We start from the raw sequence: 114,687 nt of genomic DNA, 5'->3' as shown, positions 1-114,687 counted from the left end.
CTCGTACCGGTCGCAACCCGCGCACCAATGAGACGATCAAGATCAAGGCTTCGAAGGTTCCTGCCTTCAAGGCTGGCAAGACGCTCAAGGATGCCCTAAACTAAGCGGCTCGCGCTTAGTTCGGGTGCTTAGCTCAGCGGTAGAGCGTCGCCCTTACAAGGCGAGGGTCGTAGGTTCGATCCCTACAGCACCCACCAGTAAAATGCGGAGCGGTAGTTCAGTCGGTTAGAATGCTGGCCTGTCACGCCGGAGGTCGCGGGTTCGAGTCCCGTCCGCTCCGCCACAGTTCGCAAGGGCGCCCGTGTGGCGCCCTTGTCATATATGGAGCGCGTAAGCGCGCATCGATCAACCCGGGTTGGGAAGATTCCCATGTTGCAGGCACTACGTACCAAGCTTCACGGATGGCCATCCATCGTCATTCTGGGCGTTTGCGTTTTCGCGATCTCGTTCTTCGGCATTGAGTCTTACTTCATGTCGAACACCGAGACCTTTGTCGCGAAGGTCGGCAAGCATGAAATTTCCCAGCAGGATTTTCAGAATCGCCTTAATCAGCTTCGCCAGCAGATGAGCGAGCAGCAGGGCGATCGCTTCGATCCGACCTACCTCGACAAGCCGGAAACGAAGCAGCGCGTGCTCGATTCGATGATCGACCAGCAGCTTCTGATCCAGAATGCCGAGACCCTGGGCATGCGCGTCAGCGACCAGGCGATTCGCGACTTCATCATGGGCATTCCCGGCGTACAGGTGGATGGCAAGTTCAATGCCTCCATGTATCGCGCCTGGCTGGCCGGGCAGGGCAAGTCGCCGGGGCAGTTCGAGGGCGAAGTGCGCAGCGAGATGAACATCGCGCAGGTGCCGGACTCGATTGCCGCGACCACGCTGATCACCGATGCCGACATCGACGGCTACCTCAATATCAGCATGCAGCGCCGTGACCTGCGCTACTTCAACGTGCCGCGCCCCGCGCTGACCGATACGCACGTCGATGACGCCGAGGTGGACGCCTACTACAAGGCGCACCAGGCTGATTTCATGAATCCTGAGCAGGTCTCGCTCAAGTACGTCGAAATCAACGGCGACGAGCTGAAGACGGACGAGCAGCCGTCGGACGAAGACCTCAGGAAGCGCTACGACCAGGAGAAGCAGCGTTTCGTGATGCCGGAGCAGCGCCTCGTGTCGCATATCCTGGTCAATGTGCCCAAGAATGCGTCTCCTGAGCAGCAGAAGGCCGCGCTGGCCAAGGCGGAGCAGCTGGCGGGTGAGGCCAAGCCGGACAATTTTGCCAAGCTGGCCGAGCAGTCCTCGGACGACCTGGGCTCCAAGCGCACCGGCGGTGATCTTGGCTGGCTCGAGAAGGGCGTGGCCAACGCGGCATTCGATGATGCCCTGTTCGCCATGCAGAAGGGCCAGGTCTCCAAGCCGGTTCTGTCCGACGAGGGTTACCACATCCTGTACCTGCGCGATGTGCGCAGTGGCCAGGCCAAGCCCTTCGAGGAAGTGCGCGACCAGCTGGCCAAGGAGGCCACGAGCGGCGCGCACGAGCGCAAGTACAACGAATTTGCCGGCAAGCTGACCGACAGCGTTTACCAGAACCCCTCGTCGCTGGAGCCGGCATCACAGGCACTGGGCCTGCCGATCAAGTCTTCCGAGCTGTTCAGCCGTCAGGGTGGTCAGGGTATCGCCGCCAACCCGAAGGTGGTGCAGGCGGCGTTTGCCGACGACGTGCTGGCGCAGGGCAACAACTCAGGTCTGGTGGAAATCAGCCCGAACCACGCCGTGGTGATTCGCGTCGACAAGCACGTTCCGGCCGCGGCGCGTCCGCTGGCGGAGGTGGCGGCTGACGTGCGTCAAAAGATCCTCGACGAGCGCATTGCCAATGAAGCCAAGGCCAAGGCCGACGCGCTGGTGGCTCGCCTGCAAAAGGGTGAGGACATCACTGCCGTAGCGGCGTCGGTGGGTGCAGCTTTGCAGACAGCTGCGGACGTGACGCGTAACCAGAACCAGCTGCCGCCCAGCCTGCTGGACAGCGCATTCAAGCTTCCGCATCCGGAAGCCGGCAAGTCCTCGTTCGCCGCCGTGCCTGAAGACGGTGGTGCGTACGCCGTCGTCACTGTCGACAAGGTGCAGGGTGCTGATCTGTCCCAGCTCACGCCGGAAATTCGCTCGGCGTTGCGTCAGCAGATGGCGCAGGCCTACGGCCAGCTCGCTACCCAGGAATACATCGGCCTCCTGAAGGCGAAGACCGAGATCAAGATCGCCAAGGACCGCATGTAAGGCGGCCCGGCACGTTGAAGTCTGGAAAGGGCGGCCTGAGGTCGCCCTTTCTTTTTGTGTACCTAAGGCCGGATGTCGCTAAGAGAGTGCATTCGGCCAGCCGAAAGAGCCGGCGGCCCGGGTTTGCGGCCAATGAAAAGGCGCCCAGGGGCGCCTTTTCCACCAACGTCATGCGGCAGTAGCCGATCAGATGCCGGTCATGCCCAGGATGTTGTAGCCCGCGTCGACATAGGTGATTTCACCGGTCACGCCCGAGGCGAGGTCAGAGCACAGGAACGCACCGACATTGCCTACTTCGTCGATGGTGACGCTGCGGCGGAGCGGTGCGTTTTCGTCCACGTGGTCAAGCATCTTGCGAAAGTTGGAGATGCCCGCCGCCGCCAGCGTCTTGATGGGGCCGGCCGAGATGGCATTGACGCGCGTTCCTTCCGGGCCGAGATTGAAGGCCAGATAGCGCACATTGGCCTCCAGGCTGGCCTTGGCCAGGCCCATGACGTTGTAGTTCGACAGCGCACGCTCGGCACCAAGGTAGGTGAGCGTGAGGATCGAGCCACCCCGGCCGGCCATCAGCGGACGAGCCGCCTTGGCGAGTGCAGCCAGGCTGTAGCTGGAAATGTCATGGGCGATGTTGAAGCTTTCGCGCGTGAGGTTGTCCAGGTACTCGCCTTGCAGCGCTTCGCGCGGCGCGAAACCGACGGAATGCACAAGGATGTCGAAACCGTCCCAGTGCTTGCCCAGGGCGGTGAACAGGTCGTCGATCTGAGCGTCGTCGGCCACATCGCACGGAAGCACGATGTTGGAGGAGAAGGCATTGGCTGCCTCTTCGACGCGATCCTTCAGGCGATCATTCTGGTAGGTGAAGGCGAGTTGTGCGCCTTCTCGGTGCATTGCGTTGGCAATACCCCAGGCGATCGAACGCTGGCTGGCGATGCCGACGATCAGCGCACGCTTGCCGTGCAGGAATCCCATGCGTCCTCCAGTGACCATTGGCGCGCCGTACCGGCGCAGCGGCGGGAGTTTAGCAGGCGGGAACCCGCATGGCTGCGCGATTCCACCATGCGGGAATGCATCCGGGCGCCGTCAGGACCACGCCCTTGAAGGCTCAGCGCGTTGCGTCCACCGTCAGCACCTGGCCCAGCCGCAATGTCTTGCCGTTGAGATGGTTGACGCGCTTGAGCTGCTCCACGTCCACCGAATAGCGCCGCGCAATGGTCCAGAGCGTGTCGCCCGCCTTGACGGTATGCGTACGGACACCTCCCGTGCCGGCTTTGGCAACGGTTTTGGGGGCGGACTTGGCTGACTTCTTGCTGGTCGCCGGCCTGTCGCTGGCCGCAGCGGCTTCGGCGGGTGCCATCGGTGGCGCATCGTCCGCTTTACCTGCCGTCGCGTCGCTGACCAGCGCATTGCGAAACTGCTCGGCGCGGTTGCTAGGGACAAGCAGGTAAGTTGCCGCGCTCTTGTCGAAGTAACCATTGCGGAATCCCGCATTGAGATTCTTCATGTCATCGACCGACATGCCGGCGTGATCGGCGGCTTGCGCCAGTGGCATGGAGCGATCCACATCGACGGATACCAGCTGTTGGTCGACAGGAAGCTGTGGCAATTCCACGTTGAATCGTTGTGGTTCCCGTACAACGCAGGCGATAGCCAGCAACTTGGCCAGATGCTCACGCGTTACCGGCTTGACGGGCAGCTTTGGAATGATGGGTTCGGCCGGAGGGGCGCCGCGCTGATTCACCATCTTGCGTACGGCAAACTCACCGGCGTTGTAGGCGTAGGCCACTAGACGCCAGTCACCGAGGTCTTCGTGATATCGGCTCAGCAAGGACATGATCGCGTCGGTGGCCGCGGGCACATCGAGGCGACCGTCGTAGTTCTTGTCCACGCGCATGCCCAGCGCATTGGCGGTGACCGGCATGATCTGCCACATGCCCGCAGGATTACCCTTGCTGCTGGGGATGGGGCGATACCGGCTTTCGACCCATGGCAACAGCGCAAACTCACCAGCGACGCCATGTTGCGCGGCAACTTTCTGCACGTACATCAAGCGCGGCAACGCATCGCGCATCTGGGCTTCGAATCGATCGGGATTGCGCGTGTAACTGCGCGCCCAGCTCATGATTACCGGATCGGCATCGCAGTCCGCCATGGCGAAGCTGCTGCGCAAATCATCCCAGACATTGCCCTGGGCGAGTGGTTTGGCTGCGCCATGGATGCCGTGGTCGACATCGCGAATGGATGTCCGGGGCGGCGCAATGGTCGTGCCGCCCTTGGGTATGGACGGTTGCGGTGTTGTCGCGCAGGCGGCGAGCAAACTGGTCAGCGCCATCGGCAGGACACGTTGGCAAAGTCGCTTCATCCGCGAAATCCGTCCTTGGCCGAGCGCAGCGCCGCAAAGCGTGCCGTGCGATTGCCCGCGTCGGAAGCGTGCGTGGCGCACCAGGCGATCACGTCGTCGTTGTCGACGCGCAGAAAAGGGTTGGTCTTGCGTTCGGTGGCGAGCGTGACCGGCAGGGTCGGCTGGTTCGCTTCGCGAAGGCGTGCAACGTCGATCAGTCGCGAATCCAGAGCGGCGTTGGCCGGTTCGACGGTTTTCGCGAATCGGCCATTTGCCGCGGTGTACTCGTGCGCGCAGCACACCAGCGTTTCATCCGGCAACATCGCCAGTCGATCCAGCGAGGCAAGCATCTGCGATGGTGTACCTTCGAAGAGGCGGCCGCAGCCCATGCTGAATAGGGTGTCGCCGCAGAGCATCAGCCCTTCGCCGAGGTAGGCGATATGGCTGCTGGTGTGTCCCGGAATCGCGATGACCCGGAACGCGGCCGCCGGTGCATCGAACGCAACGGCGTCGCCGTCAGCGACGCGCCGCGTGGCATGCTCGATGCGTCCATCATGCGGTGCGATCACCGGCACCACATGATGTCGCAGCAAATCAACGACACCGCCGATGTGGTCATGGTGGTGGTGCGTCAGCAAGATGCCACGCAGCGAGAGCCGGTGCGCGGAAAGCGCCGCTTCGACAGGAGCGGCGTCGCCTGGGTCGACCACCAGCGCGTTGCCGTCGTCGTCGTGCAGCATCCAGATGTAGTTGTCGGCTAGCGCCGGTAACGGTACGACGTGCAAGGAGTTCTCCGCTGCTGTTTCGTATCGACTGGCGCAGGCATCCGGCTTGCGCGAGGCCGGAAACTATAAAACGGGCGCGACGGTGGGCTTGTTAGCAGGTCGTTAATCGCAAGTTCGGGCGTTCAGACTTGTGCCCGCCTTGGCCCGGTCCCTGTGCGCCCCGTCATGCGCGGCGAGCGTGAACGCGTTGAGGAAAGGTCTCCGGGCAAGGCGCCAGCCGGTACACTGTGCGGAAGTAATTCCGGGCCGTTGACGCATGCCGCAGCGCGACAAAGACATCTACGCGGGAGCGCACCTGCGCCGACTGCAGGCGGAGGCCACAGCGGTGCTGTTGCCCGAGCTGCAGCGCTGTGCAGGCGAGCACGCCTTGCTGGTGTCGGCGTTGCCGCATGATCACCCGCCCGTCTTGCCGTTGCTGGGCCACTGGGTGCGGCTGAGGGCGACCGGTGATCGCTTTCGCGGCGATCTCAGGGCGCGAGCCGATGAGCCCTTACCCTTTGCCGATGACGCGTTCGATCTGGTACTGCTGCGTCACGCGATCGAGACTTCGCCCGCGCCGCAGCCGTTCCTGGCCGAGGCTTGTCGCGTCCTCGCTCCCGGCGGCACCCTGGTCCTGACCGGCGTGCATCCGCTCAGCGCCTGGGCGCCGTGGATCTATTGGCATACGCGAGGGCAGGGCAAGCCGCTGTTGCGGTCGCCGATGACGCTGGAGCGTTGGGTGCGCGACAGCAGGCTCGATATCGAACGGGTCATTCGGGTAGGGCACATGTTGCCCAACGCGACCGGTGCGCATCGCGGTGAACAGCCTGGTGGCGGTGCCTTCGTGCTTGTCGCGCGCAAGCAGCGGCGTGCGGCGATACCGACGCGGTTGCAGCCCAAGCTGGTGCGCGCACCGGTCAATGTGAATCTGGCGCCGGGAGCGAGGCGACATGCTTCGTCCTGATGCCGAAAGTGAGTTCAATAAGCAGGTAACGATGACTGAAGTGGAAGCATTTACCGACGGCGCTTGCCTCGGCAATCCCGGACCGGGCGGATGGGCCGCGCTGCTGCGCTCAAAGGGTACCGAACGGCTGCTCTCGGGCGGCGAGCCGGATACCACCAACAACCGTATGGAACTGATGGGCGCGATCGCTGCGCTCGAGGCGCTCACGCGAGCCTGCAAGGTGACGGTGACGACGGATTCGAAATACGTCATGCAGGGCATCGAGCAATGGGTGCCGAAGTGGCGCGCCAATGGTTGGAAAACCGCCGACAAGAAGCCGGTGAAGAACCAGGATTTGTGGGAGCGCCTGTCCAACGCAGTCGGCAAGCACCAGGTGCGTTGGGCATGGGTGCGCGGCCATAACGGTCATGTGGAAAACGAGCGTGTGGACGTTGCCGCGCGTGAGCAGGCGGAACTGCATCGGAGCAAGGCATGAGGCAGATCGTTCTCGATACGGAAACCACCGGCCTGGAAGTGCGCCAGGGGCATCGCCTGATCGAAATAGCCTGCGTGGAGTTGATCGAGCGTCGTCCTTCCGGTCGGAACTACCAGACCTATCTCAATCCCGATCGCCAGATCGATGAAGGCGCGCGGCAGGTCACCGGCATTGAGGACGAGTTCCTGCTCGACAAACCGCATTTTCCGGACGTGGTGGACGAGTTTCTGGCCTTCGTCGACGGTGCCGAACTGATCATCCACAACGCGACGTTCGACGTCGGCTTTATCGACGCGGAACTGGCGCGCGCCGGCCAGCATTACGGTCGTTTGTCCGATCGCTGCAGCATCCTCGATACGCTGATGATGGCGCGTGAGCGTTATCCGGGGCAGCGCAACAGCCTCGACGCATTGTGCAAACGCCTCGGCGTGGACAACTCCGCCCGTGACCTTCACGGCGGCCTGATCGACTGCCAGCTTCTGGCCGAGGTCTACATCGCCATGACCTCGGGCCAGGTCGTGCTGGACCTGGGGTTCGAGGGCGCGCAGGAGCAGGGCCCCGCTGCGGTGATGATGCCGGTCGTGCTCGATCGCCGTCCGCGCATTTTGCGTGCCAGTGCCGACGAGATCGTCGTGCACGAACGTCGCCTGGACGGCCTGGACAAGAGTGCGGGTGGCCTGAGTGTGTGGCGCAAGGAAGATGCGCCTGCCGTGGTCGAGGCGCCTGAAACGGTGCAGTGACTCGATGGGTTCATGAAGGGTTGGATGCGCCGTTGCGTCCAACCCTCTGGCACGCCCGCCGATGTAGTCAATCGTGTCGAGCCGCGATGCGCACGTCCGACCCACGCAAAAAGGGCCCCCATCGGGAGCCCTTTTGCGAATCTGGCGGAGAGGGTGGGATTCGAACCCACGGTACGCTTACACGTACGCCTGATTTCGAGTCAGGTACATTCGACCACTCTGCCACCTCTCCATAAGGTTTCACATGGTGGTCCACGCGAGCCGGCAATCATACGCGGGACGGATCGTCGTGACAACACCCCTGACATGGGGCATGCTCCGCGCAAACGTATTTCCCCGGTAGCCCATGATCGAATTCGGACACGGTACCCACGTCGGCCTTCGCCGTACGCGGAATGAAGACACTTACTACGCCGATCCGGGCCTGGGCCTCTATCTGGTCGCCGATGGCATGGGCGGGCACCAGCATGGCGAAGTGGCCTCGGCATTGGTCCGCGATGCGATGGCCGATCTCGTCACCCGTGGTCATGGCCTGGTCGAGGCGGTGCGCGCGGCCGATGAGCGACTGATCGCCAAGGCGCGTGGCTACCAGGATGCCCTGCCCATGGGGACCACCATTGCCGCGCTCAAGCTGGAGCCACAAGGTTACGAAGTGGCCTGGGTCGGCGATAGCCGCATCTATGTCTGGCAGGGCGGCAAGCTCAGGCAGATCAGCCACGATCATTCGCTGGTCCAGGAACTGGTCGCCGCCGGGACGCTCGATCCGGCCCTCGCTTCACGACATCCACAGCGCAACGTGATCACCCAGGCCCTGGGCATCACGGCACTCGACCAGCTCCACATCGGCATGGCACGCGGGCGGGTTGAGCCGGGTATGGCCTTTCTCCTGTGCAGCGACGGCCTGACCGAGGAAGTCAGCGACGCCGTGATCAGTGGCATCGTCGAGCGTCGCGACCTGTCAGCGCAGGAGTGCGTGGATCACCTGCTGCTGGCGGCGCTGGAAGGTGGTGGCAGCGACAACGTTTCCGTGGTCCTTGCCCGGGTGAACTGAGCGGGCCGGATCACCGGGTGGGGTAGGTGCCCGCCGCCGGGCCGTGCTGCGGCATGGGCCGCGAAGCGTCACGCGGCGTGTCCCCAGTAATTTTACCTACCCAAATCGCGTACACCCCCAATTGCCTGCGTTCGCGTGTTGGCTGAAGCTTGCGACGTCCTGGATGAGCCTGGGGCGTTCGCATGTCCGTTCCATCGATGTCGCGATCTTCCATCGATCGGCGCTTCCAGTGGGTGCTGGGGGTGATCTACGCGATTGTCCTGTGTTTGCTTGCCTGGCAGTTGTTCCATCGGTGGGAGGCCTACACGACCGCGCGGCAAGCCGTGGCCCAGGCCCGCCAGCTCGATGCGGGTCTCGCGGTATTCGATGCCATCGTGGACGAGCGTGAGCCGGTCATTCTTTTGCTGGAAGGTGCACTGCCTCCGGCTCCGGTTCAGCGCGAACTGGAAGCGCGACGACAGACGACCGATCATCGGCTGTCAGCCCTCAGGCCTTTCCTCGCGCCGGATCGTTGCGACACGTGCGCCTTGCTGCGACAGCATCTGGCTAATGCCGAAGTGGCGTTGAATGACGCCCGACGTCAGGTGGATGTGCTGGTCAGCACGCCGGTGGCCGAGCGAAGCGCGGATGCGGTCGCCGATTCGATCCGGAAACTAGCCAAGGTGCCACTTCATGTCACGCCCATCGACCAGACCAGTGCGGTCGCGATCATGGACGCCGATCGCTCCGCGCAGGGCATGCTGTACATGGCGGGATTTGCCGCCAATCTGCGCCGGGAGGCAGGATTGCTCGAGTCCCAGTTGTCTCCGGCATTGATTTCGCGACGTCCGCTTTCGGCCGAGGAGGACCATCGAATTCAGCGCATGCTCGGCGGGCTGGTGTTCCTCCAGGAAATGCTGATCACGGCCGCGCGTGGCCTGCCGCGCCTGTCCGACCCGGTTGTCGCTGCCGTGCAGGTGCGTTTCTTCCAGGAAATGCCCGCGTTCGTGGACAAGACCATGGCGACACTGCAGCAGGATCCCCGGAATGCCGTCACCGTGTCTGTCTTTCACAGTCGGTTCCACGGCTATTTGCAGTCGGTTTATTCCCTGCGCGACGAGTCCATGGCCCTCGTTCGCGGCGACCTTACGGCGAAGCTCGAACGCGAACGCCATGCCCTCGCGGGATTCCTGGTGATCGCCCTGTTGCTCACCGCCGCTCTCCTGATGGCCGCCATGATGTTTCACCGCACGATCGTGAGGCCGTTTGTGGAAGCCGGTCGCTACATCCTGGCCCTGGCGGCCGGAAAACTGGACGCAACGCCCACGCGGCACCGCTACCACGGCGAGATTGCTGAGCTGTTCCGGTCTCTGGATGTCCTCAAGGACGATCTGGTGCAGCGGCTTGCCCTGCAGAAGGAACGCGGCCAGCTGATTGCCGATCTGCGCAGCATGGCCGAAACCGACCCTCTCACTGGCCTGTACAACCGCCGCGCATTCCTGTCGCTTTCCGCCGGGCTTTTGCGGCGATCGGTGCCTCCGTCGACCATCGTGCTGGTGATGTTCGATATCGATCACTTCAAGCGGATCAATGACACCTACGGTCATGAAACGGGCGACGTCGCGCTCAAGCGACTGGCCGAACTGTGTCGAGAGACCTGGCGCGAGGAGGATGTCGTCGCTCGCGTCGGGGGCGAGGAGTTCGCCGTGCTCAGCTGCGTGGCTAGCGAGGACCATGTGACCGAATCGGCGCAGCGATTGATGGACGCGTTGCGCGCCGATCACCAGACGGCGGTCGACGGAACGCGCTTTGCCATGACGGTCAGTTTTGGCGTGACCTATCTCGACGCCGGCGCGCTTGAGGAACTGGGCTTGCGTGACATGCTGCGCGAGGCCGACCGGCTAATGTACGAGGCGAAAGAGGGTGGCCGGAATCGGATGGAAGTCGCGCGCTTCGTTCCGGGAAACCAGGCGGCGACGACCGCGCTTGAGTGATCGCCCCTTTACTGCAGTTTCAGGCCGGTCCTGTCACGACGGGGCAGATAGTGATTGGAAGGATCCAGCGACACGGCTACGCGCGTGGCGCGCCCGGTGATTTCGTTGCGCGGAAAAAAGCCGTAGTAACGTGAATCTGCGCTGTTGTCGCGATTGTCTCCGAGGAGAAGGTAATGCCCGGGCGGCACGATGACCGGCCCGAAGTCCTGGGCGCGAAGCAGCGATGACAAGCGGATCAGGTGCTTTTCCCCGGCGAGCGATTCCATTTCGTAATGCGCCGGCTCCTGCGTGTCGTCGCGAATGCCTTGTACGACCACGGGGTGATAGCGGGCCGGTTGCGCATCGACGATCAGCCGGTTGTTGCGCAGCATGACCACATCACCTGGCACACCGACGACGCGCTTCACCAGCTTTTCGTTGGCGGCCGACGAATCCAGCACCACGATGTCTCCGCGTTTCGGATCGGACAAGTGCACGAGGGAGACATGCGTGAAGGGCAGGCGCAGGTCGTAAGCGAGCTTGTCGACCATGATGCGGTCGCCGATACGGATCGTCGGCTGCATGGAGCCTGTGGGCACCACGTTCCAGTCGGCGATGGCGCTGCGCAGCACCAGCATGCCGAAGAGAAAAGCGATGAAGCCCTTGTTGCGGGCGAGCGTGGCGTAAATGGCGCGCATGTCCTGTTCCTTGGGCGGGCAGGGGATGCCGCTCAGGTCACAGACTACGGGAGCAAATGCGCAGTTCCCGTGAGATGCCATCGGTCATGCTGTCGACCAGCGCACAAAAAAAGGGCGATGTTGCCATCGCCCTTTTTCGCTCTGCCTCAGCCTGATCAGCCCGCCTTTTTCTTGGCCAGGCGCAGCCAGGTGTCGACCACGGTGTCCGGATTGAGCGACACCGACTCGATGCCCTGGTCCATCAGCCACTCGGCCAGATCCGGGTGATCGGACGGTCCCTGGCCGCAGATGCCGACGTACTTGCCCTTGTCGCGGGCAGTCTTGATGGCCATCGCCAGGAGCTTCTTGACGGCCGGGTCGCGCTCGTCGAACAGGTTGGCGACGATGCTCGAGTCGCGATCCAGGCCCAGGGTGAGCTGGGTCAGATCGTTCGAGCCGATCGAGAAGCCGTCGAAGATCTCCAGGAACTCATCGGCGAGAAGTGCATTGGACGGCACTTCGCACATCATGATGATCTTGAGGTCGTTCTCGCCCTGCTTGAGGCCGTTCTTTCCCAGCACCTCGATGACCTTGCGGCCCTCGCCGAGCGTGCGCACGAACGGGATCATCACCCACACGTTGTCCAGGCCCATCACTTCGCGCACGCGCTTGACGGCCTTGCACTCGAGGCCGAACGACTCGGCGAAGCCCGCATCGACGTAACGGCTGGCGCCGCGGTAGCCGATCATCGGGTTCTCTTCATGCGGCTCGTAGCGCGAACCGCCGAGCAGGTTGGCGTATTCGTTGGACTTGAAGTCCGACAGGCGCACGATCACTGGCTTCGGGTACACCGAGGCGGCGATGGTGGCGATGCCTTCGGCCAGTCGATCCACGTAGAAGCTCACCGGATCGGCATAGCCGGCGATGCGCTCGTCGATCTTGGCCTTGGTGGCGGCGTCCTGCTTGCCGTATTCCAGCAGTGCCTTGGGATGCACGCCGATGTGGCTGGCGATGATCATTTCCAGGCGGGCCAGGCCGATGCCGGCGTTCGGCAGCATGCCGAAGTCGAATGCGCGCTCCGGGTTGGCGACGTTCATCATGATCTTCAGCGGCGCCTCGGGCATGTCGCCCAGGTCGGCGGTGACGCGATCGAACTTCAGGATGCCGTCGTAAATGGTGCCGGTGTCGCCTTCGGCGCAGGACACGGTGATGTCGTGGCCGTCAGGAATGGTGTCGAGCGCATTGCCCGTACCGACCACGGCCGGCACGCCCAGCTCGCGCGCGATGATCGCGGCGTGGCAGGTGCGGCCGCCACGGTTCGTGACGATGGCCGAGGCACGCTTCATCACCGGCTCCCAATCGGGATCGGTCATGTCGGCGATCAGCACGTCGCCCGGCTGCACTTTGTTCATGTCGCTCAGCGAGCGGATGACGCGCGCCTTGCCGGCGCCGATTTTCTGGCCAATGGCGCGACCTTCGGCGAGCACCTTGCCCTTCTCGAGCAGGTGGAAGCGCTCCAGCTGCGTGGCATGCGCGCGGGACTTCACCGTTTCCGGGCGAGCCTGCACGATGTAAAGCTTGCCGGTGTTGCCGTCCTTCGCCCACTCGATGTCCATCGGGCGGCCGTAGTGCTGCTCGATGATGAGCGCCTGGCGTGCGAGCTCTTCGATGTCGGTGTCGCCAATGCAGAACTGATTACGCAGCTCGGCCGGCGTCGGCTCGGTTTTGACGCGCTCGCCCGGAGCGCTGGAATAGACCATGCGCAGCTGCTTGGCGCCGAGATTACGGCGCAGGACGGCGGGCTTGCCCTGTTTGAGCGTGGGCTTGAAGACATAGAACTCGTCGGGATTCACTGCGCCCTGGACGACCATCTCGCCCAGGCCGTAGCTGCCGGTGACGAAGACGACGTCGCGGAAACCCGACTCGGTGTCGAGCGTGAACAGCACGCCCGAGGCGCCGACGTCCGAGCGGACCATCAGCTGCACGCCGGCCGACAGGAACACGTCTTCGTGCTTGAAGCCCTGGTGCACGCGGTAGGCGATGGCGCGGTCGTTGTAGAGCGAGGCGAAGACTTCCTTCACCTTGTGCAGCACGTCCTCGATGCCGACGACGTTGAGGAAGGTTTCCTGCTGGCCGGCGAACGAGGCGTCCGGAAGATCTTCGGCCGTGGCCGAGGAGCGCACCGCGACGGCGATGTCGTCCGCGCCGGCGTCCTTGCAGAGCTTCGCGTACGCGTCGCGGATGGCCTGGTCGAGGTCAGCCGGCAGCGGGGTCTCGGTGACCCACTCGCGGATTTCCTTGCCGGCGGTGGTCAGCGCGTCCACGTCGTCGACGTTGAGGTCGGCCAGGCGCGCCTGAATGCGCTTGGCCACGCCACTCTTGTCCAGGTACTGCTGAAACGCGTCGGCCGTGGTGGCAAAGCCGCCCGGCACGGAAACACCCAGCTTCGACAGATTGCCGATCATCTCGCCAAGCGACGCATTCTTGCCGCCCACCTTGCCCAGGTCGGACATGCGCAGCGAGTCGAGCCAAAGCACCAGATCGTTCAAGGGAGTCTCCTCAAGAGCTCTTCAGGGATAATGCGGTCGCGGCCGGATAATCCGGCCGCAAAGAACTGGTATTGTCCCCCGGCTTTGCTGCGCGGCACAAGAAGACCATTGCCAACCACTGCCGCGCCAACTGCATACCAGTCAGCCAAGGGTCAAGCAAAGACAGGCATTGACGCATGCGCTAAGGTGTTCGCCGACATCATCGGAAACCCTTTGGATTGCCATGCGCCGAACCGTTTTCTTCATCTCCGACTCCACTGGTATTACGGCGGAGACCATCGGAAACAGCATCCTGGCCCAGTTCGAAGGGGTGCAGTTCGACAAGCATCGCCTCCCGTTCATCGATGATGCCCACAAGGCCGAAGCCGCGGCGCTGCGCATCAAGACACGCTACGCCCAGACCGGTGAACGTCCCATCGTCGTCAACACCATGGCCTCGCGGGATCTTTGTGACATTGTGGCGACCAGCGGTGGCCTGATGCTCGATGTCTTCGCGCCGTTCATCGGCCCGTTGGAAGACGAACTGGGCGCCAAGCGTTCCGGCGCGGTGAATCGCTCGCATGGCCTGGTGGATTTCGACAAGTACGAAGCGCGCATCAACGCCACCAACTACGCGTTGTCCCATGACGATGGCATCGATGTGGACTATGCCCAGGCCGACCTGATCCTGGTGGGCGTCTCCCGCTCCGGCAAGACGCCGACCTGTCTGTACATGGCCTTGCATTACGGTGTCAGTGCCGCCAATTACCCCCTCACTGACGACGACCTGGACAAGCTCGAACTCCCGGCGCGACTTCGCCCCTACCGCGATCGTCTTTTTGGGCTCACCATCGATCCCCAGCGTCTGGCGCAGATTCGCGAACAGCGCCGCGCCGGCAGCCGCTATGCCACCTTGCAGCAGTGCCGCTGGGAGCTGGAGCAGGCCGACAAGCTGATGCGTCGGGAAGGGATCCCGAATTTGAACACCACCCACGTCTCCATCGAGGAGATTGCCAGCAAGATCTTCGACCGCTTCGGTATCGAGCGGACCATGTTCTGATCAGGAGTTGCCGTACCCCATGAGTGCCGTGCTCGACAGCCGCAATGCCTTGCTACCGGGACGCTTCGGATTCCTGATGGGGTTGTACGCGGAGAACTACCACCGGCTGGTGAGGTTGTTCGATCCCGCCAGCCTGAAGCCTGGCTTTTATGTTTCCAGCGTGGACGATGGCCTGGATGTGCGCCTGCAGGTGCAGGAGAAGCATCCCTACACGCTGGAGCTGGAGCTCACCTACGACTTCCTCGACGACCATACCGGGCATCCGTCGCCATCGGCGCAGCTGCGGATGTACATGGATGCGCATGTTGCCGAAGCATTGCATTGCCATCCGGGACGGCACCTTTGGCAGGTGCTCGGGCCGTTTCCGCCGGCACATACCGTCCTTCAGCATCGTTTGCGCATGAACGGGTTTCTTTCGCGCTGGCTGGAATATCTCGCCGAGCAGGGGCATTCGCTCGGTACGCTGGAACCGCTGGAAAAGCGCAGGGAAGAGCAGGCGGGCGATCCGGCGTCGTAACGGGATGCAGGCGAGCGATAGTGGCCGAAGCAGGGCCTGGTCAGGCGACAGGCAACAAAAAACCCGCGCTAGGCGGGCTTTCCGTATAATGGCGGAGCGGACGGGACTCGAACCCGCGACCTCCGGCGTGACAGGCCAGCATTCTAACCGACTGAACTACCGCTCCGCGTTCCCAACAAGCTTCAAATCTGGCGTCCCCACGGGGATTCGAACCCCGGTCGCCACCGTGAAAGGGTGATGTCCTAGGCCTCTAGACGATGGGGACATTTCCAAATTTGATTGGTGGAGCCAGGCGGGATCGAACCGCCGACCTCCTGCATGCCATGCAGGCGCTCTCCCAGCTGAGCTATGGCCCCACGTCCTGTGGAGCCCGAAAGAATAGATAGGGATCGCCATTTCGTCAAGCGTCCGCGATAAAAAAATTTCAAAAAAGTTGCGGCCGAGGCCTAAGTCTTGGATGTGTAACGGGTCTTCATTTTCGCGATTTCGCCCGAACGGAAAGCTACGAGCGCATAGGTGCCGCTGTTAGTCTTGCGGTGATTCGCAACGGAAGCACTCATGCACGCATTGCAGTTCATCCAGGACCTCGCCACGGTGATGCTGGTCGCCGGTCTGACGACCGTGATCTTTCAGCGACTGAAGCAACCGGTGGTACTGGGCTACATCATCGCCGGCGTGCTGGTCGGACCTTTTACGTTCCCCGTGGTGTTCATCCACGACGAAGCCACCATTCGCACCTTGTCCGAACTGGGCATGATCCTGCTTCTGTTCGCGCTGGGTCTGGAATTCAGCCTGAAAAAGCTGCGTGAGGTCGGTGGTGCGGCCCTTGTCGCCGCCTTGTGCGAAATCGTGCTGATGCTGTGGATCGGCTACGAGATGGGTCGCTTCTTCGGGTGGAGCTCGATGGACTCGCTGTTCCTTGGCGCCATGCTGTCGATGTCGTCCACCACCATCATCATGAAAGCGCTGGACGATCTGAACCTCAAGAAAGAGCGCTTCGCTCAACTGATGTTCGGCATCCTCATCATTGAAGACGTGCTGGCTATCGTGCTCATGGCCTTGCTCACGGGCATTGCCAGTACCGGCGATCTGGAAGCCGGGCAGGCGATGGAAGCCGTCGGCCGTCTGACGTTGTTCTTGCTGGTGTCACTGGTGGTCGGCCTGCTGCTGGTCCCGCGCGTGGTCGATTACATTGCGCGGGTCAGTCGCGATGACGTCTTGCTGGTAGCCGTGCTCGGCATCTGCTTCGGCTTCTGCCTGCTGGTGACCGAAATGGGCTACAGCATCGCGCTGGGCGCCTTCCTGATCGGCGCCATCGTGGGCGAATCCGATTCGGTGGAGCGCGTCGAGCGCATCATTGGCCCGGTGCGGGACATGTTCAGTGCGGTGTTTTTCGTTGCCATTGGCATGCTGATCGATCCCAAACTGCTGGTGGAATACGCCGCGCCCATCACCCTGGTCACGATCGTGGTGATCGTCGGCAAGGTCATCACCTGCAGTTTCGGCACGTTCGTGGCGGGCAACGGAGGGCGCGTGTCATTGCGTGTGGGCATGGGCCTGGCGCAGATCGGCGAGTTCTCCTTCGTCATTGCCTCGTTGGGCCTCTCCCTGAAGGTGACCAGCGGATTCCTCTATCCGGTCGCCGTCGCTGTATCGGCGATCACGACATTCCTGACGCCCTATCTGATTCGCGCCGCCGATCCGCTTGCCGATGTGATGGCGCGAAAGCTGCCGTCGAATCTCACGGGCCTGTTCACCGCCTATACGGACTGGATGGGCAACCTCAGCCTGAGCGGGCAGGGGGCGATGGTGATGAAGATGATCCGGCGCCTCGTCTGGCACGTGATCATCAACATGATGCTGGTGGTGGCGGTTTTCCTGATCATGGCCTACCTGTATCGCCGGGGCTTCTTCCACTGGGAGATCCTCGACAACCGGCCGCTGGTGAAGCGCAGCGTGGCCTGGTCGCTGGCCGCGCTGCTGTCCCTGCCGATGATCGTGGCGGCGTATCGCAAGGCCGCCGCGCTGGGCATGTTGCTGGCGGAGCTGAGCATTCCCGAGCATGTCGGCGGGTCGTTGACGATGCGCTTGCGCGCGGTGCTGGCGAAGATCATCCCGCTGGCCACGATGTGGATTCTTGGCCTGCTGGTGGCGGCACTGGCGTCGACCATCCTGCCGCCGCGCGAAGTCGCGCTGGTGCTCGTCCTGGTGGGTCTGGTGCTGACATGGTTGTTGTGGCGCGTGCTTGTGCAAGTGCATGCGCGCCTGCAGGCGGCACTGCGAGACACCCTGGAAAGGGACGGGCGACCGGGCGGCGGGCACGGGTGATCCAGTGCTTGGGGTCGCTATGGCGTGAGACGCTCATCACGCTAAACCCCTTGTCCGGCAAGGGTTCGCAAGAAGCCACGACGTGATTTCCCGGTGAACCTTTACGGTTCCCCGTGGTCTTGTGGGTCATCTCGTTGCTAAGACGCACAAGGCGCCGCACAATGCGGGGACTGCCTCCATCGGGGAGGCTCGTCCGGTACGCACCGGGACATCCAACACGAGGGAGTTCAAATGAAGCAATTTTCGCGTCCCACGCTGACGGCCGCCGCGCTGGCTGTGGCGCTCGGCCTGACTGCCGGCGTGCACGCTCAGGCTGCCAAGACCGCTGCCCCTGCCGCTGCAGGCGCCGTGGACAAGACCAAGGCCAGCTATGTGGTTGGCTGGGATCTGGCGAGCCAGTTGCCTCCGCTGGTGCGTGAAGAAGTGGACCCGGCCGTCGTCGGCCGTGCGGTGACTTCCGCCCTGTCCGGCCAGAAGCCGACCATGACCGAAGCCGAAGCCAAGACGGTCCGTGACGCTTTCGTCGCGAACCTGCAGACCAAGGCCAAGGCTGAGTACGAGAAGGTCGCTGCCAAGAACAAGTCCGAAGGCGACGCCTTCATCGCCAAGAACAAGACCGCGCCGGGCGTGAAGTCCACGGCGTCGGGCCTGCAGTACCAGGTGATCACCCAGGGTACGGGCGCTCGCCCGGGCCCGAACGACACCGTCCAGGTCGACTACGTCGGTTCGTTTGTCAATGGCGAAGTCTTTGACGACTCCTCCAAGCACGAAGGCCAGGCCGGTCCGGCCACGATTCCGCTCGGCAGCGTGATTCCGGGCTTCCGCGAAGGCCTGCAGCTGATGCAGGTGGGTGGTCACTACAAGCTGTTCATCCCGTCGAACATCGCCTACGGTGCACAGCCGCAGAACGGCTTCCCGCCGAACGCCACGATCGTTTTCGACGTGACGCTGAAGAAGACCGGCCCGACGCCGGCCGGTGGCGAGCAGGGCGCCGGCAAGCAGTAATCGCCGGTTAACCTGAGCAAGTCCGCACGGGGCGCGAAGCAATTCGCGCCCCGTTGCTTTGAGCGGCTGGCGCCAGCCCCGGACTTCCGGTTGACTCCCATCGCCCCTGCACAGGGCTGTTAGAATCCGCTTCCTCGGTATTTCGGAATCCCCGCGACATGAAAGTCACGATCTTCGGCACGGGCTATGTGGGCCTTGTCACCGGCGCCTGTCTGGCCGAAATGGGCAATCACGTGGTTTGCGTCGACATCGACCAGCCTAAGGTCGATCGCCTCAAGCGCGGCGAAATTCCTATCTACGAGCCGGGGCTCGAGCCGATCGTCAAGCGCAATCACGCCAGCGGCCAGCTGGACTTCACGACCGACGCTGCACCGGGCATCGATCACGGTCAGGTCATCTTCATCGCCGTGGGCACGCCGCCGGACGAAGACGGCAGCGCAGATCTCAAGTATGTCCTGGGCGTGGCGCGTACCATCGGCCAGCATCTGGATCGCTACGCCGTGGTGGTGAACAAGTCGACGGTGCCCGTGGGCACCGCCGATCGCGTGCGCGAGACGATCGCCGCCGAGTTGGCCCGGCGCGGTGCAGCGGTCGAGTTCGACGTGGTCTCCAATCCGGAGTTCTTGAAGGAAGGCGACGCGGTGGAAGACTGCCTGCGTCCCGACCGCATCATCATCGGCAGTTCGAGCGAGCGAGCCGTGGGGGTGCTGCGCAAGTTGTATGCGCCGTTCAACCGCAACCACGAGCGCACCGTGGTGATGGACGAGCGATCGGCGGAGCTGACCAAGTACGCGGCGAATGCCATGCTCGCGACCAAGATCAGCTTCATGAACGAGATCGCCAACATCGCCGAGCGCGTCGGTGCCGATGTGGAGCTCGTGCGCCAGGGCATCGGCTCCGATCCGCGCATCGGTTACCACTTCATCTATCCGGGTGCCGGTTACGGTGGTTCGTGCTTCCCCAAGGATGTGCAGGCGCTGGAGCGCACCGCTCGCGGGGTAGGTTACGAAGCGCGATTGCTGGGGGCCGTCGAAGCGGTGAACCACGACCAGAAGACCAAGCTGTTCGAGCTGATTTCGCGCCACTTTGATGGTGATGTGAAAGGCAAGACGATCGCGCTGTGGGGCCTGGCCTTCAAGCCGAACACCGACGATATGCGTGAGGCGTCCAGTCGCGAACTGATGGAAGCCTTGTGGAACGCCGGCGCCACGGTGCGCGCGTTCGACCCTGAGGCGCGCGAGGAAACGCATCGCATCTACGGCAACCGTACTGACCTGGTGCTGTGCGAGGGCGCCTACCAGGCGCTTGAAGGCGCGGACGTCCTCGCCATCGTCACCGAGTGGAAAGCGTTCCGGAGCCCTGATTTCGCGCGAATCCGCCAGGCGCTGAAGGAGCCTGCCGTATTCGATGGGCGCAATCTTTATGATCCCGAAGCGGTCGAGGAAGCCGGGCTGGCTTACTACGGCATCGGTCGCGGTCGTAGTCTGAGGGTGTGACGTGTCGCAAGCTGATTTCGAGGCACGACTGACCGAGCTGGAAGTGCGGCTCGCCTTCATCGACGAGACCGTCAACGCACTGCAGACGGTCGAGACCGAGCAGGCGCAGCGGGTTCTGGCGCTGGAGCAGGCGCTCCGCGATTTGCGTCAGGAACTGGTAGCACTTCGCCTTGGGCAAGCGCACGATCCGCACAGCGAACCGCCGCCGCCACATTATTGATTCAATCCACGTAATACAGGTTTCCGAACATGGCCGATTCCCTGCGCGATCAGCTCCTCAAGAGCGGTATCGTCAAACAGGTCCGTGAAGAAAAACGCCAGACCCAGCCGCAGGGCGGCAAGGGTGCGCCACCCAAAGGCGGTGGTGGACGTCATGGCGGCAAGTCACAACAGCAAGGTCGCCCATCGGCGCCGGCGGCGAAGAAGCCTTCGGGCGAGATGGATCTGGCCATGGCCTACGCCATCCGCGCGCAAACCGAAGCGACTGAGCGCAAGCGCGCCGAGCAGGAAGCCCAGGAGCAGGCGCGCATCAAGCGCGAACAGAAGCAGAAGATCCAGCAGCTGCTTCAGGGTAAGGCACTCAACAAGAACGACGTCGAGCAGGTTCGCCATTTCGAGTACGGCGGCAAGATTCGTCGCGTGCATGTGGATGCCGAGCAGCTGGCGGCCATCAACACGGGTGAACTGGGTGTCGTGCAGATCGGCGGGCGTTACCTGATCGTTTCGCGCGAGATTGCCACGCAGGTCCGCGAGATCGACGCGCATCAGCTGGCGCTGCTGGTCGATCCGAATGCATCGGGCGTGGGTGACGATGGCGTGCCCGATGACCTGATTTGGTGACACTGCCACGGTCGATAGCGTCGGTATGACGGACAAAAAGAGAGGCGGATGCATGCGCACCCGCCTCTCTCTTTTTCAGTCGGCGCCGCTTAGATGTCGGACTTGGCGAGATCCGGAAGGTCCCAGCCATTTTTCGGTGCGAAGCGATCACCGTAGCGTTGGGCGAGTCGTTCCAGCTTGCCCTTGATCACCGCCGGGCCTTCGCTGCGCGCGTATTGGATCGGGCCGCCGCGGAACGGCGCGAAGCCCGTGCCGAAGATCACGCCGGCATCCAGCAGATCGGCGTCGTCGACCACGCCATCGGCAAGGCAGGCGACGGCTTCGTTGACCATGGGCAGAATCATGCGGTCCTGCAGGTCGGCCGGCACCACGTAGTCGGGATCCACCTCCGGCTTCTGCGGCTTGCCATCGACCCACACGTAGATGCCCTGGCCATCTTTCTTGCCGCGCTTGCCGGCCGCGAGTTTCTCGTCAAGACCCGGCGGCAATTCCAGGCCGAGGAACGGGGCGAGCTCCTTGCCCACCGATGCGCATACGTCCAGTCCGACCGTATCGGCCAGTTCGATCGGCCCCATCGGCATGCCAAATTTCTTGGCCTCCTTGTCGAGCACCGGTCCGGGCACGCCTTCGCTGTACAGGCGCATAGCTTCGAGCAGGTACGGCATCAGGATGCGGTTGACGAGGAAGCCCGGCGTGCCCTTGACCGCGACGGGCAGCTTGCCAATGGCTTTGCAGAAGGCGAGGGCGCGCTTCTCGATATTCGGATCCAGGCCGTCGTGGCGCACCACTTCGACCAGCGGCATTTGTGCCACGGGATTGAAGAAGTGCAGACCAAGGAAACGTTGCGGCGCTTTCACGCCCTGGCGCAATTCGTCGAGCGGAATGCTTGACGTATTGGTCGCGAGGATTTCGTCGGCCTGGAACTGCGGTTCGATGGAGGCATACAAAGCCTTCTTTGCCTCGGCATTTTCGAAGATGGCCTCGATGGCGAGATCGGCGTCGGCCACGCCCTTGCCTTCGACGTCGGCGCGCAACCGGCGCACGACTTCCTCGACCTTGTCCGCCGACTTGAGCTTCTTCTCGTAAAGCACGCGCGCCCGGTCCAGCGCCGGCTGGATGAACTTCATCTCGCGATCCTGCAGGGTGACCTGGAAACCCTTGAACGCGGCCCAAGCGGCGATATCGCCGCCCATCACACCCGCACCCACGACGTGCACATGCTTGATGCCGTGCTCGATGCCGCTGCCCTGGCCCTTGAGGCGTTCCTGCAAGAGGAAAATGCGGATCAGGTTGCGCGCGGTGCTCGTCTCAGCCAGCTTGGCCACGGACCGGGCTTCGAGCTTGAGGCGTTGCTGGATGCTCGATCCACCACGCTTCCACACATCGATCAGGGCGAACGGCGCGGGGTAATGCTCCCTGCGCACCTTCGCGGCAGTTTGCTTGACCACCATGGGCGCGAGGATCTGGCGCGCCATCCAGGTGTTGGTCGCCCACGCCTTGGCGCGCTGCGCGAAGGGTCGAACATGCGGGCGACGCAACAGGGCGCGGGCTTCGGCAAGCAGCTCGGCCGGCGGGGCCAGGCGATCGACCACGCCCATGGCAAGCGCGCGCTTCGCCGACAGGCCCCGGCCCGTCAGCATGACGGGCAGGGCATCCGTGGCGCCGATCAGGCGCGGCAGGCGGGCCGTGCCACCCCAGCCCGGATGGATGCCGAGCATGACTTCGGGCAAACCGATCTTGGTTTTCTCGTCATCGGCGGCGATGCGCTGGCGACAGGCCAGGCTCAGCTCCGTGCCGCCGCCCATGCAGGCGCCATGGATGGCAGCCACCGTCGGGCAGTTCAGGCGAGCCAGGGCCTCGAACACCCGCTGCCCGTTCTGGATGTTTTCCAGCACCGTGCCCTGCTTGGCGTATTCGACGAATTCCTTGATGTCCGCGCCCACCGCAAAGCCCGAAGGCTTGGCGGAGTGGATCAGCACGCCGGCCGGCTTTTCGATGGCCAGGCGCTCGACGATCTGGCCCAGCTCGTCCAGTACCTCGCGGGAGAGGGCATTGACGCTGCTGTTGGCGCGGTCGAGGGACAGGGTCACGATGCCCTGATCGTCCAGGCTCGTCTTCCAGTGGTTGAAGCGCAATCCTTCGAACATGGTGGTCTGGTCTGGCTGTGAAACCTCGCACCATACCCGTCCGTAGCGTCGAATGCGAGACAGTTCGATGCGCTGGCGTACGGCACATGAAAATCGCGTAAAAACGCGGCTTGTGAGCCAACGCATGGAAACTTACGGCAATTTAAGTCCACGCTCACGAGCCGCTAGGCGAACGCCCCTGGACCGCGTAATTTAGACCTGAATGAGCACGCCACTTGCCCCGACTCCTGTCCAGCCTGGTGCCGAAATCCTTGACCGGATCCTGGCCAATCGCGGCTGCCTGATTGCCCTGGAGGATGTCGACAGCGAGACGCTGATTGCCCAGCTGCGCCAGTTGGTGCGCCGTAGCGGCCAGGCGGTGTATCTGTGGCACCCCTCGGCCGGACTGGGCAACCTGCGCGAGGAGCATGCCGTGATGGCAGGCAGCCAGCGCCTTGGCCTCGTTTTGCGCTACATCCAGCAAAGCAACCACTTTGGGGTGTATTTCCTGAAGGATGTGCCGACGCCGATGGCGGGGCCGGATGCCGCCCTGGTGCGTCAGCTGGCGCGCACGGCCACGGGCCACATCCGCCGCATCGTCCTGCTCGACGCGCCGTCGAACCTTGTGGACGGGTTCAATGACGTGATCGTGCGCATGAGTTGCCAGGTCAAGGCGGCCCAGCGTCCGCGCCTGCGCGATGGCCGCTGGTTGCTCTGAGGCGGCGCCCATGAGTCAGAGCATTCTTGTCGTAGCCGCCCAGCGTGACATGCGGCGCATCATCTTCGACGCGCTCGATCGTGAAGGGCATTTCGCGGTGCATTCGGCGCGAGACACGGCGCATGCGTCAATCCTGCTGGAAGAGCGCGCGGCACTGGATCTGCTGATCGTCGTGCTTGATGGCGATGCCCGTGATGCGTTGGCGTGCGTCGAGCAACTGCGGCGTATTCCATCGTGCGCCAGCACGCCGCTCCTGGCGGTCCTGGCGCCGCATGCGTCGATCAAGCCAACCCAGTTGCCGTCGGGTGTCACCGACTGGCTGCAGGCAGCGCAGGTCGACAGCGAGCTGATCGCGCGCTGGCACCGCCTGCAGCGCATGGACGTGCCGCCGCCGGCACCCGCCAGCCCGGTCGTGCTTGCCCCGGATCATGGCGACTACCGCTTTGCCTTCGATGAAATGGAGGGCGAATGGCTGATCGTCGAACCCCAGCGTGGACGCATCCTGGAGGCCAGCCCGTCGCTTGCACGGCGGACCGGTGTGTCGGTGGATCGCCTTCATGGCCTGCCGGCCACCGACATCTTGCGCATGGGGTCGGGAAATCTGGAGCAGGTGCTCCAGGACACGACGCGCGACTGGTATCCCTGCCAGCGACGTGCAGGGCAAGCGTTCGATCAGGGTGAGGTGAGTGCGCGCAAGGTGCGTCACGCCGGCCGCGACGCCATCGCCCTGGTGTTCCGCAGCCTGCGTGCCAGTACCCGCGCCGAACTGGCGCTGACCCTGTTGGCGCGCCTGTTCAATCACGGTCGCGGCGACGACAGCCTCGCTGGCATTTCCAAGTTGATTTATGAGGAGCTGGGCCTGGATTACCTGGCCGTCTGGTCGGCGCGACCGGAAGATGGTGGCGCTCCGGTCCAGCTTTCGCAGATGTGGCGCGGTGACGAGCAACTGTGGCCCGGTCCGCAACTGCAAAGCTCGCTAAGGCTCGTGCTGGCGGGCCAGACGATGATGCATCCAACGGACGCCAAGCGACTGGCGCCGGTGGATCCCTTGATCGAGCAGTTGGGACTGTCCGGATTTGCCGGGTTGCCTTTGGTGGACGAGCGCAATGCCGTGCTGGGTGCATTGCTCGCCGGCACCCGCCAGGCCTTCGCCGAGCCGGCGGTGATTGAACCCGTGTTGCGCGCCGCCGCCGCGCGTTTCGCGCACGCGCTCGAACTGGGCCGCACGCGCGAACAAGGTCGTGCGGAAGGCTTGCTCGATGCGCTGACGGGGCTTCCGAATCGTTTGCTGTTCAATGATCGACTGGACACCATCATCCGCGAAGCGAACCGCACCGGCGAATGCTTCGCGCTGCTGTTCGTCGACCTCGACCGCTTCAAGACGATCAACGACACGCTGGGCCATGCCATTGGCGACCAGGTGCTGATCACCACCACACAGCGGTTGCGTAGCAGCGTGCGCGCATCGGATACGGTGGCGCGCTACGCGGGCGACGAATTCGTGGTGATCCTGCGGCACATCGTCAAGAGTGAGGACGTGCTGCGCGTTGCCGAGAAGATCGTGCAGGTAATGGAAGCGCCACTGCGCATCGATGACGGCACCGAGTTGCAGATCACTGCGTCGATCGGCGTGAGTTTCTTCCCGGACGATGCGCCGGACGCCGAAACCTTGCTCAAGCACGCCGACGAGGCGATGTACGCCGCCAAGAGCCTGGGCCGCAACAACTACCAGATCTACGAAGTCAGCGCGGAACAGGCCCAGCAGCAGAACATGGCGCTGAAATCCGGCCTGCGACATGCCGAACATAACGGCGAGTTGCGCGTGTTCTACCAGCCGCAGGTCGACGCGGTCACTGAAGATATCGTTGGCATGGAAGCGCTGGTGCGCTGGGAACATCCCGAGCTGGGTTTCATCGGCCCTGGTTTCTTCATTCCGCTGGCCGAGGAAACCGGCCTGATCGTTTCCATCGGCGAATGGGTACTGCGCACCGCGTGCAAGCAGGCACAGGAGTGGGAGCGCAAGTTCGGCCTGCGCCTGCGCCTTGGCGTGAATCTGTCCGCAGTGCAATTGATGCAGGCCAATCTTCTGGAAGTGGTTGCGTCGGCCCTGACCGAAAGCGGGCTGGATCCGAACCTCCTCGAGATGGAGGTCACCGAGAGCATCAGCATCAAGGCGGCGCCCAACCTGGTCGACAACCTGCACGGCCTGCAGCGCATGGGTGTGCGCATTGCCATCGACGACTTCGGAACCGGCGCGGCCTCGCTCGATTACCTGCGCAAGCTGCCGGCCGACCGGATCAAGATCGACCAGAGTTTCGTTCGCAACATTGGTGTCGATCCGGACGACGAGGCCATCGTTCGCGCCACCATCGATATGGCGCACCGCCTCAAGCGCGGCGTGGTGGCCGAAGGCGTGGAGATCGAGCAGCACCTGCAGTTCCTCCGGGCCAACCGTTGCGATGAGCTGCAGGGGTATCTGTTCTGCCGTCCGTTGCCCACGCCGAGCTTCGAGAAGCTCCTGTCCGAGCGTCAGCGCTTGCTAGCCTCAGTGGCGGCCGAGGAATAGCCGGGGCGGTTTTCCTGGGTTGCCTCGTGCACCAAAGTCCCCATATTTCGTTCTTGGGGCGTCCGGCCAGAAGGCAGGCCGGGACGGAAAATGCCATTCAGCACTGGGCCTGGGGCATCCGTGGCAGCATGCTGAACTTGCGACGGCGATCCTTGTCTTAGCGGATCGACCAAGCCGGCGGAATCCGACGCGAGTGGCAGCAGTAATCAAGGAGACGGCCCGGATGGGCGAAAACGAGCTGGATAGCGCGCTGGTCGAGCGGGTCCAAAAAGGGGACAAGCGGGCGTTTGACCTGTTGGTGCGCAAGTACCAGCACAAGGTCATCGGCCTGATCTCGCGCTACATCAACAACTACGCCGAGTGCGAAGACGTCGCGCAAGAGGCGTTCGTGCGCGCCTGGCGCGCCATTGGCTCGTTCCGCGGAGAAAGCGCGTTCTACACCTGGATGTACAAGATCGCCGTCAACACGGCGAAAAATCACCTGGTGGCGATGGGGCGCCGGCCGCCGACCGACGATATCGCCGTGGATGACGCCGTTTTCGTGCCCGGCGCGGACCGCATGCACGAAAGCGCCACACCTGAACGCGAATTAATGCGACAGGAAATTGAACAAACGGTGTATTCGACTGTCCAAGCCTTGCCCGAAGAGCTGCGCACGGCCATTACCTTGCGGGAAGTGGACGGTCTCAGCTATGAAGAAATCGCCGAGGCGATGGGCTGTCCGATCGGTACGGTTCGTTCACGTATCTTCCGGGCACGTGAGGCAATTGACGAGAAATTGCGGCCGCTGTTGTCCGACCGCGAGGACCTGACTCCATGACTGATACCCAACGCGAAAACCTTTCGGCCGGTATGGACGGCGAGCTCAGTGCTGAAGAGCTGCGCTTCCTTCTGCGTCGAATCGATCACGATGCGGCGTTGCAGCACGCCTGGACGCGCTATCACCTCGTGCGCGATGGCGTGCGCGGGCAGGTGACTCCATTGGCGACCTCGGGCTTCTCGGCCCGGGTGATGCTGGCGATCGAACAGGAGTCGGGCGCCGTGGCAGGCACCGGGAAACGCCATTGGCTGCGCTGGTCCGCAGGTGGTGCCATTGCGGCCAGTGTTGCCGTGGCGGCCCTGATGGTTTCGCAGCCGGTGGGTCCGGGTGCCGGCCATTCCGGTGCGACGTCGCTGACGACGGCGTCCGTGACGCCTTCGCAGGACGCCAATGCCAACACGATTACCCAGTCGACGTCGCCGGCCGCGGCTCCGCCGTGGCTCAATCAGTACACCGGTTTGCCGTCGCAGCTGACGCAACAGGCGGCCGCAACGGTCGACAGCGGTGACAGCACCTATCTGTACAGTCGCAATCCATCCAATCCGTATCAAATTGATCGCTACCGCGCGATCAACAACGGGGATGGCAGCTATCTGTTGCTGCTGCACCCCGATCAGCAGTCGCACCAGCCGGCATCGCGCCAGGCAGTCGCCAATCAGTGAGGCCTGCGGTGCACCGTGATCCGGGTCGCTGCCGCTCCTTCCGTTCCTTTGCTCGTACGTCAATCGACCCATGCCATGGGTCGATCGATCGTGCGCGCCTTCTCATCTCACCCGTCTTCAAGGAGAAATGCATGAAGTCCATGACCCTGCGTCGCGCGGTTTGCTGCGCGCTGGTCAGTCTTGCCGTCATTGGCGGTGCCCAGGCGCAGACGCCTGCCGCGCCAGCTGCTCCGGTCGCCGGCCTTCCTGATTTCACCGGCATCGTGCAGAAAAACGCACCGGCCGTGGTCCACGTGGAGGCGAAGTACACAGGCAAGACAGCGCGCAAGGGACGACAGGCCCAGGGGCGCGCCACGCCGGACGATCCGCAGATGGATATGTTCCGACGTTTCTTCGGCATGCCCATGATGCCGTCGCCGGAGGAGCAGCAGCGCACGTCACTGGGCTCGGGCTTCATCATTTCCGCTGACGGCTACATCCTTACCAATACCCACGTCGTTGACGATGCCGACACCGTCACCGTGCGTCTTCAGGATCGACGCACGCTCACCGCCAAAGTGGTTGGCAGCGATCCCCAGTACGACATCGCCTTGCTCAAGGTCGATGCGGGCGGCGCACTCCCCTTCGTTTCCATCGGTGATTCGCGCACGCTCAAGCCGGGGCAGTGGGTGCTGGCCATCGGTTCACCCTTTGGCTTCGACTACACGGTGACCCAGGGCATCGTCAGTGCAGTCGGACGAAACCTGGGCAGTCAGGATCAACCCTACACGTCATTCATTCAGACCGATGTGCCGATCAATCGTGGCAATTCCGGTGGTCCGCTGTTCGATCTGCAGGGGCGCGTCGTAGGCGTGAACTCCCAGATCTACTCCAACACCGGCGGATATCTTGGCGTGGCCTTCTCGATACCGATCGATGTCGCCATGAACGTGGTCAAGCAGATCAAGGAAAAGGGTTACGTCACGCGTGGACAGCTGGGCGTGATGATGCAGCCGATCACTGACGACATGGCAAAGGCTTTCAAGCTCGGCAGCAGTGCCGGCGCAGCCGTCACCCAGGTATCCCCGGGGAGTGGCGCCGAAAAGGCCGGCCTGAAGGCAGGGGACGTGATCCTGGCCTATAACGGCCAGGCGATCAGCCAGGTGGCCGACCTCCCGCCGCTGGTGGGCATGACACCGCCCGGCAGCAAGGCCACCTTGCAGATCCTTCGCGACGGCAAGAAGCAGGATGTCACGGTAACCGTCGGTGAGATGAAGCGGGACAGCAAGACCGGTGCGGTCACGCAGGGAAGTGGTGAGCCGGCGCCGACGCGCAGTGGCACCACTGCCCTGGGTCTGTCGGTGGAAGATGCCGACAGCGATACCCGCAAGGAACTGGGCCTGAAGGCGGGCGAGGGCGTGGTGATCAGTGATATCACCGGCCCCGTCGCGGCGCGTGCCGGCCTTCAGCCGGGCGATGTCATCCTGATGGTCAATCAGCAACGCGTCGGTAGTGCAGCGGCGTTCCGTGATGCCACCAAGGGCCTCAAGGCAGGTGATACCGTCCTGCTGCTGGTTCGCCACGGTGACCAGAGCGGGTTCGTGGGGCTGACCGTGCCAGGCAAGGGTGACGACGAGTAAGCCGCTCGCGATAGCCGCAAAAAAGGCCCCGCCCTCGTGCGGGGCTTTTTTTGGCCCGGTCGAGAGGTCATCGTTCCTGCGCCCTCCGGGCGCGCTTGAGGCCGCCAGCGGCGGGCTGCGCCGTGGGAGCGAGCCTCTTTCGCCCGTCGCAGGCTCATGGCAGGACCTGTCGCGGACTCAGCCCGGGAGGGGCACGGTGCGCCCGCTTCCCCGGTCTCCAGCCATTCCATGCGATAATGCCGGGTTCGTATCACCATCCCGGTGGACGCTGCCGGCGGGTGCCGCCCGGCAGAGAATGCAGCCAGCGTGTTCCATGGAACTGATCCGCAACTTCTCCATCATTGCTCATATCGATCACGGCAAGTCCACGCTTGCGGACCGCATCATCCAGATCTGCGGCGGCCTGTCCGAGCGCGAGATGGAAGCCCAGGTGCTGGACAGCAATCCGATCGAACGCGAGCGCGGCATTACCATCAAGGCCCAGTCCGTGTCGCTGCCGTACAAGGCGCGCGACGGCAAGACCTACCAGCTCAACTTCATCGATACCCCCGGCCACGTCGACTTTTCCTATGAAGTGAGCCGTTCGCTGGCGGCGTGCGAAGGTGCGCTGCTGGTGGTTGACGCCGCCCAGGGCGTGGAAGCCCAGTCGGTGGCCAACTGCTATACGGCCGTCGAAATGGGGCTGGAAGTGGTGCCGGTGCTGAACAAGATCGACCTGCCGACCGCCGATCCGGAAAAGGTGAAAGGCGAGATCGAAGCGGTCATCGGCATCGAGGCCGACGAGGCCGTGGCTGTGAGCGCCAAGACGGGACTGAACGTCACCGAAGTGCTCGAGGCCATCGTCGCGCGCATTCCGCCGCCGAAGCCGGGAAACACGGATCGCCTGCAAGCCCTGATCATTGACTCCTGGTTCGACAATTACCTGGGCGTGGTGTCGCTCGTGCGCATCATCCAGGGCGAAATCCGACCGGGCGACAAGCTGCTTGTGATGTCCACCGGCCGCGCGCATGAAGTGAGCGAAGTGGGCGTGTTCACGCCCAAGCGCAAGAAGCTCGACAAGCTCGCATCGGGCGAGGTGGGCTGGATCACCGCCTCGATCAAGGACGTGCACGGAGCCCCGGTGGGCGACACGCTCACGCACGCGGGCAAGCCCGCCGACCATGCGTTGCCTGGCTTCCAGACGATGCAGCCGCGCGTGTTCGCCGGCCTGTTCCCGGTTTCTGCCGACGATTACCCTGCCTTGCGCGAGGCGCTGGACAAGCTGCGCCTTAACGATGCCGCGTTGTTCTTTGAGCCGGAAAGCTCCGAAGCCATGGGTTTCGGATTCCGCTGTGGCTTCCTGGGCATGCTGCACATGGAAATCGTGCAGGAGCGCCTGGAGCGCGAGTACGATCTGGATCTGATTACCACCGCACCGACGGTGGTGTACGAAATTCTCAAGAACGACGGCTCGATCATGCTGCTGGACAACCCGGCCAAGCTGCCGCCGTCCACCGTGGTGCAGGAGATTCGCGAACCGATCATCGTCGCGAACATCCTCACGCCGGCCGATTACATCGGTAACATCATCACCTTGTGTGAAGAGAAGCGCGGCATCCAGCGTGGCATTCAGTACCTGGCGAGCCAGGTGCAGATCAGCTACGAGCTTCCGCTGGCCGAAGTCGTGCTTGATTTCTTCGATCGCCTGAAGTCGGTTTCGCGTGGCTACGCGTCGATGGATTACCATCTGGAGCGCTTTGACGCCGGTCCGTTCGTGCGCACCGATGTGCTTATCAATGGCGATCGCGTGGATGCCCTGTCGCTCATCGTTCATCGCAGCCACGCCGATCGGCGCGGTCGCGACCTGGTCGAGCGCATGAAGGATCTCATTCCCCGGCAGCAGTTCGACGTAGCCATTCAGGCAGCCATCGGCGCCCAGGTCATTGCGCGGTCCACCGTGAAAGCCCTGCGCAAGAACGTTCTGGCCAAGTGCTATGGCGGCGACGTCAGCCGCAAGAAGAAGCTGCTGGAGAAGCAGAAAGAAGGCAAGAAGCGCATGAAGCAGGTGGGCCGAGTGGAGATTCCGCAGGAAGCCTTCCTGGCCGTCTTGAAGGTCGATAAGTAGAAAAGTCGGGATGTGGGAATAGGGTAAACGCCATAGATCACGCCAACGCGCCGCGTTCTATGCTCTTGTCCGAGACCTGCATTCCGCTCCGAAGGAGCTCTCATGGATTTTGATTTTTCGGCGATTTTGCTTGGCCTGACCGTTGTTTTCGGTGTTATTTGGGGTCTGGATCGCCTGTTCCTGTACAAGCAGCGCAAGGCCCGGGCCGATGCGGCCGGAAAGGAAGTCCAGGATCCGGTACCCGTCGACTGGGCCCGGTCGCTGTTTCCGGTCGTCCTGGTGGTGCTGTTGCTGCGCTCGTTCGTGGCCGAACCGTTCCGGATTCCCTCGGGTTCCATGATGCCGACCCTGGACGTGGGTGACTTCATCCTCGTCAACAAGTTTGCCTACGGCCTGCGCATGCCGGCCTTCAACAACAAGTTCGTCTCGATCGGTGAGCCCAAGCGCGGCGATGTCGTGGTGTTCCGGTTCCCGGGCTACCTCTGCAATGTGAACGGCAAGCTGGTGCGCAGCGGTGACCAGAGCTGCGAGCATCCGGAAGCACCGGTACCGAACGCCAACTGGATCAAGCGCGTGATCGGCCTGCCGGGCGATCGCATCGAAGTGCACGGTGATCAGTTGATGATCAACGGCCAGACGGTCGCGGCCGATCTGGTCGGTCCGTACGTCGGCGATCCCAAGCGTGACGAGTCCCGCCTGATGCTGGAAATGGGTGCGACCCTGTGGACCGAGCATCTCCAGACGCAGGACGGCAAGTCGGTCGATCACCTGATCGCTCGCATGCCGAACTTCAACCACCCGCCATCGATTCCCAGTCCCGCGGTTCCGGCCATCGTCCCGCAAGGCTGCTACCTGGTCATGGGCGACAACCGTTACAACAGTACCGATAGCCGCTGGTGGGGCTGCATGCCGGAGGAGAATCTGGCCGGCAAGGCGTTCCTGATCTGGCTGAGCTGGAAGGGCGTGGGTTCGGGCTGGGTGGACTTCTCGCGCATCGGCCGGGTCATCCACTAAGTCAAAGCGTGATGCGGGTCGACTCGTCGCAGGTGACGACGAGCCGGCATAGCGCGAGAATCCGCTCGCCATGCCGGCCGATCGCCGGCGGGCAGGCACTGAATCCAAGGTCGAGGGGAGCCGCCCGTGCGGCATAGCGAGGGGACTATGAAGGGCAAGCAGTCAGGTATCACCCTGATCGGTTTTTTGATCGTTTTGCTGGTGGTGGGGTTCTTCGGCTTCATGGCCATGAAGCTGGTGCCGGCCTATACCGAGTTCATGGGCGTTAACAAGGCCATGAGCCAGGTGGCTTCGGCAGGTGTGGAAGGCAAGACGCTGGACGATATTCGTCGCGACCTGATGTTCAAGATGGGCTTCCAGTACGTGGACGACTCCACCATCAAGCCCCAGGACATCACGCTCAAGCGTGTGAATAACGCGGCCGAACTTCACGTGGAATACGAGAAGCGCGTGCCGTTCATGTACAACATCGACTTCCTGCTGCATTTCGAAAAGACCGTGACGCTGCAGGGCAACGTGGGTTACTGAAGTTTGGCAAAACTTACTTACCGCTTCCGCGATCCGGCTCTGGCGCAACTGGCACTCACCCATCGCAGTGCCGGCAAGCCGAACAATGAGCGGTTGGAATTCCTCGGCGACGCCCTGCTCGGGGTGATCGTCGCCGAGATGTTGTATGACGCCCATCCCAACGCCAGCGAAGGCGAGCTGTCGCGTTTGCGCGCGCAGCTCGTCAACGGTCAGGCGCTGGCGGTGGTGGCGCGGGAGCTGGAGCTGGGGGATGATCTCAAGCTCGGTTCCGGCGAACTCAAGAGCGGCGGGTTCCGCCGTGATTCCATCCTTGCCGACGCTTTCGAGGCCATGGTGGCCGCGGTCTACCAGGACAGCGACTTCGATGCCTGCCGGAACTGGGTCCGGGAGCTGTTCGACGAGCGCATCGCGGCCATTCCGCGATCCTCCAAAGACGCCAAGACCCGGTTACAGGAATGGCTCCAGGCCAAGGGTTGGCCGTTACCCCAGTACGAATTGAAAGACAGCCACGGCGAAGACCACGCCAAGACTTTTGACGTAACCTGTGCTATCGAAGAGCCACAGGCCCTCGTCGCCGAAGGGCGTGGCGGGAGCCGGCGCGCCGCCGAGCAGGACGCGGCTGAGTCCGTGCTGCGCCAGTTGCAGGAATCCAGATCATGATTGAAGACGAAACTTTTGATGCCGGTGAACCGGCCGAGCTGCCCCACGACGACTTCCGCTGCGGGCTCGTCGCCCTGGCGGGGCGCCCCAACGTGGGCAAGTCGACCCTGCTCAACGCGCTGATCGGATTCCGGCTGTCCATCGTCAGCCCGCGCCCCCAGACCACGCGTCATCGCATCCTGGGCATCGCGACCAGCGAGGCGGGGCAGATCCTTTACGTCGACACGCCCGGCCTGCATCGCGGGGCCAAGCGTGCGATGAACCGCAGCCTCAATCGTGCCGCGCGTTCGGCCATCAGCGAAGTCGACCTGGCCGTGCAGGTGATCGAGGCCAACCGGTGGACCGACGAAGACCAGGCGCTCTATGAAGCGCTGGTCGAACAGAAAGTCCCGCGCCTGCTCGCCATCAACAAGGTGGATCTGAGCAAAGACAAGTCGACACTGCTGCCGTTCGTCGCCGACCTGATGGAGCATCGCAGCTTCGATGACGTCTATTACGTCAGCGCGCTCAAGGAAAAGGGCCTGAAGGATCTCGAGCAGGGCATCCTCAAGCGCCTGCCCGTGCAGCCGCCGGTGTATGGCGACGACGAAGTCACCGATCGCAGCGAGCGTTTTCTTGCCGCGGAAATGGTGCGCGAGCAGCTGATGCTGCGCCTCGACCAGGAATTGCCGTACGCCACCACAGTCGAGATCGAGCAGTTCAAGGATCGCGACGATGGCGTGGCGGAAATCCACGCGGTGATCTGGGTCGAGCGTGATGGTCAGAAGGCCATCGTCATTGGCAACGGTGGCGCGCAGCTCAAGGCCATCGGCACGTCCGCCCGTCGCAAGATGGAAACCCTGTTTGAACGCAAGGTGTTCCTGCGCCTGTGGGTGAAGGTGCGCGAAGGCTGGGTCGACGATGAAACCATGCTCAAGAAGTTTGGTTACACCGACTGAGCGAAGCCTCCGCCTTTCCGGGGACAACGCCCATGCGTTGGCCCCGATACTCCCGCGCGACGATTTCGTCTGAGCTCCCGCCATGAGAGTCCAGCAACAGCCAGCCTTCGTCCTGCACGCGCGGCCTTACCGCGAAACCTCCATGCTGCTCGAATGCCTGACGCCCGAATTCGGTCGTATCGGCGTGGTGGCACGGGGCGTACGGCGCGAAAAGGCGCGGCTCCAGCGATCCCAGCTGGAGCCCTTCCAGCGATTGTCGCTGGATCTCATGCTCAAGGGCGAACTGGCCGCCTTGCAGGGTGCCGAATCGGTGGGCCCCGGCGTTCGCCTCGAAGGGCAGGCTGGCCTGGCTGGTCTCTACGTCAATGAACTGGTGGTCCGGCTAACCGTTCGCCAGGATCCCATGCCGGATCTTTTCGAGGCCTACGCCACCCTGCTGGCGCGCCTGGGATCGAGCGAATCGCAGGCCTGGACGCTGCGCAGGTTTGAACGCGACTTGCTTGATGTCTGCGGCTACGCGTTGCAGCTGGAATTCGAGGGCGAGTCAGGCGAACCCATCGCGCCCGGGCTTCACTACCGCTATCACGCTGAACTGGGTGCCACGCCGTGCCGGGCTGATGTCCCGCATGCCTTGCGGGGCAGCGACTTGCTGGCCCTGGGAAGCGACCAGGCGCCGGACACCGTGGGGCTTTCGGCACTGCGCAGCATGATGAGGGACGTCATCCGCTTTCATCTGGGTGGCGCTGAACTGCGCGCATGGCGCGTCCTGGGTGCTGCGGTCAGGCGTTAGGCCATGCACGTTGAAGTTCGCGGTGCCGTTGCAGCGCGAATGATCAGGCCACGGTGACGTGCGGATCGAGCGCCTCGATGGTGGAAATCAGTGTCTGCCGAAACCGGCCGAGCACATCCTCCGGCACCCTGCCACCGGACGCCAGGCAATCACGCACCTGCACCACGCGCTCGGCCAGGGCCACTGCGCCGCAGAAGCCACATGACGCGCGCAGGCGATGGAGCCGGTCGGCAAATGCGGGGCTCTCCGGTCTGAGGCTGTCCAGCTCCTGATAAAGCGCCACCAGCTCGTCGCGAAGCAGGGACCGCATGGCCTGAAGGATCTGCGGATTGCCGGTGCTGGCCAGGCCCTGGCTGTCATCCAGCACCGGCTGCGTCGAGATCAGCGGGTGAACCAGAGACACGATGCGACGCAGGTCGGCCAGGTCGCAGGGCTTTTGAAGTACGTCAGTGAAACCGCTGGAAATCAGTTGCTGGCGCTGGGCAGCGTCCATGTCCGCGCTGGTGGCGACGGCCGTGCTTTCGCCTGAATGGGCCTGTGGGTCGGCCCGCAACTCGCTCAGGACCTCCTCGGCCCCGGCCCCGGGCATGCGGCAATCGAGGAGGAGCAGGTCGAAGGTTTCTTCCCGACCCCGGGCAATGGCCGAGGGGCCGTCATTGCAGGCCTCGGCGCTCAAACCCAGCGTACGCATGGCTTCCACGAGGAAAAGCCGGCTGGCCGGGTCGTCGTCCGCGACCAGGACACGCAGGGTGTTGGAACAATCCGGAGAACCGGAAGGGCCGGAAGTAGGGGTGTTGAACATGACTAGTCCGTGTCGTTCAGCTGATTTTGGCAGAATGGCGCGACATGCGTCTCACATCAAGCCACCTTTGGTTGTATCTGTGCGCCTTGTTGGGTTTGGCCCTGGCCGTACCCGCGCGCGCCGACACGGTGCTCGCGGCCAGGACGATTTCCGCCCCCGGCGTAAAGCTGCAGGACGTCCAGATCCGCGTAGGCGAGGACGGGCAGGGTGGTCTGACGGTTCGGATCAAGGCCAGCCGCGCGGAGGTATCCGCCATTGGCTGGCGCCGCGTCGGCATGGATATGCAGGGCGTGCTGTCGCGGGATACCCACCTGCGCTGGCTGTTCGACGGCACCCTCAAGATGACCGGCGCTCCCGGCGGCGCCTTGAGCGACGCCACGGTCAACCTGGTGCTGGATGACGCGGCCAACACCTTCCAGGCGGATCTGAGCCAGGGCAAGGCCACCGCCAGCACAGCCCTTCCGCTGGACCAGCCGACCCATGCGCAGATCAGCCTCAGCGACCTGCCCAGTGGCTGGCTCCAGGGTCTGTTGGCCGGCGCCTGGTCGGGCCGCTTGACCGGTGGCCGGGTCGACGCCGAGCTCGCTCTGGATATCCAGCAGAACGGTGTCCAGGCGTCCGGGCAGTTCGGTCTCACCGAGCTGGGCTTCGATACGCCGACAGGCACGATGGCGGGGCAGAAGGTCAATGCTACCGGCCGGCTCAATCTGGACACGACCTCGGGGCCGACCCGCATCGGTCTGGACGGCAGCCTTCGCGGCGGCGAGCTGCTGATGGGGCCGGTCTACGCGAAACTCCCCGATCACGCCGTGCAGCTTGGCCTGGACGCCAGCGCAAAGAACGGCGCTGTCGACCTCAGTCGCTTGCGCATTGGCGACGCCGATGCGCTGCAACTGGACGGCTCACTCGGCTTCGATGCCAAAGGCAATCTCCAGCGCCTGACCTTCAGCAAGTTCGAAGCCAGTTTCCCGGCGGCCTATCAGCGCTACGGCCAGTCCTGGCTCGCCACGATGGGCATGCGCAATGCGCGCATCAACGGGCAGTTGAGCGGTGCGCTCGACATGGATGATGACGGCCTGCGCAGCTTTGCTTTCGATACCGATGGACTCGACTTCGCCGATGGCGATGGCCGCATGTCCGTGGCCGGACTCAAAGGTGGCATGGACTGGACGCTCCGCGGCGATCGTCCTGCCACGACGCTCAGCTGGCGCAGCCTGCAGATCTACCGTCTCGCCAATGGCGCAGCGCAGACCAGCTGGCTGAGTCGCGATGGCACGCTGGCGATGCAAAAGCCCGTCGACATCAGCGTACTCAATGGCCGCCTGCACCTGGATGCCCTCGACTGGCGTCCGGCGGCCGCACGCGGCAAGCGCTTCAGTACGTCGATGGCGCTGACCGGCGTCGACATGGCTGCCTTCAGCCGCACCATGGGATGGCCGGAATTCCCCGGTACGCTGGGTGGGGCGATTCCGTCCCTGCGCTGGGTCGACGATCGGGTGGAACTCGAAGGTGGCTTGTCGGTGAACGTGTTCGACGGATTCGTCGACGTGACCCGTCTGTCGCTGCAGGATCCGTTCGGCACCAGTCCCGTGCTCGCGGGCGATGTCACGCTGCGGCAGCTGGATCTGGGCGCCATGACCAGCGTCTTCGACATCGGCAACATCACCGGTCGCATGGACGGTTCGATCGAGGATCTGCGCCTGGTGAACTGGAGTCCGGTGGCATTCCAGGCCCGCCTGCTGGCAGGCAGCGGGGGGCGTATCAGTCAGCGCGCGGTCAACAGCATCGTGTCGGTGGGCGGCGGTGGCATTGCGGCCGGCTTGCAGGGCGCCGTGCTGAAACTGTTCAAGACGTTCGGATACAAGCGCATCGGACTCAACTGCACGCTCCAGGGCAATGTCTGCCGTATGAGCGGGCTGGACGGCGCCGATGCGGACGGCTACACCATCGTCGAAGGCAGCGGCATTCCCCGCCTTCAGGTGGTCGGTCACCAGACCCAAGTGGACTGGCCGACCCTGGTCCGTCGCCTCAAGGCTGCGACCGAAGGCACGACGCCGGAAGTGCACTGATTCGCGGTAGTCTTGGCGTTCCATCAACCGGAGCCGGTCATGCGCAAGCTCGTGTATTTCTTGTTGACGTCGCTGTTCGTGGCCCTGGTGGGATGCGTCACCATCAACGTGTACTTCCCGGAAGCCGCTGCGCAGAAGGCTGCCGACCAGTTCATCGGCACGGTGCTGGATAACAGCAAGCCTGCGGCCAAGCCGTCCGGGAGTTCGGATACTCCGGAGCCTTCCAAGCCCGGCAAGCAGCCGTCTGCGATGTTGCTGGACCTGCTGATCCCGGCCGCCTATGCCGCAGAACAGCCGGACATCCGCGTCCAGACCGCCACCAGCGAAGCGATCCGTGGCCGCATGCAGGAGCGCTTTCGTAGTTCGCTCGGGTCCCTGTTCGATGCCGGCGCCGTCGGCTTCACCAAGGACGGCCTCGTCGCCGTGCGCGATGCAGCCCTGGTGCCCTTGAACCAGCGTGCCGAGGTGAATGCGACCGTGGCCGACGAAAACCGCGACCGCAACGCGCTTTATCGCGAAGTGGCCAATGCGAACAACCATCCGGAGTGGGAGTCGCAGATCCGCGCCACCTTTGCCAAGGGCTGGGTCGAGCGGGCCAAGGCAGGCTGGTATTATCAGGACGCCTCGGGCGCGTGGAAGCAGAAATAGACCGCGCCGCGCCTCATTCCCACTCAAGTGTCCGCCCGGAGCGTCACCTGTCCGGGCGTACGCCTTTTTGAAAGCTGCTGATGAAAGAATTCGAAGCCAACATCATCGACCTCAGTCACGACGGCCGCGGTGTCGCGCGCGTGGACGGCAAGGCCGTCTTCGTGTCGGGTGCCCTGCCGGGCGAGGACGTCCTCCTGCGCATCCGCAAGCGCCATCGCCATTTTGACGAGGCCGAGGTGGTGGAGTGGCGCACCCGCTCCGAACATCGTGTCGAGCCGAAGTGCCGTCACTACGGCCAGTGCAGCGGTTGTTCGCTCCAGCACATGGACGCGCCATCGCAGATCCATGCCAAGCAGCGCGTGCTGGCCGAGAACTTCGAGCGCATCGGCAAGGTGACGCCGCAGACGTGGCTGCCGCCGCTCACTGACCAGCCCTGGGGTTACCGGCGCAAGGGCCGTTTGTCGGTGCGTTATGTCACCAAGAAGGGTCGCGTGCTCGTCGGCTTCCGCGAAGAAGACAATCCGCGCTTCGTCGCCGATATCGAACAGTGCGAAGTCGTGCACCCGTCGCTGGGCCCGAAGATCGGCCTGCTCGCCAACCTGATCAGCGGGATGGATGCGGCGCAGGACATCGCGCAGATCGAGTTCGCCGCGGGCGACGACATCATGGCCCTGGTGTTCCGTCACCTCAAGCCGCTGAGTGAACGCGATACGTCCGCTCTCGTGGCCTTTGGCAAGGAACACGGTTTCGCCATCTACCTGCAGCCCGGTGGCATCAGCAGCGTGCATGCGCTGTGGCCGGAAGATGCCCGCCTGTCGTTCCGCATCGGCAGTGGACGTGATGATATCCAGGACGTCGAGCTCGAGTTCCGTCCGCTGGATTTCGTGCAGGTCAATGCCGGCATGAACCAGCGCATGATGGCGCGCGCCATGGAACTGCTCGATCCGCAGCCGACGGATCGCGTGCTTGATCTGTTCTGTGGACTGGGCAACTTCACCTTGCCCATTGCCCGGCGTGTCGCCGAAGCCGTGGGCATCGAAGGCGAGCATGGGCTGGTCGAGCGCGCGGCGGAAAACGCCATGCGCAATGGCATCCAGCACGCCCGTTTTGAAGTCGCCAACCTGTTCGAAGACCAGCGCCACATGCCGTGGGCCAAACAGTCCTGGGACAAGATCCTGCTCGATCCGCCGCGTGCTGGTGCCGACAAGGTGCTGGAATACCTGCCGGGTCGCGATACGCATCGCGTGGTCTATGTGTCCTGCCATCCGGGTTCACTGGCGCGCGACGCCGGCATCCTGGTGCAGAAGCACGGCTTCCGCCTGAGTGCGGCAGGCGTCATGGACATGTTCCCGCACACCGCGCACGTGGAATCCATCGCCTTGTTCGAACGCGACTGAGGCCGGCATGGGCGTCGAGATTGAACGCAAGTTTCTTGTTCGCGGTGACGACTGGCGTGCCACTGCCGCGCGCAGCGAAGCGATGGCGCAGGGCTACCTCATCAGCGGCGCTGCCTTGCAGGCCGGTCTGGCACGATCGTCGGTCCGGGTGCGCCTGGCTGGGCCGAAGGCCTGGCTGAACATCAAGTCGGCCGAGCTGGGCATCGAGCGGGCCGAATACGAATACGACATCCCCGTCGACGATGCGCGCCGCATGCTGGCGGATCTGTGCGACGGCGTGGTGGAAAAGATTCGCCACTTTGTCACTGTCGACGGCGTATTGTTCGAGGTCGATGAGTTCAAGGGCGACAACGCGGGGCTGGTCGTGGCGGAAGTGGAACTGGACGCCGCAGACGCTGCGTATCCGACGCCCTCGTGGCTTGGGACCGAAGTGAGTTCGCTGGTGCGCTACTACAACGTCAACCTGATCGCTCATCCGTATGCGCGTTGGTCGCAGGCCGAGCGTGATGCCACTGATGCACGGGCACAGGAAGGAGAAGGCGGATGCTGATGATCGGCCTGGCGGGTCTGGAGCTTTCCGATGCCGAGCGTGGCTGGCTGGTCGCGCCGGGTGTATCAGGCGTCATCCTGTTCGCCCGCAACTTCGCGTCGCGCGACCAGGTGATGGCGCTCATCGAATCGATTCGCGAGGTCGCTGGCGAAGACATCCTCGTCGCCGTCGACCAGGAAGGCGGGCCGGTGCAGCGTTTCCGCGATGGATTTACCCGCTTGCCGCCGTTGTCGAGTGTGGGCGAGGTTTACGATCGCGATGCGAATGAGGCGATCCGCCTCGCCGAAGAACACGCATGGGTGATGGGTAGCGAAATGCGCGCGATCGGCGTGGATTTCAGTTTTGCCCCCGTGGTGGATCTGGCCCGTGGCAACGCGGCCATCGGCCTGCGCGCATTCCATGCCGATCCCACCGCTGCCGCCGAACTGGGCCAGGCCTATGTGCGCGGCATGCATCTGGCCGGCATGGCGGGGGTGCTCAAGCACTTCCCCGGGCATGGCTCGGTCGAAGTGGATACGCACAAGGCCGCGGCGGTCGATCCGCGCAGCCTGGAGACCATCCGCCGCAACGATCTCTACCCATTCGCCGAGTGCATCGATGCCCGCGTCGAAGCCGTGATGATGGCGCACGTGGTCTATCCGGAAGTCGACGCGAACCCGGCCGGTTTTTCCAATGTGTGGATCCAGCAGATCCTGCGCGGTGAGCTCGGCTTCAAGGGCGCGGTGATCAGCGACGACATCAGCATGGCCGCCGCCGGTGCTGCCGGTGGCGTGGCCGCGCGCGTGCATGCGCACCTCGACGCCGGCTGCGATCTCGTGCTGGCCTGCTTCCCTGACGTGGTCGAAGAGGCCATCGCCGCCGTCCAGGGGCGCGCCGCCGCGTCGCCCGAACGACTCTCGCCCCTGCGTGGTGCCCTGGGCGCCACCTGGGAAGGCCTCACCGACAACCCGCAACGCGATCGCTTCATCGCCCGCATCACGGCGCTCGACGCCCAGGAACATCACTCATGACCGCACCCGCCGCCAAGGCCGCGCCGTCGCTTCGCGCCGCGCTTGCCGATTCCGATCTGCTGTTCGACCGCGCCACCCTCGAAGGCGTCATTGCCGACATGGGGCGCCAGATCGATGCGGCGCTCGATGGCGAAAGGGCAGTGTTCCTCACCGTGATGAACGGTGCGCTGATCTTCGCCGGACATCTGGCGCTGGCCATTCGCACGGACGTGGAATTCGACTACGTGCACGCCACCCGTTATCGCGGTGCCACCTCAGGCAGCGAACTCACCTGGTTGCGTGAGCCGATGGTCCCGCTGGAAGGCCGTACTGTCCTTCTGGTTGACGATATTCTCGACGAGGGGCACACACTGAAGGCCGTCCGCGATGACTGCTTGCGCCGCGGCGCGAAGAAAGTGCTGATCGTCAGCCTGTGCACCAAGCAGCACGATCGCCTGGTCGAGGGTATCGCCGCCGACTTCAATGGCGTCGAGCTCCCGGATCGCTACGTGTTCGGATTCGGCATGGACTACTACGAGCAGGGCCGCAACCTGCCAGCCATCTACGCACTTAAGTAATCGCCTCGCGCGAGTCGGGGACTACCGCATGAACATCCTGGGCATTTCCGGCAGCCTGCGCGCTGCCTCGTTCAATACCGCGTTGCTGCACGCCGCGCAGGAGCTGGCGCCGGAGGGGATGAACATACGCATCCACCGGCTGCATGACTTGCCCCTGTTCGACCAGGACGTGGAAGAGCAGGGCGACCCCGCGCCGGTGGCTGCGCTGAAGCAGGCCATCGACGAGGCCGACGGCATCCTGATCGCCTGTCCCGAATACAACGGCGGCATCACCGGCGTGCTCAAGAACGCGATTGACTGGGCATCGCGCAGTGGCAAGGAGCGCAAGGTCGCTGCGCTCGCCGGCAAGATCGTCTGCATCATGGGCGCGAGCCCCGGCATCACCGGCACCGTGCGTGCGCAGGATGCATTGCGGTTGGTGCTTCGCCGCGCCGGGGCCCAGACCGAGCCGCAGGGCGAGGTACTGGTGTTCCAGGCACATACCAAGATCGTCGACGGCAAGCTGGCCGACGAGCGCACGCGTGAGGCCATGGCGCGCCATCTCCAGAATTACGCTACCCGGCTGGCCGCCCTGCGCGGCTGACCCAAGAAAAGGACACACCCACGTGACTATCGATCTGGCCGTCATTGGCGGCAGCGGCCTTTACCAGTTCCCTGGTCTGGAAAACACTTCGCGCCATAGCGTCGACACGCCGTACGGCCCGGCGTCGGGTGACGTGGTGGTCGGCGAATTCGCCGGCAAGCGAGTGGCCTTCCTGGCGCGCCATGGCGAAAGCCATACCGTGCCGCCGCACCGGGTGAACTACCGGGCCAACCTCTGGGCGCTGCACTCGCTGGGCGCGCGCAAGGTCATTGGCGTCAATGCGGTGGGCGGGATCCGTGCGGACATGGGGCCGCGCGTCATCGTCGTGCCGGATCAGATCATCGACTACACCCACGGTCGCTACACCAGCTTCTGCGACGTCGAAGGCGCCGAGGTTCGGCACATCGATTTCTCCGAGCCGTATACCGAGTCGCTGCGCCGGGAGTTGATCGAGGCCTCCGCAAAGGCTGACGTCGCCGTGCTCGACGGCGGTTGCTACGGTGCAACACAAGGTCCGCGACTGGAAACCCGGGCGGAGATCGCGCGCATGAAGCGCGACGGTTGCGATCTGGTCGGCATGACGGGCATGCCCGAAGCCGTACTGGCGCGCGAGCTGGACGTTGCCTATGCCTGCCTTGCGCTGGTCGCCAACTTCGCGGCCGGCTGCGGGGACGAGGACGAGATTTCGATCGAGGAGATCTTCGCCCACCTGGCCGCAGCAACGGCCGAGGTGCCGCGAATTCTTGCCCAGTTGCTTAAAAGCTGATCAGCCTGGCCCACCGGTTTGGGGGAAAGCGAGTCCGGATATTGCGCTTTACCATGAAACATGTTGATACTTCCTATTGTGCCAGGGGCGGCGGACCAAGGGGTTTAGGTGGTTCTGCAGGACACCATGGTGCATCCAATCCATGATTCAGAGGTTCACGCAATGCGTTTCGGTACGGTCAAGTGGTTCAACGACGCCAAGGGCTTCGGCTTCATCGCGCCTGAGGACGGTGGGGAGGACGTGTTCGTCCACTTTTCGGCGATCAACGCCAAGGGCTTCCGCAGCCTGCAGGAAGGCCAGCGCGTGAAGTTCGAAGTGACGCAGGGCCCGAAGGGCGCCCAGGCTTCTGGCGTCGAACTCGCGGGTTGATTCGACGAGCCGGATCCATGCCGGCCATCGATGTCATTGAAGACCCCGCGCCGCGAGGCGCGGGGTTTTCTTTTTTTCAGTGGAGTAGCAAATGGCAAACCGTAGAAACTTCTTGAAGGCGTCGCTGCTTGGCGCATCGGCCATGGCCGTGGGCGGCAAGGTGCTGGCCGCCGGCGCAGACGCCCCCGCCAAGTCCGGCAAGCGCATGCCGCGCGTCATCTCCACCTGGGACTTCGGCGTGCCGGCGAACCTCGCGGCCTGGCAGGTACTGGCCAGTCATGGCCATGCACTGGACGCTGTGGAAAAGGGCGTCCAGGTGCCGGAGGCCGACCTGAAAAACCACAGTGTCGGACGCGCCGGTTACCCCGACCGCGACGGCCACGTGTCCCTCGATGCAAGCATCATGGACGCCGACGGTCGCTGCGGCGCCGTGGCGGCCCTCGAAAACATCGCCCATCCCATTTCCGTGGCGCGCCGCGTTATGGAGCGCACCCCGCACGTGCTGCTGGTCGGCGAGGGCGCCCTGCAATTCGCCGTGGAGCAGGGCTTCAAAAAGGAGAAGCTGCTTACGCCTGAATCCGAGGCAGCCTGGAAGGAATGGCAGAAGACCGCCCATTACCAGCCCGTGGCCAACAGCGAAGTGCGCGACTACGGCAAGAAGCCCGACGCCACGCTGGGCCTGCCCGGCGGCAAGGACAACCACGACACCATCGGCATGCTGGCGATCGACGAGCACGGCCGGCTGGCCGGCGCCTGCACCACCAGCGGCATGGCCTGGAAGCTGCGCGGTCGCGTGGGTGACAGCCCGATCATCGGTGCGGGTCTTTATGTCGACGGTGAAGTCGGTGCCGCCACGTCGACCGGCGTCGGCGAGGAAGTCATCCGTAATGTCGGCAGCTTCCTGGTGGTCGAGCTGATGCGTCAGGGCCGCTCGCCGCAGCAGGCGTGCGAAGAGGCGGTCATGCGCATCGTCAAGCGCCGTCCGAACATGAAGGACCTGCAGGTCGGCTTTATCGCCATGAATCGAGAAGGCGAGATCGGCGCCTATGCCATCCAGTCCGGCTTCTCCTACGCGGTGTGCGATGCCGGCAAGCAGGACGCCTTGTTTGCGTCCAAGAGCGTCTACTGATGGCCTTGCCGTACACGCTGGAGGTCGCCGCCAATTCGGTGGCCTCCGCCATCGCCGCCCAGCAGGGCGGCGCCTCGCGCGTGGAATTGTGTTCTGCGCTGGAGCTGGGCGGCATCACGCCCTCGGTGGCGCAGATCGCCATGGCACGCGAACACGTGCATATCCCGCTGTATGTGCTGATTCGCCCGCGCGCAGGTGATTTCCTCTACACCGACCTCGAATGCGAGCAGATGCAGCGGGATATCGAAACCTGTGAGGCACTGGGTTGCGACGGCGTGGTCATCGGTGTGCTCAACGCCGAAGGCGACGTCGACGTCGCCCGCTGCAAGTCGCTGATGAATGCCGTTGGCCGCATGGGCGTCACCTTCCATCGCGCCTTCGATCTGACGCGCGATCTGGAGCGCGCGTTGGAGGATCTGATCACGCTTGGCGTGGAGCGAGTACTTACCTCGGGTGGCCAGGTTTCGGCCATCGACGGGGCGATGACCCTGCGCAAGCTGGTCACCCAGGGCATCGGTTGCATCAGCGTCATGCCCGGCGCCGGCATCTCGGCGACCAACATCGCCGGCCTGGTCGCCACGACGGGTGCGCGTGAGTTCCATGCCTCGGCCAAGCGCCAGCTGCCATCCGGCATGCAGTACCAGCGCCCGGCGCTGGATGACATGGAAGCTGGCGAGATCCGCAGCGACGCGGCGCAGATTGCCGACATGGTGGCGGCGCTTCGCCGGCTGTAAAGCGAGGCGAGGACGTGATCGTCCTCGCCTTGTGAGTCAGGCCACGAACTGCAGTCGGGCCAGCTCCGCATACAAGCCACCTTCGGCAAGCAAGCTGTCGTGCGTGCCCTGTGCCACGATGCGACCGCCGTCCATCACCACGATGCGGTCGGCGCGCTGCACGGTGGCAAGGCGATGGGCGATAACCAGCGTGGTGCGGCCCTTTTCCAGACGTTCGAGCGCCTGTTGGATGGCAGCTTCGGACTGTGCATCAAGTGCGGACGTCGCTTCATCCAGGAGCAGGAGCGGCGCATCGCGAAGGATGGCGCGTGCGATCGCAATGCGCTGGCGCTGGCCGCCGGAAAGTCGCACACCACGTTCGCCAAGCTCGGACTCGTAACCGCCGTTGAGGGCACTGATGAACTCATGCGCCTCGGCCGCGCGGGCTGCTTCGACGACTTCTTCGTTGCTGGCGTCCTCGCGCCCGAAACGGATGTTGTCCGCCGCCGTGCCGCTGAAAATCACCGTCTCCTGCGGAACCAGGGCAATACCGCCCCGCAGTTCAGGCAAGGCCAGCGCCTTCAGATCCACGCCATCGAGGCTGATGCGTCCACGCTGCGGATCGTAGAAGCGCAGGAGCAGGGAGAACACCGTGCTCTTGCCCGCACCGGACGGCCCGACCAACGCCACGGTTTCGCCCGGCGCGATGCTCAGGGAGAAATCATGCAGCGCCGGCGCATCCGGACGCGACGGGTAGTGGAATTCGACCTGATCAAAGCGCAGCTCGCCACGCACTGGACGCGGAAGCAGGGTGGGTTGTGCCGGGCTGCTGATGTCAGCACGCTCATGCAGCAGTTCACCGATGCGCTCCATGGCACCGGCCGCGCGCAGCACGTCACCCCAGACCTCGGACAAGCCGGCCACTGAGCCCGCAGCGAAAATCGCATACAGCACGAACTGGCTGAGCACGCCAGCCGTCAGCGTACCGGCCAGCACGTCACGTGCACCGATCCACAGCACCAGCGTGATGGCGCCGAACATCAGGACGATCACCGCTGCCGTCAGCATCGAGCGCGTGCCGATGCGCTTGCGTGCCGTGGCCAGTGCCCGCGAGATGGCGCTGCCGTAACGCGTGCTTTCAATATCTTCGCGAGCGTAGGCCTTTACCGCCGGCGCGGCATTGAGCGTTTCGTTGGCGATGGCGGCGGCATCGGCCAGCCGGTCCTGGCTTTGGCGGGAAAGCTTCCGCACGCGACGACCGAACACCAGGATCGGCAGCATCATCGCGGGGATGACCAGCGCGGTGAAGCCGGCCAGGCGCGGGATGGTGATGGTCATCGCAATGACCGCACCCACCAGCGTGACGACACTGCGCAAGGCAACCGAAATACCCGAGCCGATCAGCGCCTGGACCACCTCGGTATCCGTGCCCAGTCGCGAGATCAGTTCTCCCACGCGGCTGCGCTCGAAAAAGCCGACATCGAGGCGGATGACGTGGGCATAAAGCTTTGCGCGCAAGGCTGCCAGCGTGCGTTCACCCAGCAGCGTGATGCAGAAGTAGCGTGCGGCGGTGGAGAAGGCGAGCACGACCGCCACGCCGAACAGTCCCAGGAAGGTGGCATTGATCGCCGCGGCGCTGGAACTGCCAAAGCCCTGGTCGATCATGTGTCGCACGGCCATGGGCAAGACGAGCGTCGAGCCGGACGATATGGCGAGGAACACAAGCCAGCCGATGGCCAGCGCGCGATGCGGCTTCAGGAAAGGCCAGATCTGGCGCAGGGCGCCAAGGCGGCGTTGGGGCGGGGTGTCGGTTGCCGGAGGAGTGCTCATGCGTGGGATTCTGGCCGCAATGGAGCGCAGATGGGGGTGTGGGGAGTTCATTCCAACCGTTAGGGCGCCATGATGTGTTAATCCACCCAGCGCGGCTCCACGCGTCCCCGGGTGATATCGACCACCCGCGCGGACGCCGCGGTCGCGACATCCTGCGGCATGCGGAACACCAGGGTGACGCCGTCAGCCTCGAACGATTCGCTCTCCACATCCGCGCCCAGCTCGCGAAGGCGCGCCTTGAGCAGGGCCTGCTCGGCGAACTCGCACGTGATCTGCATCCGGACCGACACGATGATCGGCACGCGCGCCGCCACGCGCAGGCATTCCGCGGCCGTACCGCCATAGGCGCGAACCAGGCCGCCCGCACCGAGCTTGATGCCGCCATACCAACGGGTCACCACCACCACCGCCAGGTCGATGCCCTGGCCCTCGATCGCCTGCAAGATGGGGCGACCGGCGGTGCCACCGGGTTCGCCGTCATCATTGAAGCGATAGTCCTGTCCGATGCGATAAGCCCAGCAGTTATGCGTCGCGGCCGGATCGGACACCTTGCGCACGAAGGCCAGCGCTTCGTCCGGCGACTGCACGGGTGCAGCCTGGGCGAGGAAGCGGCTCTTCTTGATGTCCTCGCTGTGCTGGCAAGGCGCGGCAAGCATGAACAAGGGCGACGTGCTCATGTGCGGATCGGCGGAAGCGGGAGCGAACAAGACATCCCGTGAGGTTAATCGAACTCACCGCACGCGATAAGCGCCACTCAGCAATCCATCGGCATCCAGCGCGTCAGATGCGGCATGCCCCAATGGGCGAGCCAGGGGCCGGCCAGCGTCGCCAGCGCCATCAAGACCAGGATGCCTGCCGTCGCGTTGCGTGCCGTGCGCGTCGCCATCCATCGTGCGAACCACCCTGCACCAAAGGCTGCTACCAGCATGGAGGGCAGGGTGCCAACGCCAAAAGCCAGCATGGTCGCGGCGCTTCGCCACGGGTCGAAGCTTGCCAGTGCCAGCAGCAGGACGGTGTAAACGAAGCCGCAGGGCATCCAGCCCCAGATCAAGCCAATGCCCATGGCGCGCGCGACGTTGTTCACCGGGAACAGTCGACGAGCCTGCGGTGCCAGTCGGCGCCATACGCGTGAGCCAAGGGCGCTTTCGAGCCAGCCACGGCCGCGCCAGAGCGCGAGTGCAGCCAGTGCGAAAGCGAGCGCGGCAAGCATGCGCAGGCCCGTGCGCAACCCATCCTGGTCAAACAGCAGGAAAAGCCCGGCGCCGATCGAGCCGAACACGATGCCCGCCATGGCATACCCGGCAAGGCGCCCGAGCTGATAGGCCAATAGCAACGAGGCCTTTGGCTTCCCGCGCGCATTGCGTTGCGTCCCCAGCGCGAGCGCGCCGGAGATACCCCCGCACATCAGCACGCAATGCCCGGATGCCGCCAGCCCCAGCAACAGCGCAGCCACTATGTTGAGGCTGCCCGTCACGGCGATTCCTTCTCCTTGCCAGCTTGCGTGGCGCGGTCGGTCAACGGCACCAGACCGGCGCTGTCCATGTCTTCGAACTGGTCCTGGTTGACGGCCCAGAAGAACGCCGCGCCTGCCACCAAGAGCAGCAGGAAGGTCAGCGGAATCAAAATCAACATGGTGGTCATGCGTGGGCTTCCCGGGTCAGCGCGTCCTGCGCTTTTTCGTCGCGGCCAATGCGCAATGCATTGAGGACGACGAACAACGAACTGGTGGACATGCCGATGGCAGCAAGCCATGGCGGCACCAGACCGAAAGCGGCAGGGGGTACGACGCAGAGGTTGTAGACCAGCGACCAGCGATGGTTCTGGCGCAGGATCTGCAAGGTGCGGATGGCAATGCGCCGCGCTTCGGGAAGCGCCTGCAATCGTGTCGACGTCAACACGATATCGCTGCTGGCCTGAGCGAGCTGCGTGCCACTTCCCATGGCCACGGACACGTCCGCACCGGCCAGCACCGGGGCATCATTGATGCCATCGCCCACGGCGATCACACGTTTGCCCTGGGCGCGCAGCCCCTGCAAACGGGTCAGCTTGTCTTCCGGCCGCTGACCGGCGCGCCAGCGGCTCACACCCAGGGCCGAAGCGATCGCATGCACACGACGCGAGGCATCGCCGCTGACGATCTCGACCTCGAGCCCTTGCTCCTGCAGCTCGGACACGCACCAGGCCGCACCCGCGCGCAGGCGTTCCTGCGGATGGAACACCGCGAGCGCACCTTGATCATCCGCCAGCAATACGGCATCCGCGAGGCCTCCTTCGCCAGCGAGCCCGCGTAGCGCAAAGCTGCTGCGCCCCAGGCGCAGACGCTTACCCGCGATGGTGCCTTCGATGCCCTGGCCGACGTGTACCTTGACCTGTTCGGCGACGGGAAGTGACTCGGCGGCGTCCAGCGATTCGGCAATGGCCTTCGCCACCGGATGACTGCTGGCCCGTGCCAGCGCAACGGCCAGCGCCAGTGCTTCGGGGTCGCCGATGTGCTGGCGGAAATAAGGCAGGGTCAGAGTGCCGGTCTTGTCGAACACCACGTGGTCGGCCAGGGCCAGGGTTTCGATGGCATCAGCGTGCGCGACCAGCACGCCGCGTTGCGCCAATACGGCCAGCGCACGCGTCATGGCCGCGGGCACGGCGAGAGCAAAGGCGCAGGGGCAGGACACCACCAGTACGGCCAGTGTGGCCGTCAGCACGCGCGAGGGATCGACCATCGACCAGCCGATCGCCGTGATCACAGTCAGTGCGAGGACGCGCGCCACGAAACGCGATGCGGCGTTTTCACCTGCCACCGCCAGTTGTGGGCGTTCGGTTTGCGCGCGTGTGACCATCGCCACGATGCCAGCCAGCGCGGTGTCGGCGCCGACGCGCTCCACGCGTACGCGCACCGGTCCGTCCTGCAAAACGCTCCCCGCGACCAGCATGTCGCCATGGTGCTTTGCCGCGGCCACCGATTCGCCGGTAAGCAGGGATTCGTCGACCCGGCAGGTCTCGTCGAGCAAGACGCCATCGGCAGGAATCGCGCCGCCCTCAGCGACGTGCACCACGTCGCCGGCTCGCAGGGTGGTCGCCGCCACGCGTTCCAGACTGCCGTCCTCCCGATAGCGGTCGGCCACCGTCGGCGTCATGCGGGCCAGCACGTCAACCAGGTCACCCGAGCGGTGGCGTGCGCGCATTTCAAGGAAGCGCCCCAGCAACAGGAAGAACACGAACATGCTGACCGAGTCGAAGTACACCTCGGCGCCGCCCTTGAACGCCTCGACCAGGCTGGCGGCGTAGATCAGTGCTACGGCGAGTGCAACAGGCACGTCCATGCCCAGGCGGCGCGCGCAAAGGTTGCGCCACGCGCCCGCAAAGAAGGGTTTGGCCGCATACAGCACGACCGGCGTCGCAACGACAAAGCCGATCCACCGCAACAGATCACGGGTGCTGTCATCCATGTCCTGAAAGGCGCCGACATACAAGGCCACGCCATACATCATGGCCTGCATCGAACCGAAGCCGGCCACGGCCAGTCGCTTGAGCGCATCGCGCGTCTCGTGACGCCGCGCATCGTCAAGCGCACGGGCGTCCAGCGGGAGTGCGCGATAGCCGGCACGCGCGATGGTTTCCAGCAGGGTGGGAAGCGGTGTCTGCTGTGTATCCCAGACCACGCGCGCCCGGGACGCCGAGGCATTGACCTGCACCTTTGTGACACCTGCCAGCGCGCCGAGGCTGCGTTCGATCAGCCACACGCATGCCGAACATCGCATACCTTCGATCAGCAGGCAGACTTCGCTTTGCGCCGGATCGACCACGCGAACGACGTGGCGGTCGAGGTCGGCGTCCGTCCACACATGGAGTCCGGCAAGGTCGTCGTCTTCCGGCTTGCGCGCCGGGCTGCTGCGCAACTGGTAGTAATCGCCCAGGCCAAGCTGCTCGATCCACTCGGCCGCGGCCTTGCAACCGGCGCAGCAAAACGTCGCACGACGATCGCGGATCGTGGCTTGAAAATGCGTCCCTGCAGGAACGGGTTCACCGCAATGGTGGCAAACGCTTGAGGTCAACGCGCGGGTTCCCGCAAATCAGTGGCATCGGCCAGGGCTGGCCATTCGCCGACCAGGGCGTCGTCACGCGATGGCGTGTCGACGCGCACATGCATCGGCATGTCGGGGAGTGTCGGTACCGTGCCGACGTAGCTGCCGTCGGGGCGGCGATGCATCGGCACGCTGACGTCGTGTTCGGCGCGCGTGGTCCAGAACAGGACTTGCACCGTCGCAGGCGCGCTCGATTCTGACGAGCCTTGCAGATGCAGTTCGCCGTCCTGTCGTTCCAGTCGTGCCTGAGCCGGCAACGTGGAAGAGAATCGCTGCGCCGACACCTGCATGCGCGCACGCCGATCCACCGGGTCCGGCAGATCGGCGTCCACGTGTTGCGATGCCGTTCGAATCAGCGAGATGCAGCCACCGATCGCCCCGATCAGCACGGCGATGCCAAGCCATGCGACGGGCTCGCGATACCAGCGGAAGGGGCGATCGACGGGCATGCTCATGGGCGCGTATCGGCGACCGGAACGGCGTCTTCGCTGGCCCTGTGCTCCAGGGCGTTGTGGCGCAGCCATGCAGCGATCAGGCGTACCTGGTCTTCGCCCAGCCGGTCTTTCCACGCCGGCATGTGACCGCTTCGACCGTCACGGATGGTCTGTTCGACGGTCGCCAGATCCTTGCCGTAGATCCAGCTTTGGTCGGCGAGATTGGGCGCACCCAACGCCTTGTTGCCATGGCCGTCGGCGCCGTGACAGGCGACGCAGGTCTGCTCGAACTTCGGCTTGCCAGCGGTGGCGCTCGCGGCATCATGCGGCTCGTTGGACAGGCTCAGCACGTAGTTGGCGACATCCTTGACGCCTTCCTCGCCCAGCACCTGCCCCCAGGGCGGCATCACGCCGGTGCGTCCCGTCAAGGCGGTGGCCACCACGTAGTCGCCGTCATCGCCATTGACCGTCAGTGCCGGGAAGCCGTGGCCGCCTTCGGCCTGGGCGCCATGGCACGCGGCGCAGTTGTCCTGGAACAGGCGATGGCCGTACTGGCGCGCGGTGGCGTCGTCAGACAGCTTGTCGACCGGGTACTTGCGGTAGCGCTCAAAGAGCTCCTCCAGGCGCGCAGCGTTTTCTTCGCGCGCCTCGGAGACCTGCTTTTCCGACGTCCAGCCGAGCAGGCCCTTGTAATTGCCAAACCCCGGGAACAGCACGAGGTAACCGATGGCGACCAGGATCGAGGTAAGCGACATCACGGCCCACCAGCGCGGCAGCCTGCGCACGGATTCACGCAGGTGGCCGTTGTCCCAGCTATGGCCGGTGGTGCCGTCGCCTTCGATCGGGATCTTCACCCGCGTACCGTAGAAGTACAGGAAGATCGCCAGGGCGAGGTTGCTGGTGACCAGCACGCCGACGTAAATGCTCCAGAACAAGGTCATGGACGTGCCTCCTGCGATGCGCGTTCGTTCACGCGCCGGTCCGCTTCGAGCGGCAGGCGGGCCGCCGCGTCGAAGGTCTTCTTGTTATGACGACTCCAGGCCCAGGCCCAGATGCCGAGGAACAGCGTCATCAGGACGAGGATGCTGACGCCGTACAGATGTCCGATCCATGCGCTGTTCACGGCGCGGCCTCCGTGGTGCTTGCCTGACGGTTGTGCACGCCGATGGCGGGCAGGGCAGTGCCGAGGCTTTGCAGATAGGCGACGAGCGCATCCATCTCGGTCTTGCCCTTGAGCACGTCGGGCGCCGATGCGATTTCCGCGTCGTCGTACGGCGTACCGAGCATGCGCAGCACCTTCATGCGCGACTGCACGTCCGCGGCATCGAGCGGGCGTTCGGCCAGCCACGGATAGCCGGGCATGTTCGAGTCCTTGCCGCCCGGCACGCTGCGCGGGTTCATCAGGTGCTGGCGCTGCCAGTCGTCGCTGTACTTGCCGCCGACGCGGGCGAGGTCCGGGCCGGTGCGCTTGCTGCCCCACTGGTGCGGATGGTCGTACACCGACTCTCCTGCCTCGGAGTAATGGCCGTAGCGTTCGGTTTCGGCACGCAACGTACGAATCATCTGCGAGTGGCAGCCGTAGCAGCCTTCGCGCACATAGACGTCAAAGCCGGCCAGCTTGAGCGGGTCGCGCGGTTCCACGCCAGGCGCGGCCTTCACCACATGCGCCTGGAAAAACAGTGGGATGATTTCGGCCATGCCGCCAAACGAGACGGCGATGGCGATCAGGATGCCGAGCAAGCCGGCGTGGGTTTCGATGAACTCGAAATAGCGGTAACGACGGAAGCCGACGGGTGGTTGGTGGCTCATGGCTCAGGCTCCCTGCGGAATGGCGACCGGCTCGATGCCGCTGACGCGGGCCGGCGCATACGTGCGCCACATGTTCCAGGCCATCACGAACATGCCGCCGACGATGAGTCCGCCGCCCATGGCGCGGATGATGTAGAAGGGATGGATGGCGCGCAGGCTGTCCATGAAGCTGTAGGCCAGCGAGCCGGTGGGCAGCGTTTTGCGCCACATCACGCCTTCGGTCACGCCCGCGGTCCACATGGCGAACACATACATGATTGTGCCGCCGACGTGCAGCCAGAAATGCACGTTGATCAGGCGAGTGGAGTACATCTCGCTTTGGCCGAACACGCGCGGACCCATGGCGTAAAGCGATCCGATGGTGATCATCGCCACCCAGCCGAGCGCACCCGAATGCACGTGGGCGATGGTCCAGTCGGTGTAGTGCGACAGCGCATTGACCGACTTGATCGCCATCATCGAGCCTTCGAAGGTGGCCGCGGCGTAGAACACCAGGGCCATCACCATGAAGCGCGTGATCGGATCGGTCTTGAGCTTGTACCAGACGCCGTTGTAGGTCATCAGGCCGTTCGCCGCCGAGCCCCAGCTGGGCATCAGCAGGATCAGCGAGAAGATCATGCCGACCGACTGCACCCAGTCCGGCAGCGCCGTGTACAGCAGGTGGTGCGAGCCCGCCCACATGTACATCGAGATCAGCGCCCAGAAGTTGACGATCGAGAAGCGGTAGCTCCACAGCGGGCGTTCGGCCTGGCGCGGCACGAAGTAGTACATCATCGCCAGGAAGCCGGCGGTCAGGAAGAACGCCACCGCGTTGTGCCCGTACCACCACTGCACCATCGCGTCGACCGCGCCGGAGTAGACGATGTACGACTTGCCCAGCGACACCGGGATGGCGATGTTGTTGACGATATGCAGCAGGCCGACCGCGATGATGAAGGCGCCGTAGTACCAGTTCGCCACGTAGATATGGCGGATGCGGCGCTTGACCAGCGTGCCGAAGAAGTTGACGCCGAAGGCCACCCAGACGATGGCGATCAGCAGATCGATCGGCCATTCCAGCTCGGCGTATTCCTTGCTCTGGGTGATGCCCAGCGGCAGCGTGATCACCGCCGACACCAGCACGGCCTGCCAGCCCCAGAAGGTGAAGGTGGCGATCTTGTCCGAGAACACGCGCGTGTGGCAGGTGCGCTGCACGACGTAATAGCAGCTGGCCATCAGCGCGCTGCCGCCGAAGGCGAAGATCACGCCGTTGGTATGCAAGGGGCGGATGCGGCTGTAGGTCAGCCACGGAATGTCGAAGTTGAGTGCCGGCCACGCCAGCTGTGCCGCGGCGAGCACGCCGACCGCCATGCCGACGATGCCCCAGAACACGGCCGCGGCAAGGAACTGCCGGACGACCTTGTCGTTATAGGTGGTTGGAACGAGTGCGCTGCCCATGGGCCCCTGCTGCCTCCTTGAAATTGAGCGCAGCGTAGGAATCGGCCCATCGGTTGGCGTTGACGTGAGTCAGCGTGGTGTGTCGTTCTGCCGCGGCTGGATGGGCATTGCGTCGTTATGTCGCGAAGATGCGGTGAATAAGGTCGAAAACGATAGCGATGGAGTGTCATGCCGCCGCAAACAAAAAAGCCCCGACGAAGGTCGGGGCTTTTAGCGGGTCCGGCGATCAGACGCCGGGGCGTTTACCGCTCAAGCACGTGCCGCGCGACCTCGCGCAACCCGCGAAGATCGTTCAAATGAACGACATGACGCTCGATGCGAACGAAACCCGCATCTCGGAAACGCGCGAAGAGGCGACTGACCGTTTCCGTCGCCAGGCGCAGGTGATTCCCGATGTCGGCACGCGACATCGGCAGTGGCAGGTGATCGGTCGCCAGGCCCAGCGATGCCCGGCGATCAACCAGATCCACCAGGAAAGCGGCCATGCGCTCTTCGGCGGGATAGTCGCCGCTGCTCAGGCTCTGGTGATGAATCTGCCGGCTCATCGTGTTGATGAGGTGCCACTGCACCTCCGGTTCACGGTTGGCGAGGCAGCGCAGGGCTTCGAACGGGAAGCGGCAGAACTGGGTGCGGCCAAGCGAGATCACGGCGTTGTCATGGTAGCCAAGGCAGATCGCATCCAGCCCGAACAATTCACCGGGAAGATGGAACGCCAGCACCATTTCGCGACCGGCCGAATCCACCGATACCGTCTTGGCCATGCCGCTCTGCACCGCGTAGAGCGAGCGGAAGGGCGAGCGGGGGCGGTAGAGATACTCGCCATCGCGAAGCAGGCCGGCGCGTTCGACGATGCTGCGCATGCCGCTCAGCTCGTCGCGCCCGTAGCCGCCAGCCTGGCAGGCCGACACATGGGCGCAGCCGGCGCATCCGGGCGCGTGGATGCCGCGATGGGACGGTCGGATCGAATCGGAGGGGGCGTAGGCCACGGACATGTCGGACTCCTTGTACCGGAACATGCGAAATCATCGCTCGCCCGGGGCCGTTATCAGCGTTCTGCGCGGTTATGCCGCATCAAGAAAAGGCCGCAAGGAAGTGTCCTAAGTCGCGGCAGTCACAGGAACGACCGGTCGCGTGCCCAGGCCCAGGAAATCCGGCTTTCGCCATCGTTCCAGGCCGCCGCCCCGTGTCAGTCAGCAACCCTGTCACAGGCATGAAGTATCCTTAGGGCATTGCCGCGCAAGGGCGCGGACCGGTGTCTGGTTTCTTCATGAGCGACAAGCGTTCTTCTTCCCCCCGTCCGGCTGAGCCGGGCCAGCGTCGCCCCAGCGTGGGCGTGCAGATCGGCAAGATCACCGTGGGCGGCGGCGCCCCCATCGTGGTCCAGTCGATGACCAATACGGATACCGAGGACCCGGTCAGCACGGCCAAACAGATCGCCGAGCTGGCCCGCGCCGGCTCCGAACTGGTGCGCATCACGGTGAACACGCCCGCTGCCGCGGCTGCCGTGCCGCGTATCCGCGAGCGCCTGGAGATGATGGGCGTGGACGTGCCGATCATTGGCGACTTCCACTACAACGGCCACCAGCTGCTGGAAGGCGAGCCGGCCTGTGCCGAAGCTCTGGCGAAATACCGCATCAATCCGGGCAACGTCGGCTTCGGCAAAAAGAAAGACAGCCAGTTTGCCGCGATCATCGAAAAGGCCATCCAGTACGGCAAGCCGGTGCGCATCGGCGCCAACTGGGGTTCGCTGGACCAGAGCATGGTGGCCATGCTGATGGACGAGAACCACCAGCGGGCTGAGCCGTGGGATGCGAGCCATGTAGCCCGCGAGGCGCTCATCCGCTCGGCGCTGGATTCGGCCATTCGCGCCGAGGAGATCGGCCTGCCGCGCGACCGCATCATCCTGTCCTGCAAGGTGTCGGGCGTGCAGGAGCTGATTGCCGTGTATCGCGATATCGCGCATCGCTGCGATTACGCCCTGCACCTGGGTCTCACTGAGGCCGGCATGGGTTCGAAGGGCATCACGGCGTCCAGCGCGGCCCTGGCCGTGCTGCTGCAGGAAGGCATCGGCGACACCATCCGCATCTCGCTGACCCCGGAACCGGGTGCCTCGCGTACCGGTGAAGTGGTGGTGGCGCAGGAACTACTGCAGACCATGGGCCTGCGCGCATTCACGCCGCTGGTCACGGCATGCCCCGGCTGCGGCCGGACCACCAGCGAGTTCTTCCAGGAGCTGGCCAAGTCGGTGCAGGCGCATGTGCGCGAAAAGATGCCCGAGTGGCGGGTCAAGTACGACGGCGTGGAAAACCTCACCCTGGCGGTCATGGGGTGCGTGGTCAACGGCCCGGGCGAATCCAAGCACGCCAATATTGGCATCTCCCTGCCGGGCAATGGCGAGGCCCCCTCGGCGCCCGTGTTTATCGACGGCGAGAAGGCGATGACCTTGCGCGGCGACCGCATCGCGGACGAATTCATCGCCATCCTGGACAACTACGTGGCCACCAAATACGTGGGCCGGGGCGCCTGAGACAGCCCGCCTACGCAAAATCAACAACACCTGTGCAGACTACGGCGCGGGCATCCCGCTACGGAGCGTCATGGACAGCCGCACGCAGTCTCTGGAAGAAGCGATCCTCAGCGCCTGGCACCTGAATGCGCAACCCTGGACCTCCGCCGTCCAGGAGCAACGCATCGAAAGCCGCCGGCTGGCCACTGACCGCGCCATCATCGAAGCTGTGCTCGCTTGCGCGCCACGGCAGGTGATCGATATCGGGTGTGGCGAGGGTTGGCTGGCCCGGGTGCTTTCGGCCCAGGGACTGGACGTCATGGGCGTCGATGCCGTTTCTGCGCTCGTTGACCAGGCCCGCGCCCTCGGGCGGGGCCGTTTCGAATGCCTGTCCTACGCGGAACTCGCCGCTGGCGCGCTGGATGAGCGCGCCGACGTGGCAGTCTGCAATTTCTCGTTGCTGGGGAAAGCATCGGTCGAGGCCTTGCTCACGGCGGTCCCCGGCATGCTCAACCATGGCGGTGTGCTGATCGTTCAGACCCTGCATCCGCTGATGGCGTGTGGCGATGCGCCGTATCGCGACGGTTGGCGGGATGGTTCCTGGGCCGGCTGCGGCGAAGGCTTCAGCACGCCTGCGCCCTGGTATTTCCGCACGCTCGGCGGATGGCTGGACACCTTCACCGCCAGCGGTTTGCGGGTCATTCGCGTCGATGAACCGCTGCACCCGGAAACAGGCCGGCCCGCCTCGATCATCTTCGTGCTGGCGCCCGCCCACGCCTAGGACTTTTTCGTCCAGTACTTGTGGCACACATGGCCGGAAAAACCACAACCCCGTGACACAAATGACGCTAAGCTCCAACCGTCATCTTCCGGGGGGAAGGGTGCTCGTGTACAGGGAGTCGATCCAGGACGGAATGGTCGCGGAGGCTTCATGCGAGTGAAGCCGCAGACGCGTGCATTCCTGATGTATCTGGCCGTTGCCGGTCTCTGGATCTGGCTGTCGGATCGTGCGCTCAGTCACCTGATCAGCGATCCGAACCTGCTGGCTCTGTTGCAGAGCATCAAGGGTTTCGTCTTTGTCCTGGCGACCGGCATCCTGCTTTATCTCCTGATCGATCGCGAAATGCGCCGGCTGGCGCAGGCCAACAAGATGTTGCTGCGTGGCCATGAACAATCGCTGCGCGTGCTGGTATCGGCGATGGATATCCGCCACAAGGAGACCCGCGACCATTCCGAACGCGTGATGCGCATGACCGTCGCCCTGGCGCGACTGGCCGGCATGGGCGAGCTGGAACTGCAGCACGCCAAGTTCGGTGCGCTGCTGCATGACATCGGCAAGCTGGCGCTGCCCGATGCCATCCTGATCAAGCCTGGCCCGCTCGATGCGCAGGAAACCCGGGTGATGCGCACGCATCCGCAGATCGGGCATGACTTGCTGCAACGGGTGGATTTCCTTCGGCCCGTCGTCGATATCCCTTTCAATCATCATGAGCGCTGGGACGGCACGGGTTACCCGCGCGGGTTGCGGGGCGAAGCCATTCCGCTGGCGGCGCGCGTGTTCAGCGTGGTGGACGTGTGGGACGCGCTGAGTTTTCCGCGCGTCTATAAACCAGCGTGGCCCGAGCCCAAGGTGCTCGCTTACCTGCGCGACGCGGCCGGCACGCAGCTCGATCCGCGGATGGTCGCGTTATTCCTCGATCACTACGCCGAGCTCAAGCACATTGGCCTCGCCGCCAGTTCGGTGGCGCCGGTCACGCCGCTCCACGCGCCTGAGCCCGCTCACCATTGAAAGTGCGGCGATAGTTCATCGGCGAAGTGCGAAACGCCCGCTGGAACTGCTGGCGCAGCGTGACGGGTGAACCCAGGCCGATGTCCTGAGCGATGCGTTCCAGCGGCAGACTCGTGGTCTCAAGCAGGTGTTGCGCGTGGCCGAGTCGTTGCGCCATCAGCCAGTCGCCGAAGCTGCTGCCCGTGAGTTGTCGGAAGTGACGGGTAAAACTGCGTCGACTCATGGCGACGCGGTCCGCGATGTCGTCCAGCAGGTGAGGCAGGTGAAGCTGGCGCCGGATGTCCTCCAGGAGCCGTGCCATGCGCTCATCGGCAGGTAGCACGGGCACGGGCTGGTCGATGAACTGCGCTTGCCCGCCCGTACGGAAGGGCGAAACGACCATGCGCCGGGCAATCGTGTTGGCCTGTTCGGCGCCGAGCATCTGGCGCACCAGGTGAAGGCAACAATCGATGCCTGCCGCGACGCCCGCGGACGTAACCATCTGGCCTTCGTCCACATACAGCACATCGCGATCGACGGTGATGGCCGGAAACGCGGTGGCCAAATGCTCGGTGGCGAACCAGTGCGTGGTCGCCCGATGGTCATTCAGCAAACCCGCATGGGCGAGGACAAACGCGCCCAGGCAAAGTCCAACGATGCGCTTGCCGCGTTTGGCCGCACGTTGCAGTGCGGCGAGGAGCGCTTCTGGCGGGCGTTCGTCGGCGTCGCGCCAGGACGGCACGATCACCACGTCGGCGCGGCCGATTTCATCCAGGCCGTAGGGCGTGGCGATGTCGAAGCCAGCGTCGCTGTGCAGGCGCTTGCCTTCGGCGGAACACACGCGCAGGCGGAAGGGCGAGGCTCCCTCGCGAGGCGGCGCCGAGAAGACGGCGCATGGGACGGACAGATGGAATGGCGAGATGCGGTCGAAGGCGACGACCACGATACGGATCTTGCGCACGGCGACAGCCTGCTGGCATCGGTTGGCCCGATGCCATCGATGATTGTCCTTCGGGCCACTCCCGCGCAAGTGCCTCCGCCATCACCATGTGCCCACCCCAACACCACCAGGAAGGTCCCATGAACGTGTCGAATCCGCGTCGCGCCCTGATCGTCATTGACGTCCAGAACGAGTATTTCAGCGGTAACCTTCAGATTGAATTTCCCCCGGTCGAAGACAGCCTGCCGAAGATCACCCGCGCCATGGACGCCGCGACGGCCGCTGGCATCCCGGTGATCGTCATCCAGCAGAACTCACCCGCCGACGCGCCGGCCTTTGCCGAGGGCTCGCAGGGTTGGGAACTGCATCCGGAGATCGCGCGCCGCCCTCGTGACGCTTACTTCGGCAAGGCGCTACCGAGCGCGTTTTCAGGGACGGGCCTGGCCGAATGGCTCGATCAGCGCGGGATCGATACGCTGAGCGTCGTGGGCTACATGACCCACAACTGCAACGACACCACCATCAAGCACGCCTTCGATCGCGGTATTGCGGTGGAACTCCTGCACGATGCCTCGGGCGCGGTGTCGTACGCGAACCGTGCGGGCCATGCGACCGCGGAGGAGATTCACCGTGTATTTGCCGTGGTCGAGCAGTCGCGCTTTGCCGCCGTGCTGACGACGGATGAGTGGTTGCACGGCTTGGCCACCGGTGCGGTACCGGTGCGCGAGACCATTCTCGATTCTTATCGGAACGCGAAGGCGTTGCGCGCTGCGAAAGCCGCGTGAACTTCAGCTTCCGCGAATGCGTTCCCAGCTTTCCGCCAGCAGGGGCGTGAAGCGACGCCAGGTGCCGGGCTGTCCCGGCACCTGGACCAGTTGTTCGACCATGCGCAGGAACTCTCCGCGCGGGTACTCCACGGCGCCCATGCTCATAAGGTGACTGTTGGTCACCTGCGCATCGATCAACGGGAATCCCCAGCGATGCAGCAGGTCGGCCAGGGCCAGCAGGGCCACCTTCGACCCGCCGCTCTCGACGCTGAACATGGATTCGCCGCAAAACAGGCGGCCGATGGCCACGCCATAGATCCCCCCAATCAGACGATCGTCATCCCACACTTCGATGCTGTGCGCGTGCCCCATGGCGTGCAGGCCGACATAGGCGTCGAGCATGGCCGGCGAAATCCACGTGCCGGACTGGCGCGGCCGTGGCGCGGCGCAGGCTTCCACCACGTCACGGAAGGCCTGATCGGCGCTGATCCACCAGGATTTGCCAGCCAGCTGGCGTCGCAGGCTTCGATTGGGCTGAAGTCGTTCCGTGTGGAAGACGCAGCGCGGATCGGGTGACCACCACAGGATGGGTTCGTCCTCGTTGAACCACGGGAAGATACCCCGCGCGTAAGCGGCCAACAGGCGTCGGGGCGACAGATCGCCACCGAAGGCCAGCAAGCCGTTCGGTTCGGCCATGGCGCGGCGCGGGTCCGGGAAATGCTCCGGGCGGCTGGCGTCGAGCAGGGGCAGGCGGATCATGGGATTCAGTCGCGGCCGTGAGCGTAGGGGCTGTGGTCGAGCAGGTCGTGGCGATAAGCGTCAATGTGTTCGGCCTCGCGCGCAAGCGCCGTTCGTACCGCGGCGCGAAATCCCTTGTCGGCGAGATAGTGGCGCGAGTGCGTCGTGATCGGCAGGAAACCGCGCGCGAGCTTGTGCTCGCCCTGGGCGCCGGGTTCGAACCGGCTCAGGCCGTGGCGGATGGCGTGCTCGATGCCCTGGTAATAGCAAAGTTCGAAATGCAGCCCGGGAATATCCGCCTCGCAGCCCCAATAGCGGCCATACAGGCACTGGCTGCTTTGCAGGAACAGCGCCATGGCGATCAGGCGGTCGCCATCCCAGGCAAGCGAGGCTTGCACATGCCGGCCCATCTCTTGACCGAGATAGTCGAAGAACGCGCGCGTCAGGGCCGCGTGATTGCCTTTGGCATCGAACGTGCTCTCGTACAGCGCATGGATGCGTCGCCACGCATCCGCGCTCAGTGAATCACCATCGCGCATCTCGACGCGCAGTCCGCTGCGCGCGACTTGGGCGCGTTCATGGCGGATGTTCTTCCGCTTCTTGTGATTGAGCGTAGTGAGGAACTGGTCGAAGTCGGCGTAGTCGCGATTGGGCCAGTGGAACTGCACGTCGGTGCGTACAAGCCAGTGATCGCCAAAGGCGGGCAGGTCGTTCGCGTCGAGGAAGTTGGCGTGCACGGATGACAAGCCGGCCTCATCGGCCAGCGCGCGCATGGCCTCGACCAGCGCCTCGCGGATGTCTGCGCTGCGTGGGGTGTTTCCCGCAAGCAATCGTGTGCCCGGCACGGGAGAGTAGGGCACGGCATTGAGCAGCTTCGGGTAGTAGTCCCTACCCGCGCGTTCCCACGCGCTGGCCCAGCTCCAGTCGAAAACGAACTCGCCGTGCGAATTGCCCTTGAGGTACAGCGGCGCAGCGCCGATCAGCACACCACTGTCGTAGATGCCCAGATGGTGCGCGCGCCACCCCCAATCCTCCCGGATGCAGCCGGTCTGCTCCAGGCCAAGCAGGAAAGCGTGGGAGAGAAAGGGGTTGTCATCGGTGCGAAGCGCGTCCCAGGCCTGGGCGGGAATCTCGCACATGCCCGCGTGGAATCGCGCTTCGATCACGGTCAATGGACCGCAGGCAAGCGTGCCGCGAGACGCTCCACGAAGGCTTCGGGCTTGCCGTAATCGAGATGATGCGGCAGCACCTGTCGCTTGCCGTGGACTTCGAGCACCAGAGTGGGAAAGCCGTGGCCATGCACTTCGTTGAGCAGGCGGCGGCTGGCTTCGATATGTTCGAGCAGATCAGTGCTGCGCACGCGCGCATACGACTGGCGGAACGTGTCGCCATCGATGGCCAGTTCTTCTGCCATCTCCACCAGAATGTCCGGATCGACCACGCGCAGGCCCCGCTGGTAATGCGCCGCCTGGATCGCGACCAGCATCGGATAGGCCAGAGACGCATCGATCGACCGTGCGGCAAGGATGGCCGTGATGGGTGGCAGGGAGAACAGCACCGTCGTTGGGTCGGCGAGCAGGCCCTCGAGATAAGGCTTGCCGAAGAACTGCCCGCTGAGCTGCGCGATGCGCTCGTCGGAATGGGCGATGTGCTCGCCCAGTTCGTGATCGAGCGTACGGGGCTCGGCGAAAAGGCCGCCGGCATGCAGTATCAGGTCAACTCGCGCACCCAGCTGCCGCATGGCCGCGCTCACCAAAGGCTGCGCGGCGTAACACCAACCGCACAGCGGGTCGTGGATGTAATGCAGCGTTGCGTGATGCGACGACATCAAGCCGATTAGCTCGCCGGGCCCTGCTGGTCGAGCCAGCGCTCGGCGTCGAGGGCGGCCATGCAGCCGAAACCCGCCGACGTAATGGCCTGGCGATACACGTGATCGGCCACGTCGCCGGCGGCGAACACGCCCGGCACCGAGGTCATCGTCGCCATGCCGGTCTGGCCGCTGCGGATCTTCAGGTAGCCGTCGTGCATTTCCACCTGGCCCTCGAAGATGCCGGTGTTCGGCGTGTGACCGATGGCCACGAAGAAGCCGGTGGCGGCGATGTCACGCGTCACGCCGGTGTTCACTTCCTTCACGCGCACGCCGGTGACGCCCATATTGTCGCCGAGCACTTCGTCGATGGTGTGGTTCCACACCAGTTCAATCTTGCCGGCGGCGGCCTTCTCGAACAGCTTGTCCTGCATGATCTTTTCGGCGCGCAGCTTGTCGCGGCGATGCACCAGGGTGACCTTGCTGCAGATGTTGGACAGGTACAGGGCTTCTTCGACGGCGGTATTGCCGCCACCGACCACGACCACTTCCTGTTCGCGGAAGAAGAATCCGTCACAGGTGGCGCAGGCCGACACGCCCTTGCCCTTGAAGTGCTCTTCGCTGGCGATGCCCAGGTACTTGGCCGTGGCGCCGGTCGAGATGATCAGCGCGTCGGCGGTGTACTCGCCCGAGTCGCCCTTCAGACGGAACGGGCGCTGCTGCAGATCCACCGAATGGATGTGGTCGAAGATCATTTCCGTGTGGAAACGCTCGGCGTGCTCGGCCATGCGCTGCATCAGCGCCGGCCCCTGCAGACCTTCCACGTCACCCGGCCAGTTGTCCACGTCGGTGGTGGTCATCAGCTGGCCACCCTGCTGCAGGCCGGTGATCAGCGTCGGCTTCAGGTTGGCGCGGGCGGCATACACAGCGGCGGTATAGCCGGCGGGGCCGGAACCAAGGATGAGCAGGCGGCTGTGTTTGGTGGAGGCGGTCATGTGGTGTCCTTGTTGCTGCCTTGCAGCGATTTCTTGTGAAGGGGCAGGGTGGGTGCGTTCGGGAGGAGATCACGCGGTGGATGGGCAAAAAGCCGCCACATCAACGAAGTTCTCCGTCCGTCTCACCATGCTCCGGCGTATCGTCATTGTGCAGTCGCACAGCGGTTGAGGCGAAGGTTAACCGGTTTCGACCCGGGCCCTTGCATGTGACCCCTGGGATGGGTTCGGGCTCAGGCTCATGGTTATAATCGACAGGGTTTGCTCACGGCTTGTCTCTGTTTTCGCTGCACCTTGGTCAAAGGTTTCCTTCCAGGCCTTGCAGCTGTCTGAACCCGCAAGAATGGGGAGGACAGGGGACCGATTCAAGGCGCCGGCCGACACCCCTTTTCGCCACGGCGCTGCGCCGCGGTACTTGATTCGACCCACAGGATTTTCATCCCCATGCGTATTGGTATTCCGTCTGAAACCAAGACCCTCGAAGGTCGCGTTGCCCTGGTTCCCGCTGCTGCCGCCGATCTGGTCCGCCGCGGCCACGAGGTGTTCATCCAGGCTGGCGCCGGTCTCAAGAGCGGCTTCTCCGATGAGGCCTATGCCAAGGTTGGCGTGAAGGTGGTTCCCGATGCCGCGGCGCTGTATGACGCCGGCGAGCTGATCGTCAAGGTGAAGGAGCCGATTGCCGGCGACCTCGCCCTCCTCAAGAAGCATCACCTGCTGTTCTGCTACCTGCATCTTGCCGCCGAGCCGGATCTCACCAAGACACTGCTCGACATCGGCCTGACCGGCGTGGCGTTCGAGTCGGTGGAAGAAAACGGCAACCTGCCGCTGCTGCTGCCGATGTCCGTCATCGCCGGCCGCATTGCAACGCAGATGGGCACCACGCTCCTGCATCGTCCGCAGGGTGGCAAGGGCAAGCTGCTGGGCGGCATGGCTTCGACGCCGCGTGGCAAGGTCGTCGTGCTCGGCGCCGGCGCCGCCGGTGGCAACGCTGCCGCGCTCGCCGCTGCGGCCGGTGCCAACGTGGTCGTGTTCGACAAGCGTCAGGATCGCCTGGCCGAAATGATGGCCATGGGTCCGAACGTCACCGCGCTGTACGCCTATGAGTCGTCGGTGGCCGAGGAAGTGCAGGACGCTGACATCGTGGTCGGTGCCGTGCTGATCCCCAGCGCCAAGGCGCCGCGCGTTGTCACCGAAGAAATGGTCAAGACCATGGAGAAGGGCAGCGTGCTGGTGGACATCTCCATCGACCAGGGCGGTTGCTTCGAAACCTCGCGTCCGACCACCTGGAAGGAGCCGACCTACGACGTTCACGGCGTGACGCACTTCTGCGTGACCAACATGCCGGGCGCCGTGCCGCAGACCTCGTCGGTGGCCATCTCCGCCGCCATCCTGCCGTACGTGCAGCGCCTTGCCGCCGGTAACGAATGGCGCGAGTTCAAGCCGCTCAACGGCGGCATCAACGTCGACGCCGGTCAGCTCGTTCATCCGGCACTCAAGGGCATGTTCTGATAGATGCTCTATGCTTTGCCCCATCACCCCGGCCAAGGCCGGGGTGATGGTTTTCGCGGCCTGGAACCTGGCTGCTGGCTTTTAGCGGTCCAACGCGTTAGAAGCTTTCTTCACTTTCTACCCCTGAAGGACAAGGAACACGGTGGCGCGTAGCGCGAACGTCAAGAAAGCCAAGGAACCGAGCGGCCTCAGCGAGGAGCTCAAGCGCCGCCTGCGTGAAGCCGGTGCGTTGCTGTTGCTGCCGCTGGCGCTTTATCTGCTGGTCTGCCTGTTCAGCTACAACGACCAGGACCCCAGCTGGGGTCATGCAAGCACGGTCGATATCACCCGCAATTTCGGCGGGCAGGTGGGCGCGAATATCGCGAACCTGCTGCGCTACATCTTTGGCCTGGTGTCGTACTGTTTTCCGTTGCTGCTGCTGATCCTGGGCATCCAGGTGCTGCGCCATCGCGGCGTGCGCACCGTGCAGCCCTGGGAGCCGTCGCTGCGCCTGATTGGCTTCGTGTTCTTCTTCATCACCACGCCGGCGTTGCTTTATCTCAACGTCCACACGCCCGTGCAGCCGCAGGGCGTGGGCGGCATTATCGGCAAATGGGTCGGTGATGGCGTGCTGCATGCGTTCGGCGACAAGGGTGCGCCGTTGCTGTTGCTGGCGGTGTTCCTGATTGCCGTGACGCTGGCAACGGGTCTGTCCTGGTTCAAGCTGATGGATGTCACGGGCCAGGGCGTGCTGAAGATCGCCAGCTGGTTCGGCGGCAAGTTGCGCGAGGCACCCGAAGTGCTGGCTGCGCGCCAGGCCCGTGCCGAGCGCGAAGTGGTCAAGAAAACCGAGGCCGTCAAGCAGGCCAGGCGCGAGCCGGTGCGCATCGAGCCGCAGCCGGCGCCGGTGGTGAAGAGCGAGCGCGCCAAGGTCGAAACGCAGATTCCTCTGTTCACCGGTGCCTCCTCGCCGGGCGAACTGCCGCCGCTTTCTCTGCTGGATGAAGCACCGCCGCAGGGCCCGGGCTATTCGGAAGAGACGCTCGAAGTGCTCTCGCGCCAGGTCGAGCTGAAGCTAAAGGATTTCCGCATCGAGGCGAAGGTCGTCGGCGTCTATCCCGGCCCGGTGATCACCCGCTTCGAGCTGGAGCCCGCCGCGGGTGTGCGCGGCTCGCAGGTGTCGAGCCTGGACAAGGACATTGCGCGTGGCCTCTCCGTGGTCAGCGTGCGCGTGGTGGACGTGATTCCGGGCAAGAACGTCATCGGCCTGGAAATCCCGAACAGCAAGAAGCAGATCGTGTATCTGTCGGAGATCCTGCGTTCGGACAAGTACGACCAGCTCAAGTCACCGCTCTCGCTGGCGCTGGGCAAGGACATTGCCGGACGTCCGGCGGTGGCCGATCTGGCCAAGATGCCGCATTTGCTCGTGGCCGGTACCACCGGTTCGGGTAAGTCCGTGGCGGTGAACGCCATGGTGCTGAGCCTGCTCTACAAGGCCAGCGCCAAGGACGTGCGCATGATCATGATCGATCCGAAGATGCTGGAGCTTTCGGTTTACGAAGGCATTCCGCATCTGCTGGCGCCGGTCGTCACCGATATGAAGGAAGCCGCCAACGCGCTGCGCTGGTGCGTGGCCGAGATGGAGCGCCGCTACAAGCTGATGGCGGCCGTGGGTGTGCGTAACCTGGCCGGCTTCAACAAGAAGGTGCGCGACGCGGAGAATTCGGGCCAGCCCTTGCTCGATCCGCTGTTCCGCCCGAATCCCGAGATGCCCAATCTCGCTGCCGAGCCGCTGGAGCCCTTGCCGTACATCGTCGTGATCATCGACGAGTTCGCCGACATGATGATGATCGTCGGCAAGAAGGTGGAAGAACTCATCGCCCGCCTGGCGCAGAAGGCCCGTGCGGCCGGCGTGCACCTGGTGCTGGCGACGCAGCGCCCGTCCGTGGATGTGATCACCGGCCTGATCAAGGCCAATATCCCCACGCGCATCGCGTTCCAGGTCTCGAGCAAGATCGACTCGCGCACCATCCTCGACCAGTCCGGCGCCGAAACCCTGCTGGGCCACGGCGACATGCTTTACCTGCCCCCTGGCACCGCCACGCCTGACCGCGTGCATGGTGCCTTCGTGGACGATCACGAGGTGCACAACGTGGTCAACTGGCTGCGTTCCCAGGGCGCGCCGCAGTACATCGAGGGCGTGCTGGAAGAAGTGCAGGCCACGTCGGACGGGAAGTTCATCAACGACGCCGGACTGCCGCAGGATGGCGAAGAAGGCGGCGATGCCGACGCCCAGCTTTACGACAAGGCCGTGCGCATCGTGACCGAAAGCCGTCGCGCCTCGATTTCCGGCGTCCAGCGCCATCTGCGCATCGGCTACAACCGCGCCGCCCGCCTCATCGAGCAGATGGAGCAGGACGGCGTGGTGAGCGCGCCGCAGCACAATGGCAATCGCGAAGTGCTTGCACCCCCTCCACCGAAGCATTGAGGTGGGGCCGGCGGCTGACGCCGCCTGTGAATGGTGAATGGTGAATGGAAAAAGCGGAGCGCACCTTCACCCAGGCCGGCTCTTCCCATTTACCATTCACGGCCCGCGCAGCGGGCGGATTCACGGGACGTGCCGCGCCCAGCCTCACCGCGCCCGGCCTCACTCCGCCACCATTAAGCCCATGGGCGCCACAATGCGGCACCCGCGCACCACGGAACAGGGATCCCATGAACCGCTTCATCGCTTTCACTGCCACGCTCGCGCTGACGCTGTGCGCCACCGCCCAGGCCGCCAGTGGCCCGGCCCGCGCGCGGCTGGACGTCTTTGCCCAGGGCCTGCACTCGCTCACCGGCAAGTTTACCCAGACCCTGACTGACGCGACCGGCCATCCCGGCAAGGCCAGCAGCGGCACGCTGGCGCTCGAAGCGCCGCGCCAGTTCCGTTGGGACACGACCACGCCCTACAAGCAGACCATCGTGGCCGATGGCAGCCGCGTGTGGCTGTACGACCCGGAACTCGAGCAGGTCACCGTGCGCGTCCAGAGCACTGAAGAGGCCCACAGCCCGCTCACCGTGCTGACCGATCTCAAGCAGATGGATCGCGACTTCAAGGTGGTGGAGCAGGGCGAGCGCGATGGCCTGGTCTGGCTGCGTCTGACGTCGACGGGCAAGGATCCGCAGTTCGATTACGCCGACCTGGGATTCGATGCCAATGGCCTGGCCCGCATGACGTTCCGCGACCAGCTCGGGGCCGTCACCGATATCCGCTTTTCCGCCTGGCAGCGCAATCCGTCCATCCCGCCGGCCACGTTCAATTTCGTGCCGCCGAAGGGCGCCGATGTGATCGGCGATGCGCCGGTGATGCAGACGGCGCCGCTGAAGAACTGAGCCCGCCCCGCCACGGTCATTCCCCGGCCGCGTTATGATCGGGGAATGTCCTTGAGCAGCTCCTCCCCCGGTCTCTTCCCCGAACCCGACGATCTCAAGCCTCTCGCCGAGCGCATGCGTCCGCGCAGCCTTGACGAGATTGTCGGCCAGCAGCGCGTGCTGGCGCCGGGCAAGGCCCTGCGTCGCGCGCTGGAAGCCGGGCGCGTGCATTCGATGATCCTGTGGGGGCCACCCGGTTGCGGCAAGACCACGCTGGCGTTGCTGGTGGCGCGCTACGCCGATGCCGATTTTCGCGCCATCTCCGCCGTGCTTTCCGGCCTGCCTGAGGTGCGCAAGGCGCTGGCTGAGGCTGAAGCCAATTTTGCCCAGGGTCGGCGCACCGTGCTTTTCGTCGACGAAGTGCATCGGTTCAACAAGGCCCAGCAGGATGCGTTCCTGCCGCATATCGAGCGCGGCGTGATCATCTTCGTCGGCGCCACCACCGAAAACCCGTCCTTCGAACTCAACTCCGCGTTGCTGTCGCGCTGCCGCGTGCATGTGCTCGAAGCGGTATCCGGGGGCGACATCGTTGCGGCGTTGCGGCGGGCGCTCGAAGATACCGAGCGTGGCCTGGGCGACCAGCAACTGCAGATATCTGACGCATCCCTGCACCTGATCGGTCGTGCCGCCGATGGCGATGTACGTCGTGCGCTGACCTTGCTCGAGATTGCGGCCGAGCTGGCCCAGGACAACACCATCGATGACGCCACGCTCGAACAGGTGCTGGCCGATCGCACGCGTCGTTTCGACAAGGGCGGTGAGCAGTTCTACGACCAGATCTCGGCGCTGCATAAGTCCGTCCGCTCGTCCGACCCGGATGCCGCGATCTACTGGCTGTGCCGCATGCTCGATGGCGGCGTCGATCCCCTTTATCTGGCGCGCCGCATGACGCGCATGGCGGTCGAAGACGTGGGCCTTGCCGAGCCGCGCGCCTGGCGCATGGCGCTGGATGCCTGGGATACCTACGAGCGCCTCGGTAGCCCCGAGGGCGAGCTTGGCCTGGCCCAGCTGGCGATCTGGCTGGCGATCGCGCCCAAAAGCAATGCGGCCTACAAGGCGTACAACCAGGCCTGCGCCGTCGTATCGGAAACCGGCACGCTGGACGTTCCGATGCACCTGCGCAATGCGCCGACACGCCTGATGAAGGGGCTGGGCTACGGTAAGGATTACCAGTACGACCACGACGCCGAAGGTGGTATCGCGCTGGGACAGCAATGCCTGCCCGACGCACTCGACGGCACGGTGTTTTACGAGCCTGTCGAACGTGGCCTCGAACTCAAGTTGCGCGAGAAGTTGCTGAGCCTGCGCGAAGCGCGCAAGCAGGCGCGCGAGAAATAGACGTCCATATCTTCAAGGGAAGCCTGCATGAGCGTGATCTGGTATTTCGACTTCATCTCGCCCTTTGCGTGGCTGCAATGGCCGAAGATCAAGGCGCTGGCGCAAACGCAGCAGGTGACGCTTCACCCGATCCTGTTTGCCAGCGTGCTCGATCACGTCGGTCAGAAAGGGCCCGCCGAGATCCCCGCCAAACGCGAATTCAGCTACCGCTTCGTGCTGTGGCGTGCACGCGAGGCCGGCCAACCGCTGCGCTTTCCCCCGCAGCATCCGTTCAACCCCCTGGCCTCGCTTCGGCTGAGTATTGCAGCGGGCAATACGATTGAGGCAGTCGACGCGATCTTCAGCTGGATATGGGCGCAGGGTCAGGTTGCCGATACCGCTGAGTCGCTGCAATCGGTCGCCGCCCCCTTGGGGATCGCCGATCCCGTCGCGGCGCTGGCCGACCCGCTCGTGAAGCAGCAACTGCGCGAGAACACCGAAGCGGCCATTGCCGCGGGTGTCTATGGCGTGCCCACCTTGTCCATCGATGGCCAGCTCTTCTGGGGTGGCGACGCCCACGACTTCGCGATGGCCTATCTTCGCGACCGCGGCCTGTTCGACGATTCGGAAATGAAGCGCATTACCGGACTTCCCATAGGCGTCGCTCGCAAGGCCTGAGCCCTGTTGCGCATGACCTTGCGAGCGGCGCGCAGCCCGGCATAGGCTCGACCCACCTTTGGGAGAGGAGGGGAAGGACATGCGTGTACTCGTTGCAGGCATTATCGGCGGCATCGTGATGTTCATCTGGGGCGCCGTCGCGCACATGGTGCTGGGCCTTGGTATGATGGGAATGCAATTCCCGACGGCCGAAGACAAGGTACTGACCAGCCTGCATGAAGGGCTGGGGCCGCAGGCGGGCATCTACATCCTGCCGTCGTTCGATCCGGCCAAAATGTCCGACAAGGCGGCCACGGCGGCTTACGCGGAAAAAACCAAGAGCAATCCCTACGCCTTCATGGTCTATCTGCCGCAGGGCGATGACATGACGCAGATGGGCCCGCAACTCGCGCGTCAGTGGGCGTCGGACACGTTGTCGGCCTTGGCGCTGGCCTTCGTGATGGGCCTGGCCGCATGGAGCTTCAGTCGGCGCGTCACCGTGGCGGCAGTGCTGGCGATCTTCGGCTGGCTGTCCAATCTGTTGCCGTACTGGAACTGGTACCGGTTCCCGACCGACTTCACCCTGGCGGCGCTGATCGAGCAACTGGTTGGCTGGATCATTGCCGGCGCGGCGATGGCCTGGTGGATGGGACGGGCCGAGCGCCGTTCGCTCTGAGCCCCGAAGCCGCTCTTCCCTCGGGTAGAGCGGCTTTATGCATTGCAGCATCAGGACCCCCGCAGCGATAATCCCCGGTCCAAGCCCTGAATCGGACCCCACCATGCTGGACCCCGCACTGTTGCGCTCGCGCCTGGCCGAAACGGCCGCCCGCCTTAAGGAAACCCGTGGTTTCGAGGTCAACGTGTCCGAGGTCGAGCGCCTGGAGAGCGACCGCAAGCGGCTGGCGACCGAGACCCAGGAGCTCCAGAACCTGCGCAACACCCGCTCCAAGGCCATCGGCATGGCCAAGGCCAAGGGTGAGGACGTCGCGCCGCTGATGGCCGAAGTGGCCGGCATCGGCGACAAGCTGGCGGCCAACGAGCATGCTCTGGCCCGCGTCCAGGAAGCACTGGCGGCCATCGCGCTGGAAATCCCGAACATTCCGCACGAGTCAGTCCCGCAGGGCAAGGACGAGAACGACAACGCCGAAATCCTCCGCTGGGGCACCCCGCGCGAGTTCGCCTTCGAAGTGAAAGATCACGTTGACCTCGGCGCCCGTCACGGCTGGCTCGACGGCGAGGCCGGCTCGAAGTTGTCCGGTGCGCGATTCACCGTGCTTCGCGGCCAGCTGGCGCACCTGCATCGTGCGCTGGCGCAGTTCATGATCAACCTGCACACCGGCGAGCATGCTTACCTGGAGTGCAACGTCCCGCTGCTCGTCAATGGCGAGACCATGCAGGGCACCGGCCAGTTGCCGAAGTTCGAGGAAGACCTGTTCGCCACCCAGGTGGGCGATACCAAGCGTTACCTCATTCCCACGGCCGAAGTGGCGCTGACCAATCTCGTTGCCGACAGCATCGTCGAAGCCGGCGAACTGCCGATGCGCCTCACCGCGCATTCGATGTGCTTCCGCGCGGAAGCCGGTAGCTACGGTCGCGATACGCGCGGCATGATTCGCCAGCACCAGTTCGAAAAAGTCGAGATGGTGCAGATCGCTTCGCCCGAACAATCACACGCCCAGCTCGACGAAATGGTCGGCCACGCCGAGAAGGTGCTTCAGCTGCTGAACCTGCCGTATCGCAAAGTGTTGCTCTGCACGGGCGACATGGGCTTCGCGGCGATCAAGACGTACGACCTGGAAGTCTGGCTGCCCAGCCAGAACACCTATCGCGAAATTTCCTCGTGCTCCAACTGCGGCGACTTCCAGGCGCGCCGCATGCAGGCCCGCTGGCGCAATCCCGCCACCGGCAAGCCGGAACTGGTGCACACCCTCAACGGTTCCGGCCTGGCCGTGGGCCGCACCCTCGTCGCCGTGATGGAGAATTACCAGAACGCCGACGGTTCCATTTCGGTGCCGGACGTCCTGCATCCCTACATGCGCAATCTCGAATTGATCGCCTGATTTCGTTGAAGATCGTATCGATGGCGACCCATTGAGGTACGATGGGCCACTTGCCTCACGATCACTGAAAGTTACGGAAGAGTGGCCGAGCGGTTTAAGGCACCGGTCTTGAAAACTTTGTGAGTTAAAAATCACCAGCAAAAACAAGTAGTTATCTTTAATGCATCAGTTTCCAAAACTGTTGTTTGCGAAGAAAAATCCACGGACGTTGCAATGGCGTCCCGCGCACCTCGGAAGGGTGGCAGAGTGGTCGATTGCAACGGTCTTGAAAACCGTCGGAAGGGAGACCTTCCCGTGGGTTCGAATCCCACCCCTTCCGCCAAATTAGCCTTCTGCATTTGGTTCTCAACGTCGAACCAACTTAGTTCCCAATCCTTTCGTCTAGTTCCTGCTGCCCCACCCGGGGTGCGAGTTCTGCCGTCGGAATGACAGATTTTCTGTCGCGCGCATATCACCTATATTCGGTCGAACTAGGGATAGTGTGAATAAGGGGGATTTAATGAACGAAGTACTTCAAAAGGTTAAGGCAGAACTCGAGCATGTTGTCAGCGCGCTTGAGTCGGCACTACCCAATGACGAGCCGCTCGGAAATATACACAACAATTGGTCATTTCCTGGTCTTACAAGAGCAGAGTTAGCCGCTGAGGCGGAGTCGATCGTCGAGCTGATTGATGAGAAGGGTGTGGAAGATCTTGGTGATGCCGAATCTAAGATAAACGATTACGTCCGTAGACTAGCCCATCTGCGCGGCCAGACGATCCCGAACATGTGGTCCAATGCTGGTCTGGCAGTTCCCGCCTACATGCTGACTCTGCAAGGATTGAGGAATGTCCTCGCACCGGCTCTGGTACGAGATCTTCAATCGGAAGCTTCAGAAAAACTGCGCAAGACTACTCAGCAACTGCGTGGCCTCGAAGCCCGGCTCAAGTCGCTGGAACCAAAATCAATCTCGTTGACTTCGATGGTCGAGCGAATTGAAAAGGCATATGAAGCCGCAGACCAATTGCCAACTGATCTAGAGTCGCTATCAGATGCGCGCCAACAGATATCAGATCTACTGCTTGGCGCGAATGAGGATATCGGGCTTCTTTCAGGTCTTCGGGATAAGGCTAATGCTGCTGAATATAGTCTCAGCCAAAGTTCCCAGGAGGCGATTGCAGTGCTTCAGCGCTGTGAGACAGCTTACTCAGCTGCCACAAGCGTAGGTTTGGCTGCAGCATTCAATGAACGCTCAGACACATTGTCTAAGTCAATGTGGGTTTGGGTCCTGGGATTGTTGGTTGCGCTGGGGGCTGGTAGCTATTTCGGATCTCATCAGCTCCATGCATTGTCTGATTTGATAAAACTGCCAAGTGCGTCCAGCGCAGTGATTATCTTGAATCTACTATTGTCTCTGCTTTCGGTGGGCGCGCCGGTTTGGTTTGCCTGGTTGGCAACAAAGCAGATCGGGCAGAGATTCAGGCTCGCTGAAGATTACGCATTCAAGGCGTCCATCTCGCGGGCTTACGAGGGCTTCCGTCGTGAGGCCGCTCGATTTGACAAGGACATGGAGGCGCGCCTTCTCGCATCTGCTCTTAATCGACTAGATGAATTGCCTCTGAGGCTTGTAGAAACCGAGACACATGGAAGTCCGTGGCACGAGCTGCTGTCTTCAAGCGCAGTAAAAGAAGCGTTAAGGGTTGTGCCCGGGTTTGCCGAGCAGATGAAAGATTTTGCTGGTCGTGCCCTATCGGTCGCGAAAACAATAAAGACGGCACCTGCGGCAGCTGCAGCTGCCGCTGTTGCGGGAGCCTCTGAAGATCCAGAGTGAAGTTAACTGCGGACTCTTTCAGATCGCTTGTGCGCAAATTTTCGAGCTGACATACGTTCGGTAGTGCGGGCGTTGCCAAGGGATCTAATGGCGGCCGATTGCCAATCATCGGAGAGTCTCACCATTACTACCCTATTCAACTGGGGCTCGCAGATACGACAGTATCCCTCAATGCTGTGCGAGGGATGTTGCTGAAAGTAACGCATATACCGTGAGTCAGTTCGGGTCAGGGCGGGATCGCACGCAATGATTTGAATCAATCGATGGGACTATCGACGACACAGTTATCAGCAAGCGCCCGTCAGAAAGTCGTGATGAGGCACTTGAGCTATTCTCGAAAGAGCAAGTTCAAAAGGAAGTTGACCTTACTGAGGTGCAGCTCCTGTCGGGCTTGATATCGTTCGCAAGCTTGGCATTCCTTCATGGACCATGAAATGAGCAAAGACGGCCGATTGACTGCTCCCGATTCTCGTGCGACCGCCGGCGATGTGATTCACTCAATGGCTGTCAAAGCAGGCCTTGGATCGGTGCCCCTTGTTGGCCCGTTTCTGTCCGAGGCTGTGCAGCTCGCCATCGTTAGCCCTGCGCAGCGCCGCACTCAAGAATTTCTTGAGCAAGTTGCGAACGCTATCAATGCGCTTGAGCAACGCGGAATTTCCGCAACGAGCCTTGCAAATGACGAGGGCTTCCAGGACGTTGTATTTGCGGCCATCGAATCTGGCAGGCGTTCGGCTTCCAGCGAAAAGAGAACGCGTCTACTTGCATGCGTAGCAAACTCGGCTGTACTAGATGCACCGGCTGAACGGAAACGTCTTTTCATTCGGTTAGTCGATGAACTGGACGCATCGCACTTTGTTGTTCTGAAAATTTACGGCGACAAGTTGTTCGGGGTTGACGCAGGCATGGTGGACATGTCGGATGACAAGGCACTGGAGCGACTCGCTCAGCTGGTGGCCCTCGATGGGGTTGACCGCGAATACCTTGCGCTAGTTCTCAGGGACCTTAACTCGCGCGGCTTGCTCACTAACGACTATCGTGCCGGAACTCGTCTAGCTTCCAGTAATTTTCAGCGGATGATCATTTCACTGGTTGGGCGTGAACTATTGGAATTCGTGACCGAACCTGCGGGGTAAGTGGCAGGGGATTGCAGGTTCAATCCCTCACTTAAGCACCGCCGGTCACGCGCAGCTTACGCTATCCATGCATCGGGCCGAGACGTGCCGCGTGCGGTCCATCAACTCGGCCCAACAGCATGTGCGCTGAATTATCGAAGCAGCTGTTCGGTGTTGTGATGGAAGAATCTAGGATCACAAGTGGTGCGATCATATGGAGATTGATAAGAACGAACCGTTCTATTGCATGACTTATTCTTCAGGGCGTTTACTGAGCCATTCGATCAGGAGGTTATTCACTTCGTCGGATTCCCAGGCCAGCACTTCGTCAAGTGTTGCTATGAAGAGAGTGGTGTCTGCAAAGTAGTTCGGAAAAGCCTTGCGAAGGGCGTTCACGTTTTCCACTGATACAAGAACGACGTCGCCGTTCTCCCCAAGGCGCTTTTCCGCCTCCGTGTACTCCTTCTGCGCTTTGTCACGCTCTTTGGCGGTAAACCCCCTTACGCGGAGTTCATCGTTCACCAGATCGAGCTCCAAGAGATATTGGCTCGCTTCTTTGATCTGCTCGACGAGCTGAACGGCTTCACTGTAGCGATGCAGGCGATTGAAGACGTCAAGTTGACTGGAAAGGTCAACTAACAAGGCTTTTATGCGAGACCTCTCCTCCATTGGCATTGGCTCGGAGTGTTCCAAAACTGAGAACGCTTCACTTGCGACGCAAAAGAATTCTCGCCATTGCACTTGCCCCTGACCGGCTTTGATCGCCTGCCTTGTAAATAGATCAACAGTCTCAACAGCTGTCGCCCAGGCATGCTGAATTTGGGTGCGCAGCTGCACTTCGATGCGGAGTCCGTTATAGACGCTGCCGTTGCCGCGACCCACGTACTTGTATATGAGGTGTATGCCGCGATAGCCGTCTTCCTTCGGCTCTTCTATGTAGTCCTTGAAGTCGTCAAGGATATGGCGATGCCGTCCTGTATCAAACGCGTGCCACAGTTGGTACACCGCGGGGATGTCTCGGACGATTGCCCTGCAGCCTCCGATATCTTGCATACGAGCAAGGTCCATATTCTCGAATCGCCGCAGCTTTGCGATTATCGATGGTGAGCGTTTGAGTCGCTGAGCGGTGAGCGCTTCTTGGTCAACGCGCCTTGCCCTGTCGCGTAGAGTGACTTTGAAGGTATTTAGGGGGTACGCATGCGCAGAACGCCAGTTATTGAAAACGACCTGTGCGTTAAGTTCGCGAAAGAGATCGGCTGCGCGTTCTATGTGTCCATCCACGTCAATATGGAAGGGAACTGGGTCCTCAAAGGCGAGGAGTTTGCCAGCTCGTCGAACTACTTTGCGACTGTAGCGAGGCCTTTCCCATTGCATGTGGAACTCCCAAAGTCCCTGGTTCATCGGCCACGGAAGCCGCCAAAATCTCTCAGCCTCTTAGTTCAAGCACTGTTCTTCTTCCCAGGCGTTTTGCGGCGTAACAAGTCTTCGGTATCGCGAACAAGGTCTGCTGCGTGCACATCAAGCGCTTGAGCTACCGCAAATAAAGTGGTGATCGTGGGCTGCCTAATGCCGCGCTCTAGCCTGGAGACAAAAGTTCTGTCCAAATCGGCTCGTAGCGCAAGCTCCTCTTGAGTGATTTCAGCACGGGTCCGATAGCGGGTAAGAACCTCGCCGAAGAGGGGGCCGATGTCTGGTATTGGCGCTATAGTCACGCCGGAAATTTCGTGGCATTGTAGCCTATAGTCCACGGCCTATAGGCACGTACCTGTCATGACAAATAAGGTGCGATCCAGAAAGACGCGGGTGGCGGCATCGCAGGAACTGCGCGAGTTAGGGGAGGGCTTCGGTGCTCCGCAATTGCCTCCGGTTGCGCAAGACGAGCTGCTTACCACCAAGGATGCCGTAGCTCTAACCAAGATGAGCAAGGCTTGGTTCGAGAAGCAGCGCTGGATCGGGCAAGGGCCTCCCTACAGAAAGCGGGGCCGGGCAGTGCGCTACTTGAGGAGTGAACTTCTAGCTTGGTTCACCGAATTGAGGCCTGGTGATTTCCCCGGCGAGGGACATTAGTGCGGAGGAATGCGTTTAGTGCATCGGTCCTTTTGGCGCCTCGATCTATAAGTTTCCGTCAAACGCCGGTCAAACATGCAAAAGAATAGTCAGTGGTGACTGAGATTGGTTGATACAACAACATTTCTCGGCGAATCATGTGGTTGAGAATTTGGTGCGTCCAACCTATTGATCGAAAAGGGGCAAAATTTCTAGGACTAAAAGTCTTGAAAACCGGCGAAGGGTCAAACCTTCCGTGGGTTCGAATCCCACCTCTTCCGCCACCTGTGAAAAAGCCCGCCATGCGCGGGCTTTTTCGTATCAAGGTGTAACGGGGTCCGCAAGGATCGCCGCTTCCGTTCCAGCGCCGCCTGATGGCGCTGTCGAAGAGGCCACGGCCGGGTTGGTTCGTACGCTTCCGACGTGGCGATGGCCTGGCATGGATCCGGCCTCCCGACTTGCCACGGTGGTCGACCGGTAAATACCCACCAGCGCCATCACGATGAGGACGAACGCGAAGACCAGTAGCGATATCACCGACAGCGGAACGAAGCGCCGTTCCATTCTTGGCGCACGCCAGATCACCACCATGACCGATGCAACGACGATGAACGCAAAGACGGCCAGCAGATAGGGCGGCGTGGCGACGTGCAGGGTTGGCCTTGAAGTCCCGATCATCGAGCGGTTTCCCGGATTGCCGTGGGCGGCGAAATGGAAGAACTATCGGCAGATCGGCGGAAGGCTTGAGCAGGGGTTCCGATGGGGCCCCCGCAGGACAGGGCCTCGGCCGCGAGCGTCAGGTGATCATGTTCTTCGAGCAAATCGATGTCTGCGATCCCTGGGTTGCTGGCGACTACGGCTTCGCGCGTTGACGATGACTGAAGAAAATTCAGTGCCGCAGCCGAAACTCCTTGGCCAAGTTCGGAAAGACGGCGCGAATGCATCTGCTTTCGAAAAGCGTCCTTCGAAGCCCGGCTGGCCGATCCAAAGGGCATAGTGTCGTAGTCGTGCAGTCGAACCATGCTGAAGGTGATCTGTCGAAGGCTCTCGACATAATCCTTCAGGTCACCAGCACGGCCTTCGTGGTCATCGCAGGGCGGGGCGGTGGCGAGAAACAGGCAACGCCTGAAATGGATGTCCAGCTGAATGAGTGCCGCTTGCTTCCTGCCCTTGATGTTGGCCTGCACGGCGCGTGCTCCCGCATCGATGTCCATGGCCTCGAGGCTGTCACGAAGCCGGAGAATGTCGGCATCCGGGCAAACGGACAAATCGTCGACGCTCGTCCACAGGCCGAATTCCGCGAACCAGCCCTGCCAGCGCTCGCGCAGTGCCGGCTCATCAATAGCCTGTCCGACACCCTGGGTTTGCAGCGAGACCGCCATCTCAATGAACGCCCGGATCTCCCGAAGGCGATGGGATTCCATATCGAAATCTTCGGGTGGGGCGACCTCCAGTTGCAGGAGGTGGCCGAGCTTGGCATGCGCATGCATAAGGCGATCGGTGGCGACTCTCGTCAGTGTGGCAGCAAGGCGCGAGCCGCCAGCGCTCTCGCTGTCGTGGAGCCGGTCCGACATCTCGCGCAACTCCGTCGCGCTGAGGCACTCAACGAAGCGACGCACGTCCCTTGCGCTGGCCACGCCCGCGTCGATTGCGGCGGCGCACACGGCCGCCACGCGCTCCAGCATGGACGTGCCCGGCGCGTCCTCGCCGCCAGCTAGCGACGCAGCAGCGAGTTGCTCACACAGCGCCGCGAATCCGGCCCGCTGCCTGACGGTATCCGGTTCCCGGGCGATCGACACCATCGTGTGTTCGAGCGCGCGGCAGGGTGCTGCTGATGCGGCGAGCGGGCCATCCGGCGTTCCCGTCTCGTTCGGCCGTGAACCCGGTGGTCGCCAGCGCGGCAATCGGGAGGTGAGGCTTCTGACAAAGCGACCGGTCGGGGGCGTTGGCGTGCTTGCGACCGCTCGGCTGGGGATAAGGCTTCGCGTATGCGATGCTGTCACTGTAGGCATGGGTGTTGATGTGTTTGACGTGGGAGCGCAAGTTTCATGGTTCATCCATGAGCCTCATCACGCGACCGCATGAGGACATCATGATTCATGGTGGAATGGGCCCCGATCTTGGCTCGCTGTCTGACCCAGGGGAGTTCGCGTTTTCATGTCCGTTGCCATCGTCTGGTTTCGTCGCGATCTTCGTCTCGCCGATAACCCCGCGTTGACCGAAGCCTGCAAGCGCCACGACCAGGTGCTGCCGGTGTATATCCATGCGCCGGACGACGAAGGCGCCTGGAAGGCCGGCGGTGCAAGTCGCTGGTGGCTGCATCGATCGCTCGATCAGCTCGGCCGCTCGCTGGCGCAACACAAGGCGCATCTTCACGTAGCGCAGGGCACGGGCGCCGACGTGCTCGCGCGCCTGGTCAAAGCCACCGGCGCCGAGGCCGTTTACTGGAATCGTTGCTATGAGCCCCGGGCCATTAAGCGCGATGCCGCGATAAAGAAAGCGCTACGCGGTGCAGGCATGGTGGCGGAGAGTTTCAGTGCGTCCCTGTGGCGCGAACCCTGGCAGGTCGCGACCCAACAAGGCGAGCCCTATCGCGTGTTCACGCCGTTCTGGCGCAACCTGCGGACGCAGATTCAGCCGGATTGCCCGCTGTCGATACCCCTCATGAGTTCGGTCAAAGCCGCCGGAGACGTGCCGCTCGAGACGCTTGGCCTGATGCCGGGGATCCGGTGGCACGAAGGCCTCGACGACACCTGGCAGCCCGGTGAGCGCGGTGCCCACGAGGCGCTGGAGCTTTTCATCGATGACGCCCTGAAGGGCTATGAGAGACTTCGTGACTTGCCGGCGCGCCATGGTACGTCGCGCCTCTCTCCCCATCTCCATTTCGGTGAGGTATCCCCGCGACAGATCCACTGGATCTTGCATGAGCGCACCCAGCAGGGCATCGCCAGGCGTCGTCCCGACCTGGAGCCTTTCCTGCGCGAGCTCGGCTGGCGCGAATTCGCCCACCACTTGCTCTACCACTTCCCGAAGACACCGCGCGAACCGTTCCAGCCTTCGTTTACAGGTTTTCCCTGGGCCGATGACCACGACGGCGCGCTGCGCCGCTGGCAGCAGGGAAGAACGGGTATTCCGATCGTCGACGCCGGCATGCGCGAGCTATGGCGCACCGGCTGGATGCACAACCGCGTGCGCATGATCGTGGCGAGTTTTCTCACCAAGAACCTCCGCCTGCACTGGCATCATGGCGCACGCTGGTTCTGGGATACGCTGGTCGATGCCGATCTGGCCAACAACACGCTGGGTTGGCAGTGGGTGGCTGGCAGTGGGGCTGATGCAGCCCCTTACTTTCGCGTGTTCAATCCGGTCACGCAGGCGAAGAAGTTCGATCCGGAAGGCGAGTATCTGCGGCGCTGGTTGCCCGAGCTGGCTGACGCACCGCTGCCGCTGCTGCATGAACCCTGGAAAGATCCCGCGCTTCTGGACCGCACAGGCTACCCCGCGCCACTGGTTGACCTGGGTGAATCGCGCGAAGCGGCGCTGGCTGCGTATCAGGCGATGCGCCGCCAGCGCTGATGTCCTAGCTCCGGGTCGTCAAGGTGACGGGAAACTCGCGCGCGAACACCAACCGTTCCACCACCTTGGGCTGGGTAATGTTGAAGGGCGCCACCTTGACCTGGTCGTCGGAGAAATGCCGTTCGTACTCTCGCAACATCAGGCGCAGGCGTTTGCCCCGCACATCGGCCGGCAGGCTGATACGCCCGGTCCAGACACAGGTGTCGAGGGCGACCAGCTGTGCAAGGAAGTCCGGCGTCAGATGCGTGAGCTGCATCGCTTGATTGGCCGCGCTCGCGGTACTGCGTGTCAATGCGACCTGGGGAGATGTCTCTGCCGTGGCCCGGACGTGATCGAAGCCGGTGAGCGCCGTGGCGCCAATCTGATGGAGGAAGTCCACCGCGGCCTGTTGCGGCGTGGCATCGGCGCTGGGATGCGGCGCGTTGGGTACGTCAAACCAGTCGAGATCGGTGGCATGGGTCGTGTTCTGCCACTGCAGCACCACTTCGATGCGGTTGTGGCCGGGGCCCGGGCCGAATACATCGCGGACAAAGGCGCTGAATGCTGGCGAGGGATAAAGTCCCCAGCTCGAGGCCGGCCCCTGCAGTGGAACCGGGCCATACACATTAAACAGGTAGGTGTCGCGTGCATGCGTGACGTCGACGCGGCGGCGTGGAAGCAGCTGCGCAAAGGGCGCAGGCACCGGCGTTGAAATGTGCGCGTTGTCGATGGCCCAGGGCTGGAAACGCACCAGGCTCAAACGCACGAAGGGCATGTAGCTGTCACCGGCGTCGATGCGGATATCGGCGAACCATTGATTGCGCTCACCGTCGAAGTACACGCGGTGTCCAGCCACGACAACATCATGGTTGGCATCCGGCAAGCGCACATTCTGGACGCAGACCGCCTGCGGAAAGGCTGAAGCCGTCAGCGTGCCACGCGGTAGCGTGGAGTCGAACAGCGGATCCAGTCCCCACTGCGTGACATAGCTTTCGCTGGGATCGCCCTTCAATTCGGCCAGCTTGCGCGCATCGGGCGGAGCGGCCGTGACGATCACGCCCAGCAACTCACCGTCCCCCGACGTGAACCATGGGCGTTCGAGATAGACGCGCAGGGTGCCGCCATCGCGAATCACCCGATGCACGCCGTTGCTGTCCGTATCCGTCCAGTGTTGCGTGGGAACGATGTAGGCGATCTGCGGTGGCTGCGGGCGACCCGATGCCGGCACCACGTAGCCCTGTGGCGCGCTCTGCGACGCCAGGAGTGGCGCGGCGCATTCGATGCTGGCCGCGTCGATGGTCTCGTCGTAGTAGCCCGGCGGCAGGCTGAGTGCATCTCGGAGGTACGGCGCGCCCTGGCGGGTGATTTGTTCCAGATCGGCGGTGATGGACGGAGGCAGGTATTCCCGGAACCGGGTGGTGGCCAGCAGGCTGTAGCGCAGGAAGCGAAACTTCTGGTCACCGAAGTCGTGGCGGATATGCGGGCGTGCCTGGTCCAGCGCGGGCTCTGGGCCGAGGATGGCGTAGTCGGACAGGTGCGGCTCGCTTTCGTCGATTCCTGGTTGCGCCAGGGCGACGGGCTTGAGTCGTGCCGTCATGTGTCGGCGATACGGCGACTTGCCGGACGTCGGATCATCCACCCATTCCATCCACTCGCCCAGCACCTCCAGCTGGCCCGTGCTGCGCGCGTGATATCGCACGAAGGTTTCGCGACCGAAGTCGGCGAAGGTGGCACCCTCGGGGCGTCGGACGCTGATGTTCCTGAATGTCGGTTCGCAGACGGGATGCTGCGTGGCGTGGACGAGTGTCAGCGTGCGATCGGGCGTCATCATCCAGTTTGAGCCGCAGATCGCCAGGATCGCGGTCCAGATGCCCGCATAGGCATTCGCCGTCCATGCGGGCAAGGCCATGTGCGTCATCATGTCCAGTCGCACGGCGCTGGCGTAGCGCACTGGCGCGATCTCGCCTTTGCGCAAGTAAATCGTCAGCACGCGATCGCCACCGCTCCACGTCGGCACCGCGCGATTCGGGTCGATGGCGTCCACGCAGGGCACGGCATCGATGGCCTCGGGCAATTCAGCCATGGCGATGCGGAATCCATCGATGTCCGGCCAGCTGCCCTTTAGCGGAACGTAAAGCACCAGTTCCTTGGTAAACGGGATGTAGTCGGCGTGGACGTTGTCCGTCGCGTCGAGCACGGTTGGGCCGGTGAGGCCGGGCACGCCACGGAGCACGATAGCCGCGGCGAGCGGATCGGGCAGGTAAGGCGTGGCGAGGTGCTTCTCGCTGTGCACCACGTACTGGCCCGGTTGCAGCCGAAAACCCTCGGGTGGCGCGGGATCGAGCGGTTGCTCAGTGGAGACGTTGTCCACCGGTGGCGTGATGAGTTTGACGCTTGCGCCGCCGTCGTAGAGTGTTCCGGCTTCACGCTTGGTGATCAGTTCGTATGCCTGCCGAATGATGGCGGCGCCTCCGCTCTGACTGGCGGCATCGAAAGCCTTGTCGAAACACCCGTGGTGTTCGGCCAGCGTCTGCGATCCCTTGGGTGGCACGACATGGCGAATGTTCGTATCGACGTAAGCGAAGCCGCTCTTGCCCGGATCGTTGGTCGCGTAAGCGCCTTGCTGGATGTACTGGCTGGTCGAGAGGCTCTGGTAACCGCTGTCGGTCTTGATCACATCGGAGCGAATGACCGCGCGTTCCAGCGACTCGCCTTCGGACAGTCGCCCGAACAGGGCCAGGGCAGGCGGATCGAGCGGCTCGAGGCGACGGTAGGTGATTTCTTCGGTTGCCTGTTCCAGGTCGCCGAGTGAACCGTCGTCGAGTCCCAGGCTGTTGCCGGCAAGGTCCACCAGGCGTGCGCGCAATCGGTAGGTTTCCCCAAAGCGCAACCGCGGCAGGGTGCCGGGCTGCCACGTCGTCGTGGTGAGTACGGGGCTTGCGCCTCCGACCGAGTCGTCGTCCGACTGCGCTTTGACCGTTTCTTCCTGGATCAGGCCATGCTCATTGACTGGCACGATACGGCGTCCCGGCCGCGCCGCCACCAGACTCCAGCCGGTCCACTTGAACAGTGCTTCGTGCAGATAGTGATCCTGCGTGCCCTTGTTCTGGTTGACGTCGTCGGGCGCCGCCTGCGTCGTGGTCGACGTGGCATGCACGAAACCTTCGTCGTGCACGTCGCCGCCGAGCGAGCTTCGATCCTTCGTCGCACGGTACGTAGCGACGCGGGCACAGAGCGAGCGCCACTTCGCCGTGCGGTTCTCGCGCACGTCGACGCGATAGCCGCGCAGTACGTCTTCGGCAAAAAGCACGACCTGTGCGGACTGGCCTGCGTCGTCCAGCGCGTCGCTTTTCAATGCGTTCGATGCCAGATCCTGCGCCGTATCGCTGGCCCGGTTGTGGCGCGTCAGCGTAAGGCCGCCCGACCTCAACGCGGGGACGGATTCCTGGTTTTCGTTGGTGGTGTAGGTGGCGCCTCCGGCCCGCTCCAGCGCTTCGGCGGCGTCGGGATACGGCGTGCTTTGCAGCAGCGTCAGGGTGCTGTTGACGAAGTTGATCGTTTTCACCGACGAGCCATCGGCGTCGACCTGGACCACGTTGAATGGCAGGCGATCGTTGCCACCCTTGGCATCGTCCGTGCGCACGACTTCGGTGACGTTCTGCAGGGCCAGCAAGCCGTCGCGATGATCGTGGTTGTCGCGACTGCGCACCACGAAGCGCGTGCCCGACATTTGCCAGGCCGTTTGCGGCGTCGAATCGGCGCCGTGGACGCGCGAGCGGCGCTGGATGGCGAGCTGCATCAGGCCCTGCGTGCCGCCAGCGGTCGTCTTGGCCTTGGTGACCAGATCACCGCTGGCCTCGACCGTCGCGTCGATAACCAGGCCCAGGCGACGCATCAGGCTGGGCGCATCGCTAAACGACGCCACGACCTGATGAAAGTCGTATGCCGGTGGCTTGATCGGCTGGGACTTCGATGCCGGGTCGGGTTGCTCGCGATACGGCGCCGCCTTCGTCTCCGGCCGTGAATAGAAGCGGTTCGCCTGGTACAGCGCATAGGCGGGCGCGCTTGCATTGAACAGGGGCGACAGCGAGCCGGGCAGGTCGGCCGGGAGCGCGCGGATGGGCGTGTGCTTCTTGTTGGCCGTTGGTTTGCCATCAATGCCACGGACGGTAGGCGGCACTTCCTTGATGTCTTTGCCGAAGTACATGCCACGCACGCGTTCGTCGATCGCTCCGTTGACCAACAAATCGCCGATGCCGTTGGGGCGCCGCTGCAGATAAATGCGCGGGTTGTATTGCTCGCCCCCTGCGGCGGACTTGATCATGGGGCCAAGCGGACTGCCATCGATCGGAAACAGCGATGGTCGCTGCAATCCCTGCTGCGCGGCCAGGTCGCCGTAATGATCCTTCAGAAAGCGCACGACGTGGCGCACCGGAAAGGAGTTGAGGTTGTGCTGGCTCATGTCCGTGAACACGAAGGGCGCGACGCTCATGTCGGGCGTAAACAGCCGGGTCCACAACGCGCTCTCGGCCACCTGGTCGAGCTTGAGCTTGTAGGTGATGCCATCGATCTTCAGCTGGAAACCGATCTGCGCCAGGGCTTTGGGCCAGTCCAGGAAATCGGGCCAGCCTGACAGGAGCGCCTGCTGGTTTTCGTGTCCGGCGTCGGGTGTCAGGCGGGGTGACATCACGATGGAGACACGCAGTTGTCCGCGTGCATCGAAGCCATGCGGGAGCACGGTCCAGACGATCTTCTCGGCCATGGTGTTCTCCTTGGGACGCGCTGCTCAGGCGAAGGCTTCGACGTAGTCGCGCCAGGGGTAGGTCGTGGTGTCGGTGACGGGGCCACTGTCCGGTCCCATCAGTGCGGCGAACGAAGGGTCGCCGTTGGAGCCGGCGAACTTGCGCTCGCAGTGGATCGACGCGCTGACGGAGAACATGAAGACGCTCACCGAGATCGTCAGCGTGGCCTCACCCTTGGCTTTGCCGGTGTCCGACTCATAACTGAGTGCGAGATAGAGTTCGATGGACACCGAAATGATGCCCAGCACGCTGACTTCGCCACCCATGCGGAAATAGCCGGTGAGCGTGCACTTGTCCTGCTCCATGCGGAAGTAAATGCCTGCCATCACGTGCACGCCGCCGGAGGCTACGCCGAAGTCGACAGCGATGGCGGCACCGAACTCGAAGGCGGCTTCCATCAACTGCACGCCGTGCGGATCGATGGTGATGCCGAAGAAGCCGCCACCACCGAACATCGACACCGTCAGGCAGAACGGCTGCTCGCGCGTGCAGAAGTTGAAGCGAACGGACAGCGGCTGGCCGATGAACGGCACGGTGAAGCCGGCGCCGAGGCTGAGGTTACTCAGGTTCAGCACGCCGACCGCAAGGCTGGGCAAGGCCATCGAGAAACTGGCATCGATGCCTTTCTCCGAAATGCTCAGGGCGGGTGGATCCGAGAAGCCGTCGAGCGGGATCAGGTCCTTGAGCGTTTCAACGAACTTCAGCGGCCCCAGGAAATGGATGCCATCGAACTTCACGTCGACGTCCATCTTGGCGGACGAGTCAGCGCGGAACTCGATTTTCTCGAACACCAGCTTCATGAACGAGTGCTTGTCGCCGAGGAGGATCAGATCGAAGGCCTTCAGCCCGCACAAGACATTGACCTTCGCCTCGCCCGAACTTTTCTTGATCTTCGCTTCCACGCCCACGACGAAGGCATCGGGGTTATGCGGGAGAAACAGGGTGCCGAGGCCGCTGTAAAGCGCGTTACCCGGTTGCGGCCACGACTGGATGGTCGGATTCCAGTCGAACTTGATCGTGATCTCGTCGCCGAGCAGGGACGAAAGCAGTTGCGCGATGTCGGCCGCCTTGTCCGTGATGGCGCGCAGGGTTGTGGCGATTTTGACGATGGTGCCGCGCACTGCGCCGGCAAAGAGCTGGATCGTGTCGAACGCCGTTTGGAAGGTGCCGAGCGCCGTGCCGACAGCCTGGATCTTCGACTGCAGCTGTCCCTCGTCCTTGAGCAGGTCCGCCAATTGATCCGGCGGCACGAGGAAGGCGCTGATGGCATCGTAAAGCTGGCCCGCCGGCCCCAGCAGGGCAGGGATCTGCTTGAGGTCATCGACGATGGCCTGGATCTGCGCGATGCGCGTGCGGATCGGCACCAGTTGCTGCGACACCACGTTCTGCACGGCGGTGGAGAGGCCGCTGGCGGGAAGCTGCGAGATGCGCTGGTTGACCGCATTGAGCAGGCCGTCGAGCGTGCTTTCGACATTGCCGATCACGCCATTGAGCGTCGCATGGGGCGGCTCGAAGATCTTCTCGGTGGTATGGATGGCGTTGATCAGAGCGTCAGCCGCGTTGCTGACCTGATCGATCTGGTTGGAGATGGCCGACGTCGCGGCATCCAGCGCCTGGATCTGGGGCTTGAGCTGATCGAGCGCGATCTTGATGGCTTGCTGCAACGCGGCTTCCGCCGCCGCACGCGCCATGGTCTCCAGCTGACCGACCAGGTCATTGGCCTGGCCCAGCGCGCTGAAGAAAGTTTGCGCCGCATCCATCGCCTCGGTGACGAACTTTGGCAGTTTGTCGAGCTTGCTGGTGTCGAACGAGAGCGCCTTGAGCAGTTCGCCAAGAGGAATGCAGCCAAACAGCAAGGGGCTGACGCTCTCGAAGAACTTGCCACCGTCGAAGGTGCCGGTGTTGAAATCCGACGCCAGGCCGGAGATTGGCCCCGCCAGTCGCGACAAACCGGTCGGTGCCAGATTGGGTTGCACGAAGCCGCCCGATCGATTGCCCTGCGACGTGAAGTCCAGCACCGGACCGTTGGGTTTTACGTCGGCAAACACCTCGCCGATGTCGAAATCCTTCCTGCGGGCGATGAACTGCCCGTTCATCGAGATAACGCTCGGCTTCTTGTTGCTGGTGAGATAGGCCAGCGACGGGATGAGTGTTTCGGCCGTGTCGACCATGGGATAAATCAGCGGTCCGGTGCGCGTCGCCGGGTCAAGGCGCAGCTGCTCGACTTCCGCGCCGAACATCACTTTGCCCAGTTCGACGACGGTATCGCCGGACTTCAGGCTTGGCGCCACCGTCACGCGTTGCTGCTTGAAGTCGGCGCCGCGGTAGTCGGGGCCCTTGGCCCAGTACGCCGTCTGCGCTTCCTTGAAATAGTTCTCGGCCAGATGCCGGTCCTGGTCATTGGCCGGATTCGCCAATCCGTTGCCGATGAACATGGCTGCAAGATCAAACTGCTGTTCGTGTCCGTCGAGGTCTGTTCCGACATAGCTGAACTTGAAGGGGAAAGCACCGCTGGCTGACGGGATGCACGGCCAGAACATAAGTTGCCGGTGCGCGTTGACATCGGTGGAGGCCGCGTCCATCAGGTCCGGCGTGACGTGCGTGAGGCATTTGATCTGAGTGAAGAAGAACTGGCGATGGTAGTAACGGGTGAAATTCTGCGGACGGTCTGGTCGAGGACCCGTGGCCGGAAGCGTCATGGTCGGAAAGGTGACGAGCGGCTCGCGCACGATCAGGAACTGGCGCTGCCTCAGGTATGCGGGATTGCCGGGCTTGTCGTGATGGAATTTGCGTTCGGTTACTTTGACCAGGGACGCAGGGTGGCCGAAAGGCAACAGGTAACCCTTGTAGACCACCTTGACGTAGTGATCGCGCGCCTGCGTGGCCTGATGGACCCACTGCTCCACGCTGAAGCCGGCGGGCACTTTCCAGCCGCCATGGACATCGAGCCATCCGCCGAGCGCGGAGAGCATCAGTCGATTGCAGGCGATGGGTTCCTGCAGGCCATCGCGAATGCGGAAATTGCTCGATTCGTGGACGATCTCGAAACGATCGAAGTCGTCCATGACCTGGCGGAACGGCGTGTTGCCGGGCTGCGGACGATCACCCTGAGGGTAGTTGCCGTTGAAGGTCTTCGGGATGGACTCCGGACCGACCCGCGCCCAGATGGCGCGCAATTCGGTACCGCTGCCCGGCCCTTCGGTGGTGACGCCGGTCTTGTCGTCGAAATAGGCGAGCCGCGAATGCCACAAAGGCGTGTTGCCGGTGGGCGCAAAAACCCTGGCCGTCGACGCATGGAGCATGCGACCGGTTTCGTTGGGCGAAAGCAGGAGGCGATACGGGAGCTCAAGCGCGGTTTGCGTGGCCGTAGGTGCGACGGGTCCAGGCGCGATGCGCCATGTGACCGACGGGGTTTTTACCACTTGTAGTCCCGCCGCGCCGATGACGCCATACGTCGCCATCGCCGAACTGCTGTGCAGCGACTGGTGTTGCGCGGTAGCGGGCGACACCGCGTTGGCGAGGTTGTCGATCGCGCCGTCGCTGGGGTTGAGCGTCAGCGCATCCGCGCGCAATTCGGCGCGCCGCATCAACAAATGGGCTGCGCCGGCACCCGCGTTCTGGACGATGCGCAGATTGCGCAATGCTGCTGAAAGCGTGCGAGCCTGTTCGCCGGGAGAGAGCCTTGCATACGCGGCGCGCTGCCGCTTCAGCAATACGCCTGACAGTGGCCCGATCACCAGGCGCCTGACGGGTGCGCGTGCCGCATTGGCCGTAATGCTCAGCGGCAAATGCATGCAGGCGTCGAGAATGCCCTGCAGCGTATAGGGCACGGATGCCATGTTCGCCGCGGCCAGTGCCTTGGCGTCGAATCGGAACACGGCGCGGCTGCCGTTGGCAATGCGCGACTTCACCGGCGGTTTGCGCGGGTCTTCCTGGCCCGCATTCGGGTCGGAAGGCCCGACGAAGTTGGGATCGATCGGCGGATCCGACGGCAGGATCTGATAGAAGGCTTCTTCCGAAATCGATTGCGGCGCGAAGCGCAGCACGATGTACGCCGTCTTGCCAGCCTTGGGTTGCAGGGTGGCGGGACCGCCATCTTGCGCGGCGACGACGTCGAGGTTGATCAACGAGAAGTTGATCGAGAGAAAGTCGTCCGAGCGGATGACCGCTTGCCCGAGATCGACAATCGCAGCGACGCCACCGGGCGTCAGGTCGACGCGCGACAGTGATGCGCGATCGAAGCCTTCGAGAAACGTCGGGTCGCTGGCCAGTTTGGCCAGATCGCCCTGGGTCTTGATGGTGCCGCGCCGAATGTTGCTGGCCATGTCCCAACCCTCCGTCGTGAAGCGCTGCAAGCGAGTCACGCATCGGGTGGCGCTACGGAGTGGCGCTCGACAGAACGCATGCGCCCATGCGTCGAAGACGCACAAGGGACGCGCGTAACAGGCCCGATGTATCAGGCTTGTTACATGCTTGCCGAAACTCTCCCCACCTGGTGTCGCAGCCCGATGGCATGGGCCGGCATCGTTCGTCGGCAGGTGATGCAAGGCAGGGGATCCTGCCGTCCTGGCGGACAGTGCGGTGCCGGTAGATCCAGAATCACCAACGTCGCGGCAGCCGTTATCGGCTGCTTACCCCAGCGATGACGGTACGTTCAGTACCCCATCGCGCGAACACCCCGGCCGCGGAGTGTCGTGTAGCTCACGTGAAAAATGTGTGGAACTTGCGCCGAAAAGCGTAGCTATTCGCGGCGACAGTCTGGCGTAAGCCGAAGGCTCATGCTTCCTTGCGGGCAGGCTCGGGCCAGCGGCGCAGCAGCCACGCAAGAACCGGCGGCGTCACCATGGCGGTAAGCAGCGACATCGCCACGATGATCGCGTACATGCGATCGCTGAAGACGCCTGCTGCGAGGCCCAGGCTGGCGATGACCACGCCTACTTCGCCACGCGGCACCATGCCGAATCCGACAATGGTGGCGCTGCGCCTGCCAAGGGCCATCGAACCCAGGAAGCCACCGACCAGCTTCGACACGATGGCGATGAGCGTCACCACGCCAAGCGCCATCAGTGCGCTCGCATTACCCAGCTGGCCCAGGTCGATCTTGCTGCCGGTGATCACGAAGAAGAACGGCGTGAGCAGGGCGAGCAGGGGCTGTACTTGTTTTTCCAGCGTGTGCTGCTGACGGGTTTCCGAGGCGATCATGCCGGCGAGGAAGGCACCGATGATGGCCGCCAGGCCAAACAGGGTGGAGACGTAGGCCAGGCCCAGGCATAGCGCGAGCACGATGGCGAGGGCCGAGTGCTGGCTGTGCGGCTTGTCCAGCCAGCCCGAATTCCAGCGCATCACGCGCGAGCCGCCCCAGCCGATCACGGCAATGAAGGCGACGGCGCTGCCCATGACGGTCAGCAGGTGAACCGGATTGACACCCTGGCCGCCCTGCAGCGATACCACGACGCCCAGCAGCAACATCGCGAGAATGTCATCGATGACCGCGGCACCGAGAATCACCTTGCTCTCGGTACGCTGCAGCGCGTTGAGCTCCTGCAACACGCGCGCCGTAATGCCAGCTGACGTTGCAACGAACGCCGCCGCGACGAACAGCGACTTGCCCCAGTCGAAGCCACTCGCGTGCGCCCACGTGCCGCCCATGGCGAAAGGCACGATGACGCCGAGCACGCCGACGAGGAACGCCACCTTGCCGACGCGCTTGAGATCTTCCAGCCGCGTTTCCAGGCCCACGGCAAACAACAGCAGCACCACACCGATTTCCGCGAGCACATCGAGAGGCGTACCGACGGCGATCTGATCGGGCGTAATCCAGCCAAGCACGGAGGGGCCGACGATGCAGCCCGCGGCAATCTCACCGACAACGCCAGGAAGCTTCAGGCGTTGCGCGATCTCGCCACCGATCTGGGCGGCGACGAAAACGATGAACAAGGTGAGCAGAATATCGCTGGCGTGGTGCATGCGGGTCCCGGTGAGCGCGGTATCCTTGCATGCTACATCCTCGATCCGGCAAATGCTGCCGGATGCGGCTTACGCCCTCGCGCGTTTGGGATGATCCCGAGACAGCCGGCTGAACACCCAGCTCGCCGTGGCCGTCACGATGCCCAGCAGGACGACTGTCCAGCGGAACGACACGACATAGTCTTCGTGGGCGTGGCCCTGCAGCAGCGCTTCCATCAGCAATGAAGCCAGCGCAATGCCGAAGCTCATCGACAGATATTGCGCGGTCGACGCCATGGACGACGCCATCGAGGCGTACTTCACGTCGAGGTCGTTGTAGATGAGCGTGTTCATGGCGGTGTACTGCAGGCCCATGAAGCCGCCATACGTAAATACCATCAATGCGATGAGCCACATCGGCGATCCGCGGCCGAGCAGCCCGAATGAGCACAGCAGAACCGCGACGATCAGCGTGTTGGTCAACAGGAAGCGTCGATAACCCATGCTCACCAGCAGGCGATTGATCACCCATTTCGCCGCGATCGAACCCAGCGCCTGCGGCACCATCATCAGACCGGCCATCGTAGGCGACCAGCCGCACCCCACCTGCAGGAACAGCACCAGCAGCAGGAACATGCCCGACACGCCCAGGCGCGTGAACAAGTTGCCCGCCAATGCGACCCACACGCTGCGCACGCGCAGGAGGTTCAGATCGGCCACCGGGTGATCGGTGCGGCGGCTGTGCCACACGTAGATGCTGCCGAACACCAGCGCCAGCACGCCGCTGATGGCGATATTGAGCCATTTGCCGCCACCACCGCTGGCCACTTCCGACGCGGTGAGCAGCATCGCCGACGCGGCGGCGAACAGAAGGAAGCCCACCAGGTCGAAACGATGCGGATCGTCGAGCCGGTAATCGGGCATCTCGCGGCGATTCATCCACATGCCGATCAGGCCCACGGGCACGTTGATCAGGAAGATCAGTCGCCAGGAGGTGTACTGCGCCAGGATGCCACCGAGCAGTGGACCGAGGACCGAGCCGAGGAGGCCGACCGTAGCCACCGTGCTCATCGATCGCACGAAGTCGCGCTTGTCGATGCTGCGCACCAGGACGTAGCGGCCCACGGGCATGAGCGCTGCGCCGCCAAGGCCTTGCAGCACGCGCGCGGCCACGAGCTGGGGCAAGGTCTGCGACATGCCGCACAGCAGCGAGCCCACGGTGAACACGCCGATAGCCACGGCAAAGACGCGCCGGGTGCCGAAGCGGTCGCACACCCATGGGCTGGCGGGAATGAAAATCGCGAGGGTCAGCACGTAGCTGGTCAGCGCAATTCGCATGCCCAATGGCGTGACATCCAGCGCTTCGGCCATCGCCGGCACAGCGGTGTTGACGATGGTCGAATCCAGCGCCTGCATGAAAAAGGCGGCAGCCACCAGCCAGATCAGTCCGCGGTGCTGGTGGTGCGAAGGCATGCGCTCGGGCGTGTCCGTGGGCGCGTCCTGGCCGGGAAGTTCGGAAGCCGGGGGCACTTCCGTAGCGACAATGTGCTGGGGCATGGCCGCACATGTTACTGGTTTCGACCCTGCGAAACGCTGAAACATCTGTCATTTGACATGGATGTTGCGGGTATCGCAGCGAACGGGTGATGGCTGCGGGGGACGCGAACGCCCCGCAAGCCCTTGCTTTTCGCGTTCCACGCCCCCAAAGTCCTCAACACGGGCCTGCAGGTCCGCGATCGCGCGAGCGATCCGCCCAACATCGCCGCGCCGGGGTCCTCGCCCCGGCGCGAATTTTTTGTGTAGATGGCGCCGGGCGGCGCCACCGGACAGGACACCGCTATGAGCAGCAAGCCATCCATCACTGTTTCCCGCCTGGATCTCGAGCGCATCGAGGCCTTGCTCGAGCGCATGACCCCGGCACAGGCAGAAACGTACGCGCCGCTGGTGGCCGAGCTCGTTCGCGCGGAAGTGGTGGAGCCGGCGCAGATGCCGCCGAATGTCGTCACCATGAATTCGCGCGTGACGTTCCTCGACGAATCCGATGGCGAGCAGCTGAGCCTGACCCTTGTCTACCCGACGAATGCCGGTGCCACGGGTACGGTGTCGATCCTTGCTCCCGTGGGCAGCGCCTTGCTGGGCCTGGCGGTGGGCCAGCAGATCGCATGGCCCACGCCGGACGGTCGCAGCCGCACGCTCAAGGTGCTGGGCATCGAGTACCAGCCGGAAGCCGCCGGCGACCTGCACCGCTGAGAAACACGTCGGGCAGGGAGGCTCTTCACAATCGTGCGATAGGTCATCCGCGGCGAAGAGCCTACACTGCGCGCCACGAGGAGCCCGCATGAGCCAACGCACCGTACCCGCCGACATCCAGGCACGCGCCGCCGATCTGCGCGAGCGCATCGAGCAGGCCAACCACCAGTACCACGTACTCGACGATCCCACGATCACGGACGCCGAGTACGACCGCCTGATGCGTGACCTGGAATCGCTGGAAGCCGAGCATCCCGAGCTGCAGACGCCCGATTCGCCGACGCGCAAGGTCGGCGCCCGGGCCAGCGGCGGCTTCAACGAAGTGCGCCATGCCATCCCCATGCTTTCGCTCAACAACGCTTTCGGGACCGAAGGCGAATCCGAGCAGGAGCGTTTCCGCGAAGTGGCCGAATTCGAGCGCCGCATCGAGCAGACGCTGGATCGTCGCGAACCCGTGTTTTCGGTCGAGCCCAAGCTCGATGGCCTGGCGATCAGCCTGCGCTACGAAGACGGCGTCTTCGTACAGGGCGCGACCCGCGGCGATGGCGAAACTGGCGAAGACGTAACGGCCAACCTCCGCACGGTACGCGCTATTCCACTGCGCCTGCGCGGCAAGGACTGGCCGCGCGTGCTCGAAGTGCGTGGCGAAGTGATCATGCTGCGCAAGGATTTCGAGGCCTTCAACGACTACGCACGCAAGCACGACGAAAAAACGCTGGCCAATCCGCGCAATGGTGCGGCCGGCTCGCTGCGTCAGCTTGATCCTGCCATCACCGCTAGGCGGAAGCTGAGTTTCTTCGCCTACGCCGTCGGCGTGGTGGAAGGCGCGAGCCTGCCGTCGACGCATTCGGCCACGTTGCAGAAACTGCGCGACTGGGGTTTCCCCGTATCGCCGGAAGTGGGCACGGCGAAGGGCTTCAAGGGCCTGATCGCGTACTACCACCGCATCGGCGAGAAGCGCGACGCGCTGCCGTACGACATCGACGGTGTCGTCTACAAGCTGGACGACTACGCCGGCCAGCAGGAAATGGGTTTTGTCTCGCGCGCGCCGCGCTGGGCCATTGCGCACAAATTCCCGGCACAGGAACAGACCACCACCGTCGAAGCCATCGAAATCCAGATCGGTCGCACGGGCGCTGCCACGCCGGTGGCGCGACTCGCGCCGGTACAGGTGGCTGGCGTGACGGTGACCAATGCCACGCTGCACAACGCCGACCAGGTTGCACGGCTCGACGTGCGCGTGGGCGACACCGTGATTGTCCGGCGCGCGGGCGACGTCATTCCCGAAGTGGTGCGCGTGATAGCGGAGCAACGGCCCGCGCACACCAAGGCCTGGCACATGCCGTCGCATTGCCCGGTGTGCGGCTCCGAGCTGCTGCGCGAGGAAGGGCAGGCGGCATGGCGTTGTTCCGGTGGCTTGATTTGCCCGGCGCAGCGCAAGGAGGCCCTGATCCATTTCGCGGGACGTCGCGCGATGGACATCGAGGGTCTTGGCGAGCGATTCGTCGATGCCCTGGTGGATTTCGGGTACGTGCATACGCCTGCCGATCTGTACAAGCTCACCCTCGACGATTTCCTCGAGATGAAGCGTCGCGCTGATGAGCGCGATGGCAGCACGCCCGAAACCGTCAAGCAGGGCAAGGTCGCGACCAAGTGGGCCGAGAATCTGATCGAGGCGATCCAAGCAAGCAAGCGCACGACGCTGCCGCGCTTCCTGTTTGGCCTGGGCATCATGCATATCGGCGAAAGCACGGCCAAGACGCTGGCCGCCTGGCTGGGCCGCCTTGAGTTCGTGCGCACGACGCCGGAAATGGTGCTGCGCGTGCTGCCTGACATCGGCGGTGAAGTCGCGCAGTCGATCGATGGGTTCTTCGAACAGGAAGGGAACCAGAAGGTAGTCGATGCCTTGCTTGCTTCGGGCATCACGTTTACCGACGAAGCCGATCCTTCACCGAGGCTGCGTCAGAAGCTCGGCCTTGACGTGCTCCTTGATATGGCGAACGTCCCGAAGCTGGGTCCCAAGAGCACAAAGCAGCTGGCATCGCATTTCGGCGATCTGAAGTCGCTGCAGGACGCTGGCGAGGCGAAGTGGATCACCGCAGGCATGCCCAGTGCGGCGGCCAGCAATCTCAAGGCGTTCCTTGCCGATCCCAAAGCGTCGGCGCCCCTTCATGAAGCCGAAGCGGCCATGCAGCGCCTGGTCGATGCGATCCCGCAAACAGCGAAGGCGCAGACGGCACCACTCGACGGTCAGACCTATGTGCTCACCGGCACCTTGACGTCACTTGGTCGCGATGCGGCAACGGAACGGCTGGAAGCATTGGGCGCCAAGGTCTCCGGTTCAGTGTCGAAGAAGACGAGCGTCGTCGTCGCTGGCGAAGCGGCGGGTTCAAAGCTCGACAAGGCGAAAGAGCTGGGCATCCCCGTATGGGATGAGGGCCAGCTCCTGGCCCTTCTCGCCGAACACGAGGGTGGGGCGTGAAGCTGGTCTCGCAAGCGCCACCCCTGCGGCCTGGCCTGGCCTCGCTGGCGCTGCGTGCGCGCCTTTACGCGCTCATTCGCAGCTTCTTCGCCGCGCGTGCGGTGCTCGAAGTCGAGACACCGATCATGTCCGCCGCCGGTAACACCGATCCCAACATCGAAAGTTTCCAGGTCCGGTTCAGTGGCCATGTCGATGCCGGTGCGCGCGAGCGCTGGTTGCGCACCTCGCCGGAGTACCCGCTCAAGCGTTTGCTCGCCGAGGGCGTGGGCGATTGTTACGAGCTCGGCCGTGTCTTTCGCAATGGCGAGGCCGGCGGCCGCCACAATCCCGAGTTCACGATGCTCGAGTGGTACCGCGTCGGCTGGGACCATCGCAAGCTGATGGAAGAAACCGTCGGCCTGGTCGAAGCGGCGATGGCCCTGGTGGGTCAGCGCGTCGAGGTGGTCGTGGAGAGCTATCGCCAGCTGTTCCTCGATGAGCTCGGCATCGACCCGATGCACGACAGCGAAGCCAAGCTGCGGGAACCCCTGGCGCCATTCAATATCGATCCGCAGGGCCTGCATCGCGACGATTGGCTCGACCTGCTCATCACGCATTTGCTGCAGCCGGGATTTCCGTCGGACCGCATCACCGTGATTCACGATTACCCCGCCAGTCAGTGCGCGCTCGCACGGATTCGCCCCGGCGAGCCGCCGATGGCCGAGCGCTTCGAGCTGTATCTGGGCAAGTACGAACTGGCCAACGGGTATCACGAACTCAACGATGCAAACGAGCAGCGCGCGCGATTCGAACGCGACAACGCGGTGCGGAGTGCGCGTGGGATCCAGGAAGTGCCGGTCGACCAGCGTCTGCTGGCCGTGCTCGACGCCATGCCCGATTGCGCGGGCGTCGCCCTGGGTGTGGAGCGCCTGCTGATGTGCATGGCCGGCACCGACGCCATCGCCGATGTGCTGGCCTATCCGTTCGCCGAGGCGTAACTGAACAGGGTGGCGACGCGCCTGCCTGCAAGATTGACGACTGGCGCCCGAACTCCCACAGTGGCGCCCGTCCACCTACAGCGAGACTGCAATGAAACCGAGCGTTCCCGGCATCATCCTGATCGTGATCGGCGTGCTGTTCCTGCTGCGAAATCTTGGCTTTGACCTGCACCTGGGTCAGTTGTTCGCCACGTGGTGGCCCGTGGTGCTGATCGCGCTGGGCATTGGCATGTTCTTTCGCGGCAGCGCCCGCAGCTGACGATTCGCTGGCATGAGCGAGCCCCTGCTTGCTGCGATTCATCATGTGGCGCTGATCTGTTCCGACTATCAGCGTTCGCGCCATTTCTATAGCGAGGTGCTGGGCCTGCGCATCGTGCGCGAGGTCTATCGCGAGGCGCGGCAATCCTGGAAGTGCGATCTGGAGATCAGCCCCGGCGTGCAGCTGGAGCTGTTTTCCTTTCCCTCGCCGCCGCCGCGCCCATCGCGACCGGAAGCGCAGGGCCTTCGCCATCTGGCTTTCGCCGTGCCAGATGTCGACGCGGCAGTGCGCAGCCTGAACGCGCGCGGCGTCGAATGCGAGCCGATTCGCATCGACGAGTACACCGGTCGACGCTTCACGTTCTTTGCCGATCCGGACGATCTGCCCATCGAACTCTACGAAGCCTGATGGATGCACCCGGCGAGCCGGGTGCATCGCGATCACGTCAGTCCCGCGTTTCCAGCAGGTGGCGATAGATCAACCCGCCAATGGCACCGCCAATCAACGGCACCAGCCAGAACACCCACAACTGCCCGATCGCCCAGCTTCCCTGGAACAGGGCTACGCCGGTGCTGCGCGCCGGATTGACCGAGGTGTTCGTTACCGGGATCGAGATCAGATGGATCAGCGTCAGCGTCAGGCCGATCGCCAGCGGGGCGAAACCGGCCGGCGCCCGCTTGTCCGTTGCGCCATGGATGACGATCAGGAAGAGCGCCGTGAGCACCAGTTCCGCCACGATGGCGGCATGCAGCGAATAGCCGCCCGGTGAATGGTCGCCATAACCGTTGGAAGCGAAGCCCGCGCTGGCATCGAAGCCGGCCTTGCCGCTGGCAATGACGTAAAGCACCGCGCCCGCCGCGATACCGCCAATCACCTGGGCCACGATATACGGGATGACATCTTTGGCCGGGAAGCGCCCGCCCGCGCAGAGGCCAACAGTAACGGCCGGGTTGAAATGGCCGCCGGAAATATGGCCGACCGCGTAGGCCATGGTGACCACGGTAAGGCCGAAGGCGAGGGCGACGCCCGCGAAGCCAATGCCCAGGTCAGGGAAGGCCGCAGCCAGCACCGCGCTGCCGCAACCACCGAAAACCAACCAGAACGTGCCGAACAATTCAGCCGTGAAACGCTTGCCCATGCTCATGAACAGGTCTCCTTGCGTTGCGGGAAGAGAAGCGTGAACGTCTAACCCCTGATGGCGCACAGCTCGCCGCTGGCGTCCGGCCAGCGTGGGCGTAGCCTAGCAAAGGCCTTTGTGGAAGGGATGTGGCGGCGCGGCAGCGGGCCGGGTGGCCGGAACATGAAAAATCGCTCATCGGCGGGCGTGCGCCTGGAGGCGTTGGCAGTGCTATGTTTCGACCTTCGCCACGATCAAGCCAGCCCGGTCCATGACGCAAGTTGCTCCTGCCGTTCCGCCGCTCGGCGCCGCACCGCTGTCCCGCAATGACATTCGTACGCTGTTTCTGGCGGCCCTCGGTGGAGCGCTGGAGTTCTACGACTTCGTGGTGTTTGTCTTCTTCGCGCTGCCGCTGAGCGAGTTGTTCTTTCCGAAGGACACACCGGCCTGGCTTGCCACGATGCAGGTATACGGCATTTTTGCAGCGGGTTATCTGGCGCGTCCCCTTGGTGGCATCGTGATGGCGCACTTCGGCGATCGCCTTGGGCGCAAGCGCATGTTCGCGCTCAGCGTGTTCCTGATGGCATTGCCCACCCTGGCGATAGGTCTCTTGCCCATCTATGCCCAGGTTGGCCTGTTGGCGCCGATGCTCCTGTTGTTCCTGCGCATCGTGCAGGGCGTGGCGATTGGCGGCGAAGTGCCGGGTGCCTGGGTATTCGTGGCCGAACATGCGCCGCGCGGCAAGGTGGGTTTCGCCTGCGCCAGTCTGACCTCGGGTCTTACCGTGGGCATCCTGATCGGCTCGCTGTCGGCCGCCTGGATCAATCATCACCTGACGCACGATGAGATCCTCGCCTGGGGTTGGCGCCTGCCGTTCCTGCTTGGCGGCGTATTTGGCTTCGTTGCCGTGTGGCTGCGTCGCTGGCTGAGCGAAACGCCGGTATTCACGGCGCTGCGCGAACGCAAGGAGCTCAGTCGCGGGTTGCCTCTGCGCACCGTGTTTGCCGAACATCGCAGCGGCGTGGTGGTTTCGATGCTCGTAACCTGGATGCTGACGGCCGCCATCCTGGTGTTGATCCTGGTGTTGCCGAACATGGTGCAGAAGCAATTCGGCATATCGGCCGATGCCGCCTTCCTTGGCAACAGCCTTGCGGCGTTGTGCCTGTGCGTGGGCTGCCTGGCCTACGGCTTGCTGGTTGACCGTATCGGTGACCGTCTTGCGTTGCTCGTCGGTGCGGTCGCGCTGACGATCGGTACCTATCTGCTGTTCTTTGACCTGGCGGCCGGCGGTGCACGGTTCCTGTGGCTGTATCCGCTGGTCGGCTTCCTGGTTGGCGCGGTTGGCGTCGTGCCTACCGTGATGGTGAAGGCATTTCCGGCGCCGGTGCGGTTTTCGGGGCTCTCGTTTGGATACAACGTGGCCTATGCTCTGTTCGGTGCCACGACGGCCCTTGTGATTGAAACGCTGGCCCAGTGGCTGGGGCGCATGGCCCCTGCACACTACGTGGCGTTCACGGCGCTGGTCGCCGTCGTCGTCGCGATCTGGCTGATGCGCAAGCCGGAGCCTGAGTCCTAGAACTCAAGCTCCATCGCCGCGCACAGGTAATCGTTCATGGGGGCGAGGCGCTTGTAGGTATCGACCACCCAGGGCAGCAGCTCGGCGGAGCAGGCGAGCTTCTCGTCGAAGTTTTCGCCAGCCGCGAAATCCTTGCGCTTGATGTCCTCGATCAGCTCATGGCTGGCGTCGTAACCGCGCGGTGGACGGCTCAGGGTTTCGCCCCAGAACGTGAAGTGATCGCGGAACGTCTTGCTCTGCGTCGCCCGCTTCCATGCCGCGGGATTGTCGTGCAGAAACTCGCGGATCTTCTTCAGCGCGTCTGATTCGGGATGCCACATGCCGCCGCCCGCAAAACAATCGCCGGGCTGGATATGGATGTAGAACGACGGTGCGGGAATTTCATGCCGACGCTCGTGGAAGAATCGCGCGCCTTGCCACGGCTTGTACGGCAGCTTGTTGTTGGAGAAGCGCGTGTCGCGATAGATGCGGAACAGTGAGCCGCCGTTCTTGCGCGGGTCGGCGCGGTAGTGCGCGCTGATCTTCGACAACGGTGCCTGCATATCGGTGATGAATTGCAGGGACGGGTCGCGCACGTCGCGCTCGTACTGTGCCTTGTGTTCCTGGAACCACTCGCGGCTGTTGTTGCGATCGAGTGCGCGCAGGAAACGAAACGTAGCGGGCGAAAAGTAACTTTGGGCCATGGTGGGTTGGTGTCAGGCAGGCAGTGAGATGAATTCGGCGCCAAGCTCGTCGCCCCAGGCGAGGAGCTGGTCGAGGAGGTCGATTTTCGACGGATCGCTGGCGTGCTCCTGGCGGAGTTGAGTGATGCGCTCGCGATACTCCGGCAGGGTCAGGCCGGTCAGTGGCGTGTGCTCGAACAGGCGGGCCCGGCGGAACGCGTGCCAGCGCGCCTGTTCGTCGGCGGAGAGCGTGTGCGGCCAGTTGCGCGCGCGATATCGGAACAACAGCTCCGGGTAGCGCGGATCGCGGAAGGGCATCGGACGCGCGGCGAGCTGTTCGGGCGGGGTGCCGCGGACGTCGGCCAGGAGGCGTTTGTCGGCATCGGGCAGAAAGCTGCCGTAGATCGCCAGTTCGGGATCGGCGGCGGGCGGCAGGTCGCTGGCACGCTCGAATACGCGCCGCAGCTTGGCCGGCAAGCCTTCCGCAGCGGCCAGCGCATTCCTGCGCTCCATGGCCAGTTCCACGTCCAGTTGCAGGCGGCCCAGGTCGGCGCCCTTCAGCACGGATAGCGGTGCCAGGGCGGGGGATTTGTTGGCCCGGATGGTGCGCAGGGGAATGCGCTCGACGCCTTCCGGCAGGTCGTCCCGAGACGTGAATACGCGCTCGGCAATGCCGTCCTCGTCCAGGGCGAGCAAGGGCGCCGGATCGACGCCGAGGTCATAGACGATGACCTCGCCCGCGCGGCTCGGATGAGGCGCGATGGGCAACACGATGGCGATGCAATGGCGACTGGCCGGATAGCGTGACGACACGTGCACGACCGGCGTCATGTTCACCACGTCCAGCAGCTCGAACACCTTCTGCTTGCGCCGCAGCGCGAAGTGCCAGTCCCACAGGCGCGGCTGGCGAACGCGGATCAGGCGTGCCAGATCGATCAGGGCATGCACGTCGGAAAGCGCGTCGTGCGCGCGTTCCTGCGTGAGCTGGTTCGCGCTCGCAAGGTGCTCCAGCTTGAAGCTGGGCGTGCCGTCTTCACGCATGGGCCAATGGATGCCTTCCGGGCGCAGGGCCTGGCACATGCGCACCAGGTCGATCAGGTCCCAGCGCGAATTGCCGTTCTCCCATTCGCGCCCGTAGGGGTCGAAGAAATTGCGGTACAGCATCTGGCGGGTGATTTCATCGTCGAAGCGCAGCGAGTTGTAGCCCACGCCGCAGGTGCCCGGGGCACCCAGCTGCTCGTGCACGCGCGCGGCAAAATCCGCTTCGATCAGGCCTTCACGCTCGGCCCGCTGGGGCGTAATGCCCGTGATCAGGCAGGCTTCCGGGTGGGGCGGCATCTCGCGGGGCGGCTTGCCGTAGAACATCACGGGCTCGCCGATGATCTGCAGGTCCATGTCGGTACGGATGCCCGCGAACTGCAGGGGGCGGTCGCGCCAGGGGTCAGCGCCGCTGGTTTCGTAGTCGTGCCAGAAGAAAGTCTGCATGGGCCTGATGATCGCACGACAAACGGACTATGACGCCCGTCGGCCTCATGTAAGGGGCGCTGCTGCTAGACTCCGCCGCCAGGAGGGCGCATGAGCCAAGCGAACGACGACAATCTAATCTGGATCGACCTGGAAATGACCGGTCTGGATACCGACAACGATTCCGTTCTCGAAATCGCCACCATCGTGACCGACAAGGATCTGAACATCCTGGCCGAAGGCCCCGTGTTCGCCATCCGGCACACGCTGGAGCAGCTTGAAGCGATGGACGCATGGAATCGCAACCAGCACCGCAAGTCCGGCCTGTGGGATCAGGTGCTGGCCTCGACCGACGATCACGCGATCGCCGAGCAGGCCACGCTGGAATTCCTCAAGCAGTGGGTAGGACCGGGCAAGTCGCCGATGTGCGGCAATTCGATCTGCCAGGATCGCCGCTTCCTGCATCGCCAGATGTCGCGCCTGGAGCGCTTCTTCCATTACCGCAACCTCGACGTATCGACGCTCAAGGAGCTGTCGCGCCGATGGTCGCCGAGCATCGGCAAGGGTTTCAGCAAGGAATCGGCGCATACGGCGCTGTCCGACATTCGCGACTCGATCGACGAATTGCGCTATTACCGCCAGTACATGGGCGCCCTCGGCGGCGCTGGTTGAGCTCGCTTCGGCACGCTCGTTACAACAAGGGAATCCGGCATGTCCGTCGATCTGTTCGCGCCCGTTCTTGACTGCGCCGGCCGTCCGCTCCGCCTCGATCGCGCGCGTGTAGTCGGCATCGTCAATGTCACGCCTGACTCCTTCTCCGACGGCGGCAGCCACGCCACCACCGAAGCGGCCGTGGCCCACGGCCTGAAGCTGGCGGAGGAGGGCGCGGACATGCTCGACGTTGGTGGCGAGTCGACCCGGCCCGGCGCCGCGGATGTGTCGGTCGAGGATGAGTTGCGCCGCGTCATCCCGGTCATTGAACAGCTGGCCGCGCGCACGACGCTGCCCATTGCCGTGGACACGTCCAAGCCCGAAGTCATGCGCGCTGCCGTGGCCGCGGGCGCGGGCATGATCAACGACGTCTATGCGCTGCGCCGCGAAGGCGCGCTCGATGCCGTGGCGGAACTTCGCGTGGCCGTGTGCCTCATGCACATGCAGGGTGAGCCGCGCAGCATGCAGGACGAGCCTCATTACGACGACGTGGTAGGCGACGTGCATCGCTTCCTCACCGATCGCCTGTTTGCCTGCGAACTGGCGGGTATCGACAAGCGGCAGGTGATGGTCGACCCGGGCTTCGGCTTCGGCAAGAACCTCGAACACAACCTCGCGCTGCTGCGCGCGACCGAACGCTTCGCGAATCTTGGCAGCGGCGTGTATATCGGTCTCTCGCGCAAATCAATGATCGGCGAGATCACCGGGCGCAAGGCGCCGCAGGATCGCGCCGCCGGCTCGGTGGCTGCGGCGATGATTGCGGTGCAACGCGGCGCACGCATCGTGCGTGTACACGATGTGGCCGCCACCGTAGATGCGTTGGCCGTATGGCAAGCCGTGGCGAAAGGCGATGCGGCACCGCGCCGCGACGACCGTCCCGCCATGCCGCGCTGGCCCGACGACGAATAAGACAGCCCGCGCATTGGCGCGGCTCGAAAAGGACGTATCAAGATGACGGCACGCAAGTACTTCGGCACGGATGGCATTCGCGGTCCCGTCGGTCAATGGCCGATCAGCGCGGATTTCATGCTGCGACTCGGCCGCGCTGCCGGTGTGGCACTCGCGCGGGAAGGCAAGCGCCCGAAGGTGCTGATCGGCAAGGACACCCGCGTGTCAGGCTACATGTTCGAATCCGCGCTTGAAGCGGGCCTCGTGGCCGCGGGCGTCGACGTCGGGCTGCTCGGCCCCATGCCGACCCCGGCCGTGGCCTTCCTCACGCGCTCGCTGCGCGCGCAGGCCGGCATCGTCATCAGCGCCTCGCATAACCCGCACCAGGACAACGGCATCAAGTTCTTCTCGGCCTCGGGCGAAAAGCTGTCCGACGAGCTGGAGCACGCGATCGAGATCGAGCTCGATGCGGAATTCACCACCGTCTCCTCGGAAAAACTCGGCAAGGCCATCCGAATCGACGATGCGGTGACGCGCTACACCGAATTCTGCAAGGCCACCGTCGACGAGCATTTCAGCCTCAACGGCGCGCGCATCGTGCTCGACTGCGCGAACGGCGCCACGTATCAGGTGGCGCCCAAGGTATTCCGTGAGTTGGGTGCCGAGGTGATCGCCATCGGCGACAAGCCCGATGGCTTCAACATCAACCGCAACGTCGGTTCCACCCATCCGCAGGCGCTGCGCGAAGCGGTGCTGGAGCATCGCGCGGACCTGGGTATTGCCTTCGACGGCGATGGCGATCGCGTGCAGATGGTCGACCGCAACGGCGAGATCGCCGACGGCGACGACCTGATGTACGTCATCGCGCTCAGCTGGCTGGAGCAGGGGCGCCTCACCGGTCCCGTCGTCGGCACCCTGATGAGCAACTACGGCCTGCAGAAGGTGCTGGGCGAGCTGGGCGTGGAGTTCATCCGCGCCAATGTCGGCGACCGCTACGTCATGCAGCAGCTCAAGCAGTTCGGCGGCCTGCTCGGCGGTGAGACGTCCGGCCACATCCTGTGCCTGGATCGCGCCACCACCGGCGACGGCATCGTGTCGGCCCTGGCCGTGATGGAGGCGCTCAACGGCCGGGATCTGGCCGACGCCCGCAAGGGCCTTCACAAAATGCCCCAGCTGATGATCAACGTCCGGGCCGACGGTGCCCGGGAATCCCTGCAAAGCGACGAAGTGAAACAGGCCCTGGCCCACGCCGAAAAGACCCTCGAAGGCCGTGGCCGCGTGGTGTTGCGGGCCTCCGGCACCGAGCCCCTGGTGCGCGTGACGGTGGAGGCGGCCGACGAGGCCGAAGTGCGGCACGTGGCAGAAACCCTGGCAGACGTCGTAAAATCCGTCGCCGAACGCTCGTGAACCGGTAGAAGAGGCTTCTACCCAGGTCGCCATGGAATGGCCCGACGTGCCCGCCCCTGCGGTGACGGAATCGAATCGACCGCACGCCAACCTGGATCACGACAATGAAAAAAGTACCTACCCTCGACATCCGTCGTTACGAGACTGATCGCGACGCTTTTGTCGCCGAAATCGGCGCCGCCTACCGTGAATATGGCTTCTGCTGCATCTCCGGCCACGGCATCCCGCGCGAACTGATCGACGGCGCCTACGAGGCTTTCCAGACATTCTTCGCCCTGCCTGCCGAAACCAAGCTCCAGTACCACCTCAAGGGCACCGGCGGCGCGCGAGGCTACACGCCGTTCAAGGTCGAAACCGCCAAGGACAGCAAGTACGCCGACCTCAAGGAGTTCTGGCACGTCGGTCGCGAAATCCCGCGCGATTCGCGCTTCGCGGACGTGATGGCGCCGAACGTGTGGCCGAAGGAAGTGCCCCAGTTCGAAAAGTACGGCTACGGCCTGTTCGATGCGCTGGACCAGCTCGGCTCGCGCGTGCTGCGCGCCCTGGCCCTGCACATCAACCTCCCGGAGAACTACTTCCAGGACAAGACCGACCAGGGCAACTCGATCCTGCGTCCGATCCACTACCCGCCGATCACCGAAGAAAACGTCCCGAACGTTCGCGCCGGCGCGCATGAAGACATCAACTTCATCACGCTGCTCGTCGGTGCCAGCGCCGAAGGTCTGGAAGTGCTGACGCGCGAAGGCGACTGGCTGCCGATCACCACCGAAGGCGACGCCATCGTGGTGAACATCGGCGACATGCTGCAGCGCCTCACCAACCACGTGTACCCGTCCACCACCCACCGCGTGGTGAACCCGCAGAACGACAACGCCCGCAAGCCGCGCTACTCGGTCCCGTACTTCCTGCACCCGAACCCCGACGTCGTCCTCGACCCGGTCGCCGAGTGCATCACCCCGGACAACCCGAGCCGCTACGACACCTCCATCACCTCGCACGAGTACCTGCTCGAGCGCCTGCGTGAGATCAAGCTGATCTGACGTTCGCGAGAAACTGGGCAACGTGCAAATGAAACGGCCTGAGCAATCAGGCCGTTTTTCGTTACGGCGCGGCTTCCAGCTGCCGATACCGCCGCGATTCCCGCGCCGACAGCCACAGCGTCAGCCGATCCGGCAGCAACTTCATCAAGGCCTTGATGAAACGATTCACCGAGCCCGTGACATGCACGATCTCGCCACGCTCAACCGCTTCGACGCCTTCGCTCACGACCACCTCGGCCGTCTGCCACATGAAGCCCGGCAGCTTGTTCATCAGTTCGCGCGTGCCGGTGACATCGTGGAACTCGGACCACGTAAAGCCCGGGCAGAGCGCGCAGACGTGCACGCCGAGCATCTGGTTTTCCAGCGCCAGTGACTGCGAGAACTTGATCAGGTAAGCCTTGGATGCCGCATACAACGTATGTCCCGCCGAGCCCGGCACATGCCCGGCCAGCGAAGCGACGTTGATGATCCGGCCATAGCGGCGCTCGCGCATGCCCGGCAGCAGGCGCCAGGCCAGTTCCGCGGGCGCCGTCATCAGCACCTGGATAAAGTCCGCATGCGTTTGCCAGGCATTGGCCTCGAAGGTGCCGGGCACGCCATAACCGGCATTGTTCACCAGCCAGTCGACATGCAGGCCGAGCGCCTCAATATCCGCACAAAGCTTCTCCGACGCATCCGGATTGGCAAGATCGCAAGGCAGGATCGTGACCTTGCCGCCATGCGCGTCACGCAGCTCCGTCGCCAGCGCTTCCAGGCGATCCGCGCGACGCGCGGTCAGGATCAAGTCATGTCCGCGTTTGGCGAGATCGCGTGCAAACGCAGCGCCAATGCCAGCAGAAGCGCCTGTAATCAGCGACGTAGGACGAGCAGGAGTCATGGTGTTGTGCACAAAAGTGGGCGGTCCGTCGATCTTGCCTAGCGGCAACGCTTCGCGCCAGCGGATTCCGGATTTCCGCCGGGTTCGCTAAGCTCTCGCGCTTTGGAACGAACCCAAGGAAGTCGCCATGCGCAGAAAGCTCGTCGCCGGAAACTGGAAGATGCACGGCAGCCGCTCGATGGCGCAGGCGCTGGTCGTCGAGATCGTGGCCGGCAAGCCTGCCGACGTCGACGTGGCCGTCTTTCCGCCGTTCCCCTACATCGCGGGCCTCAGCGATGCCCATGCCAGCTCCGGTGTCGCCATCGGCGGCCAGGACGTCAGCGAGCACGAGGGGCAGGGCGCCTACACGGGTGAAGTCTCCGCCGCGATGCTGGCCGACGTCGGCGCGCAGTGGGCTCTGGTCGGCCACTCCGAGCGCCGCCAGTATCACGGCGAGAGCGACGAGCTGGTGGCGCGCAAGTTCGCCGCCGCCCGCGCCGGTGGCCTGACCCCCATCCTCTGCCTCGGCGAAACCCTGGAACAGCGCGAAGCCGGCGAAACCGAGCAGGTTATCGCCCGTCAGCTGGCCGCCGTGCTGGCCGTCAACGGCATCGGCAGCTTCGATACCGCCGTGATCGCGTATGAGCCGGTCTGGGCCATCGGCACCGGTCGCACCGCCTCGCCGGAGCAGGCCCAGGAGGTCCACGCGTTCATCCGTAGCCAACTGGCAAAAGAAGATGCTATGATCGCCCGTCTGACTCGACTGCTTTACGGCGGAAGTGTCAAAGCGGCAAATGCCGCGGAATTGTTCGCGCAAGCGGACGTGGACGGGGGGTTGATCGGCGGCGCTTCATTGACCGCAACCGATTTTCTCGCCATCTGCGCTGCAGCGCACTGAGCGCACGGACTCCTGGGAACCCATGTTCGTCATTTTCAGCGTCTTCTACATCCTGATCGCTGCGGCGATGATCGTGCTGATCCTTATGCAGCGCGGCGCTGGCGCCGACGCAGGCTCTGGCTTCGGCGGCGGTGCTTCCGCCACGGTCTTCGGTGCACGCGGCTCGTCCAGCTTCATGACCCGTGCCACGGGCGTGCTCGCCGGCCTGTTCTTCCTGCTCAGCCTCGGCATGGGTATCTACCTGAGCCGCCACGGCGCGCCGCAGGCAACAAATACCGATCTGGGTGTGATGTCGGGGCTTGCTAATCCGACCGCTCCCACGCAGAATGCGCAGCCCGCCGCACCGGCCAACGCGGAAATCCCGCAGGCCACCAAACCGGCCGCCGCCCCCGCCAGCGAAGTTCCCACTGCTACCCAGCAGCCGGCAACCACCAACGGCGACGTCCCGGCAGCGACCGAACCGGCGAAGAAGTAACAGCAAAACGTAAAACACTTGCCCAGGTGGCGGAATTGGTAGACGCACTACCTTGAGGTGGTAGCGACGAGAGTCGTGGGGGTTCGAGTCCCCCCTTGGGCACCAATACTGGTTTCAGAGAGTCAGGATTGACTCGATGGGACAATCAAAAAAACCCGCATGTTGCGGGTTTTTTTGTGCCCTAAGAAATCTAGATCAGGGTTGAAACCATACCTAAGACTTATCGGCGACAAACTCGAACTGGCATTTGGTGCCATTGGCTTCAAGACTATGCAGGAGCGCAAAGTTTGCCTTCGCTGCAAAGTCACTCGACTGTTCCTCCGTCGGTGGGGCAGTGCGCTGATGAGTGTCGTAGACCGGTCGTACCGGAATGCTGACGCTTCCGCATTTGATCTTCGTGCCGACGTAGCTGCCACTGATTTTCCCGACACCCCAAATGGTGTGCACCGTCCAGCCGTTATACCAAGACAAAAATTCTCTGTGATCCTGGGCGAGTGCAGGCATCGACGGGACTGATAGGAGAGCGGCGAGCAGCAATGCCTTCATGAGTTCAAATGCCCAAGTTGAGCGACGCAGATGTATACGCTTAGATGAGTATTTGGGTTGATAACGACAAGCCGTGCGCTCCCTTGCGGCCACCCTCTCAGACTGTGAGTTCGGCCCCCCCCATCAAAGTAAGGCAAGGCTGCCTCCGGTAAAAGATGCTGTACGCGTGCGTGGGGACTAATTCTGGAGCTGCGAGCCTTCTCCGTCACTTAGTGGCGTGGGAACTAGAAAAGTGTTCTGACCTCAAAAGACCCCTAACTCGGTAGTGAGTAGACCTGGGGCGGCTCTGATTGCTTGGCCTACAATTAGCGGCAGAAGAGTGTTCTGACCCCAAAAGATTGGCCCAAAAGTTTGCTGCGAGAGTGTCGCGAACCCATTGCAATCCAAGAATTGTCTTTGCCTAATGGAGCCGCTGAAGAGGAATCTTGGTCAGTTATGCGTGACGAAGTCTTCAAAATAATAGTCGGTCATGGTCTGGCTGACTGGGGCGTCGCCTACCATGGAGTAGCCGGCGTACCTGGTTTTTCCTGTCGCCTCAGCGACCAAGCGCTGAACCGCTTTGCCTCGGAAACATTGACGGACCTCGATATTGACGATCCGTTGTTGGTTCCCATTGTCGAGATTGCGACTGGGGCGAACATGGATACGCGAGAGATTGAGCCAATCTTGTGGAAGATTTGTCAGTCGCTTTCCACTGATTTGATTCATTCAATGCGTGTCTGGCGCGCGGGATCGTTGGAGGCGGTTATTTCAACCCTTGAAAGCGATCCGATCTATGGGCTAAGTGAATTGTCAGGCTTCTGGAGCAATTGGGGGTGGCCATATGACTCGCCAGATTGCATGAGCTTCGAAGGTTCGGGGCTAAGCGTGAACGAGTACTACTCGGATTCAAATTTTGCTCGCGTGCTTAAAGAGCATGAGGCCTGGCTTGATTCCGAAATTTCGATTCTTAGAACGCTTGGGGTGAGCAGGTAGAGCTTTCTTCGGCGGGGGCGCCCAGCGCGGAGTCTCGCAGTACTCGCGGTGATTACTCTTGTCACCCAGCCTCTGCGGCCGACTCAGCATCCATCGTCCATATCTGAGATAGTGCCAACGCATCACTATTGGTGCTTGGAGCGCTGGCGCATGACCCAAGTGCTGGGGAGCCTCAATCACACGCCTGCACCCCATGCTGCCGCCAGCACGGGCCGCGTCCTCATGTGGCGTGGCGGCAGCGTCTGGATCAGCCGCGGTACCGGGCAGGTCGCCCCACACGCGCATCACGCGATCCAGCTGACTTTGGCACCTGGGCATCCCATCCGGATTCGCTCTGGTAACTCAGGCGAGTGGCTTGAGACGCGCGCCGCCATAATTCGCCACGATCGAACGCATCAGATCGATGGTGGTGGGCACGATGCTTTGATCATCTTTATTGAGCCCGAAACAAGGGTAGGGCGCGCCATCGCAGGAAGGTGTGGGGAGCGGGACATTACCGTTACGGCGGCGCCCGCCATTCAAGAAGGGGCGCGCGAGCTTCTCGATCAATTCGAAGCCGACGCGGCAGACGACGTGCTTGTGACGCAAGCGCAAGCCCTGGCACAGCTCTTTGCCGGCCAACCAGAACACGTGGCCATCGTCGATCCACGCATCACCCGCGCCCTCGAGTGGATTCAAGACCACCTTGGTGACGAGCTGTCGCTTTCAGACGTCGCCGCAACGACCCACCTCTCCCCAGGCCGCTTCCGCCACCTCTTCGTCGCCCAAACCGGCATTTCATTCCGCGCCTACGTTCTTTGGGCACGCGTAAATCAAGCTGTCGTCCTGGGCCTTTCCGGCACCTCCTGGACCAACGCAGCACAAGAGGTCGGGTTTGCCGATGCGGCGCACTTGAGCCGCACGTTCCGCCGGATGTTCGGTTTCGCCCCGACCATGCTCGGCAAATCCGAATAGGGCGATCCCGGGCGAAGTCAGCCCTTACGTTCAAGCCTTTCCCCAGGGCCCTGAGCAGAATGCGCTCCGTTACTCACCACAGACTGGAGCGAAACCATGAACGAAGCGAATGAAACAAACTGCGGCTGCGTGGCTTGCAGCGGGGCGGATTGCACCTGCGGATGTCAGCGGGTTGAGGTGGCGCCGCCGCAGGGTTGTCAGTGCGGGTGCCAGCGTGGCGCTGCGTGCGGTTGCGGGACGGATTGAGGTCGGTCATCTGGCAGTGGGGGCTCGGAACACTTTGGCTTTTTCGTGGAGCCCAGGGTGTTCCGAGCGCAGCTGTGCCTCGGGTGTCAGGTAATTCGTCCATTCGGGCGAAGTGGCCTAACCCTCGCAGGGGCAGCAAATCCTCCGTTGCAGCTCCTCATCATCCATCTTCCCCCGCGCCTCCCGCACGCACTGCAATGTCATCCGCACAAAGATAAACAAGTTGCTCAGCCGACACCGCAGCATGGCGGCTTCTTCCAGGCTGTTGTCCGAGGCGTTGTGCTGGGCGTCTTCCGCGATGATCCACGCATGCATCAGCCACTCAATCGAATCATTGAGTAGCGTTTCGATGGTGGCTTCCTTGTTGATGACATGGCTGCCGTCGCCGATGGCCCAGTGTTCGCATGAGTCCGTCATGAAGTGCTCCTTGTTGTTGGATGAGGTGTGGCACGCCGTACGTCCACGGACGTGCCACGAGTGAAGCGACTACGCATCGCGTGAGCAATGAAGTCTCGTCGGCCTGCTCGTGTCCGAGCGCCGGGTGGTTTGGTCTTGAACGTTGGGCAGCACGGGGCGCTGGCGCTCCTAGTACGCCAGCATGTGGTCCAGACACACGCTTCGGAAGCGCCCGAAAGGCTGCGCTCTATTCGTCAACCGTGCCTGGATGTATCGCAGACGGCCCGGGGACTTCCGAGTGGTTTGTCGCAGGGGATGCGACGGGGAGGGGATGACGTACAATCCGTCATAGCCATTTCAACTTACTCTCAGTTGGTGATGGTCAGCGGGCCTTGTGGTGTTGCTGCACCCTTGGCCCGCGCTTCTTCGCTTCGGCGATGACTGCTTGCGTGGCCGTTGCAATGACGAGCAAGCAGTGGTGCGACCCTACCAAAAACGATTCGTCGATGTCTGTAAGGGTTGAGCGTTTCGTGAATCGCGTGCTCTGAGCATCTGAATAGTCGCGCTGCGCCCTCCATCTCTAATGCGTATGGATGGTGCATGACCGTCGTGGGGTTGTTCTGAAGTCGCACGCGCGACGCTGAAAAGCGCTGAATTTTTGGTATCCGCGATGCGTGAAGCGAGCTCTGTCTTCGGTGATTCGGAGCTTGACGCTTGATGTTGCTGCCCTGTCGCCTGAGGCGATCCACTAGGAAGCGTCGCAAAATCCGTGACGATCGTTCGCCGACCGGCTAGCCGGGCAGGATTCTTCCGATGCCCTTTGTGAAGCATCGCTAACGCCGCAGGGTGCTCGTCCGATCCCATCCTGACGGGAATGCGTTCAAGCTGTGTTGGTGTTGTTCGTGGCGTGTTCGTTTGATGAACGTCGCCCCGGTTTCACCACCAGACATTGTTTCATTTGAGTCCTGGTCGGCATGCACTCCATGGATGGTTACAGCGATCACGATGATCGCATCAAGCAAGTATCCAACGGCGTGCCGGCTCCTT

103 protein-coding genes and 8 tRNA genes (2 of these 111 running past the window's edge) are annotated in these 114,687 nt (G+C 63.4%); 70 read left to right on the top strand and 41 right to left on the bottom strand.

What is annotated here, in order from left to right; translation table 11 throughout:
• The 4 genes from EYV96_RS05705 to EYV96_RS05690 form a co-directional block, all read left to right on the top strand.
• A protein-coding gene (locus EYV96_RS05705; RefSeq protein WP_019465590.1) for an HU family DNA-binding protein crosses the window boundary here: on the top strand, nt 1-104 show its end. Its footprint begins 169 nt before the window's first position; 104 of the gene's 273 nt are visible here — the last part of the coding sequence; its start codon lies beyond the left edge, outside the window; the stop codon is at nt 102-104.
• An 18-nt stretch (nt 105-122) separates the two neighbouring features.
• A tRNA-Val gene (locus EYV96_RS05700) sits at nt 123-197 on the top strand.
• A 9-nt stretch (nt 198-206) separates the two neighbouring features.
• Nucleotides 207-283: transfer RNA gene (locus EYV96_RS05695), tRNA-Asp, on the top strand.
• An 86-nt stretch (nt 284-369) separates the two neighbouring features.
• Nucleotides 370-2,274, top strand: coding sequence for a SurA N-terminal domain-containing protein (locus EYV96_RS05690; RefSeq protein ID WP_131150489.1), 1,905 nt, complete (start codon nt 370-372; stop codon nt 2,272-2,274).
• A gap of 186 nt (nt 2,275-2,460) precedes the next feature.
• Here the strand turns inward: EYV96_RS05690 and EYV96_RS05685 are convergent, their stop codons facing one another.
• From EYV96_RS05685 to gloB, 3 genes are all read right to left on the bottom strand, one after another.
• The gene (locus tag EYV96_RS05685; protein WP_131150488.1) at nt 2,461-3,243 is read right to left on the bottom strand and encodes an enoyl-ACP reductase FabI; all 783 of its coding nucleotides are present in this window, start codon (nt 3,241-3,243) and stop codon (nt 2,461-2,463) included.
• A gap of 133 nt (nt 3,244-3,376) precedes the next feature.
• Nucleotides 3,377-4,633 (bottom strand): transglycosylase SLT domain-containing protein, encoded by a 1,257-nt coding sequence (locus tag EYV96_RS05680; RefSeq protein ID WP_240732346.1) that lies wholly within the window; start codon nt 4,631-4,633, stop codon nt 3,377-3,379.
• The gene (gene gloB, locus EYV96_RS05675; RefSeq protein ID WP_131150487.1) at nt 4,630-5,397 is read right to left on the bottom strand and encodes a hydroxyacylglutathione hydrolase; all 768 of its coding nucleotides are present in this window, start codon (nt 5,395-5,397) and stop codon (nt 4,630-4,632) included. The genes EYV96_RS05680 and gloB overlap by 4 nt, the downstream gene beginning before the upstream one ends.
• A 256-nt stretch (nt 5,398-5,653) precedes the next feature.
• Here gloB and EYV96_RS05670 point away from each other — a divergent pair, with 256 nt between their 5' ends.
• From EYV96_RS05670 to dnaQ, 3 genes are read left to right on the top strand one after another with little or no spacing between them, the layout of a single operon-like run.
• Nucleotides 5,654-6,340 carry a class I SAM-dependent methyltransferase gene (locus EYV96_RS05670; RefSeq protein ID WP_131150486.1) on the top strand — a complete coding sequence of 229 codons (687 nt, stop codon included), beginning with the start codon at nt 5,654-5,656 and terminating at the stop codon, nt 6,338-6,340.
• Between the two features lie 31 nt (nt 6,341-6,371).
• On the top strand, nt 6,372-6,815 hold the full coding sequence (gene rnhA, locus EYV96_RS05665; protein ID WP_131151510.1) for a ribonuclease HI: 444 nt from the start codon (nt 6,372-6,374) through the stop codon (nt 6,813-6,815).
• Nucleotides 6,812-7,555, top strand: a complete 744-nt coding sequence (gene dnaQ / locus EYV96_RS05660) for a DNA polymerase III subunit epsilon (RefSeq protein WP_131150485.1) — start codon at nt 6,812-6,814, stop codon at nt 7,553-7,555. Before rnhA ends, dnaQ begins: the two co-directional genes overlap by 4 nt.
• Nucleotides 7,556-7,697: 142 nt before the next feature.
• Here the strand turns inward: dnaQ and EYV96_RS05655 are convergent.
• A tRNA-Ser gene (locus tag EYV96_RS05655) sits at nt 7,698-7,787 on the bottom strand.
• Nucleotides 7,788-7,901: 114 nt separating this feature from the next.
• Between EYV96_RS05655 and EYV96_RS05650 the strand changes: the two genes are divergently transcribed.
• Together EYV96_RS05650 and EYV96_RS05645 are read left to right on the top strand one after the other, a co-directional pair.
• Nucleotides 7,902-8,606, top strand: a complete 705-nt coding sequence (locus EYV96_RS05650; protein WP_131150484.1) for a PP2C family protein-serine/threonine phosphatase — start codon at nt 7,902-7,904, stop codon at nt 8,604-8,606.
• A 182-nt stretch (nt 8,607-8,788) separates the two neighbouring features.
• A complete protein-coding gene (locus tag EYV96_RS05645) occupies nt 8,789-10,579 on the top strand; it encodes a GGDEF domain-containing protein (RefSeq protein ID WP_131150483.1) in 1,791 nt (596 codons plus the stop codon).
• A gap of 8 nt (nt 10,580-10,587) precedes the next feature.
• Here EYV96_RS05645 and lepB (EYV96_RS05640) read toward each other — a convergent pair whose 3' ends face one another.
• Together lepB (EYV96_RS05640) and ppsA are read right to left on the bottom strand one after the other, a co-directional pair.
• Complete coding sequence (lepB, locus tag EYV96_RS05640) at nt 10,588-11,256, bottom strand: signal peptidase I (protein ID WP_131150482.1); 669 nt, start codon at nt 11,254-11,256, stop codon at nt 10,588-10,590.
• A gap of 155 nt (nt 11,257-11,411) precedes the next feature.
• The gene (gene ppsA, locus EYV96_RS05635; protein ID WP_131150481.1) at nt 11,412-13,784 is read right to left on the bottom strand and encodes a phosphoenolpyruvate synthase; all 2,373 of its coding nucleotides are present in this window, start codon (nt 13,782-13,784) and stop codon (nt 11,412-11,414) included.
• A 223-nt stretch (nt 13,785-14,007) separates the two neighbouring features.
• Between ppsA and ppsR the strand changes: the two genes are divergently transcribed.
• Together ppsR and EYV96_RS05625 are read left to right on the top strand one after the other, a co-directional pair.
• Complete coding sequence (gene ppsR, locus EYV96_RS05630) at nt 14,008-14,823, top strand: posphoenolpyruvate synthetase regulatory kinase/phosphorylase PpsR (RefSeq protein WP_131150480.1); 816 nt, start codon at nt 14,008-14,010, stop codon at nt 14,821-14,823.
• A 19-nt stretch (nt 14,824-14,842) separates the two neighbouring features.
• On the top strand, nt 14,843-15,340 hold the full coding sequence (locus tag EYV96_RS05625; protein WP_131150479.1) for a DUF1249 domain-containing protein: 498 nt from the start codon (nt 14,843-14,845) through the stop codon (nt 15,338-15,340).
• A gap of 89 nt (nt 15,341-15,429) precedes the next feature.
• Here EYV96_RS05625 and EYV96_RS05620 read toward each other — a convergent pair.
• The 3 genes from EYV96_RS05620 to EYV96_RS05610 all read right to left on the bottom strand — a co-directional run bounded on the left by EYV96_RS05620 (nt 15,430) and on the right by EYV96_RS05610 (nt 15,696).
• Nucleotides 15,430-15,506, bottom strand: a tRNA-Asp gene (locus EYV96_RS05620).
• 23 nt (nt 15,507-15,529) lie between these two features.
• Nucleotides 15,530-15,605, bottom strand: a tRNA-Glu gene (locus tag EYV96_RS05615).
• Between the two features lie 15 nt (nt 15,606-15,620).
• Nucleotides 15,621-15,696 (bottom strand) — tRNA-Ala (locus EYV96_RS05610).
• Between the two features lie 202 nt (nt 15,697-15,898).
• Between EYV96_RS05610 and EYV96_RS05605 the strand changes: the two genes are divergently transcribed.
• The 5 genes from EYV96_RS05605 (at nt 15,899) to EYV96_RS05585 (ending at nt 21,009) form a co-directional block, all read left to right on the top strand.
• Nucleotides 15,899-17,668, top strand: coding sequence for a cation:proton antiporter (locus EYV96_RS05605; RefSeq protein WP_131150478.1), 1,770 nt, complete (start codon nt 15,899-15,901; stop codon nt 17,666-17,668).
• 231 nt (nt 17,669-17,899) lie between these two features.
• Nucleotides 17,900-18,673: an FKBP-type peptidyl-prolyl cis-trans isomerase gene (locus tag EYV96_RS05600; protein WP_131150477.1), complete on the top strand. Its 774-nt coding sequence runs from the start codon at nt 17,900-17,902 to the stop codon at nt 18,671-18,673.
• 158 nt (nt 18,674-18,831) lie between these two features.
• On the top strand, nt 18,832-20,169 hold the full coding sequence (locus EYV96_RS05595) for a UDP-glucose dehydrogenase family protein (protein ID WP_131150476.1): 1,338 nt from the start codon (nt 18,832-18,834) through the stop codon (nt 20,167-20,169).
• A 1-nt stretch (nt 20,170) separates the two neighbouring features.
• Nucleotides 20,171-20,389: a SlyX family protein gene (locus tag EYV96_RS05590; RefSeq protein ID WP_131150475.1), complete on the top strand. Its 219-nt coding sequence runs from the start codon at nt 20,171-20,173 to the stop codon at nt 20,387-20,389.
• Nucleotides 20,390-20,418: 29 nt separating this feature from the next.
• Nucleotides 20,419-21,009, top strand: a complete 591-nt coding sequence (locus EYV96_RS05585) for a DUF2058 family protein (RefSeq protein ID WP_131150474.1) — start codon at nt 20,419-20,421, stop codon at nt 21,007-21,009.
• An 89-nt stretch (nt 21,010-21,098) separates the two neighbouring features.
• Here EYV96_RS05585 and EYV96_RS05580 read toward each other — a convergent pair whose 3' ends face one another.
• Nucleotides 21,099-23,156, bottom strand: a complete 2,058-nt coding sequence (locus tag EYV96_RS05580) for a 3-hydroxyacyl-CoA dehydrogenase NAD-binding domain-containing protein (protein WP_131150473.1) — start codon at nt 23,154-23,156, stop codon at nt 21,099-21,101.
• A 202-nt stretch (nt 23,157-23,358) separates the two neighbouring features.
• On the opposite strand from EYV96_RS05580, the gene EYV96_RS05575 reads away from it, so the two are divergent.
• The 11 genes from EYV96_RS05575 (at nt 23,359) to recO (ending at nt 35,554) form a co-directional block, all read left to right on the top strand.
• On the top strand, nt 23,359-23,853 hold the full coding sequence (locus tag EYV96_RS05575) for a hypothetical protein (RefSeq protein ID WP_131150472.1): 495 nt from the start codon (nt 23,359-23,361) through the stop codon (nt 23,851-23,853).
• A gap of 10 nt (nt 23,854-23,863) precedes the next feature.
• Nucleotides 23,864-26,419 (top strand): putative bifunctional diguanylate cyclase/phosphodiesterase, encoded by a 2,556-nt coding sequence (locus tag EYV96_RS05570; RefSeq protein ID WP_131150471.1) that lies wholly within the window; start codon nt 23,864-23,866, stop codon nt 26,417-26,419.
• A 223-nt stretch (nt 26,420-26,642) separates the two neighbouring features.
• A complete protein-coding gene (gene rpoE, locus EYV96_RS05565; RefSeq protein ID WP_131151509.1) occupies nt 26,643-27,239 on the top strand; it encodes an RNA polymerase sigma factor RpoE in 597 nt (198 codons plus the stop codon).
• The gene (locus EYV96_RS05560; protein ID WP_131150470.1) at nt 27,236-27,901 is read left to right on the top strand and encodes a sigma-E factor negative regulatory protein; all 666 of its coding nucleotides are present in this window, start codon (nt 27,236-27,238) and stop codon (nt 27,899-27,901) included. Before rpoE ends, EYV96_RS05560 begins: the two co-directional genes overlap by 4 nt.
• Nucleotides 27,902-28,032: 131 nt before the next feature.
• Nucleotides 28,033-29,520 (top strand): DegQ family serine endoprotease, encoded by a 1,488-nt coding sequence (locus EYV96_RS05555; RefSeq protein WP_131150469.1) that lies wholly within the window; start codon nt 28,033-28,035, stop codon nt 29,518-29,520.
• Nucleotides 29,521-29,833: 313 nt separating this feature from the next.
• Nucleotides 29,834-31,624, top strand: a complete 1,791-nt coding sequence (lepA, locus tag EYV96_RS05550) for a translation elongation factor 4 (RefSeq protein ID WP_131150468.1) — start codon at nt 29,834-29,836, stop codon at nt 31,622-31,624.
• A 102-nt stretch (nt 31,625-31,726) separates the two neighbouring features.
• Nucleotides 31,727-32,638, top strand: coding sequence for a signal peptidase I (gene lepB, locus EYV96_RS05545; RefSeq protein WP_131150467.1), 912 nt, complete (start codon nt 31,727-31,729; stop codon nt 32,636-32,638).
• Between the two features lie 147 nt (nt 32,639-32,785).
• Nucleotides 32,786-33,166: a DUF4845 domain-containing protein gene (locus EYV96_RS05540; RefSeq protein ID WP_131150466.1), complete on the top strand. Its 381-nt coding sequence runs from the start codon at nt 32,786-32,788 to the stop codon at nt 33,164-33,166.
• Nucleotides 33,167-33,169: 3 nt separating this feature from the next.
• Entirely contained in the window at nt 33,170-33,826 is a 657-nt protein-coding gene (gene rnc / locus EYV96_RS05535; protein WP_131150465.1) for a ribonuclease III, read from the top strand.
• Complete coding sequence (era, locus tag EYV96_RS05530; protein WP_205746096.1) at nt 33,823-34,764, top strand: GTPase Era; 942 nt, start codon at nt 33,823-33,825, stop codon at nt 34,762-34,764. The genes rnc and era overlap by 4 nt, the downstream gene beginning before the upstream one ends.
• An 82-nt stretch (nt 34,765-34,846) precedes the next feature.
• Complete coding sequence (gene recO, locus EYV96_RS05525) at nt 34,847-35,554, top strand: DNA repair protein RecO (RefSeq protein WP_131150464.1); 708 nt, start codon at nt 34,847-34,849, stop codon at nt 35,552-35,554.
• 43 nt (nt 35,555-35,597) lie between these two features.
• Here recO and EYV96_RS05520 read toward each other — a convergent pair whose 3' ends face one another.
• Complete coding sequence (locus EYV96_RS05520) at nt 35,598-36,356, bottom strand: response regulator (RefSeq protein WP_131150463.1); 759 nt, start codon at nt 36,354-36,356, stop codon at nt 35,598-35,600.
• 44 nt (nt 36,357-36,400) lie between these two features.
• On the opposite strand from EYV96_RS05520, the gene EYV96_RS05515 reads away from it, so the two are divergent.
• The 11 genes from EYV96_RS05515 to EYV96_RS05465 all read left to right on the top strand — a co-directional run bounded on the left by EYV96_RS05515 (nt 36,401) and on the right by EYV96_RS05465 (nt 46,168).
• Nucleotides 36,401-38,425, top strand: coding sequence for a translocation/assembly module TamB domain-containing protein (locus tag EYV96_RS05515; RefSeq protein ID WP_131150462.1), 2,025 nt, complete (start codon nt 36,401-36,403; stop codon nt 38,423-38,425).
• 39 nt (nt 38,426-38,464) lie between these two features.
• Nucleotides 38,465-39,073 (top strand): YdbL family probable chaperone protein, encoded by a 609-nt coding sequence (locus tag EYV96_RS05510; RefSeq protein ID WP_131150461.1) that lies wholly within the window; start codon nt 38,465-38,467, stop codon nt 39,071-39,073.
• Between the two features lie 80 nt (nt 39,074-39,153).
• Complete coding sequence (gene rlmD / locus EYV96_RS05505) at nt 39,154-40,470, top strand: 23S rRNA (uracil(1939)-C(5))-methyltransferase RlmD (protein WP_131150460.1); 1,317 nt, start codon at nt 39,154-39,156, stop codon at nt 40,468-40,470.
• Between the two features lie 7 nt (nt 40,471-40,477).
• The gene (locus EYV96_RS05500; RefSeq protein WP_131150459.1) at nt 40,478-41,020 is read left to right on the top strand and encodes a CYTH domain-containing protein; all 543 of its coding nucleotides are present in this window, start codon (nt 40,478-40,480) and stop codon (nt 41,018-41,020) included.
• Complete coding sequence (nagZ, locus tag EYV96_RS05495; protein ID WP_131150458.1) at nt 41,014-42,030, top strand: beta-N-acetylhexosaminidase; 1,017 nt, start codon at nt 41,014-41,016, stop codon at nt 42,028-42,030. The genes EYV96_RS05500 and nagZ overlap by 7 nt, the downstream gene beginning before the upstream one ends.
• Entirely contained in the window at nt 42,027-42,587 is a 561-nt protein-coding gene (locus tag EYV96_RS05490; protein ID WP_131150457.1) for a hypoxanthine-guanine phosphoribosyltransferase, read from the top strand. Before nagZ ends, EYV96_RS05490 begins: the two co-directional genes overlap by 4 nt.
• Nucleotides 42,588-42,615: 28 nt before the next feature.
• Entirely contained in the window at nt 42,616-43,170 is a 555-nt protein-coding gene (locus EYV96_RS05485; RefSeq protein ID WP_131150456.1) for an NADPH-dependent FMN reductase, read from the top strand.
• 22 nt (nt 43,171-43,192) lie between these two features.
• Nucleotides 43,193-43,936, top strand: a complete 744-nt coding sequence (locus tag EYV96_RS05480) for an S-methyl-5'-thioinosine phosphorylase (protein ID WP_131150455.1) — start codon at nt 43,193-43,195, stop codon at nt 43,934-43,936.
• A 162-nt stretch (nt 43,937-44,098) separates the two neighbouring features.
• Nucleotides 44,099-44,305, top strand: a complete 207-nt coding sequence (locus EYV96_RS05475; RefSeq protein WP_131150454.1) for a cold-shock protein — start codon at nt 44,099-44,101, stop codon at nt 44,303-44,305.
• A 91-nt stretch (nt 44,306-44,396) separates the two neighbouring features.
• The gene (locus EYV96_RS05470) at nt 44,397-45,434 is read left to right on the top strand and encodes a glycosylasparaginase (protein WP_131150453.1); all 1,038 of its coding nucleotides are present in this window, start codon (nt 44,397-44,399) and stop codon (nt 45,432-45,434) included.
• Complete coding sequence (locus tag EYV96_RS05465; RefSeq protein WP_131150452.1) at nt 45,434-46,168, top strand: copper homeostasis protein CutC; 735 nt, start codon at nt 45,434-45,436, stop codon at nt 46,166-46,168. The genes EYV96_RS05470 and EYV96_RS05465 overlap by 1 nt, the downstream gene beginning before the upstream one ends.
• 36 nt (nt 46,169-46,204) lie before the next feature.
• Here EYV96_RS05465 and EYV96_RS05460 read toward each other — a convergent pair whose 3' ends face one another.
• The 11 genes from EYV96_RS05460 to EYV96_RS05410 form a co-directional block, all read right to left on the bottom strand.
• Entirely contained in the window at nt 46,205-47,977 is a 1,773-nt protein-coding gene (locus tag EYV96_RS05460; RefSeq protein ID WP_131150451.1) for an ABC transporter transmembrane domain-containing protein, read from the bottom strand.
• A gap of 77 nt (nt 47,978-48,054) precedes the next feature.
• Entirely contained in the window at nt 48,055-48,654 is a 600-nt protein-coding gene (locus EYV96_RS05455; protein WP_131150450.1) for an IMPACT family protein, read from the bottom strand.
• Between the two features lie 77 nt (nt 48,655-48,731).
• Entirely contained in the window at nt 48,732-49,451 is a 720-nt protein-coding gene (locus EYV96_RS05450; RefSeq protein WP_131150449.1) for a sulfite exporter TauE/SafE family protein, read from the bottom strand.
• Nucleotides 49,448-49,618: a cbb3-type cytochrome oxidase assembly protein CcoS gene (ccoS, locus tag EYV96_RS05445; protein WP_131150448.1), complete on the bottom strand. Its 171-nt coding sequence runs from the start codon at nt 49,616-49,618 to the stop codon at nt 49,448-49,450. The genes EYV96_RS05450 and ccoS overlap by 4 nt, the downstream gene beginning before the upstream one ends.
• Complete coding sequence (locus tag EYV96_RS05440; protein WP_131150447.1) at nt 49,615-52,026, bottom strand: heavy metal translocating P-type ATPase; 2,412 nt, start codon at nt 52,024-52,026, stop codon at nt 49,615-49,617. The genes ccoS and EYV96_RS05440 overlap by 4 nt, the downstream gene beginning before the upstream one ends.
• Nucleotides 52,023-52,511, bottom strand: coding sequence for a cytochrome P450 family protein (locus tag EYV96_RS05435; RefSeq protein ID WP_131150446.1), 489 nt, complete (start codon nt 52,509-52,511; stop codon nt 52,023-52,025). Before EYV96_RS05435 ends, EYV96_RS05440 begins: the two co-directional genes overlap by 4 nt.
• Entirely contained in the window at nt 52,508-53,431 is a 924-nt protein-coding gene (gene ccoP / locus EYV96_RS05430) for a cytochrome-c oxidase, cbb3-type subunit III (RefSeq protein ID WP_131150445.1), read from the bottom strand. Before ccoP ends, EYV96_RS05435 begins: the two co-directional genes overlap by 4 nt.
• Nucleotides 53,428-53,613 carry a cbb3-type cytochrome oxidase subunit 3 gene (locus tag EYV96_RS05425; protein WP_131150444.1) on the bottom strand — a complete coding sequence of 62 codons (186 nt, stop codon included), beginning with the start codon at nt 53,611-53,613 and terminating at the stop codon, nt 53,428-53,430. Before EYV96_RS05425 ends, ccoP begins: the two co-directional genes overlap by 4 nt.
• Nucleotides 53,610-54,299: a cytochrome-c oxidase, cbb3-type subunit II gene (gene ccoO, locus EYV96_RS05420; RefSeq protein WP_131150443.1), complete on the bottom strand. Its 690-nt coding sequence runs from the start codon at nt 54,297-54,299 to the stop codon at nt 53,610-53,612. Before ccoO ends, EYV96_RS05425 begins: the two co-directional genes overlap by 4 nt.
• 3 nt (nt 54,300-54,302) lie before the next feature.
• Nucleotides 54,303-55,736, bottom strand: coding sequence for a cytochrome-c oxidase, cbb3-type subunit I (gene ccoN, locus EYV96_RS05415; RefSeq protein ID WP_131150442.1), 1,434 nt, complete (start codon nt 55,734-55,736; stop codon nt 54,303-54,305).
• A gap of 242 nt (nt 55,737-55,978) precedes the next feature.
• Nucleotides 55,979-56,728, bottom strand: a complete 750-nt coding sequence (locus EYV96_RS05410) for a helix-turn-helix domain-containing protein (protein WP_165488602.1) — start codon at nt 56,726-56,728, stop codon at nt 55,979-55,981.
• Nucleotides 56,729-57,003: 275 nt separating this feature from the next.
• Between EYV96_RS05410 and ispG the strand changes: the two genes are divergently transcribed.
• From ispG to EYV96_RS05395, 3 genes are all read left to right on the top strand, one after another.
• Entirely contained in the window at nt 57,004-58,263 is a 1,260-nt protein-coding gene (gene ispG, locus EYV96_RS05405) for a flavodoxin-dependent (E)-4-hydroxy-3-methylbut-2-enyl-diphosphate synthase (protein ID WP_131150440.1), read from the top strand.
• A gap of 70 nt (nt 58,264-58,333) precedes the next feature.
• Nucleotides 58,334-59,023, top strand: a complete 690-nt coding sequence (locus EYV96_RS05400; RefSeq protein WP_131150439.1) for a class I SAM-dependent methyltransferase — start codon at nt 58,334-58,336, stop codon at nt 59,021-59,023.
• Between the two features lie 150 nt (nt 59,024-59,173).
• On the top strand, nt 59,174-60,031 hold the full coding sequence (locus EYV96_RS05395; RefSeq protein WP_131150438.1) for an HD-GYP domain-containing protein: 858 nt from the start codon (nt 59,174-59,176) through the stop codon (nt 60,029-60,031).
• Here EYV96_RS05395 and EYV96_RS05390 read toward each other — a convergent pair.
• Nucleotides 59,994-60,971, bottom strand: a complete 978-nt coding sequence (locus tag EYV96_RS05390) for a GlxA family transcriptional regulator (RefSeq protein ID WP_131150437.1) — start codon at nt 60,969-60,971, stop codon at nt 59,994-59,996. The genes EYV96_RS05395 and EYV96_RS05390 overlap by 38 nt on opposite strands.
• Nucleotides 60,972-61,090: 119 nt before the next feature.
• Between EYV96_RS05390 and EYV96_RS05385 the strand changes: the two genes are divergently transcribed.
• Nucleotides 61,091-61,735: a cysteine hydrolase family protein gene (locus EYV96_RS05385; RefSeq protein WP_131150436.1), complete on the top strand. Its 645-nt coding sequence runs from the start codon at nt 61,091-61,093 to the stop codon at nt 61,733-61,735.
• Nucleotides 61,736-61,738: 3 nt separating this feature from the next.
• On the opposite strand, the gene aat is transcribed toward EYV96_RS05385, so the two are convergent.
• The 4 genes from aat to trxB are packed head-to-tail and all read right to left on the bottom strand — an operon-like array spanning nt 61,739 to nt 65,257.
• Nucleotides 61,739-62,476, bottom strand: coding sequence for a leucyl/phenylalanyl-tRNA--protein transferase (aat, locus tag EYV96_RS05380; RefSeq protein WP_131150435.1), 738 nt, complete (start codon nt 62,474-62,476; stop codon nt 61,739-61,741).
• A 5-nt stretch (nt 62,477-62,481) separates the two neighbouring features.
• A complete protein-coding gene (locus tag EYV96_RS05375; protein ID WP_240732345.1) occupies nt 62,482-63,594 on the bottom strand; it encodes a GNAT family N-acetyltransferase in 1,113 nt (370 codons plus the stop codon).
• Nucleotides 63,595-63,623: 29 nt separating this feature from the next.
• Complete coding sequence (locus EYV96_RS05370) at nt 63,624-64,283, bottom strand: DsbA family protein (RefSeq protein WP_131150433.1); 660 nt, start codon at nt 64,281-64,283, stop codon at nt 63,624-63,626.
• An 8-nt stretch (nt 64,284-64,291) separates the two neighbouring features.
• Entirely contained in the window at nt 64,292-65,257 is a 966-nt protein-coding gene (gene trxB / locus EYV96_RS05365) for a thioredoxin-disulfide reductase (protein ID WP_131150432.1), read from the bottom strand.
• A 441-nt stretch (nt 65,258-65,698) separates the two neighbouring features.
• Here trxB and ald point away from each other — a divergent pair, with 441 nt between their 5' ends.
• The 10 genes from ald to EYV96_RS05315 all read left to right on the top strand — a co-directional run bounded on the left by ald (nt 65,699) and on the right by EYV96_RS05315 (nt 77,133).
• Nucleotides 65,699-66,763 (top strand): alanine dehydrogenase, encoded by a 1,065-nt coding sequence (ald, locus tag EYV96_RS05360; protein ID WP_131150431.1) that lies wholly within the window; start codon nt 65,699-65,701, stop codon nt 66,761-66,763.
• Nucleotides 66,764-66,905: 142 nt separating this feature from the next.
• On the top strand, nt 66,906-69,230 hold the full coding sequence (locus EYV96_RS05355) for a DNA translocase FtsK (protein ID WP_131150430.1): 2,325 nt from the start codon (nt 66,906-66,908) through the stop codon (nt 69,228-69,230).
• Between the two features lie 227 nt (nt 69,231-69,457).
• Nucleotides 69,458-70,117: an outer membrane lipoprotein periplasmic chaperone LolA gene (gene lolA, locus EYV96_RS05350; RefSeq protein ID WP_131150429.1), complete on the top strand. Its 660-nt coding sequence runs from the start codon at nt 69,458-69,460 to the stop codon at nt 70,115-70,117.
• A gap of 45 nt (nt 70,118-70,162) precedes the next feature.
• Nucleotides 70,163-71,494 carry a replication-associated recombination protein A gene (locus EYV96_RS05345; protein WP_131150428.1) on the top strand — a complete coding sequence of 444 codons (1,332 nt, stop codon included), beginning with the start codon at nt 70,163-70,165 and terminating at the stop codon, nt 71,492-71,494.
• A gap of 27 nt (nt 71,495-71,521) precedes the next feature.
• Complete coding sequence (locus EYV96_RS05340; RefSeq protein ID WP_131150427.1) at nt 71,522-72,151, top strand: 2-hydroxychromene-2-carboxylate isomerase; 630 nt, start codon at nt 71,522-71,524, stop codon at nt 72,149-72,151.
• 79 nt (nt 72,152-72,230) lie between these two features.
• Complete coding sequence (locus EYV96_RS05335) at nt 72,231-72,806, top strand: hypothetical protein (protein WP_131150426.1); 576 nt, start codon at nt 72,231-72,233, stop codon at nt 72,804-72,806.
• 103 nt (nt 72,807-72,909) lie between these two features.
• Nucleotides 72,910-74,190, top strand: a complete 1,281-nt coding sequence (serS, locus tag EYV96_RS05330) for a serine--tRNA ligase (RefSeq protein WP_131150425.1) — start codon at nt 72,910-72,912, stop codon at nt 74,188-74,190.
• A 232-nt stretch (nt 74,191-74,422) separates the two neighbouring features.
• A tRNA-Ser gene (locus EYV96_RS05325) sits at nt 74,423-74,512 on the top strand.
• Nucleotides 74,513-74,689: 177 nt separating this feature from the next.
• On the top strand, nt 74,690-76,000 hold the full coding sequence (locus tag EYV96_RS05320; protein ID WP_131150424.1) for a hypothetical protein: 1,311 nt from the start codon (nt 74,690-74,692) through the stop codon (nt 75,998-76,000).
• Nucleotides 76,001-76,422: 422 nt separating this feature from the next.
• On the top strand, nt 76,423-77,133 hold the full coding sequence (locus EYV96_RS05315) for a hypothetical protein (protein ID WP_131406504.1): 711 nt from the start codon (nt 76,423-76,425) through the stop codon (nt 77,131-77,133).
• A gap of 231 nt (nt 77,134-77,364) precedes the next feature.
• Here the strand turns inward: EYV96_RS05315 and EYV96_RS05310 are convergent, their stop codons facing one another.
• Nucleotides 77,365-78,486 carry a RelA/SpoT domain-containing protein gene (locus EYV96_RS05310; protein ID WP_165488601.1) on the bottom strand — a complete coding sequence of 374 codons (1,122 nt, stop codon included), beginning with the start codon at nt 78,484-78,486 and terminating at the stop codon, nt 77,365-77,367.
• Nucleotides 78,487-78,551: 65 nt separating this feature from the next.
• Nucleotides 78,552-78,824 carry a helix-turn-helix domain-containing protein gene (locus EYV96_RS19075; protein WP_205746095.1) on the bottom strand — a complete coding sequence of 91 codons (273 nt, stop codon included), beginning with the start codon at nt 78,822-78,824 and terminating at the stop codon, nt 78,552-78,554.
• 58 nt (nt 78,825-78,882) lie between these two features.
• Here EYV96_RS19075 and EYV96_RS19070 point away from each other — a divergent pair, with 58 nt between their 5' ends.
• Entirely contained in the window at nt 78,883-79,179 is a 297-nt protein-coding gene (locus EYV96_RS19070) for a helix-turn-helix transcriptional regulator (RefSeq protein ID WP_131150421.1), read from the top strand.
• Between the two features lie 300 nt (nt 79,180-79,479).
• On the opposite strand, the gene EYV96_RS05295 is transcribed toward EYV96_RS19070, so the two are convergent.
• Nucleotides 79,480-79,836 (bottom strand): hypothetical protein, encoded by a 357-nt coding sequence (locus tag EYV96_RS05295; protein WP_131150420.1) that lies wholly within the window; start codon nt 79,834-79,836, stop codon nt 79,480-79,482.
• Entirely contained in the window at nt 79,833-80,960 is a 1,128-nt protein-coding gene (locus EYV96_RS05290) for a hypothetical protein (protein ID WP_131150419.1), read from the bottom strand. Before EYV96_RS05290 ends, EYV96_RS05295 begins: the two co-directional genes overlap by 4 nt.
• Before the next feature lie 355 nt (nt 80,961-81,315).
• Here EYV96_RS05290 and EYV96_RS05285 point away from each other — a divergent pair, with 355 nt between their 5' ends.
• On the top strand, nt 81,316-82,734 hold the full coding sequence (locus tag EYV96_RS05285) for a cryptochrome/photolyase family protein (protein WP_131150418.1): 1,419 nt from the start codon (nt 81,316-81,318) through the stop codon (nt 82,732-82,734).
• 4 nt (nt 82,735-82,738) lie between these two features.
• Here the strand turns inward: EYV96_RS05285 and EYV96_RS05280 are convergent, their stop codons facing one another.
• The 4 genes from EYV96_RS05280 to EYV96_RS05265 form a co-directional block, all read right to left on the bottom strand.
• A complete protein-coding gene (locus EYV96_RS05280) occupies nt 82,739-87,475 on the bottom strand; it encodes a hypothetical protein (RefSeq protein ID WP_131150417.1) in 4,737 nt (1,578 codons plus the stop codon).
• A 24-nt stretch (nt 87,476-87,499) separates the two neighbouring features.
• Entirely contained in the window at nt 87,500-91,840 is a 4,341-nt protein-coding gene (locus tag EYV96_RS05275) for a phage tail family protein (RefSeq protein ID WP_131150416.1), read from the bottom strand.
• Between the two features lie 451 nt (nt 91,841-92,291).
• The gene (locus EYV96_RS05270; RefSeq protein ID WP_131150415.1) at nt 92,292-93,482 is read right to left on the bottom strand and encodes a cation:proton antiporter; all 1,191 of its coding nucleotides are present in this window, start codon (nt 93,480-93,482) and stop codon (nt 92,292-92,294) included.
• 69 nt (nt 93,483-93,551) lie between these two features.
• Nucleotides 93,552-94,934, bottom strand: coding sequence for an MFS transporter (locus EYV96_RS05265; protein ID WP_425478728.1), 1,383 nt, complete (start codon nt 94,932-94,934; stop codon nt 93,552-93,554).
• Nucleotides 94,935-95,300: 366 nt separating this feature from the next.
• Between EYV96_RS05265 and rnk the strand changes: the two genes are divergently transcribed.
• From rnk to gloA2, 5 genes are all read left to right on the top strand, one after another.
• A complete protein-coding gene (gene rnk / locus EYV96_RS05260) occupies nt 95,301-95,711 on the top strand; it encodes a nucleoside diphosphate kinase regulator (RefSeq protein WP_131150413.1) in 411 nt (136 codons plus the stop codon).
• Nucleotides 95,712-95,799: 88 nt separating this feature from the next.
• Nucleotides 95,800-98,193, top strand: a complete 2,394-nt coding sequence (gene ligA, locus EYV96_RS05255) for an NAD-dependent DNA ligase LigA (protein WP_131150412.1) — start codon at nt 95,800-95,802, stop codon at nt 98,191-98,193.
• A 2-nt stretch (nt 98,194-98,195) separates the two neighbouring features.
• Nucleotides 98,196-99,170 carry an EF-P lysine aminoacylase EpmA gene (epmA, locus tag EYV96_RS05250; protein WP_240732426.1) on the top strand — a complete coding sequence of 325 codons (975 nt, stop codon included), beginning with the start codon at nt 98,196-98,198 and terminating at the stop codon, nt 99,168-99,170.
• 91 nt (nt 99,171-99,261) lie between these two features.
• Complete coding sequence (locus EYV96_RS18730; RefSeq protein ID WP_165488600.1) at nt 99,262-99,429, top strand: LiaI-LiaF-like domain-containing protein; 168 nt, start codon at nt 99,262-99,264, stop codon at nt 99,427-99,429.
• Nucleotides 99,430-99,441: 12 nt separating this feature from the next.
• Complete coding sequence (gene gloA2, locus EYV96_RS05245; protein WP_131150411.1) at nt 99,442-99,837, top strand: SMU1112c/YaeR family gloxylase I-like metalloprotein; 396 nt, start codon at nt 99,442-99,444, stop codon at nt 99,835-99,837.
• Between the two features lie 37 nt (nt 99,838-99,874).
• Here gloA2 and aqpZ read toward each other — a convergent pair whose 3' ends face one another.
• Nucleotides 99,875-100,573, bottom strand: a complete 699-nt coding sequence (aqpZ, locus tag EYV96_RS05240) for an aquaporin Z (RefSeq protein ID WP_205746094.1) — start codon at nt 100,571-100,573, stop codon at nt 99,875-99,877.
• Between the two features lie 244 nt (nt 100,574-100,817).
• Between aqpZ and EYV96_RS05235 the strand changes: the two genes are divergently transcribed.
• Nucleotides 100,818-102,122, top strand: coding sequence for an MFS transporter (locus EYV96_RS05235; RefSeq protein ID WP_131150410.1), 1,305 nt, complete (start codon nt 100,818-100,820; stop codon nt 102,120-102,122).
• Here EYV96_RS05235 and EYV96_RS05230 read toward each other — a convergent pair.
• Nucleotides 102,119-102,805: a DUF2461 domain-containing protein gene (locus EYV96_RS05230; protein WP_131150409.1), complete on the bottom strand. Its 687-nt coding sequence runs from the start codon at nt 102,803-102,805 to the stop codon at nt 102,119-102,121. The two genes, EYV96_RS05235 and EYV96_RS05230, sit on opposite strands and share 4 nt — an antisense overlap.
• Before the next feature lie 12 nt (nt 102,806-102,817).
• Nucleotides 102,818-104,269, bottom strand: a complete 1,452-nt coding sequence (gene sbcB, locus EYV96_RS05225; RefSeq protein ID WP_131150408.1) for an exodeoxyribonuclease I — start codon at nt 104,267-104,269, stop codon at nt 102,818-102,820.
• 90 nt (nt 104,270-104,359) lie between these two features.
• Here sbcB and orn point away from each other — a divergent pair, with 90 nt between their 5' ends.
• From orn to EYV96_RS05205, 4 genes are all read left to right on the top strand, one after another.
• Entirely contained in the window at nt 104,360-104,920 is a 561-nt protein-coding gene (gene orn / locus EYV96_RS05220; protein ID WP_131150407.1) for an oligoribonuclease, read from the top strand.
• A 39-nt stretch (nt 104,921-104,959) separates the two neighbouring features.
• On the top strand, nt 104,960-105,868 hold the full coding sequence (folP, locus tag EYV96_RS05215) for a dihydropteroate synthase (protein ID WP_131150406.1): 909 nt from the start codon (nt 104,960-104,962) through the stop codon (nt 105,866-105,868).
• A 42-nt stretch (nt 105,869-105,910) separates the two neighbouring features.
• Entirely contained in the window at nt 105,911-107,254 is a 1,344-nt protein-coding gene (glmM, locus tag EYV96_RS05210; RefSeq protein ID WP_131150405.1) for a phosphoglucosamine mutase, read from the top strand.
• Nucleotides 107,255-107,358: 104 nt separating this feature from the next.
• A complete protein-coding gene (locus tag EYV96_RS05205; protein ID WP_131150404.1) occupies nt 107,359-108,294 on the top strand; it encodes an isopenicillin N synthase family dioxygenase in 936 nt (311 codons plus the stop codon).
• A 61-nt stretch (nt 108,295-108,355) separates the two neighbouring features.
• Here the strand turns inward: EYV96_RS05205 and EYV96_RS05200 are convergent, their stop codons facing one another.
• Nucleotides 108,356-109,171, bottom strand: a complete 816-nt coding sequence (locus EYV96_RS05200) for an SDR family NAD(P)-dependent oxidoreductase (RefSeq protein ID WP_131150403.1) — start codon at nt 109,169-109,171, stop codon at nt 108,356-108,358.
• A gap of 127 nt (nt 109,172-109,298) precedes the next feature.
• Between EYV96_RS05200 and tpiA the strand changes: the two genes are divergently transcribed.
• The 3 genes from tpiA to EYV96_RS05185 all read left to right on the top strand — a co-directional run bounded on the left by tpiA (nt 109,299) and on the right by EYV96_RS05185 (nt 110,628).
• Complete coding sequence (gene tpiA / locus EYV96_RS05195) at nt 109,299-110,048, top strand: triose-phosphate isomerase (RefSeq protein WP_131150402.1); 750 nt, start codon at nt 109,299-109,301, stop codon at nt 110,046-110,048.
• A gap of 22 nt (nt 110,049-110,070) precedes the next feature.
• On the top strand, nt 110,071-110,523 hold the full coding sequence (secG, locus tag EYV96_RS05190) for a preprotein translocase subunit SecG (RefSeq protein WP_131150401.1): 453 nt from the start codon (nt 110,071-110,073) through the stop codon (nt 110,521-110,523).
• 20 nt (nt 110,524-110,543) lie between these two features.
• Nucleotides 110,544-110,628: transfer RNA gene (locus EYV96_RS05185), tRNA-Leu, on the top strand.
• Between the two features lie 108 nt (nt 110,629-110,736).
• On the opposite strand, the gene EYV96_RS05180 is transcribed toward EYV96_RS05185, so the two are convergent.
• Entirely contained in the window at nt 110,737-111,069 is a 333-nt protein-coding gene (locus EYV96_RS05180; RefSeq protein WP_131150400.1) for a hypothetical protein, read from the bottom strand.
• A gap of 435 nt (nt 111,070-111,504) precedes the next feature.
• Here EYV96_RS05180 and EYV96_RS05175 point away from each other — a divergent pair, with 435 nt between their 5' ends.
• Entirely contained in the window at nt 111,505-112,044 is a 540-nt protein-coding gene (locus EYV96_RS05175; protein WP_131150399.1) for a DUF2247 family protein, read from the top strand.
• A 150-nt stretch (nt 112,045-112,194) separates the two neighbouring features.
• On the top strand, nt 112,195-112,998 hold the full coding sequence (locus EYV96_RS05170) for a helix-turn-helix domain-containing protein (protein ID WP_131150398.1): 804 nt from the start codon (nt 112,195-112,197) through the stop codon (nt 112,996-112,998).
• Between the two features lie 363 nt (nt 112,999-113,361).
• Here the strand turns inward: EYV96_RS05170 and EYV96_RS05165 are convergent, their stop codons facing one another.
• On the bottom strand, nt 113,362-113,661 hold the full coding sequence (locus EYV96_RS05165) for a hypothetical protein (RefSeq protein ID WP_131150397.1): 300 nt from the start codon (nt 113,659-113,661) through the stop codon (nt 113,362-113,364).
• 962 nt (nt 113,662-114,623) lie between these two features.
• On the opposite strand from EYV96_RS05165, the gene EYV96_RS05160 reads away from it, so the two are divergent.
• Nucleotides 114,624-114,687 carry the beginning of a Csu type fimbrial protein gene (locus EYV96_RS05160; RefSeq protein WP_205746093.1) on the top strand. The gene runs 545 nt beyond the window's last position, so 64 of the gene's 609 nt are visible here — the first part of the coding sequence; it begins with the start codon at nt 114,624-114,626; its stop codon lies beyond the right edge, outside the window.

The sequence above is a fragment of the Dyella terrae genome (genome assembly GCF_004322705.1).
GTDB classification, from domain to species: domain Bacteria; phylum Pseudomonadota; class Gammaproteobacteria; order Xanthomonadales; family Rhodanobacteraceae; genus Dyella_D; species Dyella_D terrae.
Note: the sequence above shows the minus strand (reverse complement) of the source record. Positions and strands in the feature narration are given on the sequence as shown.

Coding starts and splice junctions, on each gene's coding strand:
- recO (WP_131150464.1), top strand. CDS start 34,847: ATGAGAGTCCAGCAACAGCCAGCCTTCGTCCTGCACGCGCGGCCTTAC.
- EYV96_RS05295 (WP_131150420.1), bottom strand. CDS start 79,836: ATGATCGGGACTTCAAGGCCAACCCTGCACGTCGCCACGCCGCCCTAT.
- EYV96_RS05560 (WP_131150470.1), top strand. CDS start 27,236: ATGACTGATACCCAACGCGAAAACCTTTCGGCCGGTATGGACGGCGAG.
- EYV96_RS05690 (WP_131150489.1), top strand. CDS start 370: ATGTTGCAGGCACTACGTACCAAGCTTCACGGATGGCCATCCATCGTC.
- trxB (WP_131150432.1), bottom strand. CDS start 65,257: ATGACCGCCTCCACCAAACACAGCCGCCTGCTCATCCTTGGTTCCGGC.
- aat (WP_131150435.1), bottom strand. CDS start 62,476: ATGATCCGCCTGCCCCTGCTCGACGCCAGCCGCCCGGAGCATTTCCCG.
- gloA2 (WP_131150411.1), top strand. CDS start 99,442: ATGAGCGAGCCCCTGCTTGCTGCGATTCATCATGTGGCGCTGATCTGT.
- era (WP_205746096.1), top strand. CDS start 33,823: ATGATTGAAGACGAAACTTTTGATGCCGGTGAACCGGCCGAGCTGCCC.
- EYV96_RS19070 (WP_131150421.1), top strand. CDS start 78,883: ATGACAAATAAGGTGCGATCCAGAAAGACGCGGGTGGCGGCATCGCAG.
- EYV96_RS05435 (WP_131150446.1), bottom strand. CDS start 52,511: ATGAGCATGCCCGTCGATCGCCCCTTCCGCTGGTATCGCGAGCCCGTC.
- tpiA (WP_131150402.1), top strand. CDS start 109,299: ATGCGCAGAAAGCTCGTCGCCGGAAACTGGAAGATGCACGGCAGCCGC.
- EYV96_RS05460 (WP_131150451.1), bottom strand. CDS start 47,977: ATGAGCACTCCTCCGGCAACCGACACCCCGCCCCAACGCCGCCTTGGC.
- EYV96_RS05600 (WP_131150477.1), top strand. CDS start 17,900: ATGAAGCAATTTTCGCGTCCCACGCTGACGGCCGCCGCGCTGGCTGTG.
- EYV96_RS05180 (WP_131150400.1), bottom strand. CDS start 111,069: ATGAAGGCATTGCTGCTCGCCGCTCTCCTATCAGTCCCGTCGATGCCT.
- ccoO (WP_131150443.1), bottom strand. CDS start 54,299: ATGAGCCACCAACCACCCGTCGGCTTCCGTCGTTACCGCTATTTCGAG.
- EYV96_RS05370 (WP_131150433.1), bottom strand. CDS start 64,283: ATGTCGTCGCATCACGCAACGCTGCATTACATCCACGACCCGCTGTGC.
- ligA (WP_131150412.1), top strand. CDS start 95,800: ATGAGCCAACGCACCGTACCCGCCGACATCCAGGCACGCGCCGCCGAT.
- rpoE (WP_131151509.1), top strand. CDS start 26,643: ATGGGCGAAAACGAGCTGGATAGCGCGCTGGTCGAGCGGGTCCAAAAA.
- EYV96_RS05235 (WP_131150410.1), top strand. CDS start 100,818: ATGACGCAAGTTGCTCCTGCCGTTCCGCCGCTCGGCGCCGCACCGCTG.
- EYV96_RS05230 (WP_131150409.1), bottom strand. CDS start 102,805: ATGGCCCAAAGTTACTTTTCGCCCGCTACGTTTCGTTTCCTGCGCGCA.
- EYV96_RS05375 (WP_240732345.1), bottom strand. CDS start 63,594: ATGTGCGAGATTCCCGCCCAGGCCTGGGACGCGCTTCGCACCGATGAC.
- EYV96_RS05285 (WP_131150418.1), top strand. CDS start 81,316: ATGTCCGTTGCCATCGTCTGGTTTCGTCGCGATCTTCGTCTCGCCGAT.
- nagZ (WP_131150458.1), top strand. CDS start 41,014: ATGCTGATGATCGGCCTGGCGGGTCTGGAGCTTTCCGATGCCGAGCGT.
- EYV96_RS18730 (WP_165488600.1), top strand. CDS start 99,262: ATGAAACCGAGCGTTCCCGGCATCATCCTGATCGTGATCGGCGTGCTG.
- ccoP (WP_131150445.1), bottom strand. CDS start 53,431: ATGACCTTGTTCTGGAGCATTTACGTCGGCGTGCTGGTCACCAGCAAC.
- EYV96_RS05500 (WP_131150459.1), top strand. CDS start 40,478: ATGGGCGTCGAGATTGAACGCAAGTTTCTTGTTCGCGGTGACGACTGG.
- EYV96_RS05670 (WP_131150486.1), top strand. CDS start 5,654: ATGCCGCAGCGCGACAAAGACATCTACGCGGGAGCGCACCTGCGCCGA.
- EYV96_RS05585 (WP_131150474.1), top strand. CDS start 20,419: ATGGCCGATTCCCTGCGCGATCAGCTCCTCAAGAGCGGTATCGTCAAA.
- EYV96_RS05465 (WP_131150452.1), top strand. CDS start 45,434: ATGGCCTTGCCGTACACGCTGGAGGTCGCCGCCAATTCGGTGGCCTCC.
- EYV96_RS05290 (WP_131150419.1), bottom strand. CDS start 80,960: ATGGTGTCGATCGCCCGGGAACCGGATACCGTCAGGCAGCGGGCCGGA.
- rnk (WP_131150413.1), top strand. CDS start 95,301: ATGAGCAGCAAGCCATCCATCACTGTTTCCCGCCTGGATCTCGAGCGC.
- EYV96_RS05315 (WP_131406504.1), top strand. CDS start 76,423: ATGGACCATGAAATGAGCAAAGACGGCCGATTGACTGCTCCCGATTCT.
- ispG (WP_131150440.1), top strand. CDS start 57,004: ATGAGCGACAAGCGTTCTTCTTCCCCCCGTCCGGCTGAGCCGGGCCAG.
- sbcB (WP_131150408.1), bottom strand. CDS start 104,269: ATGCAGACTTTCTTCTGGCACGACTACGAAACCAGCGGCGCTGACCCC.
- EYV96_RS05310 (WP_165488601.1), bottom strand. CDS start 78,486: ATGCAATGGGAAAGGCCTCGCTACAGTCGCAAAGTAGTTCGACGAGCT.
- lepB (WP_131150467.1), top strand. CDS start 31,727: ATGGATTTTGATTTTTCGGCGATTTTGCTTGGCCTGACCGTTGTTTTC.
- EYV96_RS05395 (WP_131150438.1), top strand. CDS start 59,174: ATGCGAGTGAAGCCGCAGACGCGTGCATTCCTGATGTATCTGGCCGTT.
- EYV96_RS05680 (WP_240732346.1), bottom strand. CDS start 4,633: ATGAAGCGACTTTGCCAACGTGTCCTGCCGATGGCGCTGACCAGTTTG.
- EYV96_RS05520 (WP_131150463.1), bottom strand. CDS start 36,356: ATGTTCAACACCCCTACTTCCGGCCCTTCCGGTTCTCCGGATTGTTCC.
- EYV96_RS05570 (WP_131150471.1), top strand. CDS start 23,864: ATGAGTCAGAGCATTCTTGTCGTAGCCGCCCAGCGTGACATGCGGCGC.
- EYV96_RS05485 (WP_131150456.1), top strand. CDS start 42,616: ATGAACATCCTGGGCATTTCCGGCAGCCTGCGCGCTGCCTCGTTCAAT.
- EYV96_RS05475 (WP_131150454.1), top strand. CDS start 44,099: ATGCGTTTCGGTACGGTCAAGTGGTTCAACGACGCCAAGGGCTTCGGC.
- EYV96_RS05650 (WP_131150484.1), top strand. CDS start 7,902: ATGATCGAATTCGGACACGGTACCCACGTCGGCCTTCGCCGTACGCGG.
- EYV96_RS05345 (WP_131150428.1), top strand. CDS start 70,163: ATGTCCTTGAGCAGCTCCTCCCCCGGTCTCTTCCCCGAACCCGACGAT.
- EYV96_RS05555 (WP_131150469.1), top strand. CDS start 28,033: ATGAAGTCCATGACCCTGCGTCGCGCGGTTTGCTGCGCGCTGGTCAGT.
- EYV96_RS05515 (WP_131150462.1), top strand. CDS start 36,401: ATGCGTCTCACATCAAGCCACCTTTGGTTGTATCTGTGCGCCTTGTTG.
- EYV96_RS05175 (WP_131150399.1), top strand. CDS start 111,505: ATGCGTGACGAAGTCTTCAAAATAATAGTCGGTCATGGTCTGGCTGAC.
- rnhA (WP_131151510.1), top strand. CDS start 6,372: ATGACTGAAGTGGAAGCATTTACCGACGGCGCTTGCCTCGGCAATCCC.
- secG (WP_131150401.1), top strand. CDS start 110,071: ATGTTCGTCATTTTCAGCGTCTTCTACATCCTGATCGCTGCGGCGATG.
- serS (WP_131150425.1), top strand. CDS start 72,910: ATGCTGGACCCCGCACTGTTGCGCTCGCGCCTGGCCGAAACGGCCGCC.
- EYV96_RS05685 (WP_131150488.1), bottom strand. CDS start 3,243: ATGGGATTCCTGCACGGCAAGCGTGCGCTGATCGTCGGCATCGCCAGC.
- EYV96_RS05400 (WP_131150439.1), top strand. CDS start 58,334: ATGGACAGCCGCACGCAGTCTCTGGAAGAAGCGATCCTCAGCGCCTGG.
- aqpZ (WP_205746094.1), bottom strand. CDS start 100,573: ATGAGCATGGGCAAGCGTTTCACGGCTGAATTGTTCGGCACGTTCTGG.
- EYV96_RS05540 (WP_131150466.1), top strand. CDS start 32,786: ATGAAGGGCAAGCAGTCAGGTATCACCCTGATCGGTTTTTTGATCGTT.
- ccoS (WP_131150448.1), bottom strand. CDS start 49,618: ATGACCACCATGTTGATTTTGATTCCGCTGACCTTCCTGCTGCTCTTG.
- EYV96_RS05575 (WP_131150472.1), top strand. CDS start 23,359: ATGAGCACGCCACTTGCCCCGACTCCTGTCCAGCCTGGTGCCGAAATC.
- EYV96_RS05510 (WP_131150461.1), top strand. CDS start 38,465: ATGCGCAAGCTCGTGTATTTCTTGTTGACGTCGCTGTTCGTGGCCCTG.
- ald (WP_131150431.1), top strand. CDS start 65,699: ATGCGTATTGGTATTCCGTCTGAAACCAAGACCCTCGAAGGTCGCGTT.
- EYV96_RS05385 (WP_131150436.1), top strand. CDS start 61,091: ATGAACGTGTCGAATCCGCGTCGCGCCCTGATCGTCATTGACGTCCAG.
- EYV96_RS05335 (WP_131150426.1), top strand. CDS start 72,231: ATGCGTGTACTCGTTGCAGGCATTATCGGCGGCATCGTGATGTTCATC.
- EYV96_RS05470 (WP_131150453.1), top strand. CDS start 44,397: ATGGCAAACCGTAGAAACTTCTTGAAGGCGTCGCTGCTTGGCGCATCG.
- EYV96_RS05605 (WP_131150478.1), top strand. CDS start 15,899: ATGCACGCATTGCAGTTCATCCAGGACCTCGCCACGGTGATGCTGGTC.
- EYV96_RS05275 (WP_131150416.1), bottom strand. CDS start 91,840: ATGGCCAGCAACATTCGGCGCGGCACCATCAAGACCCAGGGCGATCTG.
- EYV96_RS05410 (WP_165488602.1), bottom strand. CDS start 56,728: ATGTCCGTGGCCTACGCCCCCTCCGATTCGATCCGACCGTCCCATCGC.
- ccoN (WP_131150442.1), bottom strand. CDS start 55,736: ATGGGCAGCGCACTCGTTCCAACCACCTATAACGACAAGGTCGTCCGG.
- glmM (WP_131150405.1), top strand. CDS start 105,911: ATGACGGCACGCAAGTACTTCGGCACGGATGGCATTCGCGGTCCCGTC.
- EYV96_RS05595 (WP_131150476.1), top strand. CDS start 18,832: ATGAAAGTCACGATCTTCGGCACGGGCTATGTGGGCCTTGTCACCGGC.
- orn (WP_131150407.1), top strand. CDS start 104,360: ATGAGCCAAGCGAACGACGACAATCTAATCTGGATCGACCTGGAAATG.
- EYV96_RS05490 (WP_131150457.1), top strand. CDS start 42,027: ATGACCGCACCCGCCGCCAAGGCCGCGCCGTCGCTTCGCGCCGCGCTT.
- EYV96_RS05455 (WP_131150450.1), bottom strand. CDS start 48,654: ATGAGCACGTCGCCCTTGTTCATGCTTGCCGCGCCTTGCCAGCACAGC.
- EYV96_RS05280 (WP_131150417.1), bottom strand. CDS start 87,475: ATGGCCGAGAAGATCGTCTGGACCGTGCTCCCGCATGGCTTCGATGCA.
- dnaQ (WP_131150485.1), top strand. CDS start 6,812: ATGAGGCAGATCGTTCTCGATACGGAAACCACCGGCCTGGAAGTGCGC.
- lepA (WP_131150468.1), top strand. CDS start 29,834: ATGGAACTGATCCGCAACTTCTCCATCATTGCTCATATCGATCACGGC.
- EYV96_RS05265 (WP_425478728.1), bottom strand. CDS start 94,934: ATGCCTTCGCACCACCAGCACCGCGGACTGATCTGGCTGGTGGCTGCC.
- EYV96_RS05580 (WP_131150473.1), bottom strand. CDS start 23,156: ATGTTCGAAGGATTGCGCTTCAACCACTGGAAGACGAGCCTGGACGAT.
- EYV96_RS05645 (WP_131150483.1), top strand. CDS start 8,789: ATGTCCGTTCCATCGATGTCGCGATCTTCCATCGATCGGCGCTTCCAG.
- EYV96_RS05270 (WP_131150415.1), bottom strand. CDS start 93,482: ATGCACCACGCCAGCGATATTCTGCTCACCTTGTTCATCGTTTTCGTC.
- EYV96_RS05205 (WP_131150404.1), top strand. CDS start 107,359: ATGAAAAAAGTACCTACCCTCGACATCCGTCGTTACGAGACTGATCGC.
- ppsR (WP_131150480.1), top strand. CDS start 14,008: ATGCGCCGAACCGTTTTCTTCATCTCCGACTCCACTGGTATTACGGCG.
- EYV96_RS05625 (WP_131150479.1), top strand. CDS start 14,843: ATGAGTGCCGTGCTCGACAGCCGCAATGCCTTGCTACCGGGACGCTTC.
- EYV96_RS05340 (WP_131150427.1), top strand. CDS start 71,522: ATGAGCGTGATCTGGTATTTCGACTTCATCTCGCCCTTTGCGTGGCTG.
- EYV96_RS05170 (WP_131150398.1), top strand. CDS start 112,195: ATGACCCAAGTGCTGGGGAGCCTCAATCACACGCCTGCACCCCATGCT.
- EYV96_RS05200 (WP_131150403.1), bottom strand. CDS start 109,171: ATGACTCCTGCTCGTCCTACGTCGCTGATTACAGGCGCTTCTGCTGGC.
- EYV96_RS05165 (WP_131150397.1), bottom strand. CDS start 113,661: ATGACGGACTCATGCGAACACTGGGCCATCGGCGACGGCAGCCATGTC.
- rlmD (WP_131150460.1), top strand. CDS start 39,154: ATGAAAGAATTCGAAGCCAACATCATCGACCTCAGTCACGACGGCCGC.
- EYV96_RS05320 (WP_131150424.1), top strand. CDS start 74,690: ATGAACGAAGTACTTCAAAAGGTTAAGGCAGAACTCGAGCATGTTGTC.
- lolA (WP_131150429.1), top strand. CDS start 69,458: ATGAACCGCTTCATCGCTTTCACTGCCACGCTCGCGCTGACGCTGTGC.
- folP (WP_131150406.1), top strand. CDS start 104,960: ATGTCCGTCGATCTGTTCGCGCCCGTTCTTGACTGCGCCGGCCGTCCG.
- lepB (WP_131150482.1), bottom strand. CDS start 11,256: ATGCGCGCCATTTACGCCACGCTCGCCCGCAACAAGGGCTTCATCGCT.